The following is a 111886-nucleotide window of genomic DNA, read 5'->3' on the forward strand; positions in this document are numbered from 1 at the left end:
AAGGTTGCGGAACCGTCCGTGCGCGCCGATGTAGGGCATCGCGATGGCATCGTTCGCGCGCTCCCCGATCACGGCCGTGCTGGGTCCCACCAACACCGGCAAGACCCATCTCGCCGTCGAGAGGATGTGCGGTCATTCCTCCGGCATGATCGGCTTCCCGCTGCGCCTGCTCGCGCGCGAGGTCTATGACCGCGTCGTCAGGCTGAAGGGCGAGCATCAGGTCGCGCTGATCACCGGCGAGGAGCGGATCGTCCCGCCCGGCGCGCGCTGGTTCCTCTGCACGGCCGAATCGATGCCGCTCGATCGGGAGGTCGGGTTCGTCGCGCTGGACGAGGCTCAGCTCGGCGCCGATCCCGAGCGCGGTCACGTCTTCACCGACCGCATCCTGCGCGCCCGCGGCCGCGACGAAACCATGATCCTCGGCTCCGAGACGCTGAAGCCGATGCTGCGCAGCCTCGTCCCCGAGGCCGAGGTGATCGAGCGCCCCCGCTTCTCGACGCTCAGCTACGCCGGCGCGAAGAGGCTCTCGCGCCTGCCAAAACGCTCGGCGATCGTCGCATTCAGCGCGGAGGAGGTCTATGCCGTCGCCGAGGCGCTCCGCCGTCTGCGCGGCGGCGCGGCCGTGGTGATGGGGGCGCTGTCCCCACGCACCCGCAACGCCCAGGTCGCGATGTTCCAGGCGGGAGAGGTCGACTATCTCGTCGCCACCGATGCGATCGGCATGGGCCTCAACATGGACGTGGCGCATGTCGCCTTCGCCTCGCTGAGCAAGTTCGATGGCCGCCGCCAGCGCCGCCTCACGGTGTCGGAAATGGCGCAGATCGCCGGCCGCGCCGGTCGGCATCAGCGCGACGGCACCTTCGGCGCGCTGCACGAGGAGGGCCCCGGCGCCTTCACCCCCGAGGAGATCCGGGCGATCGAGGAGCATCGCTTCCCGCCGCTCGACTTCCTCTACTGGCGCGAGGGCGAGCCCGACCTCTCCAGCGTCGACGCGCTGATCGCCGATCTGGAGGCGAAGCCGGACCGGCCGGGCCTGCGCCCCGCGCCCGAGGCGGTCGACCTCGCGGTGCTGAAGCGTCTCGCGGACGAGCCGTGGGTGCGCGAGCGCGGCCGGGTCGACCGGCTGTGGGCGGCGTGCGGCCTGCCCGATTTCCGCAAGCTCGGCCCTGAGCCGCACAGCCGTTTCGTCGGCCGCATCTTCCAGCACCTGACCGAGGGTGACGGCCATGTCCCGCACCGCTGGTTCGCCGAAGAGATCGCGCGGCTCGACAATGTCGCTGGCGACGTCGAGACGATCGCGGCGCGCATCGCCGCCGCGCGGAGCTGGGCCTATATCGCCCACCGCGCCGACTGGCTGGCCGAGCCGCTCCACTGGCAGGAGCGCGCGCAGGCGCTCGAAGCCAAGCTCTCGGACGCGCTCCACGACCGCCTGACCCAGCGCTTCGTCGACAAGCGCACCACCGCGCTGCTGCGCTCGATCGGCGCCGACGCCAGCGCCCTGCCGGTGACGATCGGCCCGGAAGGCGAGGTGTTGGTCGAGGACCATCCGATCGGTCGATTGGAAGGCTTCCGCTTCACCGTCGCCGCCGATGCGCGGGCGACCGACAAGCGCATCCTGCTCGCGGCCGCCGAAAAGCGGCTGGGCGGCGAATTGGCGAAGCGCGGACGATTGCTGGCCGAGGCGCCCGATCAAGCGCTCTCGCTCGAAGGCGTGACGCTCTTATGGAACGGGAACGAGGTGGCGCGGCTCACCGCTGGTCCTGAGCTCACGCGCCCGCGCATCCGGCTCGACCGCGCGCTCGACAGCCTCGACAAGCCCGCTCGCGAAGCCGTAGCGGCGCGGCTGGCGGAATGGGTGGAATCGGAGACACGTCGTCTGACGCCGGCGCTCGCCCGGCTCGACCGGCTGGTGCGCGATCCTGATGCGCCCGGCGCGCTGCGCGCCACCGCCGCCGCGCTTGCCGATGCCGGCGGACTCGCCGAGCGCACCGCCGTGCCTGATGTCGAGGCGCTGGACCCGATCGCACGCAAGTTCCTGCGCAAGCTCGGCATCACCGTCGGCACGCTCGACCTGTTCGACCCGCGCCTGCTCAAGCCGACCGCGGCGGCGTGGCGCGCGGCGCTGCTCGGTGCGCGCGATGTTGCGGTGACGTTGCCGCCGCCGGGCGCGAGCGTCGCCAGGGGAGGCACGCCGCTCGCCGGCTTCCGCCGTGTCGGCAGCCAGCAGGTCCGTGTCGACCTGGTCGAGCGGCTCGCCCGCGCCGCGCACGACGCGCGCGCCGGCCGCAAGCCCTTCGTCCCCGATCCCGCGCTCGCCACATCGATCGGCGTCACGCCGGATACGCTCGCCAAGCTGATGGCACGCCTCGGCTTCCGGAGCGTCGCGAACGGGGAAGGGCCACCGCAATGGGCCTGGCGCGGCCGTCCGCAGCCGCGCGCGAGAGCAAGCGCGCCGCCCCGCCGCGACAACGCCTTCGCTGCGCTCGCCGACCTGGATCTCGGCCATGGCTGAGCCGGCGTCGACGATGCGGCTCGATAAATATCTCTGGTTCGCGCGCCTCGCGAAGACGCGGAGCTTCGCCCAGGAGGTGGCCGAGGCGCGGCACCTTCGCATCGACGGGCGCGTTGTGGAGAAGGCGGCGGCGCCGGTCCGCGTCGGCAATGTGCTGACCTTTCCGCTCCACGGTCGCGTCCGCGTGATCCGGATCGAGGCGCTGCCGGCACGCCGCGGTCCGGCGAGCGAAGCAAGAGGCTGCTACACCGACCTAGCTGAGAACGTCTCGCAGCAAGCCGCCGCCGATTGACGACGCAATCCCGCTTGCATAGCGAGGGCGCCGTTCGAAGGAGTTGATGGAATGACCTACGTCGTCACCGATGCCTGCATCCGCTGCAAGTACATGGACTGCGTCGAGGTCTGTCCCGTCGACTGCTTCTACGAGGGCGAGAACATGCTCGTCATCAACCCCAACGAATGCATCGACTGCGGCGTGTGCGAGCCCGAATGCCCGGCCGAGGCGATCCTGCCCGACACCGAGAGCGGTCTCGAGCAGTGGCTGGAGCTGAACAGCACCTTCTCCGCGCAGTGGCCGAACGTCACCCGCAAGGGCGACCAGACCCCCGCCGACGCCGACGAGCACAAGGGCGAGACCGGCAAGTACGACAAATATTTCTCGCCCGAGCCCGGCCAGGGCGACTGAGGATTCCCGGTGCCGCCGAAATGCGCCGTAAGGCGCATTTCCAAACGGCAAACACCATAGATTCGCTTGCTATCGATCGCAGCTTCTGCCCGGAAGCCTTGGAATCGGCCCGATTCGACGCAAATCTGTCACGAACTGCACGTCGAATGTGACAGCGGGCTGGTAATTTTATTGCGAGCATGTTAAATAGGAGTCGACGGAGGCGATTGGATTCGCTCTTCGCCCGGAGACGTAAGAACACCCGCCCCGACCCAGCGCCGTTCGTTTCGCTCCCGCGAGGCGTACGGCTTTCGATTACTCGGGGCATGTACCACGGAAAGGCTTCTCAGCAATGGCTGCAAAGGCGCTGTCCTTCGACGTCGGCGATTATGTCGTTTACCCCAAGCACGGTGTCGGCCGTGTCATCGAGCTCCAGAAGCAGGAAATCGCGGGCACCAGCCTCGAACTCTATGTGCTGCGTTTCGAGAAGGAGCGCATGACGCTCCGTGTTCCGACCAACAAGGCCGAGAGCGTCGGCATGCGTAAGCTGTCCTCGGACAAGACGCTCAAGGAAGCGCTCGAGACGCTGAAGGGCAAGCCCAAGGTCAAGCGCACCATGTGGTCGCGCCGCGCGCAGGAATATGAGGCGAAGATCAACTCGGGCGACCTGGTGTCGATCGCCGAGGTGGTCCGCGACCTGTTCCGGCCCGACGACCAGCCCGAGCAGAGCTATTCTGAGCGCCAGATCTTCGAGGCGGCCGCCTCGCGCCTCGCCCGCGAGCTCGCGGCGATGGAGCAGGTCGACGAGCCCAAGGCGCTCGAGAAGATCCTCGAGATCCTGCGCAAGGCCGCACCGGCCCATGCCAAGGACAAGGCGGTCGCCTGAACGGCGGGCATCTGAATGAAACAGCGAAGGGGCGGCCGGCAACGGCCGCCCCTTTTCGTTTGCACTTGTAGTCGAACGCGTGTATTACTGTAGCAATACACAATCGGGAGACGGGTCGATGCGCAAGGTGATGATCGTACTGGCGGCGCTGCCGCTCGCGGCGTGCGGGTCGGTGGCGATGGGCAACGACAGCGGCAGCAAGGTGAGCGCCAGCGGTTCGGGCGCCTCGCGCAGCTTCCAGGTCGCCGGCTTCGACCATGTCGACCTGCGCGGCTTCGACGACGTCGACGTCAAGGTCGGCCCGGCCTTCTCGGTCCGCGCGGAGGGGCCGAGCGAGGAGCTCGACAAGCTCGACATCCGCAAGGACGGCACCACGCTCAAGGTCGGCCGCGTCAACCAGAACGGCTTCAACTGGGGCGACCACCACGGCAAGGGCGTCAGGGTCTATGTCACCATGCCGGCGATGAAGGGCGCCAGCGTCGCCGGATCGGGCGACATGACCGTCGATCGCGTCGCCGGGGGCGACTTCGACGGATCGATCGCGGGCTCGGGCAATCTCACCATCGGGGAGCTCGGGGTGAACACCGCCGACCTCTCCATTGCGGGCTCGGGCGACCTCAAGGCCAGCGGCCAGGCCGCCCGCATGAAGGTGTCGATCGCCGGGTCGGGCGACGTCGATGCGCCGGGCCTCAAGGCCTCGACCGCCGACGTGTCGATCGCCGGCTCCGGCGGCGTCCATGCCAACATCAGCGGCCAGGCCGAGGTATCGCTGATGGGCTCGGGCGACGTCGATCTGGGACCGAACGCCCATTGCAGCACCAGCAAGATGGGCTCGGGCGAGGTCCGCTGCGGCAGCTGACGTGGCTTGCCTGAGACCGTGCGGGGTGCGAAGCCTGCGGCCATGATCCGGTTCGCACCCCTGGCGCTTCTGCTGGTCACCGCGCCGGCGGCTGCCGACGAGCGCAGCTTCATGCTCTCCGGCTTCGAGCGCATCCGCGTCGAAGGGCCGTTTGAGGTCGAGGTGACCACCGGCCGTAGCGCCGCGGCGCACGCGGAGGGCGATCGGCGCGCGCTCGATGGAGTCCGGGTCGAGGTCGAGGGCACCACGTTGGTGGTGTCGTCCAACGTCAACAGCTGGGGCGGCTATCCCGGTGCGACCCGGTCCGTGCCGAAGGTGATCGCGACGGTGCCGATGCTCCGCGCCGCCGCGGTAACCGGCGGCGGGCAGTTGACCGTGACGAGCATGTCGGGCCAGCGCGTCGCCCTCTCGCTGACCGGCGCAGGCACGATCCGCGTCGGCGCGATCGACGCCGACCAGCTCAGCGCCAGCCTGATCGGCACCGGCGCACTCGTCCTCGCCGGCAAGGCTCGCGACGCGCGTTTCCAGACCAACGGCGCCGGCACCATCGATGCCGAGGGCCTCAGCGCCGGCACGCTCACCGTCGCCGCCCAGAGCGCGGGCGATTCGAGCTTCACCGCGCGCAACACCGCCACCATCGCCGCGCTGGGTAACGGCACCATCCGGGTGAACGGCCCCGCCACCTGCACCATCACCGGCAGTGCGCCGGTGCTGTGCGGCAACAGGCCGGCGCGCTGAGGCGCAGGAAAGAGGAGTTCACGCGGAGACGCGGAGACGCGGAGGTGCATGGCTTGAGGGAAGGTCGGCCGCTTTAGCGGCCTTAACCCTATAGGTGCCCCAGGGCTCAAGGTCTCGCTGACGCGAGACATAGCCGCGGGCGAGACATCTCCGCGTCTCCGCGTCTCCGCGTGAATCTATTTCTTCTTCACTCTGGACGGCTCCACCGGCAAATCCCGTGTTCACCGCTCAACTCGCCGCATTCGGGTTGACCCTCGCAACGACTCATCTATGAAAATGCACGCTTCGTCGACAGGAGATGCCCGCAATGGCCTTCACCGACCGCGCCGAGCGCAGCCCTGGCGCCAAGCTCGCCTTCGCCATCCTCGTCGCGGCGCTGCTCGCGATCCCACTCTTCAGCATCTATCTTCTTAATTGGGACCGCGAGTCGCAGTCGCGCACCGCGACCGCCTCGATCGCGGAGGGGTGGGGCGGGCCGCAGACGATCGCAGGGCCGGTGCTGGTCATCCCCTATCAGACCGACGCCACCGAGACGGTGACCGAAGGCGGTCGCCAGGTCACCCGCGTCAACCGCATGTGGCGCGAGCTCGAGATCGCGCCCGACGTCGCCGACCTCAAGTCCTCGCTGGCCCCCGAGCGGCGCAAGCGCTCGATCTACGAGGTGGTGGTCTATTCGGCGCGCAACGAGGGCAGCGCGCGCTTTGCCCTGCCGGCCGATCTCGCCCGCTATGGCGTCAGCGCCGACACGCTCGCCTATGACCGCGCCGAGCTGCGCTTCGGCCTCAGCGACGCCCGCGGCCTCTACGGCCCGCCGCCGAGCGTGACGGTGACGGACAGACGCGCGCGCTCCAGCCCGGCAAGGGGCCGCGCGAGACCGGCGGCTCGGGCTTCTTCGCCCCCATCGACGCCAGCGCGATCCGCGGCCGTCCGCTCGTGACGCAATTCGCCTTCGATTTCCGCGGCAACGGCAGCCTCACCCTGTCGCCGCGTGCCGGCGACACGCGTTGGCAGGTGACCTCGCCGTGGCAGCATCCGAGCTTCCAGGGCGGCTTCCTGCCGACCGGCCACAGCCTCACCAAGGACGGATTCGCCGCCAGCTGGCGCGTCGGCAACCTCGCGCTGGGAACCGCGCTGGTCGGCACCAATGCCCCGGCGGAGCCCAGCCAGGCGCGCGAGACCTATGACGTCGGCAATGTCGCCGGCGACCATCAGGCCAGCGTCACGCTGATCACCCCGGTCGACCTCTATTCCCAGGTCAACCGCAGCGTGAAATACGGCTTCCTGTTCATCGGCTTCACCTTCATGGCCTTCCTGTTGTTCGACGTGGTCGGCGGGGTGCGCGTGTCCGCGGTCGAATATCTGCTGGTCGGCGCGGGGCTGGTGCTGTTCTTCGTCATGCTGCTCGCCTTCGCCGAGGTGATCGGCTTCACGCCGGCCTATCTGCTCGCCGCCGCCATGATCATCGGGCTTTTGACCGCCTATTCGGCCGCGGTGCTGAAAAGCCGCCGCCGCGCGGGCTTCATCGCCGGCCTGCTGGTCGCGCTCTACGCCGTGCTCTACGTGCTCTTGAGCCTCGAAGCCTATTCGCTGCTGATCGGATCGCTTCTCCTGTTTGCGGCGTTGGCCTCGATCATGTACCTGACCCGCAATCTCGAGTGGGGCGCCCGTCCGGGTGCCCCGGAATCAGCGGCGTAAGGACGTTCGATGGCGCAGTTCACGCTCCCCAAAAATTCGACGATCAAGAAGGGCAAGGAGCACAAGGCCGCGCCCGAGGCCAAGCGGGTGAAGCGCTTCAAGATCTACCGCTACGATCCCGACAGCGGCGAGAATCCGCGCTACGACACGTTCGAGATCGACCTCGACCAGTGCGGCCCGATGGTCCTCGACGCGCTGATCAAGATCAAGTCGGAGATCGACCCCAGCCTCACCTTCCGCCGTTCGTGCCGCGAGGGCATCTGCGGCTCGTGCTCGATGAACATGGACGGGCGCAACGGCCTCGCCTGCACCACCGCGATCGAGGACATCAAGGGCGAGATCCGCATCACCCCGCTGCCGGCGATGGACGTGATCAAGGACCTGGTGCCCGACTTCACCCATTTCTACGCGCAGTACGCCTCGATCAAGCCGTGGCTGCAGACGGTCACGCCGCCGCCCGCCGGCAAGGAGCGGCTGCAGTCGCCGGAGGATCGCGAGAAGCTCGACGGCCTCTACGAGTGCATCCTGTGCGCCTGCTGCTCGACCTCGTGCCCGAGCTATTGGTGGAACTCCGACCGCTTCCTCGGCCCGGCGATCCTGCTCCAGGCCTATCGCTGGCTCGCCGACAGCCGCGACGAGATGACCGGCGAGCGCCTCGACGCGCTCGAGGACCCGTTCCGCCTCTACCGCTGCCACACGATCATGAACTGCGCGAACGTCTGCCCCAAGGGCCTCTCGCCCGCCAAGGCGATCGCCGAGATCAAGAAGATGGAAGCCGAGCGGGTCATCTGAACCGCGTGAGCGAGCAGCCCCCCTTCTTCAGCTACGAGGACGATCCCGACCAGCCGGGCTGGAAGCTATGGAAGGCGAACGACCCCACGCGCTTCAACACGCTGCTCGGCCCCCTCTCGGTCCGCGTCGACGGCGGAATCGCGCGGGTGCGGATGATGCCCGAGCATCGCCACTCGAACCTGCGCGATCATGTCCATGGCGGCGCGCTGCTCGGCTTCATCGACGTCGCGATGTTCGCCGGCTGCCGCGGCTTCGGGGTGCTGAACGCGGGCGGCGCGGTGACGCTCGACCTTTCGGCCCAGTTCATCGGCGGCGCGGCGATCGGTGAGCCGATCGAGGCTCAGGTCGAGCTGCTGCGCGAGACCGGCCGGATGCTGTTCGTCCGCGGCATCATCGTCCAGGGGAGCGACAAGATCGCCGCCTTCTCGGGCACGCTGAGGAAGAGCACGCCGAAATGACCACTCGTGCCCCGGCGAAGGCCGGGGCCCAGCTCCGACCGGCCCGCAACTGGGCCCCGGCCTTCGCCGGGGCGCGGGAGGCGCGCGCATGAGCAAGCTCCTTCCTCGCTACGAAGCGCTGGTCGCGACCGGCGAGCTTCGCGCCGATCCAGCGCAGGCCGCCGCCGCCCGCCGGCTCGACCAGCTCGCGACCGAGCTGGAAGCGCAGCCCAAGCGCGGCAGCGTCCTCTGGCGCTTCGGCCGCAAGCCGGAGGCGCCCAAGGGCCTTTACCTCTGGGGCGGCGTCGGGCGCGGCAAGTCGATGCTGATGGACCTGTTCTTCGGCTGCCTCGATATCCGCAGGAAGCGTCGCGTCCATTTCCACGAGTTCATGGCCGAGGTGCACGATCGCCTGCGCGTCGAGCGCGCCAAGGAGAAGGGCGACCCGATCCGGCCGGTCGCCGAGGCGCTGACCGACGAGGTGCGCCTGCTCGCCTTCGACGAGCTGGTGGTCAACAACACCGCCGACGCCGCGATCCTCTCGCGCCTGTTCACCGAGATGTTCGCGCGCGGCTTGACGGTGGTCGCCACCTCCAACCGCCCGCCGCGCGACCTCTACAAGGACGGCCTCAACCGCGAGCTGTTCCTGCCCTTCATCGACCTGATCGGCGAGAAGATGGACGTGATGGCGCTGAACGGCCCCGTCGATTACCGACTCGACCGCCTCGGCACGATGAAGACCTGGCTGGTTCCCAACGGACCCGAAGCGACCGCGACGCTCTCCGCCGCCTTCTTCCGCCTGACCGACTATCCGGTCGAGGACCGCGCCAATGTGCCGTCGGAGGAGCTGCCCGTCCCCGGCGGCCGCACGCTGCACGTGCCCAAGAGCTTGAAGGGCGTCGCGGTCTTCTCGTTCAAGCGCCTGTGCGGCGAGCCGCGCGGGGCGGCGGATTATCTCGCGATCGCACGGCATTTCCATACCGTGATCCTGGTCGGCATCCAGAAGCTCGGGCCCGAGAACCGCAACGAGGCGGCGCGCTTCGTCACGCTGATCGACGCCCTCTACGAGCACAAGGTCAAGCTGCTTGCCGCCGCCGATGCCGAGCCCGAGCAGCTCTACCAGTCGGGCGACGGCAGCTTCGAATTCGCCCGCACGGTGAGCCGCCTGCGCGAGATGGGCTCCGACGACTATCTCGCCGCGGAACGTTATTGATACTGCGAACGATTTGCATTAAAAAGCGTTAACTCGTCCGATCTAAGGGTTGCCCTGCCGCGGGGATCGGCCTATGCCGCGCCCGATTCCGCGCGCTGGTCGTCATTGCGCGCCCAGTTCAGGAGACCCGCATGGCTCGCAAGAAGATCGCGCTGATCGGCGCCGGCAACATCGGCGGCACGCTCGCCCATCTCGCCGCGCTCAAGGGACTCGGCGACATCGTGCTGTTCGACGTCGTCGAGGGTGTGCCCCAGGGCAAGGCGCTCGATCTGTCGCAGTGCGGTCCGGTCGAGGGCTTCGACGCGAAGATCACCGGCTCCAACGACTATGCCGACATCGCCGGTGCCGACGTGATCATCGTGACCGCCGGCGTCGCCCGTAAGCCGGGCATGAGCCGTGACGACCTGCTCGGTATCAACCTGAAGGTCATGAAGGCGGTCGGCGAGGGCATCGCGCAGAATGCGCCCGACGCGTTCGTGATCTGCATCACCAACCCGCTCGACGCGATGGTGTGGGCGCTGCGCGAGTTCTCGGGGCTGCCGCACCAGAAGGTGGTCGGCATGGCCGGCGTGCTCGACTCGGCGCGGTTCACGACATTCCTCGCCGAGGAGTTCCAGGTGTCGGTGCAGGACGTCAATTCGTTCGTGCTCGGCGGACACGGCGACACGATGGTGCCGGTGCTCGAATATTCGACCGTCTCGGGCATCCCGGTCAGCGACATGATCAAGATGGGCTTCTCGACCAAGGAGCGCATCGACGAGATCGTCAAGCGCACCCGCGGCGGCGGCGGCGAGATCGTCGCGTTGCTGAAGACCGGCTCGGCCTATTACGCCCCGGCGACCTCGGCGATCGCGATGGCGGAAAGCTACCTCTACGACCAGAAGCGCGTGCTGCCCGCCGCGGTGCACCTCACCGGCCAGTACGGCGTCGACGACCTCTACGTCGGCGTGCCGTGCATCATCGGCGCGGGCGGCGTCGAGAAGGTGGTCGAGATCGCGCTCAGCGACGAGGCCAAGGCCAACCTCCAGGTCTCGGTCGACGCGGTCAAGGAGCTGCTGGTGGCGTGCAAGGGGATCGACGCGAGCCTGAACTGATCCCCGTGCCCCGGCGAAGGCCGGGGCCCAGCTGCCGGGAGCATGCGATTGGAGAAACGCGGCTTCGTCTACATTGTCGCCAGCCAGCGCAACGGGACGATCTATATCGGATCGACGAGCAATCTCCCGCAGCGCATCTGGCAGCACCGCAACGGGGGTCGCCGACGGGTTCACGAAGGAACATCGCTGTCACATCCTCGTCTGGTACGAGGCCTACGACAGCCTGGAAGAAGCGCGATTGCGCGAGAAACGAATGAAGGAGTGGAAACGGAGCTGGAAACTGCGGGAGATCGAGGGGCCGAACCCGGACTGGGAAGACCTCTACCCGTCGATCGCAAACGGCTGACGCTTTCCGAACTGGGCCCCGGCCTTCGCCGGGGCACAATTGAGGGCTGACAAACGAATGAGCATCCTCGTCGACAAGAACACCAAGGTCATCACCCAGGGCATGACCGGTGAGACCGGCACCTTCCACACCCAGCAGGCGCTGGCCTATGGAACGCAGATGGTCGCCGGCGTCACGCCCGGAAAGGGCGGCACCGAGCATATCGGCCTCCCCGTGTTCGACACCGTCGCCGAGGCGGTGTCCAAGACCGGCGCCACCGCGAGCGTGATCTACGTGCCGCCGCCCTTCGCGGCCGACTCGATCCTCGAGGCGATCGACGCCGAGGTGCCGCTGGTGGTGTGCATCACCGAAGGCATTCCGGTGCTCGACATGGTCAAGGTCAAGCGCGCCCTCTCGGGGTCCAAGACCCGCCTGATCGGCCCCAACTGCCCTGGCGTGCTGACCCCGGGCGAGTGCAAGATCGGCATCATGCCGGGCTCGATCTTCTCCAAGGGATCGGTGGGCGTTGTAAGCCGCTCGGGCACGCTTACCTATGAGGCCGTGTTCCAGACCACCAATGCGGGGCTCGGCCAGACCACCGCGGTCGGCATCGGCGGCGATCCGGTCAACGGCACCAACTTCATCGACGTGCTCGAGCTGTTCCTCGCCGACGATGCGACCAAGTCGATCATCATGATCGGCGAGATCGGCGGCTCGGCCGAGGAGGAAGCGGCGCAGTTCCTCAAGGACGAGGCCAGGCGCGGCCGAAGCAAGCCGATGGTCGGCTTCATCGCCGGCCGCACCGCACCTCCGGGCCGCCGCATGGGCCATGCCGGCGCGATCGTGTCGGGCGGCAAGGGCGGCGCCGAGGACAAGATCGCGGCGATGGAGGCGGCGGGCATCCGCGTCGCGGATTCGCCGTCGGAGCTCGGCACCACGCTGGTCGAGGTGCTGAAGGGGTGATGTCTTAAACCTTCTCCAGAGGGAGAAGGATATGTAGGCTTGGCAGCTTGCTGCCTAGCCGAAGTTGGATGAGGGGACCCGCTCTCGATAGCGTGATCCCCTCACCCAGCTCCGACTAAGGCCTTGCTCCGCAAGACCTAAGTCTGCGCAACCCTCTCCCGACGGGAGAGGGAAGTGAGGTGGTAAGATGGGCTACGAAGGCCAGGATTTCAGTGAGATCGCCGGAGGCGTCTCCCCCGCGTTCGTCGAGACGCTCTATGCGCGTTTCAAGGCGGACCCGAACAGCGTCGAGCCGGGCTGGCGCCAGTGGTTCGAGGGGCTGGAGAGCACGGTGAGCGGCCCGAGCTGGGCCAATCCCGCTTGGCCGCCCAAGGACACCGATGCGCTGACGGCCGCGCTCGATCCGACGCAGATGGAGCCTGCGCCCGCCCCGGCGAAGGGCGGCAAGCCCGCCCCGGCCGCCGCGGCCCCCGCCGCCGCTCCGGCGCTCGCCGACATCCGCAAGGCGGCCGACGATTCGATCCGCGCGATGATGCTGATCCGCACCTATCGCGTGCGCGGGCATCTCGCCGCCAATCTCGACCCGCTCGGCCTCTCCAAGCGCGAGATGCCGGAGGACCTCCGCACCGAATATCACGGCTTCACCGACGCCGACATCGACCGCCCGGTCTATCTCGGCGGCGCGCTGGGCCTGGAGACCGCGACGATCCGCGAGATCGTCGATATCCTGCGCGCCAACTACTGCGGCAACGTCGGCCTCGAATACATGCATATCTCCGACGTCGAGGAGCGCCGCTTCCTCCAGGAGCGCATGGAGGGCAAGGACAAGGCGATCGAGTTCACGCCCGAGGGCAAGCGCGCGATCCTGACCAAGGTGATCCAGGCCGAGCAGTACGAGAAGTTCCTCGGCAAGAAATACGTCGGCACCAAGCGCTTCGGCCTCGACGGCGGCGAGGCGATGATCCCGGCGCTCGAGAGCGTGATCAAGTACGGCGGCCAGTACGGCGTGCGCGAGATCGTGTTCGGCATGGCGCACCGCGGCCGCCTCAACGTGCTGACCAACGTGATGGGCAAGCCCTATCGCGTCGTCTTCCACGAATTCGCCGGCGGCTCGGACAATCCCGACGACATCGGCGGCTCGGGCGACGTGAAGTACCACCTCGGCACCTCCACCGACCGCGAGTTCGACGGGATCAGCGTGCACATGTCGCTGGTCGCCAACCCCTCGCACCTCGAGGCCGAGGATCCGGTGGTGCTCGGCAAGACCCGCGCGATCCAGACGCTGGCCAACGACCTCGAGCAGCACACCGGCTCGCTGCCGGTGCTGATCCACGGCGACGCCGCCTTCGCGGGGCAGGGGATCGTCTGGGAATGCTTCGGCTTCTCGGGGCTGCGCGGCTACAACACCGGCGGCTGCATCCATTTCGTCATCAACAACCAGATCGGCTTCACCACCAGCCCGCAGTTCGCGCGCAGCTCGCCCTATCCGAGCGACGTGGCCAAGGGCGTCCAGGCGCCGGTGTTCCACGTCAACGGCGACGATCCGGAGGCGGTGACCTTCGCCTGCAAGATGGCGATCGAGTTCCGCCAGCACTTTCACCGCGACGTCGTCATCGACATGTGGTGCTACCGCCGCTTCGGCCACAACGAGGGCGACGAGCCGTCGTTCACCCAGCCGCTGATGTACGCGGCGATCCGCAAGCATCCCGACGTCAGCAAGGTCTATGGCGAGCGCCTGATCCAGGAGGGCGTCGTCGACCAGGCGTGGGTCGACGAGCAGGTGAAGGAATTCACCCTGCTGCTCGAAGGCGAGTTCGAGGCGGGCGCCAGCTACAAGCCCAACAAGGCCGACTGGTTCGCCGGCCGCTGGTCGGGCCTCCACGCGCCCGCGGACGCCGAGAGCGCGCGCCGCAACGTCGAGACCGGCATCGACAAGAAGCTGTTCGACGCGCTCGGCCGCACGCTGACCACCGTCCCCGAGGGACTCGCCATCCACAAGACGCTCGGCCGCGTGCTCGACGCCAAGCGCGAGATGTTCAAGTCGGGCGAGAATTTCGACTGGGCGACCGGCGAGGCGCTGGCGTTCGGCGCGCTGCTGTCGGAAGGCTATGGCGTCCGCCTGTCGGGCCAGGATTCGGGCCGCGGCACCTTCTCGCAGCGCCACGCGGTGTGGGTCGACCAGACCGACGAGCACAAATACGTGCCGCTCTCGACCGTCGAGCACGGCCGGTTCGAGGTGCTCGACAGCCCGCTCTCCGAATATGGCGTGCTCGGCTTCGAGTACGGCTATGCGCTGGCGGATCCCAAGACGCTGGTGATGTGGGAGGCGCAGTTCGGCGATTTCGCCAACGGCGCGCAGATCATGATCGACCAGTTCATCGCCGCGGGCGAGGCCAAGTGGCTGCGCGCCAACGGCCTGGTGATGCTGCTGCCGCATGGCTACGAGGGGCAGGGGCCGGAGCATAGCTCGGCGCGACTGGAGCGCTTCCTCCAGCTCTGCGCGCAGGACAATCTCCAGGTCGCCAACTGCACCACGCCGGCCAATTATTTCCACCTGCTGCGCCGGCAGATGCACCGCACCTTCCGCAAGCCGCTGATCGTGTTCACGCCCAAGTCGCTGCTGCGCCACAAGCTGGCGGTGTCGAAGGCGGAGGACTTCCTCGGCGACAGCCACTTCCGCCGCCTCCTTTCCGATCCGAACGCGCCCGCCGACGCCGACACGAAGCGGCTGGTGCTGTGCTCGGGCAAGGTCGCATATGACCTGATGGAGGCGCGCGACGCCGCTGGCGACAGGAACACCCAGATCGTCCGCCTCGAGCAGCTCTATCCCTTCCCCGGCGAGCCGCTCGCCGCGCGGATCGCGAAGATGCCGAAGCTCGAGGAGGTGGTGTGGGCGCAGGAGGAGCCGAAGAACAACGGCGCCTGGTTCTTCGCCGCGCCGCTGCTCGAGGAGGTGCTGGCGACCGCCAAGGCGCCGGTCGCGCGCCCACGCTACGCCGGCCGCGCCGCCGCCGCCTCGCCGGCGACCGGCCTGATGAAGCGCCACCAGCTCGAACAGGCCGCGCTCGTCGCCGACGCGCTCGGCCATAATGTCCGCGAAGAAATCCGCCGCACCAAGAAGGGTTAAACCATGGCGACCGAAATCAAGGTACCGACGCTCGGCGAATCGATCACCGAGGCGACGCTCGGCGAATGGCTCAAGCAGCCGGGCGATCCGGTCAAGGCCGACGAGCCCGTCGCCAGCCTGGAGACCGACAAGGTCTCGGTGGAAGTGCCCTCGCCGGTCGACGGCGTGATGGGCGCGCATGGCGTGAAGGTCGGCGACACCGTCGCGGTCGGCGCGACGATCGGCGTGGTCGAGGCCGGCGGCGGCGCGGCTGCCGCGCCCGCTCCGGCGCCTGCGCCAGCCGCTGCTCCGGCGCCCGCGCCCGCTCCGGCTCCGGCCGCGACCGACGCACCCGCCGCACTGTCGCCCTCGGTACGTCGCGCGGTGCTCGAGACCGGCGTCGATCCGGCGACGGTCACCGGCACCGGCAAGGACGGCCGCATCACCAAGGACGACGTGCTCGCCGCCGCCGCCCAGCCGGCGGCTCCGGCCGCTGCTTCGGCGCCTGCGCCGGCTCCCTCGGCCGCGCCGGCCGGCGAGCGCCGCGAGGAGCGCGTCCGCATGACGCGCCTTCGCCAGACCATCGCCAAGCGCCTCAAGGAAGCGCAGAACACCGCGGCGATGCTGACGACGTTCAACGACGTCGACATGACGGCGGTGATCGAGGCGCGCACCCGCTACAAGGACCTGTTCGAGAAGAAGCACGGCGTCCGCCTCGGCTTCATGGGCTTCTTCGCCAAGGCCGCCTGCCTCGCGCTCAAGGACGTGCCGGCGGTCAACGCCCAGATCGATGGCGAGGAGATCGTCTACCACGATTACGCCGACATCTCGGTCGCGGTGTCGGCGCCGCAGGGCCTGGTGGTGCCGGTGGTGCGTGATGCGGACAAGCTGTCGATCGCCGACATCGAGAAGACGATCGGCGACTTCGGCAAGCGCGCCAAGGACGGCACGCTCAAGATGGAGGAGATGAAGGGCGGCACCTTCACCATCTCCAACGGTGGCGTGTTCGGCTCGCTGCTCTCGACCCCGATCATCAACCCGCCGCAGTCGGCGGTGCTCGGCCTCCACCGCATCGAGGACCGCCCGGTGGTCCGCGACGGCCAGATCGTGATCCGCCCGATGATGTACCTCGCATTGAGCTACGACCACCGCCTGGTCGACGGCCGCGAGGCGGTGACCTTCCTGGTCGCGCTCAAGAACGCGATCGAGGACCCGACGCGGATTCTGATCGACCTGTAATCACCTGTGCCCCGGCGAAGGCCGGGGCCCAGCTTCGGCGCAGGTTGTAACCCCGCGGGACGCTCGACACATAACGTCTCGCAACTGGGCCCCGGCCTTCGCCGGGGCACGGAGAAGAAGAATGGCAGACCAGTACGACTATGACGTCCTCGTGATCGGCGCCGGCCCCGGCGGCTATGTCGCCGCGATCCGCGCCGCGCAGCTCGGGCTGCGCACCGCCTGCGCCGAGAGCCGCGAGACGCTGGGCGGCACCTGCCTCAACGTCGGCTGCATCCCGTCCAAGGCGATGCTCCACGCCTCCGAATATTACGACGCCGCCGCCAACGGCACCTTCGCCAAGCTCGGCATCAAGGTGAAGCCCGAGCTCGACCTCGACACGATGCACGGCCAGCGCAAGGACGCGGTCAAGCAGCTCACCGGCGGCATCGAGTTCCTGTTCAAGAAGAACAAGGTCACCTGGCTCAAGGGCCGCGCGGCGTTCGAGGACGCGCACACCGTCAAGGTCGGCGATCAGACCGTCACCGCCAAGAACGTCGTCATCGCCACCGGCTCGTCGGTGACCCCGCTGCCGGGCGTCGAGATCGACAATGCCAAGGGCGTGGTGGTCGATTCGACCGGCGCGCTCGAGCTGGCCAAGGTCCCCGAGCATCTCGTCGTCATCGGCGGCGGCGTGATCGGGCTCGAGCTCGGCAGCGTGTGGCGGCGTCTCGGCGCCAAGGTGACGGTGGTCGAGTTCCTCGACCAGATCCTGCCCGGCTTCGACGGTGACGTCCGCAAGGAAGCCAACAAGATCATGAAGAAGCAGGGCCTCGAGTTCCGCCTGTCGACCAAGGTCACCGGCGTCGCGGTCAAGGGCAAGAAGGCGACGCTGACGGTCGAGCCTGCCGCCGGCGGCGCGGCCGAGACGATCGAGGCGGACGCGGTGCTGGTCTCGATCGGCCGCCGCCCGAACACCGACGGCCTCGCGCTCGACAAGGCGGGCCTTTCGACCAACCAGCGCGGCCAGATCGAGATCGACCACGACTTCCGCACCTCGGTCGACGGCATCTGGGCGATCGGCGACGTCGTCCCCGGCCCGATGCTCGCGCACAAGGCCGAGGACGAGGGGATCGCGGTCGCCGAGAACATCGCCGGCCAGCACGGCATCGTGAACCACGACGTGATCCCGTCGGTGGTCTACACCTGGCCCGAGATCGCCGGCGTCGGCCTCACCGAAGAGGCGGCGAAGGAGCGGGGCGAGGTCAAGGTCGGCAAGTTCCCGATGCTCGGCAACTCGCGCGCCAAGACCAACCACGAGCCCGACGGCTTCGTGAAGGTGATCGCGGATGCCAAGACCGACCGCGTGCTCGGCGTCTGGTGCATCGCCAGCGTCGCCGGCACGATGATCGCCCAGGCCGCGCAGGCGATGGAGTTCGGCGCGACGTCCGAGGACATCGCCTACACCTGCCACGCCCATCCGACGCACAGCGAGGCGATCAAGGAAGCGGCGATGGCGGTGAGAGGGAAGCCGATACACATTTGAGCCGGCAAGGAATTAGCGAAAGCTAATTCCGAGCGAACCCCGGCTCAAATCGGCCGGCGGCGCCACAGCGCCGACCGACGTCATGGGCTTTGCCCATGACGGCTGCCGAGACCTATCGGCTCCTGACCCCATCCCGCACCGGCGCCACCGCGACGTGCAGGTAAAGCCACGCCTGCGCGCCCGTGACCGCCATGAACACGGAAAGCGCGGCCCACATGCTCCAGGAAGACGGCGCGACGAGCGCCGTCAGCAGCGTCGCCCCGAAAGCGATGCCGCTCGCCATGACCAGCAGCCTCGCCAGCCGCGCGACCGGCGGCGTATCCGATGCCGACAGGGCAGGCAGAGAGTACGGCATGAAACCTTTCCGAACATGATCGAGCACGAGGAAAGGCTGAGCCGATCCAATTAACGAGCCCTTACCGCTACCCCGCATCGGTTATCGACTATACTTCGGGAGTAGGGCGCGTCGGCGTTCCACAGGCGCGGTGATGAGCCGCAAGCGTGCTCCAGCGAAGGCAGGAGCCGTGGATCACGGGAACGTCGCTTGCGGCCAAGCTCCCGCTTTCGCAGGAGCACCGACACTGCTTCAATCTGAACCGCATAGCCTCTACTCTCCCCCGCGTGACCCCCATCCCCTCCGAGCTCGGCCCGATCCTCCCATGGCTGGACCTGTTCGGCATCGCCGTGTTCGCCGCCACCGGCGCGCTGGCGGCGGCGCGGCGCACGCAGACGATGGTCACCGCCGCCTTCTTCGCGCTGATCACCGGCGTCGGCGGCGGATCGGTGCGCGACCTCCTGATCGGCGCGCCGGTGTTCTGGGTACACGATCCCTGGGTCGCGGCGGTGTGCCTCGGCGTCGCGCTGCTCATCTGGGTGACGCCGCAGCGTTGGTGGCACGGCAAGGCGCTCGACTGGTTCGACGCAGCCGGCCTCGCCGCCTATGCCGTGTTCGGCGCCGCCAAGTCGCTCGACCATGGCGTCCCGCCGGTGCCGGCGGCGCTGATGGGCGTGGTCACCGCATGCGTCGGCGGCATCATCCGCGACGTGCTGGCGCAGGAGCCCTCGATCCTGATGCGGCCGGAGCTCTACGTCACCGCCGCCGCGCTTGCCTCGGCGCTCTACGTCGGCCTGGTGCTGGCGGGCCTCCCGCTCTTCGCCGCCGCGGCCGTCGCCGCGCTCGCCGGCTTCGCGCTCCGCGCCGCCGCGATCACATGGAAGCTCGCGCTGCCCGCCTATCGCGGCGGCGCGTAGCGCAGCCCCGCCACCAGCCCGACCAAAGTCAGCGCCAGCATCACCCCCGCGAAGATCTCGCTCGCCGCCACCGCGCCGAACGCCATCGTCGCGACGCCGACCCCGATCACCGGGATCGAATTGCCCGCGAAGCCGACGAGAAGATAGGCGGAGACGACGCCGGAGCGATGATCGGGCGGCGCGATCGCGCCCACCACCTCCAGGCTGCCGCGATAGCCGAGCGCCAGCGTCACCCCGCCGCAGGCGGTGCCGACGATCAGCAACGGCAGCGAATGGGCCGCCTGCGCCGCCACCAGCAGCGCCAGCCCCGGCACGATCGTCGCCAGCCCGGCGATCATCGCGGTACGGCTGGCGATCCGGCGCGTCGTCGCCATCGCCACCATCGCGACCGCGAACAGCTCGGCCAGGATCGCTCCGCCGACCGTAGGGCTGACGATGCCCATCGCATGGCGCAGGATCGACGGCAGCAGCGCGGCATAGAAGCCGACGAAGGCGAATATCACGAACGCCGTCACCGCTGGTGCGAGGAAGGCGCCGCGCGATCCCTCCGGCAGGGCCAGCTGGGGCCGGAACAGATCAGCGGTCGGCGCCCGGCGCGTGACCGTCTCGCCCGACCGCACCACGGCAAGCGCGACCAGCACCAGCGCCGCGCCATAGACGAGGAACGGAATCACCAGTGGCATGGGCGCCCCGGCGGCGAGGATGCCGGCTACCAGCGGCCCCGTGCCGATCCCGCCGGTATTGGCCTCGGCGGCGAGCAGCGTCGCATGGGGGCGTTCGTCGGGACGGAGGTCGACCAGCCAGGCCGTGCCGGTCCCCGATCCCAGCCCGACCGCGAACCCGCTCACCACCCGGCCGGCGAACAGCCAGGCGGTATCGCGCGCCACCAGGAACAGCAGCGTCGCGACCGCGGCCAGCGCGAGCGCCGCGAAGGCGATCGGCCGCCGCCCGATCCGGTCGGACAGCCGCCCCAGGAACAGCAGCGCACCGGCATTGCCGATCACATAGGCGGCATAGACGATCGTCAGCACCGCCGGCGAGAAGCCGAACCGCGCCTCGTAGAAGGCATAGAGCGGGGTGAGCAGCGTGCTGCCCGCGAAGCAGACTGCGATCAGCCCGATCGCGGCAAGGGTGCCGCCGCGGTGCTGCGAAGCGGAAATGGCCGGAGACATGGCGGCGTCAACGCTCGACGGGGGCATTTCTCCCTCTTCTCCTACCGTCCGCCCGAAAACGACGGAGAGGCAGCCGCACGCAATCTATGGTGCTGCCTGCGAAGGCAGGAGCCCTGGCGAGCCGCGACGCCAGCGGCCAAAGCGCAGGAGCACGGGACGGCCTGCTAGGCCCGTGAGGACTGCCCGAGCGCCTCCCGGCAGCCGCGATCAGGCCGCCCGCACCACGCCCACCTCGCTGAACGGCCTGGGCTCCACCGGCGGCACCTGGCTCTCGTTGAGCCCGCATTGCCAGAAGCCGACGTCGATCCACCGGCCCTGCTTGAAGCCGACCTCGCGGTACATGCCGGCGCGGCGGAAGCCGACCGCCTCGTGCGTGCGGATCGAGCTGTCGTTGGGCAGCGAGATCACGCCGATCGCCTGGGTAAAGCCCTGCGCGCGCAGTGTGTCGATCAGCGCCTCGTAGAGCAGCCGTCCGACACCCTGGCCGACCACCGGCCCCGCGACATAGACCGAGGTCTCGACGACGTACTTGTACGCCGGCCGGTCGCGCCAGCGCCCGGCATAGGCATAGGCGAGCACGCCCGAATCGTCCTCGCCGTTGGTGGCGACCATCCACGGATAGAGCCCGTCCGACGCGGTCATCCGCGCGCGCATCGCCTCGGCGTCGGGCGCTTCGGTCTCGAACGAGACGGTGCCGCCCAGCACATAGGGTGCATAGATGGCGGCGATCGCCGCGGCGTCTTCGGGCCGCGCGCCTCGGATCGCGATCATCGGAACAGCTTCGCGAACAAGAGGTCGGCCAACTTCAGATCTCCCTGTCTGGCATTGGATGGAGCATAGGCGGTGCATTCGAGGCACAGCGCCTGCACCGACGGCCCGCGCGCGAGCCGTCGGGCGTCGGCGATCGCCTGGGCGAAGATCGCGCGCCGCTCCGCCGCGATCCGCGCCACCGCGTCGCCGGAGGGCGCATTGGCGTCGTCGTCATCGTCGCCGCTGCCGAACAGCGCCGCCGCGATCTTCGCGGTCCACTTGGGCTCCTTCTCCAGGAACACCGGGTGTACCTTGGCCGGGTCGAGCTTGGCCCGCCGCGCCGCCTCGGCGACCGCGTCGTCGAGCGTGCCGAACCGGTCGACCAGCTTGAGCTGATGCGCGGTCCCGCCGTCCCACACGCGGCCCTGCCCGATCTCGTTCACCCGCTCGGGGCTCAGCTTGCGCGCCTCGGACACGCGGGCGATGAACCGGCGATAGCCGTTCTCGACCCCCGCCTGCAGCACCGCGTCGAGCTGGGGCGTCGTGCCCTTGAACACGTCGGGCTGGCCGCTGAGCGGCGTGGTGGCGACGCCGTCGGCGGTGACGCCGATCTTGCCGAGCGCGTTCTCGAAGGTCGGCAGCACGGCGAAGATGCCGATCGATCCGGTGATGGTGTTGGGTTCGGCGAAGATGGTGTCGCCCGCCGTCGCCACCCAATAGCCGCCCGACGCGGCGAGCCCGCCCATCGACACGACCACCGGCAGCCCCTGCGCCTTGGCCTGGAGCACCGCCTGGCGGATCTGCTCGCTGGCCAGCGCCGATCCGCCGGGCGAATCGACCCGCACCACCAGCGCCTTGAGATTCTTCTTGGCGAGCCCGTCGAGCAGCAGCTTCGACACCGTCTCGCCGCCGGCGGTGCCGGGGCCTGCCTTGCCGTCGACGATCTCACCCGCGACGGTGATCACGCCGATCGCATCGCCGCTGGTCGGCGCCGGATTGGCCGCGATCCAGTCGGCGAGCTTGATCGTGCGGAAGCTGCCCGCCGGCTTGCCGCCGTCGCTGCCGGCGATCTCGGCGACGCGCTTGCCGAAGGCGAGCCGGTCGCCGAGCTTGTCGACCACCCCGGCGGCGAGGTTCGACTTGGCGAGATCGCCGTTCGCGGCAAGCATCACCTTGTCGGGCTGGGTCAGGTAATCGGCGATCTTCGCCTTGGGCCGCGCCTTGGCGACATTCTCGCGCCACTGGCTGAAGATCGCGCCGTAGAGCGCCTCGTTGGCCGCGCGCGCCGGGGCCGACTGGCCGGTCAGCGTATAGGGCTCGACCGCCGACTTGAACTGGCCGACGCGATAGACGTGGACGTTGACGCCCAGCTTGTCGATCAGCCCCTTGTAATAGAGCTGCGACCCGCCCGGCCCCATGAACATCGCGCCGCCCATCGGATCGACCCAGATCTCGGACGCATTGGCGGCGATCAGATAGCTCGAATCCATGTACGCGGTGGCATAGGCCAGCACCGGCTTGCCGCTCGCGCGGATGCGGCCGACCGCGCTCGCCACCTCGGCGACCGCGGCGGGATAGCCGCCGGCGAAGCGGTCGAGGTCGAGCACTACCGCCTTGACGCGGCCGTCGGTGCGCGCGGCGTCGAGCGCGCGGACTACGTCGCGCAGCCGCGTCTCCTTGGCGACGCCGCCGCCGAAGCTGGCGAGCGGATCGACCTCCTCGGGCTGCTCCGATAGGCGGCCGTCGAGCGCCACTACCAGCGCCCCGTCGCGGATCGCGGTGTTGGGCCGCGCCGACAGGAGGGCGAACAGCCCGCCGAAGAACAGGAGCATGAGGATCAGGACGAGCGCGTCCTTGATCCCCACCAGCAGCTTCCAGGCGCCACGAACCAGCTTCACGTCTTCGCTATCCCCCAAAGGCGGAATCGCGGGCGACGCTAGAGCATGGGACGCGCGCGGGCAAACCTTGGCGTGTGAGGAAGGGGTGAAAGGAGTCTGGATCGGCATCCAACCGTCACCCCGGCCTTGGGCCGGGGTCCACCGGGAGGCAGGTGCAGGACAACAGGCTCCAGCGCAGCCCGAGAGGTCGAGTGGACCCCGGCCCAAGGCCGGGGTGACGAAGAAGGAAAATGCGGCGGCGCGCAGGGCAATGGGACGAACCGGGGACAGCCCGCGCGCCGCCGTTTCCTCGTCCGAGGGGGGCTCGAAGGACGAGGAGGGAAGGATCAGCGGCCGAACAGCTTCGGCAGCGTGATCTTGAGCGGCAGATTGCTGAGACCCGGGATGCCGCTGAAGGTCGGCACCGCGATGCTCGCCGAGCCCAACTTCACCTCGACGATGTTGTTGCCGCTCAGCAGGTTGACGCTTCCGGTGCTGCCGTTGAGCGGGGCCTGCTTGCCGACGTTGACGCCGAGCACGGTGTTGCCGTCCTTGGGCGTCGTCACGTTGACGTCGCCGGCGCCGACCGCGACGATGTCGGACAGCTGGGTCTTGCCCGGCTTGGTCAGGCTGTTGACGGCCACGTCGATCACCTGACCGTTGGTCAGCGCATTGACGTCGGCGAGGCCGCCTTCGCGGCCCTGGGTCTGGCCCAGGTTGACCGCGACCGCGGCGGGGCCGTTCGGCGAATGGCCGGTGTGGAAGTTCCCCGCGTCGATCGAAATGATGTCGGCGGAGTTGGGCAGCGCCGGCGCCGGCAGCGACTGGGCGCTGGCGGAGCCCGCGGCGATCGCGGCCGTGGCGGCGGCGGCGATCAGGCTCGATCGGATCAGATAATGCATCGATCACGTCTCCTCTCAGGGACGGGCAGGCATGCCCGTCCGTGGGGCAGGGGGCCGGAAAAGCGTGAACTCTCTCCCCATCTCGCCGCCGCTTCGGCGGGGATGACCGGCACGCTAACCATCGTGTGCGGTGTCTCGTCCGGATCGCGGGCACGACCGGGCTTGGCACCGTTCCGGCGCAGATTGCCTGGGAAGGCCGGGGCGCCTAACCGGAGTCGCGTTCGACTCGCCTCCCGACCCTTGACGCTGTGACCGCACGGGCACATATGCGCGGCGCTGGCACTCTCCTCATGGGAGTGCCAAGACAGTCCACATCACGTCACTAGCAAGGGATGACGCGCATGAACTTCCGTCCGCTGCACGATCGCGTGCTCGTTCGCCGGGTCGAGGCCGAAGAGAAGACTGCCGGGGGGATCATCATTCCCGACACCGCCAAGGAAAAGCCGCAGGAGGGCGAGGTCGTCGCCGCCGGCGCCGGCGCCAAGGCCGAGGACGGCAAGGTGACGCCGCTCGACGTCAAGGCCGGCGACCGCATCCTGTTCGGCAAATGGTCGGGCACCGAGGTCAAGGTGAACGGCGAAGACCTGCTGATCATGAAGGAATCGGACATCCTCGGCATCGTCGAGTGACGTCCGGCGCCTCCCGCGCGCGCGTACGCGAAGGAGGTGCGACTTTCGTGACTTTCCAACTCTCAACCTCTCATCTGAAAGGGTAGCCACATGGCAGCCAAGGACGTCAAATTCAGCCGCGACGCGCGTGAGCGCATCCTGCGCGGCGTCGACATTCTCGCCGACGCGGTCAAGGTCACGCTGGGGCCGAAGGGCCGCAACGTCGTGATCGACAAGAGCTTCGGCGCGCCGCGCATCACCAAGGACGGCGTCACTGTCGCCAAGGAGATCGAGCTCAAGGACAAGTTCGAGAACATGGGCGCGCAGATGGTGCGCGAAGTGGCCTCGAAGACCAACGATATCGCCGGCGACGGCACCACCACCGCCACCGTGCTCGCCCAGGCGATCGTGCGCGAGGGCATGAAGTCGGTCGCGGCCGGCATGAACCCGATGGACCTGAAGCGCGGCATCGACCTCGCCGTCACCAAGGTCGTCGAGGACCTCAAGAGCCGCTCGAAGCCGGTCGCGGGTTCCAACGAAGTTGCGCAGGTCGGCATCATCTCCGCCAACGGCGACAAGGAAGTCGGCGAGAAGATCGCGGAAGCGATGGAGAAGGTCGGCAAGGAAGGCGTGATCACCGTCGAGGAGGCCAAGGGCCTCGAGTTCGAGCTCGACGTCGTCGAGGGCATGCAGTTCGACCGCGGCTATCTCTCGCCCTACTTCATCACCAATCCGGAGAAGATGTCGGTCGAGCTCGCCGATCCGTACATCCTGATCCATGAGAAGAAGCTGTCGTCGCTGCAGGCGATGCTGCCGATCCTCGAGGCGGTGGTGCAGTCGGGCCGTCCGCTGCTGATCATCGCCGAGGACATCGAGGGCGAGGCGCTGGCCACGCTCGTGGTGAACAAGCTGCGCGGCGGCCTCAAGGTCGCGGCGGTCAAGGCGCCGGGCTTCGGCGATCGCCGCAAGGCGATGCTCGAGGACATCGCGATCCTCACCAAGGGCGAGGTCGTCAGCGAGGATCTCGGCATCAAGCTCGAGAGCGTGACCCTCGGCATGCTCGGCACCGCCAAGCGCGTCACCATCGACAAGGACAACACCACCATCGTCGACGGCGCCGGTGAAGAGGCGGCGATCAAGGGCCGCATCGAGGCGATCCGCCAGCAGATCGAGGTGACCACCAGCGACTACGACCGCGAGAAGCTCCAGGAGCGCCTCGCCAAGCTCGCCGGCGGCGTCGCCGTGATCAAGGTCGGTGGCGCGACCGAGGTCGAGGTGAAGGAGCGCAAGGACCGCGTCGACGACGCGCTGCACGCGACCCGCGCGGCGGTCGAAGAGGGCATCGTCCCCGGCGGCGGCACCGCTCTCCTCTACGCCACCAAGGCGCTCGAGGGCCTCAAGGGCGAGAACGACGATCAGACCCGCGGTGTCGACATCATCCGGCGCTCGCTGCAGGCGCCGGTGCGTCAGATCGCCCAGAACGCCGGCCATGACGGCGCGGTGGTCGCGGGCAAGCTGATCGACGGCAACGACGTCAACCTCGGCTTCAATGCCGCGACCGACACCTATGAGAACCTGGTCCAGGCCGGCGTGATCGACCCGACCAAGGTCGTCCGCACCGCCCTCCAGGACGCGGCGTCGGTCGCCGGTCTCCTCATCACCACCGAGGCGACCGTGGCCGAGCTGCCCGAGGACAAGCCTGCGGCTCCGGCGATGCCGGGCGGCATGGGCGGGATGGATTTCTGAGCCAAGGCGGCCTGAGCTAAGGCGACTTAGCTCAGGACTCGCCAAAGGCTCGGCCGGCGGGCGGCTGGCTTCGCCAACCGCCCGACCGACGGCGCGGCTTCGCCGCGCCGGTCCACCGAACCCAAAAGCAAAGGGCCGGGAGATCCCTCTCCCGGCCCTTCGTTTGTCCGATCCGGAAAGGCGCTACTCCAGCCCCAGCGCCTTCTTCACCTCCGCCCAGCGCACCAGCTTGAAATTCTGCGCCTGCGGCGCGTTGTCCCCATCCTGCGCGATCATCAGCCCGCCCTCGAGGCCTGGACCGAAGCGCGCGGTGCTGACCTCGATCCCGTCGGTCTCGCTGGTCCCGCCGATCCCTCCGCCCTCGGCGATGCGGAAGCGCCCGGCATAGCCGAGGTCGGGCAGCCGCCACAGCGCATAGGCGGAGTCGCCCTGGCTGGAGACGACCAGATAGCCGCCGTCCGCCCCCTCCGCCGCGATCGCCACGCCCTCGACGTCGGCGATCAACTCCTTGCCATTGGCCTTGGCGACCGAGGTCGGCGTCACCGGATCGCCCGGCTCGGCGCCGAACCTCCAGACCCCGACATCCTCCTCGCCGACGAACAGCGTGCCGGTACGGTCGTCGGCGACGCAGCCCTCGGACTGGGTGGCGAGCTTCATCGTCCGCACCGTCTCGGCGCCGCTGCCGTCGGCCGCGATGCGGAGCTGGATGATCGCCCCGTCCTTGCCGACCACAAAGGCGTAGAGCCCGCTCTTCGCCTGGTACATGCACAGGCCATAGGCTTCCGCCGTCGCCACCGGCACCCGGGCGAGCGGGGTCAGCGTCGCCGTCTGCGTATCGAGCCGGAACAGCGCGAGCCGGCTGTCCCCGATCGTGTTGCGATCGCTCGCCGCGACGATCACGCCCGCCGGCGTCTCGCGCAGGTCGACGTTGTTGACCCGGCCGGCGGCGAGGTTCGAGCGCAGCTTGCCGTCGAGGCCGTAGACGTTGAGCCCCGCCTTCTTGTCGGTCGCGACGATCAGGCTGGCGGCGGGATCGGCCGCATTGTGCCAGATCGCGGGATCGTCGGCCGCATCCTGCAGGCTGGCGACCGCGTCGGTCTGCGCAAAGGGCGTGACCGAAGCGGTCGCCAGCGGCGATACCATCGCCTGCGGCTTCGGCGTGGCGGCACAGCCCGACAGCAGCAGCGCCGTCAGCAAGTGGCGGTGTTTCATAGGTGATCTCCCCCTGTTGCGCCGCCTCATGGGGAAGGGGTGTGTCAGTAAAGTGACAAGCCGGCTAGCGCCCCCGCCGCGTCACCGCTTCAACGCCTCGATGATCTTCCTGATCTCCTGGCTGCGCCCCCGCGGCAGGATCAGCACGTCGTCGCCGCTTGCCACCACGATCAGGTCCTCGACGCCGACCAGCGCGATCCGCACGCCGTCCGAGCGCACGAAGCAGTTCTTCGTATCGACCGCGATCACCTCGCCGTGATGGACGTTGCCGCCTTCGTCGATCTGGCTGATCGCGTGCAGCGCGTCCCAGGAGCCGACGTCGCTCCAGCCCATACTGACCGGCACCACCGCCACCCGCGCCGCCTTTTCCATCACCGCATAGTCGATCGAATCCGCCGGCGATCTTGCAAAGGCCTCCTCGTCCGGCCAGATCCGCACGCCTTCGCGGCGCGCCTTGGCCATCGCCTCCTGCGCGGCGACGAGCATGTCGGGCGCATGCGCCGCGAGCGCGCCCAGATACATGTCCGCGCGGAACAGGAAGATGCCGCCGTTCCACGCATGGCCGCCCTCCGCCAGCATCGCTTCGGCCGCCTCGCGCGGCGGCTTCTCGATGAAACGGTCGACCTTGTGGACGCCGCTCGCGATCTCCTCGCCGATGCGGATGTAGCCATAGCCGGTCTCCGGCGCATCGGGCGTGATGCCGAAGGTGACCAGCCAACCCTCGTCGACCAGCGGCAGCGCCGCATGGATCGCCGCGTGGAACGCGGCGACGTCGGTGATGACATGGTCGGACGGCATCACCAGCAGCGGATCGTGCCCGCCGCCGGCCGCGATCGCCGCCAGCGCGATCGCCGGCGCGGTGTTGCGCCCCATCGGCTCCAGCACCAACGCACGCGCCGAACCCTCGATCGCGGCGAGTTGCTGCTCGATCTCGTCGGCATGATAAGCATTGGCGACCACCACCGGCGCGGTGAAGCGCTCGCCGCCGCAGCGTCTCGCCGTAAGCTGCAACATCGTCTCCTCGGCGGTGAGCGCCAGGAGCTGCTTCGGCCGCTCGGGCCGGGACATGGGCCAGAGCCGGGTGCCCGAACCTCCTGAGAGGATCACGGGAATGATCGGCCTGACGTCGGTCATGATGAACGGTTCTCCTGTTGCGATGGATGTAGCGGACGCCCCCCCCTCTCGTCCAACGCCCCGACTCTCATCGATTTCCGCCGCCGTTCAGCATTTCTTCGCCTTTTTGCGCGAGACGGGTGTCGGCGAAGTTTACACTCAGGTGTCGGGAGCGCGCCGCGCGCGATGATCAGGCTGTTCAAGCATTACGTGCCGAACGCGGTGCTGCTGCTCGGTCTGTTCGATCTTGCGGTGCTCGCGCTTGCCGGCGAGCTCGGCTGGACGCTGCGCGCGCACCAGATCGGCATGGCCGTCGAGCCGATCCACACCCGCACGGCCCAGCTCGCCGTGTTCGTCGCCGCGGTCGAGACGGCGATGATCGCGGTCGGCGTCTATGGCGCCGAGTCGCTGCAATCGATCCGCTATGCGATGGTACGGCTCAGCGTCGGCGTCGCGATCGGCGTGCTGGCGCTCAGCGCGCTGTTCTTCATCCTGCCCGACCTCAGCCTGTGGCGATCGAACCTGCTCTACGCCATGGGCCTTGCCATCGTCGGCCTCACCTTCCTGCGCATCCTCATCGGCAAGGCGCTCGGCGGCCAGGCGTTCAAGCGCCGCATCGTCGTGCTCGGCGCCGGCCCGCGTGCGGCGCGGCTGAAGGCGCTGGCGGCGCGGCCGGGCGCCGGCTTCGCGGTGGTCGGCTACGTCAGCATGAGCGAGGGTAACCGCGTGATCCCGGAGGCGATCGCGCGCGACGCCATCTACAACCTCGCCGATCATGTCGTGCTGCTGAGCGCGAGCGAGGTGGTGTTGGCGCTGGAGGAGCGGCGTAACGCGCTGCCGCTCAAGGATCTGCTCCGCATCAAGACCACCGGTGTCCACGTCAACGAGATCTCGACCTTCCTCGAGCGCGAGACCGGGCGCGTCGACCTCGACAGCGTCAATCCGTCCTGGCTGATCTTCTCCGACGGCTTCTCGTCGAGCCGGATGCTGTCGAGCGTGTTCAAGCGACTGTTCGACATCGCCGCCAGCCTGATCCTGCTGGCGCTGACCCTGCCGGTCATCGCTCTCGCCGCGATCGCGGTGAAGCTCGACAGCAGGGGGCCGGCTTTCTACCGTCAGGTCCGCGTCGGGCTTTACGGAACGCCGTTCCAGGTCATCAAGCTCCGCTCGATGCGCACCGACGCCGAGGTGCAGGGCCAGGCGGTGTGGGCGGAGAAGGACGATCCGCGTGTCACCCGAATCGGCCGGTTCATCCGCAAAGTAAGGATCGACGAGCTGCCGCAGTGCTGGACCGTCCTCAAGGGCGAGATGAGCTTCGTCGGCCCCCGCCCGGAACGGCCCCAGTTCGTCGACGATCTGGAAGCCAAGCTCCCCTATTACGCCGAACGGCACATGGTGAAGCCGGGCATCACCGGCTGGGCGCAGATCAACTATCCCTATGGCGCCTCGATCGAGGACGCGCGGCAGAAGCTCGAATACGACCTCTACTACGCCAAGAACTACTCGCCCTTTCTCGACCTCCTGATCCTGCTCCAGACGGTGCGCGTGGTGCTGTTCCCGGAGGGAGCGCGCTGAGGCGATGGCCGAAACGCTGACCCTGTGGAGCCATGCGCTGGCGGCGCTGCTGTTCGCCGCCGTCGCGCTATGGGCGGGGCGGAGCGCGCGGGTGGTGCTGCCGCGCTGGCCGCTGGTCGCGGCGGTGGCGGCACTGGCGGCATGGGCGCTGGCGGTCGCCGGGCTCGGCGGCAATTCGCCGGGCACGCAGCTCGCCGAAGGCGCACGGACGCTGGCGCTGCTCGGCTTCATGTTCGCGCTTGGCCGGCAAGGCGCGCTGCGCGCGCCAGCCGGCGTGGTCGCGGTCTACGGCGTGGTCGCGCTGATCGCGGCCGCGGGGATGCTGCTCGCGCTTGGCGTCGTCGGGTTCCATGAAGACGCCCAAGTCGTCAATGCCAGTGCGCTGCTGCGCATGATGGTGGCGGTGGGCGCGCTGGTGCTGCTTCAGCAGCTCGACGCCGAGGACGGCCGCGGCAATGTCCGCCTGATTGCGATCGGCTTCGCGGCGATATGGCTCAGCGATTTCGGCTTGGCCGCCATCGCCTATCTGCTCGGCGCATGGCCGGCCGTGGCGGCGCCCGTCCGAGGGGCGGCGATGGTGCTGGCGGCGGCGCTGATCGGCGCAGCGATCCAGCGCGATGGGCGCGGCGAGGTCCGCATCTCGCATGCCGTCGCCTATCGCTCGCTGTCGCTGGTCGCGATCGGCGCCTATTTCGCGCTGCTCGCCGCCGGCACCAGCCTGCTCGGCGCGATCGGCGGCACGCTGGCGCGGATGTGGCAGACCGCCTTCGTGTTCGGCTCGGCCGCCGCGGTGCTGACGCTGGTCGCGTCGCCATGGCTGCGTGCCTGGGCGAAGGTGAGCGTCGCCAAGCACCTCTTCCGCCATCGCTACGACTATCGCGCGGAATGGATCCGCTTCACCGGCACGCTCGGCAAGCCTGACCGCGCCGCGCCGCTCGCCGAGCGTGTAGTCAAGGCGGTCGCGGACCTCACCGACTCCCCGGCCGGGCTGCTGCTGGTACCGGACGGCGCTGGGCTCGGCATCGGCACCGGCTGGAACTGGAGCGGAGACCTGCCGCGTACCGGCGCCGACGCGGCCTTCACGCACAGTCTCGGCCAGGGCGAGCGCATCGTCGAGCTCGACCGCGCCCGCCGCGGCGACGTCGATGGCGACGTCGCGCCGCAATGGCTGCTCGACGAGCGGGACGCCTGGGCGGTGGTGCCGCTTCTGCACCTGGACACGCTGGTCGGCGCGATCGTGCTTGCGCGTCCGCCGGTGGACCGGGCACTCGATTGGGAGGATTTCGACCTGTTGCGCATCGCCGGACGCCAGGTCGCGAGCTATCTCGCCGAAGCGCGCGCGCAGGAGGCGCTCGCCGAGACCGAGCGGTTCGACGAGTTCAACCGCCGTTTCGCCTTCATCGTCCACGACATCAAGAATCTGGTGAGCGGGTTGAGCCTGGTTGCCCGCAATGCGGAGCGCCACGCCGACAACCCCGCCTTCCGCGCCGACATGGTGGCGACGCTCCAGGATTCGGCCGACAAGCTCAACGCGCTGCTCGGCCGCCTGCTCGCCAACACCCGCGCTGCGGCCGAGCCGCCGGTCGCGATCGATGTGACGGCCATCGCCGAGCATATCGCCGCGGCACGCCGCGCGCAGCATCCGGTCGTGGTGGCGGGACCGAAGGGCGCAGTTGCGCTCGCCGATCCCGGTCGGCTGGAGCAGCTGCTCGGTCATCTCGTCCAGAACGCGATCGACGCGAGCGCCGCGGTCGATCCGGTGACGATCGCAGTCGAGCCCGGTGTGGAGACGGTGACGGTCTCGGTGATCGACCGCGGCTGCGGCATGTCGCCCGCCTTCATGCGCGATCGGCTGTTTCGCCCCTTCGCCTCGACCAAGCCCGGCGGCTTCGGCATCGGCGCGTTCGAGGCGCGGCAGCTGGCCGAAGGAATGGGCGGACGCATCGAGGTCGAGAGCTGCGAGGGTGGAGGCTCCACCTTCCGCGTGATCCTGCCGGCGGCGCTCGCCTCCAGGGTGGCGGCATGAGCGAGACGAGGAAGCTGCTGATCGTCGAGGACGACCTCGCGCTCCAGCGCCAGCTGCGCTGGGCCTATGAAGGCTATGAGGTGCATGTCGCCGCCGACCGCGAGAGCGCGGTCGCGCTGCTGCGCGCCGAGGAGCCGGCGGTGGTGACGCTCGACCTCGGCCTGCCGCCCGATCCCGACGGCACCAGCGAGGGTTTCGCCACGCTCCAGGCGATCCTGGAGCTGAAGCCCGACACCAAGGTGATCGTCGCCTCGGGCCACGGTGCCCGTGAAAGCGCGCGGATCGCGATCGCGGCGGGGGCATGGGACTTCTATGCCAAGCCGATCGACATCGACGCGCTCGGCCTGATCGTCGCGCGCGCCTTCCACGTCCATGCGCTGGAAGCGGAGAACCGCCGGCTCGCCGAGGCTGGATCGGGCACCGCGCTCGGCGGCATGATCACCGCCGCGCCGGAGATGCTGAAGGTCACCCGAACGATCGATCGCGTCGCCGGCGCCGACGTGTCGGTGATGCTGCTCGGCGCATCGGGCACCGGCAAGGAGCTGCTCGCGCGCGGGCTGCACGAGGCCAGCCCCCGCAGGCGCGGCGCCTTCGTCGCGATCAACTGCGCGGCGATCCCCGAGACGCTGCTCGAGAGCGAGCTGTTCGGGCACGAGAAGGGTGCCTTCACCGGCGCGGTCAAGACCACCGAAGGCAAGATCGAGGCGGCGCATGACGGCACCCTGTTTCTCGACGAGATCGGCGACGTGCCGCTGCCGCTCCAGGTCAAGCTGCTGCGCTTCCTGCAGGAGCGGGTGATCGAGCGGATCGGCGGGCGCAAGCCGATTCCAGTGGACACGCGTATCGTCTGCGCGACGCACCAGGACATCGACGCGATGGTCGCCGCCGGCAGCTTCCGCGAAGACCTCTACTATCGTCTCGCCGAGATCGTGGTGCGCATCCCGTCGCTCGCCGAGCGGCCGGGCGATGCCGGACTGCTCGCACGGCATTTCCTGCGCAGATACGCCGGCGAGATGCGAAGCGGCGTCAAGGGCTTCACGCCCGACGCGCTCGCGGCGATCGACGCCTGGAGCTGGCCCGGCAACGTCCGCGAGCTGGAGAACCGGGTGAAGCGCGCCGTCATCATGGCCGACGGCGCGCGCGTCACCGCCGCCGACCTCGACCTTGCCGAACCTGCTGGAGACAGCTTGCCGATCAACCTCAAGGCAGTGCGCGAGGCGGCCGACCGCAAGGCGATCCGCCACGCGCTGGCGCGCGCCGACGGCAATATCTCCGGCACCGCCCGGCTGCTCGGGATCAGCCGTCCCACCCTCTATGACCTGATGAAGGCCTATGACCTCCAGCCGTAGGCGCCTCGGCGCGCTCGCCCTTGCCGTTGCCGCCGCCGGCCTGTCCGCCGGCGCGCCGCTCCATGCCGACGCAGGGACCGCCCGGGCCACGCTCGGCCGCGCCCTCGCCGCGCTCGATCAAGGCAATGTCTCGGCCGCGCACGCTCTCGCCGCGTCCGCCGTGAAGGCCGATCCGAGCTGGGGGCTCGCCCATGCGGTGCTTGCGCGGACGGCGCTGGCGGACGACGACGGCATCGCCGCCGAGGCCGAGCTCGGCAAGGCGCGCGACAACGGCTTCGACATGCGCCGGGCGCAGCAGCTGCTTGCCCATGCGCGGCTGCTCCAGGGCGATCCGCAGCAGGCGCTCGCGCTCGCGAAGGCGACTGCGCCCCGTTACTGGACCTATGGCCTGCGCATCCAGGCGCGGGCGCTGGCGGCGATGGGCAACCCCGCCGCCGCCAACGACCTGCTGGCGCAGGCGATCGCTCGTGCGCCCGCCGACAGTGCCGTATGGACCGATCTCGCCCGTTTCCGCCGGAGCGTCGGCGACGTCGCGGGCGCGATCGAGGCGGCGGGCCGCGCGGTCGCTCTCGACGGCGACAACACCGCCGCGCTGCTGTTGAATGCCCAGCTCGTGCGCGACCAATATGGCCTGGTCGCGTCGCTGCCATGGTTCGAGGGCGCGCTGAAGCGCGACCCGAACAGCTATCCGGCCCTGCTCGACTATGCGGCGACACTCGGCGATGCCGGCCGATACAACGACATGCTCGGCGCCGCCCGCCGCGCGCTGGCGGTGCGGCCGGGCAGTCCGCAGGTGCTCTATCTGCTCGCGGTGATGGCGGCGCGCGCGGGCAATACCGGCCTCGCGCGCGACCTGATGGAGGATACCGGCGGCGCGCTCGACGGCATGCCGGGGCCGCTCCAGCTCGGCGCGACGCTGGACCTGGACGATGGCGCCGACGAGCAGGCGGTCACCAAGCTGCGCAACCTGGTCGCGATCCAGCCGATGAACATCCGCGCGCGCCAGCTTCTCGCCATGGCGCTGCTGCGGCGCGATTCCGCGCGGGGCGCGCTCGACGTCATCCAGCCGGTGGCCGAGCGCGGCGATGCCGACAGCTATACGCTGACGCTGGCCGCACGCGCCTTCGAACGGCTCGGCGATCGGGCGGCCGCCGCGCGCCTGCTCGATCGCGCCGCGCATCCGGCGCGGGCGGACGCGGCGAGCTTCAGCTCGGACGACAGCGTGCCGGTGCTCGCGGCCGCCGCCGCCGGCGATCCGGCCGGCGAGCCGTCGAGCGCGATCCCCTTGATCCGGGCGCAGCTCGAAGCCGGCGATCGTGCCGGCGCGCTCGCCCGCGCGCAGGCCGTGGCGGCCGCCAACCGCGGTGCGCCCAAGGCGGCGCTGGTGCTTGGCGATACACTGATGGCGCTCGGGCGGCCGGGCGACGCCGTCGCCGCCTTCCGCCGCGCCGCGTCGCTGAGCTTCGACGAGCCGACGATGCTGCGGCTGACCGAGGCGCTCGACATGGCCGGACGGCGCGAGGAGGCGTCGAACGCGCTCGCGCTGTTCCTGTCACAGAACCCGGCGAACGTCGCCGCGCTCCGCCTCGCCGCACACTGGCAGATCGCGGCGGGCGAATATGACGCGGCGATCGACACGCTGGAGAGGCTGCGCGTGCGGCTCGGCGACCGCGACGCGGCGCTGCTGGCCGAGCTCGCCTATGCCTATGACGGCGCCGGCGAGGAGGAGACCGCCGCCAGCTATGCCGCCGCCGCCTATGCGCTGGCCCCGGCCAATGCCGCTGCGGCCGACGCCTATGGCTGGGCGCTCTACGGCAGCGGTGACACCGAGGGAGCACGCCAGCTCCTGGAGAAGGCGGTGGCGCTCGCGCCTCGTCATGCGGCGCTGCGCTGGCACCTCGCCCAGCTCTATGCCGATCTCGGCCGTGCGCAGGATGCCCGCGCCCAGGCGCTGGCGGCGCTCGCCGATCCCCGCTTCGGCGAGCGCGAGGCGGCGCAGAAGCTGGCCGCGGCCGGCTGACCTCGCTAAGCGGGGCGCCATGACCGACCCGCTCGAAAGGATCGCCGCCGCGCTGGAGCGGCTCGCCCCGCCGCCACCTGCGTCCGCCGATCCGCTCGCCCATCCCGCCTATCTCTGGCACGGCGAGGTACTGGAGGCGGCGCGCGGCTTCGCGCCGCTGCCGCTCGAGATGCTGACCGGCATGGATGCGCAGAAGGCGTCGCTGCTCGAGAATTTCCGCCGCCTCGCCGCCGGCCATGCCGCGCACGACGTGCTGCTGTGGGGCGCGCGCGGCACCGGCAAGTCGGCGCTGGTCGCCAGCGCCGCCGCCGCGACCGGCCTCGCGCTGGTCGAGGTCGCCACCGCCTCGCTCGACAGCCTGCCGCGGCTGTTCGCCACGCTGGCGCCGGTCAAGCGCGCCTTCGTGGTGTTCATCGACGATCTCGGCTTCTCGGCGCCGAGCGAGGCGCGCGCGCTGCGCTCGCTGCTGCAGGGCGGTGCGGAGGCGCGGCCCGACAACACCCGCCTCGCCGTCACCTCGAACCGCCGCCACCTCGTCCCGCGCGACATCGCCGAGCAGGAAAGCGCGATCAATCCGCGCGATGCGGTCGACGACGCGCTGGCGCTGGCCGACCGGTTCGGGCTCAGCCTCGGCTTCCATGTGATCGACCAGGACACCTATCTGGCGATCATCGAGCGCTACGCGACCAGCTATGGCCTGCCGTTCGATCCCGTCGACGCGGTCGGCTGGGCGACGCGGCGCGGCAGCCGCTCGGGGCGGGTGGCATGGCAGTACGTCATCGACCTCGCCGGCCGCGCCGGCGTGGCGATCGATCGCGGCAAGGGGGCCTAGCCGAGCGTCTCGACCATCTCCGCCAGTTCTAGCCACCGCAGCTCGGCCGCGTCCTTCTCTTCGCGCGCGGCGGCGATCGCCTTCATCAGCGTGTCGAATTTCGCGGGATCGCGTGCGTAAAGCTCCGGGTCGGCCAGCGCCGCCTCGTCGCGCGCGATCGCCGCGTCGAGCTCCTCGATCCGCTTCGGCAGCAGGTCGTAGTCACGCTGGTCCTTGTAGCTGAGCTTGGTGCGCGTCTGCAGTGGAGGAGGCGGCGCGGCCGCCGTTTTCGCCGCAGCCCTCGCCTGCGCCCTGAGCTTCCGCTTGGCTTCCCAATCGGCATAGCCGCCGGCGACGATGTCGACCGAGCCCGACCCGTCGAGCCCCAGGGTCACCGTCACCGTGCGGTCGAGGAAGTCGCGGTCGTGGCTGACGATCAGCACCGTGCCCTCATAGTCCGCGATCACCTCCTGGAGCAGGTCGAGCGTCTCGAGGTCGAGGTCGTTGGTCGGCTCGTCGAGCACCAGCAGGTTGGAGGCGCGGGCGAACTCGCGCGCCAGCAGCAGCCGCGAGCGCTCCCCGCCGGAGAGCGTGCCGACGCGGGCATCGGCGAGACCGGGGTCGAACAGGAACTCCTTGAGATAGCCCTGGATGTGCTTCTTGACCCCACGCACCTCGATCCAGTCGCCGCCGTCGGCGAGCACGTCGCGCACGCGCTTCTCGGGCGCCATCAATTTCCGCTGCTGGTCGATGATCACCCCGTCGAGCGTCCTGGCAAGCGTCACCGTCCCCTCGTCGGGCGCGATCTCGCCGGTCAGCAGCCTGATGAGGGTGGTCTTGCCCGCGCCGTTGGCGCCGACGATGCCGATGCGGTCGCCGCGCTGGATGCGCAGGCTGAAGTCCTTGATGATCGTGCGCTCGCCAAAGCGCTTCGTCACCCGGTCGGCGGTGATCACGCTCTTGGTGCGCACGTCGTCGGTGGCGATACCGAGCTTGGCGGTGCCCTGCGGCCCCAGCATCGAGGCACGCTGGGCGCGCATCTGGTTGAGCTTCTCCAGCCGCCCCTGGTTGCGCCGCCGCCGCGCGGTGACGCCGCGCTGGAGCCAGTGCAGCTCGAGCTTCAACTTGGCGTCGAGCTTCTCCGCCGCACGCGTCTCCTCGGCATAGACCGCCTCCATCCACGCCTCGAATCCACCGAAGCCGATCTCGTTGCGGCGGATGCTGCCGCGATCGAGCCACAGCGTCTGGCGGGTGAGACGGGTCAGGAAGGTGCGGTCGTGGCTGATGACGATGAACGCGCCGGTGTAGCGGTTCAGCCAATCCTCCAGCCAGTCGATCGCGGCGAGGTCGAGATGGTTGGTCGGCTCGTCGAGCAGCAATACGTCGGGGTTCTGCGCCAGCGCCCGCGCGATCGCCGCGCGCCGCCGCTCGCCGCCCGACGCGGTCGCCGCGTCACGGCCGAGGTCGATGCCGAGCTGCCCGGCGATCGCCTCCGCCTCGTGTCTGGACGGCGCGTCGGCGCCCGACAGCACGAAGTCGAGCAGTGTCTTCGCGCCCTCCATCTTCGGCTCCTGCTCGAGCATCACCACGTTGGTACCGGGCACGATCGTGCGGCGGCCCGCGTCCGCCTCGATGCGGTCGGCGATCAGCTTGAGCAGCGTGGTCTTGCCCGCGCCGTTGCGCCCGATCAGCGCCAGCCGGTCGCGCGCGCCGATATAGATGTCGAGGCCGCGGAACAGCCAGCCCGAGCCCTGCACGAGCCCGAGGCCTTCATAGGCGAGGATGGGAGCAGCCATGATCGGGGCGACCTAGGGTCCCTTCGCGCTTGCGGCAAGATTTCGTCGACATTCACGGGCTGTTCAACGCATGCTGCCTATGCCACAGCCATATGAAGATGGTGGGAATTCTCTCGATCGGCCTTGCGATCGCGCTCGCCGGTGCCGGCGACGCTGGTGCGCAGCGGCATCGCCGCGGCGATCAGGACGCCGCGCGCGAGGCGCGCGAGCAGGGCCGCCTGCTGTCGCTTCGCGAGATCGAGCGCCGCGTCGTGCCGAAGATGAGGGGTGCGCAGTACATCGGCTTCGACTTCGATTCGGGCACGCAGGTTTACACGCTCAAATTCCTGCGCGATGGCAATGTCATCTGGGTGAGCGTCGACGGCCGCTCGGGGGCCGTCATCGGCCGCACCGGAAGCTGACGCTCCCCCACTGGAGACACACATGCGCGTTCTGATTGTCGAAGACGAACCCAATCTCGGTCAGCAGCTCCGCAACACGCTCGAAGGGGCGGGCTATGCAGTGGACCTCGCCACCGACGGCGAGGAGGGGCATTTCCTGGGCTCGACCGAAGACTATGATGCGATCATCCTCGATCTCGGCCTGCCCGAGATCGACGGGCTGACCGTGCTCGACCGCTGGCGCAAGGAAGGCAAGACCACGCCGGTGCTGGTGCTGACCGCGCGCGACAGCTGGTCGGACAAGGTCGCCGGGCTCGATGCCGGCGCCGACGACTATGTCGCCAAGCCGTTCCAGACCGAGGAGCTGATCGCCCGCCTGCGTGCGCTGATCCGCCGCGCCTCGGGCAATGCCTCGGCCGAGCTGACCGCCGGCGACATCCGCCTCGACACCCGCTCGGGCAAGGTGACCAAGGCCGGCGAGCCGGTGAAGCTCACCGCGCAGGAATACAAGCTGCTCAGCTACCTCCTCCACCACAAAGGCAAGGTGGTGAGCCGCACCGAGCTGATCGAGCATATCTACGACCAGGATTTCGACCGCGATTCGAACACGATCGAGGTGTTCGTGACGCGCATCCGCAAGAAGCTCGGTGCCGACGTGATCTCGACGATCCGCGGCCTCGGCTATTCGCTCGACGAGCCCGGCGAACGGCCGTCGGCGGAGTGATGCGCTTCCGCTCCCCGCCAGCGGGGAGCGGGGCATGTAAGGCTGCCTGATGGCCACCACCGCTCCCGAACTGCCGCCACGCCCTTACGTCCGCGTCACCGGCTCGCTGTCGCGCCGGATGATCGTCGTCGCGGCATTGTGGATCCTGCTGCTGCTCACCGGCGGCGGGTTCGCGCTCGATCGCGTGCTGACTTCGGCGGTGACGCGCAGCTTCGACGACCAGCTCGATTTCCTGCTGACCAGCCTGATAGCCACGGCGGAGATCGGGCCGGAAGGCGAGGTGATGTTCAACCGCCAGCTCGCCGACCAGCGCTTCCTCGAGCCCAACTCGGGCCTCTACTGGCAGGTGAGCGGCAATGGCGTCGATCCCTTCCCATCGCGCTCGCTGTGGGACCGGCGGCTGCGTACCGATCAGCAGCACCGCGACCGCGACGTCCATATCTATGATTCGAGCCAGTTCCCGGACGAGCGCCTCCGGGTCGTCGAACGGGACCTCAAACTGCCCGGCTCGCCGGTGCGCTGGCGCTTCCAGGTCGCGCAGAACCGCGGCTATCTCGACGCGCAGATCGCAGCGCTCCGCCGGACGCTGGTGCGCAGCTTCGTGCTGCTTGGGCTCGGGCTGATCGTGATGGTGACGCTGCAGACCTTCTACGGCCTGCTGCCGCTGAGGAAGGTCCGCTTGGAGATCCAACGGATGCGCGCGGGGACATCCAGCCGTGTCGAGGGCAATATGCCCGCCGAGGTCGCACCGATGGTCGAGGAACTGAACGGCCTCATCGAGCACAACGATCGCCAGGCCGAGGAAGCGCGCCGCCACGCCGGCAACCTCGCCCATGCGCTGAAGACGCCGCTCACGGTGATCATGAACGCTGCCGCCGCGGGCCAGGCCGACCTCGCCGACACCGTGATCCGCGAGGCGCGGACGATGCGTCGCCAGGTCGACCACCATCTCGCGCGGGCCCGCGCGGTCGGCCGCCGCGGCAGCGCGCACAGCCGCGCCGAGCTTTGGGTAAGCGTTGAAGCGGTCGAGCGGGCGATCTCACGCCTTTATCCCAACGTCCGCATCGACACCGACGGCGCGAAGGACCTCAAGGCCAGGATCGAGCGCCAGGACCTCGACGAGATCCTCGGCAACCTCGTCGAGAATGCCGCCAAATACGGCGGCGGCAGCGTGTTCATCACCGTCTCGGCGCAGGCGGGCTTCGCCGAGATCATGGTCGAGGACGACGGAAGGGGCATTCCTGAGGCCGACCGCCTGCGCATCTTCGACCGCGGCGTGCGGCTCGACAGCGGCAAGCCGGGGACGGGGCTGGGGCTGGCGATCGTGCGCGACGTGGCCGAGCTGTATGGCGGGACGGTGAGCCTGGAGGAAAGCGAGGACCTCGGCGGCCTGCTGGTCCGCCTGAGGCTGCCGCTGGCGTAAACAAGCTCCTCCCCGGAACGGGGAGGGGGACCGCGCCCGCAGGGCGTGGTGGAGGGGGCCCAGCCAAGAGCGATCCGTCGGTGGAGGGCCCCCTCCACCAAGCCGCTTCGCGTCTTGGTCCCCCTCCCCGTTCCGGGGAGGAGCTTAGAGGTCCCTCACCACCTCCGCCGCGATCTCGAAGCTCCGCCTCCGTGCGGCATGATCATGGATCATCCCGGTCACCATCAGCTCGTCCGGCTTCGTCCGCTCGACGAACGCGGCGATCTGGCGCTTGACGCTCTCCGGCCCGCCGGTCGCCGAGCATTGCAGCACATGATCGAGGATCGCGTTCCCCTGCGCGCCCAGCGTCTCGCGGAAGCCGGGCACCGGCGGCGGCAGCTGGATCGCCTGTCCGGTGCGGATCGCGACGAACGCCTGCTGCGCGGAGGTCGCGATCAGCTCCGCCTCCGCATCGCTGTCGGCGGCGAACACGTTGAAGCCCAGCATCAGGTGCGGCTTCTCGCAGACGGGGGAAGGACGGAAGTCGCGGCGGTAGATCGCGATCGCCATGTCGAGCGCATCCGGCGCGAAATGCGAGGCGAAGGCATAGGGCAGCCCCAGCATCGCCGCGAGCTGTGCCCCGAAGGTCGAGGAGCCGAGAATCCACAGCTTCACGTCCGCCCCCGCGCCTGGCGTCGCGCGGATGCCGGTCTGCCCGTCGTCGGCGAAATAGCTCTGCAGCTCGAGCACATCCTGCGGGAAGGCGTCCGGGCTGCTTTCCAGCGTGCGCCTCAGCGCCCGCGCCACCCGCTGATCCGATCCCGGCGCCCGCCCGAGTCCCAGGTCGATCCGCCCTGGAAACAGCGCATCCAGCGTGCCGAACTGCTCGGCGATCACCAGCGGGGCGTGGTTGGGCAGCATGATCCCGCCCGCGCCGATCCGGATAGTCGAGGTCGCGGCGCCGACATGCGCGATCACCACCGATGTCGCCGCGCTGGCGATCCCGGGCATCCCGTGATGCTCCGCCACCCAGTAGCGTGTGTAGCCGAGCGCCTCGGCATGGGCGGCGAGGTCGGCGGCATTGGCGAGCGCGGTACGGGCGTCCCCGCCCTGCACGATGGGGACGAGGTCGAGGAGCGAATAGGGGATCATGACCTGCCAGATGGGGAGCCGCTTGCCCCATGCAAGCAGGACCGGTAGGCGCGCCCTCGTGCCGCCCGAACTCGACCACGTCCGCGCCTGGATCTTCGATCTGGACAACACGCTCTATCCGCCGAGCGCGAACCTGTTCGCCAAGATCGATCATCGCATGACCGACTATATCGAGCGGCTGACCGGCCTCCCCTGGGACGAGGCGCGCAAGCTGCAGAAGGGCTGGTTCCACGCGCACGGCACCACGCTGGCCGGGCTGATGGCCGAGCACGGCACCGATCCCTATGAGTTCCTCACCTATGTCCACGACATCGAGATGGACGTGCTCGAGGAGAACGCCCCGCTCGCCGCCGCGATCGCCCGGCTGCCGGGGCGCAAGCTGGTCTTTACCAACGGCGACCTGCCTTATGCCTCGAAGGTGCTCGACCGGCTCGGCCTCGGCGCCAGCTTCGAGGCGGTGCACGACATTCACGCGATGGCGCTCCGCCCCAAGCCCGATCCGGTCTCCTACGAGGGGCTGTGCGCCGCGTACGAGCTGGAACCGACCGAATGCCTGTTCGTCGAGGACATGGCGCGCAATCTGAAGCCGGCCAAGGCGATCGGCATGACCACCGTCTGGGTCGACAACGGCAGCGAGCAGACCGCCGACACCGACCGCAGCTTCATCGACTATACCACCGCCGACATCACCGGTTGGCTGCACGATATCCTGGGAGACGCTTGAGTGACCGATCTTCAAACGACCATCGACGCCGCCTGGGAGAATCGTGCGGATCTCAATACGGGGACCGAAGGCGCGGTGCGCGAGGCGGTGGCGGAAGCCCTCAACCTGCTCGACCGTGGCGAGGCGCGCGTGGCGGAGCCGGTGGACGGCGGCTGGCGGGTCAACCAGTGGCTCAAGAAGGCGGTGCTGCTGTCGTTCCGCCTCAACGACAATGTCGTGATGCCGGGCGGCTGGTACGACAAGGTGCCGTCGAAGTTCACCGGCTGGGGCGAGGACGCCTTCCGCGCCGCCGGCTTCCGCGCGGTGCCGGGGTCTGTGGTCCGCCACGGCGCCTTCATCGGCAAGGGCGCGGTGCTGATGCCGAGCTTCGTCAACATCGGCGCCTATGTCGGCGAGGGGACGATGGTCGACACCTGGGCGACGGTCGGCAGCTGCGCGCAGATCGGCCGCAACGTCCACATCTCCGGCGGCGCCGGCATCGGCGGCGTGCTCGAGCCTTTGCAGGCCGACCCGGTGATCATCGGCGACGGCGCCTTCATCGGCGCGCGCTCGGAAGTGGCGGAGGGCGTGCGGGTCGGCGAGGGCGCGGTGCTGTCGATGGGCGTCTATCTCGGCGCCTCGACCAAGATCGTCGACCGCGCCACCGGCGAGGTCCACCGCGGCGCGGTGCCGCCCTATGCGGTGGTCGTCCCCGGCACGCTGCCGGGCGAGGCCGGCAAGCCCGGCCTCTACTGCGCGGTGATCGTCAAGACGGTGGATGCCCAGACGCGGTCGAAGACGGGCATCAACGAGCTGCTGCGGGACTAGGGTTGAGATCCTCCCCCGCCAGGGGGAGGTGGCGCCGAAGGCGACGGAGGGGGAGGACGGCGACCAACCATCGATCCGCTTCCTCCCCCTCCGTCACGCTTCGCGCGCCACCTCCCCCTGGCGGGGGAGGATTGGAAGGGGATTTCGCCGGGGAGCGGATTAAAACTGGCTGAAGCCGATTCTAACAGGCGGATTGCCTTTCGGCCGGCGCGTTGACCTAACGCCAAAAGCGGTCGCAGCGCGTCCGGCTGCGACCGCATTGCGATCCGCGTTCGCAGGCGAGGGACTACCCCGCCGGCAGGATTACTTGATCTTGGCTTCCTTGAACTCGACGTGCTTGCGCGCGATCGGGTCGTACTTGCGGAAGCTCAGCTTCTCGGTCTGCGTGCGCGGGTTCTTCTTGGTCACGTAGAAGAAGCCGGTGTCGGCAGAGCTCACGAGCTTGATCTTGACGGTAGTCGGCTTGGCCATGGCCCAAACTCTCGAACAGCGGAAAAAGAAAGCGGCGCGCCCCGCTTGAGAGCCGCCGCGACAGACGCGGGCGCATGGCGGATGATGGCGCGCTTGTCAAGCCGCGAGGCGCTTTACGCCGCCTTAACCACGATCGCGCCAGAGTGATGCGGGGACCTTCCCCTGAAGGAATGGCGCATGGCCGATGGTGTCCGCTTGGAACTGGTTTCGCGCATCGACGCGATCGGCCGGCGCCTCCCGCACCTCGGCCCGGCCGACCTCGCCGCCGAGCTCGAGCAGGTCCGCCGCCTTGCCGCGGCAGAGGGGATCGGGGCGGCAATCGCCGTCGTCCACGCGCTCGATTCGGCCCTGGCACGCGGCGAGCGCGGACCGCTGATCCGCGGCTGGCTGGCGATCCTGCGCGACGCCGTCGACTGCGACATGCCGGACGCGCGCGCCTGCGAGACCTTCGCCGCCGCCTGCAGCGTGCGCCTGACCGCCTGATTCGCTGCGACGATGGACACGCTCCTTCCCGCCCTTGTCGCGGCGCTGCTGGCCGGCATCGGCGACCGGCCAGCCTCGCTGGCGGCACGGATGGGGCGGAAATATCGGCCGGCGGGACTCGTCCTCGCCGCCGCGGTGCTGGCTCATGCCCTCGCCGCAGCGATCGCGGTGGCTGGCGGATGGCTGGTGGCGCCCCTGCTCACGCCCAATGCCAAGGCGCTGCTGCTTGCGCTGACGCTGATCCTGGCCGGTATCGGCGCAACGCTCCGTGCACGACCGACGCGGGAGCAGGGTTGCATCCGCGGGCCCGTCACCGCCTTCGCCGGTATGGCGAGTGCGGCGGCGGGCGACCGGGCCACTTTCATCACCTTCGCCCTCGCCGCCTGGGGCGCGCAGCCGGTGCTGGCCGGTGTCGGCGTGATACTGGCCTCGGCTGCGCTCGCTGCGGCGGCGATCAGCCTCGGCAGCGAAGGCTGGCGGGCGCTCCCCCTCCGGCCGCTCTCGATCACGGGCGGTGTGATCCTGTTGCTTGTGGGAATCATCGTCGGTCTCGGCGGACTGCGGCTGATCTAGCCTCTCGATTTCCGTCATCGAAGCGTTTCGTCTCGGCATCCGGGAGCCAATCCTCTAGGGGATCGTTCCTCACGCGAACCGATTCCAGACGGAGACAAACATGGCCAATCCCGCACCGCTCGCGACCCCGACCGACCTCAACCGCAACGACACCAAGAGCGTGGCCGACGCGCTCAACAGCGCGCTCGCCGACAGCTACGCGCTCTACCTCAAGACCAAGAACTTCCACTGGCACGTGTCGGGCCCGCATTTCCGCGACTATCACCTGCTGCTCGACGACCAGGCGACCGAGATCCTGGGCGCCACCGACGAGATCGCCGAGCGCGTGCGCAAGATCGGCAACACCACGCTGCGCTCGATCGGCGACATCGCCCGGCGCCAGACGATCAAGGACAACGACAAGGACTTCGTCGCCCCAGCCGACATGCTCGCCGAACTGCGCGACGACAACCTCAAGCTGGTCGAGAGCTTCCGCACCGTGAAGGAAGCCGCCGAGTCGGCCAAGGACAACGCCACCAGCGGGATCGTCGACGACTGGACCGACCAGGCCGAGCGGCGCGCCTGGTTCCTGTTCGAGGCCAGCCGGAAAGCCTGATCCGCGCCGGAACCATCGCCCGCCGCCGGGCGCTTAGCTGGACATAGTCTCGATAGGAGAGTGAGCCATGCTTCGTTGGGCGATCATCTTCCTGGTGGCGGGTTTGGTGCTCGCCGCGCTCGGTTTTGGCGGGATCGGCGGCGCGTTCGTCGGCATCGCCAAGATCCTGTTCTTCATCGCGATCGCGGTGTTCGTCGTGCTGCTGGTGCTGGGCCTGATGGCCGGCCGCGGCGTCAAGAACGCGATCGACTAGCGTCCGCCTGGCCCGACCGTCAGCAGCCACAGGTCGGGCGGCGCACCGAAGCGGAGCGGGACCACGCTGGTCCCGACTCCGCCGGTGACGACGATCGTGTTCCGCCCCTCGCGGATCACCCCGCACAGATAGCGATTCCCATAGCGCGACGGCACGCTGATCGGGCCCCACCAGGGGAGGACGGCCTGCCCGCAATGCGTATGCCCCGCCAGCAGCACCCCGCCCCCCGGCGGCAGTTCCGCCGCCACGTCGGGCGAATGCGTCAGCATAAGCGGCGCGCCCTTCACCCGGTGAAAGGCGGCGAGCGCAGCGGGCAGCGAATCATGGCCGGTATGCGCATCGCCAATCCCGATGATCGCGAGCGGCCCGCGTGCGACCGCGCCGTTCTCCACCACGGTCACCTTCGCCTGCTCGAGCGCGCTCCGCACGGCGACGGGATCGGTCCAATGATCGTGATTGCCGAGCACCGCGACCACGCCCAGCCGCGCCCGCAATCCCGATAGCGGTCCGGTCAGGCGCGCTGCATAGCGGCGCCCATCCTCCGGATCGTGCCCCGCCACGAAATCGCCGGCCAGCAGCACCAGGTCGGGCTGGAGCGCATTCACCTGGGCGACGATCCGCCGCAGCCGGCGCTCGTTGGTCACCGAGCTGCCGATATGGATGTCGCTGAGCAGCGCCACCGTCACCGGCGCGGCGCCGTCCGGCCAGCGCGGCAGCTCGATCGTCGCGCGGCGCACGATCGGATCGGCGCGGGCGCCCAGCCAGCCCCACAGGAACAGCCCGGCGGCGACCACCAGCCCGAAGGCGCCCAGCTTCAGCAGACGACGCAGCATCGCGGCTGCCTAGCGGAACTCTCCGGCCAAGCCCATGTTGCTGCGTCATGCGCGCCTTCGCCGACCTGCTCGATCGCCTGATCTACACGCGCTCGCGCAACGCCAAGCTCAAGCTGATCGGCGACTATCTCCGCGCCACGCCCGATCCCGACCGCGGCTGGGCGATGGCGGCGCTGACCGGCGAGCTCGACCTGCCGGCGGTCAAGCCCGCGATCATCCGCGCGATGGTCGACGAGCGGGTCGATCCGGTGCTGTTCCGCATGAGCCGCGACTTCGTCGGCGATTCGGCCGAGACGATCGCGCTGATCTGGCCCGAGCCGGAGGCGCCGGCGATCGGCGAGCCGCTGCGCCTGGCAGACGCGATCGAGCGGCTCGGCCAGCTGTCGCGCTCCGACACGCCGGCGGTGCTGGGCGCGATGCTCGACCGGCTCGAGGCCGACGAGCGGTTCGCGCTGCTCAAGCTCGCCACCGGCGCGCTGCGCGTCGGCGTCTCCGCGCGGCTCGCCAAGACCGCGCTCGCCGAGGCTTTCGAGGTGGACGTCGACGCGGTCGAGGAGGTGTGGCACGGCCTCGCGCCGCCTTACACTGCGCTGTTCGACTGGGTCGAAGGACGGGCGGAGCAGCCGACGGCGGCGAACGTGCCGGTCTTCCGTCCCTTCATGCTCGCCCATCCGCTGGAGGCGCTCGAGCTCGATCTCGCCGACTATGCCGCCGAGTGGAAATGGGACGGCATCCGCACCCAGCTCGTCCATGTCGCCGGCGAGACCCGCCTCTACAGCCGCGCCGGCGACGACATCACCCATAGTTTCCCCGAGGTCGCCGCCGCCTTCCGCACGCCGGGCGTGCTCGACGGCGAGCTCCTCGTGAAGGGCGAGTTCCAGGGCGGCGAGGCGGCGAGCTTCAACGCGCTCCAGCAGCGGCTCGGGCGCAAGGCGGTGTCGGCGAAGACGCTGGCCGAATACCCCGCCTTCGTCCGGCTCTACGACATCCTGTTCGACGGACCCGAGGACCTGCGCGAGCTGCCCTGGTCGGAGCGGCGCGGGCGCCTGGAGCGGTTCTCGGGCCGGCTCGATCCCATGAACTTCGACGTAAGCCCGCTGATCGACGCGACCGACTTCGCGCACCTCGGCGAGATCCGCGCCGGCGCGCGCGATTCGGCGATCGAGGGCGTGATGCTGAAACGCCGCGACTCGCCCTATGTCGCCGGCCGCCGCACCGGGCTCTGGTACAAGTGGAAGCGCGATCCGCTCACCGCCGACTGCGTGATGATGTATGCCCAGCGCGGCAACGGCCGGCGCTCGTCCTTCTATTCCGACTATACCTTCGGCTGCTGGAGCGAGGACGGCGAGCTGCTGCCGGTCGGCAAGGCCTATTCGGGCATCACCGACGAAGAGCTGAAGTGGCTCGATCGCTTCGTGCGCAACCATACGGTGAACCGCTTCGGCCCCGTGCGCGAGGTCGAGAAGACGCTGGTGCTGGAGGTCGCGTTCGATTCGATCCATGTGTCGAAACGCCACAAGTCTGGCGTGGCGATGCGCTTCCCCCGCATCCACCGCATCCGCGACGACAAGCCCGCGGCCGAGGCGGATACGCTGGAAGCACTGAAACGGCTGGTGACGTAGGCTGCCGAGGTCGATCCGTCACAAATTTAATCGTCATTCCCGCGAAGGCGGGAATCCATTCTGGCTGACCGCAGTGAGACTCATCGCCTTCAGCGATAATGGATTCCCGCCTTCGCGGGAATGACGGTGGTTCAACTTCAATCGGAGAGTCTCTAGGCCGGGGGCGATGTCGCCCGCCACGCTCGCACCGCTGCTGATGATCGCCTCCGGCTCGATCCATGCCGTGGTCAACGCGATCCTCAAGGGCGGGAAGGATCGCGCCGCCGGGCGCGCGATGATCGACGGATCGAGCGCGGTGCTGATGCTGCCGGCGCTGCTGTTCGTGCCGTCGCCGGGTGCGGGGTGGGGCTGGCTTGCCGCTTCCGCAGCGCTCCACGGCCTCTACCTCTATGCGCTGGTGCGCGCGTTCGACGTCAGCGATTTCTCCGCCGCCTACCCGATCCTGCGCGGCACGGCGCCGCTGGTTACCGCCGCCGTCTCGCTCGGGCTGTTCCGCGAGACCGCCAGCGCGCAGGAGATCGCCGGCATCGCCGTATTGGGCGTCGCGATGTTCGTGATGGTCGCCGGCCGCCACATCGGCCGCGAAGGGCTCGGCTGGGCGTTGCTCACCGGCCTCACCATCGCCGGTTATACCGTGATCGACGCCCAGGGGGTACGCGCCGCGCCGAGCCCGTGGAGCTACATCGCCTGGCTGTTCGTCGTCATGGGCGCGGTGGTGGTGACGATGTTCGGCCTGCTGTCGCGTGGGGCAATGTTCCGCGCGGCGCGGGCGCAATGGCGACCGGGCCTCGCCGCAGGTGCGCTGTCGATCGTCACCTACGGCCTGGCGCTCACCGCCTTCTCGCTCGGCCCCACCGCGCCGCTCGCGGCGCTACGCGAGACCGGCATGGTCACCGCGCTGGTGATCGCGACACTGGTGCTGAAGGAGCGCGTGACGCCCGGCCGCGCCGCGGGCGTGCTCGGCATCCTCGCCGGCGCGGCGCTGATCCTGACGGCTTAGGTTGAATCGACATCTGAGGTTCCGAGCCTTCTGGCCCCTTTCCAACCGTCACCCCGGCCTTGTGCCGGGGGCCACCGGGAAGCAAGGACTGGACGAGAGGCTCAAGCACAGCCCGTGAGGCGCGGTGGACCCCGGCACAAGGCCGGGGTGACGAAGGGGCCCCATCTACCTATGACTTTCGTGACCTTCGACGGATTTCCGCGGGTTTCCGGCGCCCGTCCTGGCCGCAACCAGGCCGGACCTCAGTGCGCCGCCACCCCGGCCGAATCGACGATCCGCACCTCGAACAAGGTCGGCCACAGCTTGCCGGTGACGAACAGCCGCTGATGGTCCGCGTCCCAGGCGATGCCGTTCAGCACCGCGTCCACATTCTTGGCGCCCACTTCCTCGACCAGCGGCCGCGCGTCGATCACGCGGGTGACGTGGCCGGTCGCAGGGTCGATCTCGACGATGAAGCCGCTCATCCAGACGTTGGCGAGCAGCTTGCCGCCGACCATCTCCAATTCGTTGAGCCGGGGGAGCGGCTTGCCGGCGAGCGTCACCGCGATTCGCCGACGCTCGGTGAAGCGCTCGGGATCGAGCACGCGCAGGGTGGGCGTGCCGTCGGAGAGGATCAGGCCCTCGGGCGCGGTCGTCAGTCCCCAGCCTTCGCCGGGATAGCGGAAGTCGTCGCCCGCCCGCTTCAGCGAATCGAGCCGCCAGCGGTGGGCGATGCCGTTCTTCCAGGTGAGGCTGATCAGCGTCGACTTCCACAGCGCCAGCCCTTCGCCGAACTGTCCTGCGGGGATCGGCGTATGCGCCAGCACGCGCCCGTCGGCGAGCGACACCCGCCGCACCTCGGAGCGGTCCTCGCCGGTGCTCTCGTAGAGCGCGCCGTCGTGCCACAGCAGCCCCTGTGTGAAGGCGGTCGAATCGTGCGGATAGCGCGCCACCACCTCCAGCGTCGCCACCGGTACGGCGGGCGGTGCGGCGGGCGGCGGTGCGGCATCCTGCGACGTGGCGGCGACGGGACAGAGGACAAGGCCGAGGGCAGGGCCGAGCGGCAGCATCCAGCGTGCGATCGTGCGGATCATTGTCCCTCCACCAACGAAAACGGGCGGCGCCGCTTGCCCGGCACCGCCCGTAGCTTCGTCGCCTGAACCGGCGCTTACTGCACCGGCTGCAGGTTCACCGCGGCATGCTTGCCGCGCCGGTCGACCTCGAGCTCGAACTCGAGCCGGTCGCCCTCGTTGAGCGTCGGCAGGCCCGCACGCTCGACCGCGCTGATGTGGACGAACGCGTCCGGCTGGCCGTCGTCGCGCTGGATGAAGCCGAAGCCCTTCATCGCGTTGAAGAACTTGACCGTGCCCGACGCCTTCTCGCCGGTCAGCTGGCGCTGCGGGCCGCCGGCCGCGGGACGGGGCCCGCGATCCTCGACCGGCAGCGGCTCGCCCTCGATCTTGAGGTCGGTCGCCGAGATGCGGCCGCCGCGATCGACCAGCGTGAAGCCGAGCGGCTGGCCCTCGGCCAGGCCGGTGAGCCCCGCCTGCTCGACCGCGGAGATGTGAACGAACACATCCTCGCCGCCGTCATCGCGGACGATGAAGCCGAAGCCCTTCTGTCCGTTGAAGAATTTGACGACGCCCGTCGCCTCGCCGACGACCTGCGGCGGCATTCCGCCACCGCCACCGCCACGGAAGCCACCACCGCCGCCGCCGAAACCGCCGCCGCCACCGCGGAAGCCGCCACCGCCGCCACCATAGCCGCCGCCGCCGCCGAAGCGATCGCCACCGCCGAAGCCGCGGTCGCCGAAACCACCGCGATCGCTATAGCCGCCGTAACTCTCGTCGCCGAAGCCGTCGCGCTTGTCCTTGCCGCGCCCGCCGCGATCCCCGCGGCGCCCTCGATCAAAACTCATGACCCTGTTCGTCTTCCCGCTTCGTCCGAACTTCTGTTCAAAACCGTTGCGCCGGACGAAAAGACGCAGGTCCTCGGGCGCAGAGAAAGCGCGCCTCGGAATCACTCATAACCTAAATAACAAGCCGCTGCGAATGATTTTGTCGCAATCATGGCAGGATGGGGCGCGATCCTTGCTATCCTGTGGCAGCTTCGGCACACGAATGGGCCATGACCGACATCCTCGCGCTCTTCACCGACCCGGCCGCCTGGGCGGCGCTCGTCACGCTGATCGTGATGGAGGTGGTGCTCGGCATCGACAACCTCATCTTCATCTCGATCCTGTCGAACAAGCTGCCGGCGCACCAGCAGCAGCGCGCACGCCGAGTCGGGATCGGTCTCGCGCTTATCATGCGGATCGTACTGCTGCTCGGCATCTCGTGGATCGCCGGGCTGGTGACGCCGGTGTTCGATCTCGGCATCTCGGGCGCGCCGGGGCCGCATGGCGAGCCGACGTTCGAGACCGCCTTCTCCTGGCGCGACCTCATCCTGATCGCGGGCGGCCTGTTCCTGGTGTGGAAGGCGACCAAGGAGATCCATCACAATGTCGCGCACGAGGAGACGGGCGAGACGCTCGACAAGACCGGCAAGGTGGTGATGAGCTTCGGCTCGGCGATCGCGCAGATCCTCGCGCTCGACCTCGTCTTCTCGATCGATTCGATCCTGACCGCGGTCGGCATGACCGATCATGTGCCGATCATGATCGTCGCTGTGGTGGTGGCGGTCGGCGTGATGCTGTTCGCCGCCGATCCGCTCGCCAACTTCATCCACCGCAACCCCACGGTGGTGATGCTGGCATTGGGCTTTCTGCTGATGATCGGCGCGGTGCTGATCGCCGACGGCTTCGGCGTGCATGTGCCCAAGGGCTATATCTACACCGCCATGGCCTTTTCGGCGGGGGTCGAGATCCTCAACATCGTCGCCCGCCGGCGCCGCGAGGCGAAGAAGGCGGTCCGCGAGTCGCTCCACTGACGCCCGGCGCGCGAGCGAGGCGGTTGAGCGGCCGGCAAGGGAAGGCTAGGGCGCGGCGATGACCGTTCATTTCCACGAGGAAGACCTTCCCGCCGGCGTGTTCGCGCCGGGCGCCGCCATTGCCGTCGACACCGAGACGATGGGCCTGATCACCCCCCGCGACCGGCTGTGCGTCGTGCAGCTCTCCGACGGCGGCGGCGACGAGCATCTCGTCCGCTTCAAGCCGGGCAGCGACTATGCCGCACCCAACCTCAAGGCGGTGCTCGCCGATCCTGAGCGGCTCAAGCTCTATCACTTCGCCCGCTTCGATCTGGCCGCGATCAAATATTATCTCGGGGTGGTGGCGGCGCCGGTCTATTGCACCAAGATCGCCTCGCGCCTGGTGCGCACCTACACCGACCGCCACGGCCTCAAGGACTTGGTGCGCGAGCTGCTCGGGCAGGAAATCTCCAAGGCGCAGCAGTCGTCCGATTGGGGCGGCCCCGAGCTGTCGGACGCGCAGCGCGACTATGCCGCGTCCGACGTGCGTTATCTCCACGCGATGCGGGCCGAGCTCGACACCCGCCTCGCCCGCGAGGGTCGCACCGCGCTGGCCCAGGCCTGTTTCGACTTCCTGCCGCATCGCGCCGAGCTCGACCTCGCCGGCTGGCCGGAGATCGACATCTTCGCCCACATCTAGGGAGGCGGCGTCCCCTCGTGTCCGACATCGCCCGCAGCACCCGTTCGCAGAACCAGCGCTGGGCCGCGCCCGGCAGCCGGCACGATCGGCTGATCGCGGTGCTGCAGGTGGTGCTGCCGATCGGGATCGGCGTCCTCACCGCCTTCCTGGTGATGGCGCCGCTGTTCACGGGGGGCGACGTCAGCTTCGTGCTCGACAAGAACAAGGTCGCCGTCGCCAAGGAGCGGCTCAAGCTCCAGACCGCGCGCTATCGCGGCCAGGATACGAAGGGGCGCGAGTTCCAGATCACCGCGGGCGAGGCGGTGCAGAAGAGCGCGGCCGAGCCGATCGTGCAGCTCTACGACCTCGCCGCCTCGATCGAGCTGCAGGACGGCCCTGCCCAGATCGTCGCCGATCGCGGGCGCTACGACATGAGCAACCAGCGCGTCGCGATCGACGGGCCGATCCGCTTCACCGCCGCCGACGGCTATGTGCTCGGCACCCGCGACGCCACCGTCGATCTCAGGAACCGCAAGCTGGAGAGCGGCAGCGCCGTCAGCGGCACGACGCCGCTCGGCACCTTCAGCGGCGACCGGCTGACGGCGGACCTCGAAGCGCGCACCGTCGCCCTCAAAGGCAATGCGCGCTTGCGGATCGTGCCGAAGCGCGCGAAATGAGCGGCGTGACGCGCACTTTCCTCCTCGCACCACCGCTGCTTGCCCTGGCGCTGCTCGCGCTCGCCGGCCCTGCGCCAGCGCAGAATCGCCATGATTCGACCGCGCCGATCGACTTCGACGCCGGCTATATGGAGCTGCAGGACAAGGCGAACCGCGCGATCCTGTCGGGCGGCGTCGTCGTGCGCCAGGCCGAGATGACGCTGAATGCCGCGCGCATGACGGTCGCCTATACCGGGCAGATCACCGACGGGTCGCCGCAGGCGTCGCGGATCGACGCCGCGGGCGGGGTCACCGTCACCCGGCCGGACCAGCGCGCGCGCTCGCAATATGCGGTCTACGACCTCAACAAGCGGCAGATCACGATGCTGGGCGGCGTCACGCTGAACCAGGGCGGCAACACGCTGAACGGCGGGCGGCTGGTGATCAACCTCGACACCGGCCGCGCAGTGCTCGACGGCTCGGGAGTCGCCGGGCAGGTCAAGGCGCCGGACGGCACCGTCACCCGCTCCGGCGGGCGCGTCACCGGCCGCTTCACCGTGCCGAAGCGCAACCAATAACCGCTTCGCCGCGATTCCGCTTCCCCTCGGCGCCGCAGTGCGGCAAAAGGGTCATGCATGAATCCTGCCAACTTCTTGTGCGGTGAGGGTTCGCCAACCATGTCGTGCGAGCAGAGCCAGCCATGAACGACGTCGCCACTCTCGACCGCAAGGGAGACGTGCTCCCGCCCGAGGAGACCAGCAACGGCCTGTCGGTGATCTCGATCGCCAAGGCCTATGACAAGCGCGTGGTGCTGTCGGACGTGTCGCTGACGGTCGGCCACGGCGAGGTCATCGGCCTGCTCGGCCCCAACGGCGCCGGCAAGACCACCTGCTTCTATTCGGTGATGGGGCTGGTGAAGCCCGATTCGGGCCGCATCACGCTCGACGGCGACGACATCACCGGCCTGCCGATGTACCGCCGCGCGATCCTGGGGCTCGGCTATCTGCCGCAGGAAACCTCGATCTTCCGCGGCCTCTCGGTCGAGAAGAACATCCTCGCGGTGCTCGAGCTCTCCGAGCCGGACAAGGCGATGCGCCAGCAGCGGCTCGACCAGCTGCTCGACGAATTCGGCCTGACCCGGCTTCGCGACGCGCCGGCGATGGCGCTGTCGGGCGGCGAGCGCCGCCGCGCCGAGATCGCCCGCGCGCTCGCCGCCGATCCCACCATCATGCTGCTCGACGAGCCGTTCGCCGGCATCGACCCGATCTCGATCTCGGACATCCGCGACCTGGTGAAGGAGCTCAAGAACCGCGGCATCGGCGTGCTCATCACCGACCATAACGTCCGCGAGACGCTCGACATCGTCGACCGGGCCTACATCATCTACGACGGCCGGGTGCTCTTCACCGGCTCGCCCGAGGAGCTGGTGGCGGACGCCAATGTGCGGCGGCTCTACCTCGGCGAAGGCTTCGAGCTCTGAGGTGATGGCCGTGCTCGTGCCAGGCTGACCCATGTCCCTCGCGCCCCGCCTCGATCTTCGTCAGTCCCAGTCGCTGGTGATGACGCCGCAGCTCCAGCAGGCGATCCGCCTGCTCGCGCTGTCGAACCTGGAGATCGAAGGCTTCATCGCCGAGGAGATCGAGAAGAACCCGCTGCTCGAAGCCGGCGGCAGCGAGCCCGGCGAAGCGCCGGAGCCCGCCGAGCCGGCGGTCGAACGCACCGAGCCGGCCACCGCCGACGAGCTGGTGACCGACGGCGGCGCGGCGACCGGCGAGAGCCTCGACGTCGATTTCGCGGCGGAGACGTTCCATCACGATTCGCCGACCGACTCGATCGGTGGCCTCGACGGCGGGCTCGGCCTCGGCGGCACCGCGGGCGGAGCGATGCCGGAGGATGGGCCGGACCTCGACGGCTTCGGCAACCCCGAGACCGGGCTTCACGACCACCTGCTCGCCCAGGCCGGCGCCAGCTTCGATCCCGGCGACCTGTTCGTCGCGACCCATCTCATCGACCAGATCGACGAGGCGGGCTACCTCACCGTCCCGCTGCTCGACATCGCCAACCGCCTCAACGTGCCGCTCGCGCGGATCGAGGCCGTGCTGGCGGTGGTCCAGACCTTCGATCCCACCGGGGTCGGCGCGCGCAATCTCGGCGAATGCCTCGCGCTCCAGGCGAAGGAGGTCGACCGCTACGATCCCTGCATGGCGGCGCTGATCGACAACCTCGACCTGCTCGCCCGCGGCGAGATCGCACGGCTCAAGCGCATCTGCGGCGTCGACGACGAGGACATGGCCGACATGATCCGCGAGCTGCGCGGATACGACCCCAAGCCCGGCTGCCGCTACGGCGGCGAGGCGGTGCCGGCAGTGGTGCCCGACATCTTCGTCGCGCCGCGTGGCGGCGGTTGGGCGGTCGAGATCAACTCGGCGACGCTGCCCCGCGTGCTCGTCAACCGCAGCTATTATGCCGAGCTCGCCGGCGCGCATGGCGACAAGGCGTCGAAAAGCTGGCTTTCCGACTGCCTCGCCAGCGCCAATTGGCTGGTGAAGGCCCTCGACCAGCGCCAGCGCACGATCATCAAGGTCGCGGCCGAGATCGTGAAGCAGCAGGACGGCTTCTTCCGCCACGGCGTCGCGCACCTCCGCCCGCTGACGCTCCGCCAGGTCGCCGACGCGATCGAGATGCACGAATCGACGGTGAGCCGCGTCACCTCGAACAAATATCTGTCCTGCGCGCGGGGGCTGTTCGAGCTCAAATATTTCTTCACCTCGGCGATCCAGTCCGCCGACGGCGGCGAGGCGGTGTCGGCCGAGGCGGTCAAGTCGGCGATCAAGGCGCTGATCGCGGCGGAGGACCCCAAGGCGATCCTCTCCGACGACACCTTGGTCGACATGCTCAAGGACAAGGGCTTCGACATCGCCCGCCGTACGGTCGCCAAATACCGCGAGGCAATGGGTATCGGCAGCTCGGTCCAGCGCCGCCGGCAGAAAGCGCTGGAGGGGGTGGGCTGACCTCTATTCCGTCACCCCGGCGAAGGCCGGGGTCCACCGCGCCACTAGCCGGAGCGTTCGCGGCTCCGTGGATGCCGGAACAAGCCCGGCATGACGAAAGGGCTCAATACTCCAGCTGCGCATACCAATCGGGCTTCCGTCCGTTCGGCGTGGTATCGAGCACGTTCCATAGCGGGATCATCTCGGGGCTCCCGCGCGGATCCTGACCCGGGTCCTGCGTCCCGCCGAGCTCTCCGCTCCAGAAATGGCGGATCGTGCCGTCGGCGTCCCTGGTGAACACGTCGTACGACGGCCAGTCCGCCCCGTCGTGCCAGGCATGATGGTCGCGGCCGAATTGTTCGGTCGGGTCCGAATAAAGCGGCAGGTTCCGCCAGCCGCGCTCCTCGGCGAAGGCGTGCATCCGCTCGACCGGCGAGCGTGCGATCACCGCGAGCGCGACGTTCTGTCGGATGTCGGCGGCATTGGCGGCGAGCGGGCCCAGGAAGGCGGTGCACATCGGACACGGCCGTTCGCGCTCGGGCCCGAACATCCAGCAATAGGTGACGAGCGTGTCCTTGCCCTCGAACAGGTCGGCGAGCGTGGCGGGACCGTCCTTCCCCTCGAACCTGTAGTCCTTCGTCACCACCGGCGCCTGTGGCAGCGCCCGGCGCTGCGCCGCCACCCGCTCGATGTGCCGGCGCAGCTCGATCTCCTCGGCAAGCAGGGCGATCCGCGCGCGCCGATAGGCGTCGCTCTCGCCAGGGTAGGGCAAGTGATTCCGCTCCGCCAGCGCCGGCGCGGGAGCCAGTCCTTCCGAATCGGCCATCGGTCCTCTCCTTATGGGGCGATCATACGCGGTCGAGGTCGTGAACCATACGGCCGACATTGGGTGGTTAGCCGCCGCCCCTTGTCGAGCGCCCCTTTTGAGCAACCCACGTCGCCACCGTCAGCAGCCCGGCCAGCCACGCCACCAACATACCGCCAACGAACACGACGCCCGATATCGTGCCGTAGCCGAGAGGTGCGGTGGCGAAAGCGGATAGGACCGCAAAAATCATGATCCAGATACCTATCATGATCCCGTGCTTCACCCTGTCGTCCTCCATCTCAGGCGAGCTTCACCGTAACTCCGAATGTTCGCAATAAGGATGTTAGCCGACGAGGGGCTTTTTATGTGTCTACAGCCTAATCGTCCTCGTCCTCATAGCCGACCAGCTCGAGCGCGCGGGCCTTGATCTGGTTGGTCGCGCACCAGTGGACCAGCGCCTCCTCGCGCCCGTGCGTCACCCATACCTCCCGCGGCCGCACTTCGCGGATCGTCGCGGTGAGCTCGTCCCAGTCGGCATGGTCGGAAAGGATCAGCGGCAGCTCCACGTTGCGCTGGCGTGCGCGCTGGCGGACGGTCATCCAGCCGGAAGCCATCGCCGTGACCGGATCGGGCAGCCGCCGCGACCAACGGTCGTTGAGCGCTCCCGGCGGCGCGATCACGATCCGGCCCATCAGCTCGACCTTCGCCGCGCCGGTCGCCGGACGGAGCTCGCCGAGGTCGATGCCGTTGGCGACATAGAGGTCGCACAGGCGCTGCAGCGCGCCGTGGAGGTAGATCGGATCGTCGAACCCCATCACCCTGAGCTCACGGATCACCCGCTGCGCCTTGCCGAGCGCATAGGCACCGACCAGCACGCAGCGCTCCGGATTGGCGCGCAGCACCGTCAGCAGCTTGTCGATCTCGTCGCGCGTCTCGGGATGGCGGAAGACGGGAAGGGCGAAGGTCGCCTCGGTCACGAACACGTCGCAGGCGACCGGCTCGAAGCGCGCGCAGGTCGGGTCCTCGCGGCGCTTGTAGTCGCCCGAGACGACGATCCGCTCGCCGCGATGATCGAGCACGATCTGCGCAGATCCCAACACATGGCCGGCGGGGACGAAGCCGACGCCGACCTCGCCGAGCGTCAGCGTCTCGCCATAGGCGACCGTCCGGCCGTTCTGCGGGCCATAGCGGACCGACATGATCTCCAGCGTCTCCGCCGTCGCCCACACCTCGTCATGGCCGCCGCGCGCGTGATCGGCGTGGCCGTGCGTCACCAGCGCCCGCGCGACCGGCACCGACGGGTCGATCCAGGCGTCGGCGGCGGGCAGGTAGAGCCCGGTCGGGTGCGGTTCGATCCAGTCGCCGAGCCTTGGCATGTCGCCAATATCGCCGCGGACGCCTATCCGTTCCAGCCGGAGGAGAGATCAATGAAAGAATCGACCGACACCGAGCAACGGATCGCCCGGCTCGAACGCAGCCTCGGCCGCCATCGGGCGGGGCTCATGGCGATGGGCGTGATCGCGATCGGCCTTGCCGTCGCGGGCTTCGCGCCGACCAGGGACGTGACGCCGGACGTGATCGACGCGCATGCGCTGCGCATCGTCGATGCCGCCGGCAAGCCGCGCATCCTGATCGGCGCGCCGCCGCCCGCGGATGGCCGGGAGCGCAAGGACGCGCAGACCGCCTCGATCGTGGTGCTCGACGCCAACGGCAAGGACCGGGTGATCCTGGGCGAGGAACCCGAACCTCATCTGGCAGGCAAGAGCTATCCGCGCGTTGCCGCCGGCTACGGGCTCGTGCTGCACGACCGGGACGGATCGGAACGCGGGGCGATGAGCTGGCTCGACAATGGCCGCGGCGTCGTCGCGCTCGACCGCTCGGGCGGCGATGCGGTGGCGCTGATCGTCAACGAGCAGAGCGGCTTCGCCGGCCTCACCGTCAACTACGCCAATCCGCTCGGCAAATACGCCGAGGGCGTGCGGATCGGCACCAAGGGCGACACCGCCTGGCTGTCGCTGGAGGACCGCGCGGACGGCGAGCGGGCGCGGCTTGCCGTCGAAGGAGCGGAACCACCCAAGCTGATCGCCCGTCCGGCCGGCGCGCCGCCGGCGTCGTAGGCCAGGGGATCGAATGGCCTGTGGCACTCGTTGAGTCCATGAAAATGGAGGAACGTCATGGCCGAAGGCACGATGACAGGCCTGATGGTGATCGTCGGCCCGCTGCTGCTGCTGATCGTGATCGCCTGGGCGATGCTGCACAATCGGCGTTCGCGCGCCGAACATGCCGAGACCGAGCGCGCCACGCGCGAGCTGTACGAGGAGCAGGGCCGCGCCGACAGGCCATAGGTCTGGGCCCTAGTCCGATCCCCGCCTTCATGCTCAATGGAGCGGCATGACGGCCGCATCCGACCTGCCCCAGCCTCTCGCCGACTGGTTCGCCGCGCGCGGCTGGGCGCCGCGGCGGCATCAGCTGGAGATGCTCGCGGCAGGCCGGGCCGGGCGGCATGCGCTGCTGGTGGCGCCGACCGGGGCCGGCAAGACGCTCGCCGGCTTCCTTCCTACGCTGGCCGAGCTGATCGAGAACCCGACCGAGGAGCTCCACACCCTCTACGTCTCGCCGCTCAAGGCGCTCGCGATCGACGTGCAGCGCAACCTGCTGACGCCGATCGACGAGATGGGCGTGCCGATCCGCGTCGAGACGCGCACCGGCGACACCCCGTCCGACCGCAAGGCGCGGCAACGCGTGCGGCCGCCGCAGATCCTGCTGACCACGCCCGAGTCGCTCAGCCTGCTCCTGTCCTATCCCGATGCGCCGCGGCTGTTCGCGCACCTCAGGACAGTGGTGATCGATGAGGTCCACGCCTTCGCCACCGGCAAGCGCGGCGACCTGCTCGCCTTGAGCCTCGCGCGGCTGCAGAGCTTCGCGCCGGCGCTGCGCCGGGTCGCCCTCTCGGCGACCGTCGCCGATCCGGACGGCTATCGCGCCTGGCTCGCGCCGTGGGGCGACATCGATGCGGTGACGCTCGTCCAGGGCGAGAAGGGCGCCGATCCCAACATCGCCATCCTGCTGCCCGAGGGAAAGGTGCCGTGGTCGGGCCATTCCGGCCGCTATGCCGCGCCGCAGGTGATGGCGGAGATCGAGACGCACAGGACCACCATCGTCTTCTGCAACACCCGCGGCCTCGCCGAACTGATTTTCCAGGATCTGTGGAAGGTGAACCGGCTGGGCCTACCGATCGGCGTCCACCACGGCAGCCTTGATCGCGAGGCGCGGCGCAAGGTCGAGCAGGCGATGGCGGACGGACGGCTGGGTGCGCTGGTCGCCACCGCCAGCCTCGACCTCGGCGTCGACTGGGGCGACGTCGACTGCGTGATCCAGATGGGCGCGCCCAAGGGCTCGTCGCGCCTGCTCCAGCGCATCGGCCGCGCCAACCACCGGCTCGACGAGCCGTCGGAGGCGGTGGTCGTCCCCGGCAACCGCTTCGAATATCTGGAGGCGCGCGCGGCGCTCGATGCGGTCGATGCGGGGGAGCTCGACGCCGATGTGTTCCGCCCGGGCGCGCTCGACGTGCTCGCGCAGCATATCATGGCGGTGGCCTGCGCCGCGCCGTTCGATGCTGCGCAACTGCTGCAGGAGATCCGCGCGGCGCTGCCTTATTCGGCGCTGGGCGAGGAGACATACGAGCGCGTCCTGAACTTCATCGCCGACGGCGGCTATGCGCTGCGCGCCTATGACCGGTTCAAGCGGCTGACCAGGGGACCGGACGGGCTGTGGCGGGTCTCCCATCCCCGCTTCGTCGCGCAGCATCGGCTCAACGCCGGCATCATCGTCGAGGCGACGATGATCGAGGTCCGCTTCCGCAACGGCCGCCGTCTCGGCCGCGTCGAGGAGGCGTTCGGGGCGTCGCTGTCGCCCGGCGACACCTTCTTCTTCGCCGGCCTGAGCCTGGAGGTGGAGCGCATCACCGGCGAGGAGCTGATCGTCCATGCGACGTCGCGGCCTGCCCGTATCCCGAGCTACATGGGCGCGCGGCTCGCCATCTCGACACGGCTGGCCGAGCGTGTCCGCACCTTCCTCCACGACGACCGCGAATGGGAGCGTTTCCCGGCCGACGTGCGCGAATGGCTGGAGGTGCAGCGCTATCGCTCGCGCCTCCCCGCGCCTGGGGAGCTGCTGGTCGAGACCTTCCCGCTCGAAGGGCGGCACCATATGGTCGCCTACAGCTTCGAGGGCTGGAACGCGCACCAGTCGCTCGGCATGCTGATCACCCGCCGGATGGAGGCGCAGGGGCTGAAGCCGATCGGCTTCGTCGCCAACGATTATGCGCTCGCCTGCTATGGCCTGGAGAGGATCACCGATCCTGCATCGCTGTTCTCGCCCGATATCCTCGAGCACGAGTTCGTCGACTGGGTCCAGGGCTCGGCGCTGCTCAAGCGCGCGTTCCGCGAGGTGGCGGTGATCGGCGGTCTCGTCGAGCGCCAGCATCCCGGCAAGCGCAAGACCGGCAAGCAGGTCACCTTCTCGACCGACCTCATCTACGACGTGCTGCGCAAGTACGAGCCGACGCACCTGTTGCTGCAGGCGGCGTGGGAGGATGCGCGGGCGCGCCTCACCGACGTCGGCCGCCTCGCCAGCCTGCTCGATCGCGCCGCGGGGACGATGGTGCACGTCGACCTCGACCGCGTGAGCCCGCTCGCGGTGCCCGTGCTGGTGCTGATCGGCCGCGAGAATGTCGCACAGACCGGCACCGTCGACGACGCACTGCTGGTCGAGGCCGAACAGCTTGCTGCACGGGCGATGCAGCTCGATTGAGCCCGATTGTAGCAATCGTAATAGAGGCGTAATATGCGCCCATGTCAGGGGTGCATTTCGCCTTGTGGCCCTTGGCCCTGCTGCTTGCGGGGGCGCCCGCTGACGTGCAGCAAGCCCCGCAGCAAAATCCTCCCGAGACCCAGCTGTCGCCGGCCGAGGAGCTCGCCGCCGCGATCGTCGCGCTCGGCGAGAATCAGAACCGCATGACCGTGCCGGTCCAGATCGCCGGCGCCGGACCCTATCGGTTCATCATCGACACCGGCTCCGAACGCACCGTGATCGCGCGCGAGCTGGCGCGCAACCTCGGGCTGCCGGCGGGGCGCACCGTCAATGTGGTGGCGATGAGCGGCACCAGCCGCGTCGGCACCGTCGTCATCCCCTCGATCAACGTCAGCACCGTGCCGGATATCGGCGCGATCCACGCGCCGGCGCTGAAGGCGGTCGATCTCGGCGCGCTCGGGCTGCTCGGCATCGACACGCTGCGCGATCATCGCATCGACATCGATTTCGAGGCCGGCCAGATGAGCGTAGCGCCGTCGGTCAAGCGCAAGAAGACGCCGCCGAAGCAGCCGGACGAGATCGTCGTCCGCGCCAAGAGCCTGTTCGGCCAGCTGATCGTGACCGAGGCCTCCTATGAAGGCCGCCGCATCCGCGTGATCCTCGACACCGGATCGCCGGTCAGCGTCGGCAACGGTGCGATGCTGCGCCTGGTGCGCCGGCACACGCGCGGCATCGAACCGACGACCCTGATCAGCGCCACCGGGGGGCTGGTCCCGGCCGAGTTCGCCTATGTCGAAAATGTGCGGGTGGGCGGGATCACCTTCTCCAATATGCCGGTCGCTTTCGCCGACGTGGCGCCGTTCAAGCGGTTCGAGCTCGACGACCGCCCGGCGCTGTTCCTGGGGATGAGCACCCTCAAATCCTTCCGCCGGGTGCAGATCGACTTCGCCAACCGCGAGGTGCGCTTCCTGATGCCGCGGGATGTCGATACCCGTCCGCGCACGGCCTTCACGGCGCTTTAGGTCGATGCTGCCGAACCCGCATCCGCACTGGATCGCCGCCATCCTTGCCGCGTCGATCTTCACGGCGTCCGGATCGGCGCAGGAGCCGACAGCGCCGTCCACCAGCGCACCGCAGACTACGGAGCTGACATTCGCGCTCGAACGCGGGCGGATGACGGTGCCCGTGGTCGTCGCGGGCCAGGGCCCGTTCGACTTTCTCATCGACACGGGCGCAGAGCGATCGGTGGTTTCGCATGAGCTCGCCGGCCGGCTCAACCTGAGGCCGGGAGATGCGATGCGCGTCTTCGACTTCGTCGGCCCGAGCGATGTCGCGACGGTCCATATTCCCGCGCTGGCGGTGAGCAACCTTGGCGGTCAGGCGATCGAAGCTCCGGCGCTCGCGATGACGAATCTGGGCGCGCTCGGCATGCTGGGGATCGACGCGCTGCAGGGCCACAGGCTCGCGATCGATTTCGCGAGGCGGCGAATGGAGGTCAGGCCGTCGACACGGCGGGTCAGGGGTGAGCTGATAGTTTCGACCCAGCAGCGAGTCGGCCAGCTGATCATCACCGCGGCCTCGTTCCAGGGCCAGCCGATCGCGGTCGTCATCGACACCGGCTCCTGGGTGAGCATCGGCAATAGCGCGATGCTGGCGCTGGCCAAGCAGCCGCCGCGGCGCCTGGGGCCGATCTCGGTCACGTCGGTGACCGGGCGCTCGTTCGACGCGGAGCTGATGGTGGTGAGCGATCTCAAGATCGGGGACGTGCGCTTCGACAATGTCGGCCTGTCCTTCGCCGACGTCGCGCCGTTCGAACGCTTCGGGTTGCGCGACAAGCCCGCGCTGATCCTGGGCATGAGTTCGTTGCGTCTCTTCCGCCGGATCGAGATGGACTTCGCGAATCGGGAAATCGGCTTCAGCCTACCGGTCCCGCCGATCGACTTCCACAATGTCTGCCGCTCGATTTCCAGCTGCAGAAGCTATCGCTGATCTTCCGCGGCCGCGGTTGCGGACGCCATCATGTCGCCCTACCACCCTCGGGATCGAAACGAGGGGCGTCGACATGCGGGCATTGGCAACGGCGATACTGGCTTCACTCGCGCTGGCGACGCTACCCGCCGCCGTCCAGTCGCGGCCGGACCAGCAGGCGTTCTTCGGCCTCTACAAGGAGCTGGTCGAGACCAACACCACGCTGTCCGCGGGAAGCTGTACCCAGGCGGCCGGACAGATCGCGGCGCGGCTCAAGGCGGCGGGCTATGCCGATCGGGACGTCACGCTCTTTTCCGTTCCCGAGCACCCCAAGGAGGGCGGCCTCGTCGCGGTGCTGCCGGGCAGCGACGCCAGGGCCAAGCCGATGCTGCTGCTCGGCCACATCGACGTGGTCGAGGCCAATCGCGCCGACTGGGAGCGCGATCCGTTCAAGCTCGTCGAGGAGAACGGCTATTACTATGGCCGCGGCACCGTCGACGACAAGGCGATGTCCGCGATCTGGGCGGACACGCTGATCCGTTTCAAGCAGGACGGCTTCAGGCCCAAGCGCACGATCAAGCTCGCGCTCACCTGCGGCGAGGAGACGACCTTCGCCTGGAACGGCGCCGAATGGCTCGCCAAGAACAAGCCCGATCTCATTGCCGCCGAATTCGCCTTCAACGAGGGCGGCGGCGGGCGGATCAGCGCCGAGGGCAAGCGCCAGCTGCTGGCGATCCAGGTCGGCGAGAAGGCGGCGCAGAACTATACCTTCACCGCCACCAATCCCGGCGGCCACAGCTCGCAGCCGGTGCCGGACAATGCGATCTACGAGCTGGCCGACGCGGTACTGCGCGTCCGGAATTATGAGTTCCCGATCCGCTTCAACGACACCACGCGCGCTTTCTTCACCAAGTCGCTGCCGACGCTGCCGGCGCCGGTCGCCGACGCGGTGAAGCGCCTGCTCGCCAATCCCGAGGACAAGGAGGCTGATGCCATCGTCAGCCGCGACAAGGCGATGCACTCGACGCTGCGCACCACCTGCGTCGCCACGCTGCTCAATGCGGGCCACGCCGAGAATGCGCTGCCCCAGCGCGCCACCGCCAACGTCAACTGCCGCATCATCCCCGGCGAGACGGTCGACGGCACGCTCGCCAAGCTGCAGGAGCTTGCGGGCAGTGAAGTGAAGGTCACCGCCAACCAGCCGGTGCGGCCGCTCGCGGTGCAGCCGCCGCTCGATCCGAAGATCGTCGGGCCGATCGAGAAGCTCGCGGCCAAGCACTTCCCCGGCGTGCCGCTGCTGCCGCTGATGTCGACGGGCGCGACCGACGGCGTGTTCATCGAGGCGGTCGGCATTCCGGTCTATGGCGTGCCCGGCATCTTCGTCGAGCCGAACGGCAGTGGCACGCACGGCCTCAACGAGCGGATCGGGGTCAAGGAGCTCTACGACGGCCGCGACTATCTCTATGCGCTGGCGAAGCTTTTCGCCAATTCGCCGAGCTAATCCGGGCTTGCCCCCGCAGGGTGGCGGGGGCATAGGCGGCGATCATGGTTCCCTTTCTGTTCGCCGGGCGCGAGCTGGCCGCGCTGCGCGAGGGCGCGCTGTTCTGGCCGGCGCGGCGCGCGTTGCTGGTCGCCGACCTGCATTTCGAGAAGGCGAGCTGGTACGCGGGCACCGGGCAGATGCTGCCGCCCTATGATTCGCTGGCGACGCTCGCCGACTTGGCGGTGCTGGTCGAGCGTACCCGGGCGGCCGAGGTCTGGTGCCTCGGCGACAGCTTCCACGACCGCGAGGGCTGTGAACGCCTGCCCGCCGCCGCGCAGGCAAAGCTCCGCGCGCTGACCGCCGCCACGCGCTGGACCTGGATCACGGGCAATCACGATCCCGTAGTCGCCGATCATTGCGGCGGCGAGGTCGTCGAAGAGGCCGAGGTGGACGGGCTGATCCTGCGCCACGAGGCCGATCCGGCCGAGGCGCGGCCGGAGCTGTCGGGACATTTCCATCCCAAGCTGCGCCTCACCCTGCGCGGGCGCCAGGTCTCGCGCCGTTGCTTTGTGGCGACCGGGACCAAGCTGATCCTGCCGGCGTTCGGCGCGCTCACCGGCGGCCTCGATGCGCATCATCCCGAGATCGTCCGGGCGGTGGGGACCGGTGCCGAGGCGCTGGTCCCGCTCGACGACCGGCTGCTGAGGTTCCGGCTGGCGGCTTAGAACGCCAATCCTCCCCCGCCAGGGGGAGGTGGCACGCGAAGCGTGACGGAGGGGGCGGAAGCACATCGATAGCGGGTCGCCGTCCTCCCCCTCCGTCAGCCTATGGCTGACACCTCCCCCTGGCGGGGGAGGATTGAAAAGGGGCAATTCCTAGCCGCCGACCACCTGCTCGATCACGCCGAAGATCGGGTGGTGCCTGTCGTCCTCCGCCCAGATCCGCACGGTGTCGCCGTGCTTCAGGAACGGCGTCTTGGGGGCGCCTTCGCGGATCGTCTCCACCGTCCGCACCTCGGCGATGCAGGAGTAGCCGACGCCTCCTTCCGCGATCGGCCGGCCGGGCCCGCCGTCGGCGTCGCGGTTGGAGACGGTGCCGGATCCGATGATCGTCCCCGCTCCCAGTGCCCGCGTCTTTGCGGCATGCGCGATCAGCGTGCCGAAGTCGAAGGTCATGTCCTCGCCCGCCTCCGCGCGGCCGAACGGCTGGCCGTTGACGTCGACCATCAGCCTGCGGTGGAGCTTGCCGTCCCGCCACCAGTCGCCGAGCGCGTCGGGCGTCGCGAACACGGGGGAGAAGGCGCTCGCCGGCTTCGACTGGAAGAAGCCGAAGCCCTTGGCCAGCTCGCCGGGGATCAGGTTGCGCAGCGACACGTCGTTGGTGAGCCCCACCAGCCGCACCGCCGCCAACGCCTCCTCGCGCGAGGCGCCGAGCGGCACGTCGCCGGTCACCACCACCACCTCGGCCTCGAGGTCGCAGCCCCAGCTCTCGTCGGCCAGCGGGATCGGGTCGCGCGGGCCCAGGAAACCGTCGGAGCCGCCCTGATACATCAGCGGATCGTGCCAGAAGCTTTCCGGCATCTCCGCCCCGCGCGCCTGCCGCACCAGCGCGACATGGTTCACATAGGCCGAGCCGTCCGCCCATTGATAGGCACGGGGCAGGGGCGCCGCCGCCTCGCGTTCGTGGAACCGCTCGCGCGGGATCGTCTCATGCTCCAGATCGGTGGCGAGGTTCCGGAGATCGGGCTCCACCCGATCCCAATCGTCGAGCGCCGCCTGCAGCGTCGGCGCGATTACGCTCGCGTCCGCGCACCAGGCGAGATCGTTCGACACCACCACCAGCCGTCCGTCACGGCCGCCCTTCAGGCTTGCGAGCTTCATCCGCCTCTCCTTGCTGCTCTGTCCATGGCGGCAGCGACCGGCGATGTCGAGCGTGCGCGGTTGACTCGCGGGGCTGGCGGGGCACAATCCCGCGGCCATGCCCGCGCGGACCTTTCTCAACCATCCCGGCGAGATGGCGGCACGAATCCGCGATGCGGACTGGTCGGGCCATCCGCTCGGCCGGCCGGAGAGCTGGCCGGATGCGCTGCGGGTCGCGGTCAACATCTGCCTGGGCTCGAGCTTCCCTACCGCCATCTACTGGGGCCCGGAGCTCCATCTCCTCTACAACGACGCCTGGGCGCCGATCCTCGCCGAGCGCCATCCCGCCGTCCTCGGCCGGCCGGCCACCGAGGTATGGCCGGACATCTGGGAGATCGTCGGCCCGCAATTCGCGGCCGTGTTCCGCGGCGAGGCCTGTTCCGCCTACGACCAGATGCTGCCGATCCGGCGGGGCGGTGCGGTGCGCGAGACCTTCTGGAACTACTCGCTCTCGCCGATCCGGGACGACGGCGGCGCGATCGTCGGCGTCTTCAACCAGGGCAACGAGACCACCGCCTATGTGCTCGCCGAGCGCGAGCGCAGGATCGAGATCGAGCGGATGCGCGAGCTGTTCCAGCAGACGCCCGGCGCGGTCGCGGTGCTGCACGGCCCCGATCATGTCTTCGAGCTCGGCAACGACGCCTATATGGAGCTGATCGGCCATCGCCCGATCCTGGGCATGACGGTCGCCGAGGCGCTGCCCGAGGTCGTCGAGCAGGGCTTCGTCGACCTGCTCGACAGCGTCTATGCGACCGGCAAGGCCTTCCGCGCCAGCGCGCAGCCGGTCCGGCTGATCCGCACGCCCGGCGCCGAGCCGGAGGAGCGCATCCTCGACTTCGTCTACCAGCCGATCCGCAACCGCGCCGGCGAGGTCACCGACATCTTCGTCCAGGCGACCGACGTCACCGACCGTGCGCGGGCCGAACAGGCGGCGCGCGCCAGCGAGGAGCGGCTCGAGCTGGCCCTCGAAGCGTCGATGGGGATCGGCATCTGGGACTGGGACATCGTCAACGGCCTGGCGCGGTCCGACACCCGCTTCGCCAGGCTCTACGGCCTGCCGGCGGAGCAGGCGGTCGAAGGCGTCCCGCTCGCTTCCTTCTTCGAGCGGGTCCATCCCGACGACGCGCCGCGGGTGCTCGCGGCGGTCGAGCATTCGATCGAGACCGGCGCGCCGTTCAACGAGGAATATCGGCTGCTCGGACCCGACGGCGCGATCGTCTGGATCGCGGCGCAGGGGCGGGCGGTCTATGATGCCGGCGGCCGGCCGGTGCGCTTCCCCGGCGTCAGCTTCGACGTCACCAAGCGGCGCGAGGCCGAGGAGCGCGCCCGCGCCGCCGCCGATGACCTCAGGATCGCGACCGAGGCGCAGGGCTTCCTGTTCCGCCTCGCCGAGCGCCTGCGCCGGCTCGATTCGCCCGCCGCGATCATGCGGCTGTCGGCGACCGCGCTCGGGCGGCGGCTCGTCGTCGACCGCGTCGGCTTCTATCGCGCGCTTGCCGGCGAGCAGGAGATCGAGTTCCTCGCCTGCTGGACCAGCGAGCGCCTGCCGCCACTCGGCGGGAGGATGGCGCTCGCGGACATCGGCAGCGCCGGGCTTGCCGCCTATCGCGTCGGCGAGACCCGCGTGGTCGCCGATTTCGGCACCGATCCCACCACCCGCGATGCCGCGATCGGCCGGCTGATGGCGGCGGCGATCACCGTGCCGCTCCGCCGCCATGGGCAATGGGCGGGCTGCGTGTTCGTCAATCAGGCGATTCCGCGCCGCTGGACCGCCGAGGAGATCGCGCTGGTCGAGGCGGTGGCGGAGATCGCCTGGGATGCCGCCGACCGCGCCAATGCCGCGGCGGCGCTGCGCGAGAGCGAGGAGAAGTTCCGCGCGATCGCCAACTCGATCGACCAGATGGTGTGGTCGTCGCTCGCGGACGGGCGGCACGATTTCTACAACGAGCGCTGGTACGCGTTCACCGGCGCGCTGGAGGGATCGACCGAGGGCTGGAACGACCTCGTCCACCAGGACGAGCGCGATCGGGCGCGTGCCGCGTGGCAGCACAGCCTGGCGAGCGGCGAGCCCTACCGCGTCGAATATCGGCTGCGCCATCGTCCCTCCGGTGGCTATCGCTGGGTGCTCGCCTCCGCCCAGCCGGTGCGCGACGAGCAGGGCCGGATCACGCGCTGGTTCGGCACCTGCACCGACATTCAGGAGATCGTCGAGGCGCGCGAGGTGCTGGCCCGATCGCGCGCTGATCTGGAGGCCGCGATCGCGGAGCGGAGCGAGCAGCTGATGGCCGCCGAGGAGCAGCTCCGCCAGGCGCAGAAGATGGAGGCGATCGGGCAGCTCACCGGCGGGATCGCGCATGATTTCAACAATATGCTCGCGGTGGTGATCGGCGCGCTCGATATGATGGAGCGCCGCTTCGCGCAGGGGCAGAGGGATGTCGGCCGCTATGTCGAGGCTGCGCGCGACGGCGCCTCCCGCGCGGCGGCCCTCACGCAGCGGCTGCTCGCCTTCTCGCGCCAGTCGCCGCTTGCGCCGCGCGTGATCGACATCAATGCGATGATCGCCGGAATGATCGATATGCTCGTCCGCACGATCGGCGACGACATCATCGTCGAGACGAGGCTTGCCGGCGACCTATGGCCCGCGACCGCCGATCCGAGCCAGCTCGAGAATGCGATCCTCAACCTCGCCGTCAACGCGCGCGATGCGATGCCGGGCGGCGGCCGCCTCACCATCGCGACGGCCAACCGCGCGCTGGACGCGGCTGCGGCAGGCGTGGCGCCCGGCGATTATGTCGAGATCGCCGTTGCCGATACCGGGACTGGCATGAGCGACGAGATCGCCGCCAAGGCGTTCGACCCCTTCTTCACGACCAAGTCGGTGGGGAAGGGGACCGGCCTCGGGCTCAGCCAGGTGTTCGGCTTTGCGCACCAGTCGGACGGTCACGTCGCGCTGGAGACCGCGCCCGGCGCGGGCACGACCGTCCGGCTGTTGCTGCCACGCGACAGCGGCCCGGCGACGTCGGCGGGACCGCTGCGCCGCGCCGGCGCCGAGCTGCCGCGCGGCGACGAGGTGGTGCTGGTGGTGGAGGACGACGAACGCGTCCGCGCCTATTCGGTCGAGGCGCTGAGCGATCTCGGCTACCGGGTGGTCGAGGCGCCCGACGGCGGCACCGCGCTCAGGCTGATCGAGGACGGACAGGCGGCCGATCTGCTGTTCACCGACGTGGTGATGCCGGAGATGACCGGCCGCGAGCTCGCCGAGGCGGCCCGCGCGCGGCTGCCGGCGCTGCGCGTGCTCTACACCAGCGGCTATACCCGCGACGCGGTCGAGCCGATCGGCGGCACCGTGCTCCGCAAGCCGTTCGACGTCACGACGCTGGCGCTCCACATCCGCGACGCGCTCGACGCCTGATCCCGTCCTGCCCGGTTGGGCATGGACCTCTCCGGCCGGCTGCTTTAGGGCCCCCGCGTAAGCTGGAAGGACCCGGAAATTGGCAAATGTCGCGGTGATCGGCGCCCAATGGGGCGACGAGGGCAAGGGAAAGATCGTCGATTGGCTCGCCGAGCGCGCCGACGTGGTGGTGCGCTTCCAGGGCGGGCATAACGCCGGCCATACGCTGGTGGTGGGCGGCAAGACCTATAAGCTCGCGCTGCTCCCCTCGGGCGTGGTGCGCGGCACGCTGAGCGTGATCGGCAACGGCGTGGTGTTCGACCCCTGGCACTTCCGCGACGAGGTGACCCGGATCGCCGAGCAGGGCGTGGCGATCACCCCCGACGTGCTCCACGTCGCCGAGACGGCGCCGTTGATCCTGCCGCTCCACCGCGACCTCGACGCGTTGCGCGAAGACGCCTCGGGCGCGGGCAAGATCGGCACCACCCGCCGCGGCATCGGCCCCGCCTATGAGGACAAGGTCGGCCGCCGCGCGATCCGCCTGTGCGATCTCGCCCATCTCGACGATCTCGAGCTGCAGCTCGACCGCCTGTGCGCGCATCACGACGCGCTGCTCGCCGGCTTCGGCAAGCCGCCGGTCGACCGCGCCGCGCTGATGGCGGAGCTCCGCGACATCGCCGATTTCGTGCTGCCCTATGCCAAGCCGGTGTGGGTGACGCTCAACGAGGCACAGGCGGCCGGCAAGCGCATCCTGTTCGAGGGCGCGCAGGGCGTGCTGCTCGACGTCGATCACGGCACCTATCCGTTCGTCACCTCGTCGAACACGGTTGCGGGCACTGCCTCGGCCGGCTCGGGGCTGGGGCCGAGCCGGGTCGGTTTCGTGCTGGGCATCGTCAAGGCCTATACGACCCGCGTCGGCTCGGGGCCGTTCCCGACCGAGCAGGACAATGAGATCGGCGACTATCTGGGCACGCGCGGCCGCGAGTTCGGGGTCAACACCGGGCGCAAGCGGCGCTGCGGCTGGTTCGACGCGGTGCTGGTGCGTCAGTCGGCGGCGGTCTCCGGCATCACCGGCATCGCGCTGACCAAGCTCGACATCCTCGACGGACTCGAGGAGATCCGGATCTGCACCGGCTACAAGCTCGGCGACAGGCATTTCGACTATCTGCCACCCCATCCGCAGGACCAGGCGGCGGTCGAGCCGATCTACGAGACGATGCAGGGGTGGAGCGAATCCACCGCGGGCGCGCGCAGCTGGGCGGAGCTGCCGGCGCAGGCGATCAAATATATCCGGCGGATCGAGGAGCTGATCCGCTGTCCGGTCGCGCTGGTCTCGACCAGCCCGGAGCGCGAGGACACGATCCTAGTCCGCGATCCGTTCGCGGACTAGGAACGGTATCCCGCTGATTACATCGACGCGTTCGGCGGCGTACCCGTATCCGGCGTCGTCGGCGTCGTCGTGTCCGGCGTCGTCGGAGTGGTCGAATTGTCCGGGGTCGTCGAGTTGTTGGCAGACCAGTTCTGCACACCCGAATCCGCCGGGGCCGACGCAACGTGAGCGATGGCGGCCGTCGAGCCGCAGAGAATCAGAAGGCTGGCAACAGTAGCTTTACGCATGACTTACTCCCTCATGGACGCCGTGATGGCGTACCCGAGGAATTAACGCACCATCGTCGCGTAAAGCACCAATTGTGGCAGAAATTCGTCCTGCAAAAGGTTCGGTTAACCGTGCATTGTGCTCTCGAAACGATTAGCTGATCCAAGCAGGTCGTTCATTTTCCATTCATTTTCAGCCGCATTGCGCGCGATTCAGCAGTTTCTGGTCGGCAAGGACCAGCGCCATCATTGCCTCGACTACGGGAACGCCGCGGATACCGACGCAGGGATCATGGCGTCCTTTGGTCGCGATAGTGGTCGCCTCGCCCTCGCGCGTGATCGTCTCGACCGGGGTCAGGATCGAGCTGGTCGGCTTGAACGCGACGCGCACCCGCACCGGCTGCCCGGTCGAGATGCCGCCCGCGATCCCGCCGGCATGGTTGGAGAGGAAGCGCGGGCCCTCGTTGCCGGGCTGCATCGCATCGGCATTCTCCTCCCCGGAGAGCGCCGCCGCGGCGAAGCCGTCGCCGATCTCGACGCCCTTGACCGCGTTGATCCCCATGCAGGCATGGGCGAGCTCGGCATCGAGCTTGGCATAGAGCGGCGCGCCCCAGCCGGGCGGCACGCCGATGGCTTCGCAGGCGACCACGGCACCGAGCGACGAGCCTGCCTTGCGCGCGGCGTCGATCTTCGCCTCCCACCGCGCCGCCGCGGCGACGTCGGGGCAGAAGAAGGGATTGCGGTCGATCTCCTCCGGATCGAAGCTGGCCGGATCGATCGCGTCGCCGCCGATCGACTCCACCCAGCCGCGGATCGTCACTTCCGGGATCACGAGTCGCGCGACCGCGCCTGCCGCGACCCGCATCGCCGTCTCGCGCGCGGACGAGCGGCCCCCGCCGCGCGGATCTCGGAAGCCGTATTTGGCGTCATAGGCGTAGTCGGCATGGCCCGGCCGATAGGCGCGCGCGACATCCGAATAGTCCTTGGAACGCTGATCGACGTTCTCGATGAGGAGGCTGATCGGCGTGCCGGTCGTCCGCCCCTCGAACACGCCGGAGAGGATGCGCACCTCGTCGGGCTCGCGCCGCTGCGTGGTGAAGCGGGACTGCCCCGGCCGCCGCTTGTCGAGCCAGGGCTGGATGTCCCCCTCCGACAGCGCGATCCCCGGCGGGCATCCGTCCACCACCGCGCCGATCGCCGGTCCGTGGCTTTCTCCCCAGGTCGTGAACCGGAAGACATGGCCGAAGCTGTTGTAGCTCACGCCGCTTCCCCCAATGCCGCGAACGCCGGCGCATGGACCGCCGCGCCGCGCACGCCGCACGGCATCGCCCCCTGCTGCAGCGGCAAGGCCATGAAATACTCCCCGGCATAAGGGGAGTCGAACCCCAGGGCCCAATCGGCGGCAAAGCCGAACCGCTGGTAGTAGGCGGGTTCGCCGAGCACGAAGCACAGGATCATGCCGGCATCGGCGAGATGGGCGAGCCCCGCCTGGATCAGCGCCTCCGCCACGCCCTGACGGCGATAGCGTTCGGCGACCGCGACCGGCGCCAGCGCGACCGCGGCGATCGGCCGGCCGGCAATGTCGACCGTCATCCGGCTGAAGGCGATGACGCCTGCCAGCTGCCCGGTGTCCTCGTCATCGGCGATCAGGGTCAGCACCATGTCGCCATCGACGCAGAGCTGCTGCACCAGGCGCGCCTCGTCCGGAGCGGGAAACGACGCGCGCAGCAGCGCGTCGATCGCCGCCACGTCGCCTCCGGTCGCGCTGCGGATCGCGAAGGTCATGCGCGCGCCGTCAGGCCAGCGCGATGTCGGGCGCGTCCTCGGCCTTCATGCCGATGACGTTATAGCCGGCGTCGACGTGATGGATCTCGCCGGTGACGCCCGACGACAGGTCGCTCAGGAAATAGAGGCCGGCGCCGCCGACGTCCTCGATCGTCACGTTGCGGCGGAGCGGCGAGTTGAGCTCGTTCCACTTGAGAATGTAGCGGAAGTCGCCGATCCCGCTCGCCGCCAGCGTCTTGATCGGGCCGGCCGAGATCGCGTTGACGCGGATGTTCTCCGGCCCCAGGTCGACCGCGAGATATTTGACCGAGGTGTCGAGCGCCGACTTGGCGACGCCCATGACGTTGTAATGCGGCACTACCTTCTCGGAGCCGTAATAGGTCAGCGTCAGCAGCGACCCGCCGTTCGGCATCAGCGGCCGCGCGCGCTGCGCCACCGCGGTGAACGAATAGACGCTGATGTTCATCGTCATCAGGAAATTGTCGAGGCTGGTGTCGTAATAGCGGCCTCTGAGCTCGTTCTTGTCGGAAAAGCCGATCGCATGGACGAGGAAGTCGATCGTCGGCCAACGCTCCTTGAGCTGGTCAAAGGTGCGGTCGAGCGCCGCCATGTCGGAGACGTCGCAGTCGATCAGGAAATCCTGCCCGAGCTGCTCGGCGAGCGGGCGCACGCGCCGCTCGAGCGACTCGCCCTGGTAACTGAACGCCATCTCGGCGCCATGGTCCGCGAGCCGACGCGCGATTCCCCAGGCCAGCGACCGATCATTGGCGAGCCCCATGATCAGCCCGCGCTTGCCCTGCATCAATCCGGTCACGCCGTCTGAGCCTCCCTGTGGTTGGTTTGGGCGGCTTCTAGACCGTTCAGGTCCGGCTCCGCCAGTGCCGCGTTGAGATGGGCGCCGAAGACGAGGCCCAGGCCCACCAGATAGAAGAACAGCAGCGCCACGATCACCCCGGCAAGGCTGCCATAGGTGAGGTCGTAGTTGGTGAAGCGCGCGATCGCGCCGGGCAGCAGCGCGGTGATCCCCACCCACCAGGCAGTGGTGAACAGCGCCCCCGGCCATTTGCGGCAGGCCGACTTGCGATACTTGCCCGGCGTCACCGACAGGAACAGCATGTAGAGCGCGCCGAACATCACCACGCCGGGAATCGCGCGCGAGATGCCGATCCAGCGGGCCACGTCCTCGGCATGGGGCAGCAGCCGATAGACGAACTGCTCGACGCCGAGCAGCACGCCCTGCACCACCAGCGACAGCAGCGCCAGGATCACCGCGGCGATGATCACCAGCGCCGATCCCAGCCGATAGCGCCAGAAGGCACGCGTCGCGCGCACGCCATAGGCGCGGCGGAAGATGTCGCGCAGCGTCTCGACGAAGCTGCCCACCGTCCACAGGCCGACGAGCGCGCCGAACCACAGCACCCCCCCCTGCCGCGCCGCCAGCACGTCGCGGATCGGCTTGCGCAGGATATCGCTCACCTCGGGCGGCAGCACGTGGAGGAAGGAGGCGACCGCACGCTGCGTCTCCGGGCCCTGCCCCAGCAGCGAGGCGATCGCGGCGGCGACGATGAAGAAGGGAAAGACGGTCAGCAGTGCGAGATAGGCGAGGTTGCCGGCGTGGATGAAGCCGTCGTTGTAGACGCCGATCGCCGCGCGCTTGACGATCTCCCAGGCCGAGACGAGCGGGTGGTGCCGATCGAGCCGCCGCTCCTTCTCGGGATGCTCCGCGCGCTCCTCGGGGGAAAGGGGCGAGACCTCGGCCACGCCCCGTCAGACGCCCATCCGGCCCCTGGGGTTCCCGCGGTCCTTGCCCGGCCAGCCCTGGACGAACTCGACCAGCGCGTCGTCATCGACCGGCAGGTCGACCATCAGCGTCACGAGCTGGTCGCCGCGCCCGCCGCCTTTCCGGTGGAAGCCGCGGCCCTTGAGGCGCAGCACCTTGCCCGAGGTCGAGCCCTTGGGGACCGACAGCATCACCGCGCCGTCGACGGTGGGCACGCGCACCTGGGCGCCCAATACCGCTTCGGCCAGGCTGACCGGCAGGTCGAGCCGCACGTCGTCGCCGTCGCGGGTGAAGAAGCGGTGCGGCTGCACCTCGACGGTGACGATCGCGTCGCCGAAGCCCCCCGGGCCTTCCTCGCCCTTGCCGGCGAGGCGCATCTGCGTGCCGGTTTCGACGCCAGCCGGCAGCTTGATGTCGATGGTCTTGCCGTCGCGCAGCGTCACCCGCTGCGGGGCGAGCGTCGCCGCATCCTCGAAGCGGACGGCGAGGCGATAGGGGACGTTCGCACCCTTGGCCGCGCCCCGGCGCCCGAATCCGCCGAACCCGCCGGTGAAGCCGCCGCCGCCGCGCGCGGCGCCGCCGCCGAACAGCCCCTCGAAGATGTCGGTGAAGTCGCTCCCGCCGTCGTTGAACTCGAAGCCGGCGGTGCCCGGCCGCGCCCCGGCGCCCGCACGGCCGCCGCCAAAGCCGAACGGCATCGTCGGATTGCCGTCGCCGTCGATCTCGCCGCGGTCGAAACGCGCGCGCTTGTCCTTGTCCGTCAGCAGGTCATAGGCCGATGTCACCTGAGCGAAACGCTCGGCGGCCTTGGGATTGTCCTTGTTGCGGTCGGGATGCAGCTCCTTGGCGAGCTTGCGGTACGCCTTCTTGATCTCGTCTTCGGACGCGCCGCGGGCGACTCCAAGGGTTGCGTAGGGATCTGCCATATCCCCGCCTATTTGGGTGAAGCGGCGGCAGAGCGCAATTCGTTCATGTGCCGGAGCGGTTCGGGAAGCCTCGCAGCCTCGCCCTTCCAATCCTCCCCCGCCAGGGGGAGGTGTCAGCCGCAGGCTGACGGAGGGGGAGGCCGGCGACCCATTATCGGCTCGCTTCCTCCCCCTCCGTCACGCTTCGCGTGCCACCTCCCCCTGGCGGGGGAGGATTTGAATGCCGACCCACCCTAAAGATCAGGCAGCACCTGGGCAGATTCGCCCCAATGCTCCAGCGCATGGCTGTTGGCGCGCTCGATCAGCCGGTCGACGTCGCGCACCGTGAAGGTCGCCGGGCTGTCGATGTCCCTGAGCTCGGTCCAGCTCACCGGCGCCGCCACGGGCGCTCCCGATCGCGCCCGCACGACATAGGGCAGCACCGCGGTCGCGCCGCGCTGGTTGCGCAGGTAATCGAGGAAGATGCGGCCCTTGCGCTTGGCCTTGGCCATATTGGCGGTAAAGCGCTCGGGTTCCGCCTCGCCGAGCGCGCGGGCGAAACGCTCGGCGAAGCTCTTGACCGCCGGCCAATCCGCCTGCGGCCGGAGCGGCACGACGACATGCACGCCCTTGCCGCCCGACAGCATCGGATAGCTGGTGAGCCCGATGTCGGCGAGCTGCTGCTTCAGGTCCTCGGCCGCCTTCTTGACCGCGGCGAAGCCGAGCCCCTCGTCGGGATCGAGATCGAACACCATGCGGTCGGGTTTCTCGATGTCGGCGACCAGGCTGCCCCAGCCGTGGAACTCGATCGTCCCCATCTGGACGCAGGTCAGCAGCCCCTCGAGGTCGGAGACGTAGAGATAGGGTTCGACCGATCCGTCCTTCTCGCGCACGTCGACGTGATGGACGTGCTCGCCGAAGCTGCCGGCGTCGTGCTTCTGGAAGAAGCATTTCTTGGCACGACCCTGCGGGCATCGCACCAGGCTGATCGGCCGGTCGGCGAGCCAGGGCAGCATGATCGGCGCGACCGCGGCGTAATAGTCGGCGAGGCCGCCCTTGGTGAGCTTGCTGCCGGGATCGATCACCCTGCCGGGATTGCTGATCCGTATCGGTAGATCGGGCGTCTTCGGCACCGGCGCCGGCTTTTCCGCAACCACGTCCCTCGCCTTCTTGTCCTCGCGCAGGGCGATGAAGCTCGCGTGCCGTACGACATCCTCGGCGGTGAACTCGCCGAACGCGATCTCGGCGACCAGCTCCGGCTTCACCCAGTGCGCCCCCCGCGTCGCGGCGCGCGGGGCCTTCACCGTCGGCGTGTCGGCGGCAAGCTTGTCGAGCCGTTCGCGCAGGTCGATCATCGTCTCGCCGTCGAAGCCGGTGCCAACCTTGCCGGCATAGGTGAGCCCCTCCGGCCCGTTCACCGCGAGCAGCAGCGCGCGGAAGCCGCGCCTCGCCTTGTCGCTCGGCGTCCAGCCGACGATCACGAACTCCTGCCGGCGGATGCACTTGGTCTTGAGCCACGCCTTGGTGCGCTCGCCGCGATAGGGCGCGTCGGCGCGCTTGGAGACGACGCCCTCGTATCCCTCCTTGCACATCGCCTCGAGCAGCTGCTCGCCCGAGCCGACGACATGCTCGGAGAAGCGCAGCGGCTCGCCCGCCTTGTCGAGCAGCGGGCGCAGCCGCTCCTTGCGCTGGACCTGCGGCAGGCGCGTCAGGTCTTCGCCGTCGAGCTCGAGCAGGTCGAAGGCGAAGAAGGTCAGGTCCTGCCGCCCCTCCGACAGCGCCTCCTGCAAGGTCGAGAAGTCGGGCTTGCCGTCCTTGAACGCTACGGCCTCGCCGTCGATCAGCGCGGTCGCGACCGGCAGCTTCGCCGCGGCGCGGGCGATCTCCGCGAACTTGTCGGTCCAGTCGAGGCCGGTGCGGGTATAGACCTTGGCCTTGCCGCCACCGACCGCGATCAGCGCGCGGTAGCCGTCGAGCTTCATCTCGTGCAGCCAGCCGTTGCCGGCGGGCACGGCGTCGACCAGCGTGGCGAGCTGGACGGGGCGGAATTTGGGTGCTCCTCCCCGCCGCGAAGCGGTGGTGGAGGGGGCAGGCCGCGAGCGAGTCGATTGCCGAGAGTCCCCTCCACCAGCCTTGCGGCTGGTCCCCCTCCCCGTGCCGGGGAGGACCTTTGCCTTCTTGCCCTCCGCGATCTCCTGCATCGTCCGCCCGGTCTTCACGCTGGTCAGCCCGGTCTCGACCAGCGCGTCGGTGCCGCCTGCCTCGGCGTCGTCGAGCTTGCGCAGCAGCCAGTTCTCGGTCCGCTCCCTGGCGCGCGGCTTCAGGCGGATCAGCAGCCACTCGCCCTTCATCCGCTCGCCGTCGAGGCGGAAGTGGAGGTGGCCCTTTTCCAGGTCCTTGGCCGACTTCCCCTCGACCGGCGCCCAGGTGCCGTCGTCCCACAGCATCACCGTGCCGCCGCCATATTCGCCCTTGGGGATCGTCCCCTCGAAATCGGCATAGGACAGCGGATGATCCTCGGTACGCACCGCCAGCCGCTTCTCCGCAGGGTCGAGGCTGGGGCCGCGTGTCACCGCCCAGCTCTTGAGCACCCCGTCGAGCTCCAGCCGGAAGTCCCAGTGCAGCCGCGTCGCATCGTGCTTCTGGACGATGAAGCGGTGGCCCTTGCCCTCGGCGATCCGGCCGGCAGGCTCCGCCGTCTTCGCGAAGTCGCGCTTGGCGTTGTATTTGGCGAGCGGGTCAGCTTTCGGCATCGGGACTGGCTCCTCCGGGCTTGCGCTCGACGAACCGCGCCAGCGTCAGCAGGGCGAAGGCGAGCAGGGTGCCGATCAGCGCCACCGGATAGAGGCCGGCACCGAACGCGATGCCGATCGCGGCGACGAGCACCAGATGCACCGCGCTGGTGAGATTGCGGATGCCGCCCTGCCCCATCACCACGACCGCCGCTGCGACGATCCCGATCGCGCCCAGCGTGCCCTCGATCGTCCGGATGGGATCGACGCGCGTCTGCTGCCCGCCGAGCTGCTGGAACATCGCGATCGACGAGACCGTGACCAGCGATCCCAGCGCGCAGACGATGGCATGAGTCCGCAGGCCTGCCGGGCGGCCGCGGACCTCGCGGTCGATGCCGAGCAGCAATCCCACCAGCGCGGCGCCGACCAGCCGTATGACAAGGTCCCAGCTGATCGCGGACAGCGGGGTCGGCGGATTGAGGTCCATCGTGTCAGGCGCGCTTGCGGGCCGGCGCCTTCCGGGCGGCGGGCTTGCGGGCAGCCGTCTTGCGCGCCGGGGCCTTCTTCTCCCCCTGGCTCGCCGGCGGGCCCGGCCGCTCGAGGCTCTTCTTCAGCGCCGCCATCAGGTCGACGACATTGTGGCCGGTCGGGCGGCCTTCGTCCTTCTCCTCGATGATCTTGCGGCCCTTCGACTTCACCTTGCGCTCGATGAGGTGCTTCAGCGCATCGACGTAGCGGTCGTGGAACTCCTTGGGATCGAACTTCGCCGTCTTCTTCTCGATGAGCGTGGTGGCGAGGTCGAGCAGGTCCTCGTCCGGCTCCGCGTCCGGGATATCGCGGAAATAGCCCTGCGCCTTGTTGACCTCGTCGGCGTAGCGCAGCGTCTCCAGCACCATGCCGCGACCGCAGGGCTTCAGGCTCACCACATATTCGCGGCCGCGCATGGCGAGCTGGCCGAGCCCGACCTTGCGCGCGCGGCGCAACGCCTCGCGCAGCACGATGAACGCCTCCTCGGCGAGGTCGTCGGCGGGCACCACGAAATAGGGCCGCTCGTAATAGAGCACGTCGATCTCGTCGGCGTCGACGAACTGGGTGAGCTCCAGCGTCTTCTTCGATTCGAGTTTGACTGCATCGATCTCGTCCTGGTCGAGCAGGACATATTCGCCCTTCTCCAGCTCATAGCCCTTCATGATCTCGTCTGGATCGACCGGGCCGATGCCGGGCACGACCTTCTCGTACTTGATCCGCTTGCCCGACGGCTCGTGGACCTGATGGAAGCTGATCTGCGCTCCCGACTTGGTCGCGGTGTAAATCTCGACCGGAATCGAGACGAGCGCGAGCCTGATCTGTCCCTGCCAATAGGCGCGTGCCGCCACCGGACCTCACTCCTTCGTTGCGAGACCGATTCAAAGCATGGGCGCGGGAGTCGTTCCGGCATGTGCGGAACTGATCGTTGGCGTGAGGAAGATGACGGTTTAAAGGCGCGCGATGGCCGACGATCCCTTCGCCCTGTTCGCCGCCTGGCTCGCCGAGGCGCAGGCGAGCGAGCCCAACGACCCGAACGCGATGGCGCTCGCCACCGCGGATGCGCATGCGTGGCCGTCGGTGCGGATGGTGCTGCTCAAGGGACACGGGCCGGACGGCTTCGTCTTCTACACCAACCGCGAGAGCCGCAAGGCCGCGGAGCTCGAGGCGAACCCGCATGCCGCGCTGCTGTTCCATTGGAAGTCGCTGCGCCGCCAGGTACGGATCGAGGGGCTGGTGAACCGCGCGAGCGATGCCGAGAGCGATGCCTATTTCGCCTCGCGCAGCCGCGATTCGCAGCTCGGCGCCTGGGCGTCGGACCAATCGCGCCCCCTCGACGTGCGAGAGACGTTCGAGGCGCGCTACGCCGAGGTGAGTGCACGCTTTCCCGGCGATGTGCCGCGCCCGCCGCACTGGGGCGGCTATCGCGTCGTGCCCGAGCGGATCGAGTTCTGGGAGGATCGCGCGCATCGGCTCCATCACCGCCGGCTGTTCGTTCGAGAGGGCGGAGGCTGGACGGAAGGGTTGCTATACCCATGATGACCGAGAGCGAACGCAAGCGCATCATCCCGCTCGCGACGCGCGCGGCGCTGTTCAGCGTCGGCATGGCGACCTTCCTGCTCTGCCTCAAGGGGTTCGCCGCGTGGCACACCGGGTCGGTGGCGATGCTGGGTAGCCTCGCCGACACCGGGCTCGACCTGCTCGCCAGCCTCGTCACCCTCTACGGTGTCCGGCTCGCCGCCGAGCCTGCGGACCACGATCACCGTTTCGGCCACGGCAAGGCGGAGGCGCTGGCCGCACTGTTTCAGGTCGCGCTGATCACGGCTTCGGCGGCCGCCATCGCCTGGCGCGCGATCGAGCGGTTCGGCAACCCCCAGGCCGGCGCCGACGCCGAGTTCGGCATCGGCGTGTCGCTGATCGCGATCGTCGCCACCTTCGTGCTGCTCGCCTATCAGCGCCACGTCATCCGCCGCACCGGTTCGGTCGCGATCCTGGCCGACAACATCCACTATCAGTCGGACGTGCTGCTCAACCTCGCGGTGATCGCGGCATTGGCGCTCGACCAGTATTTCGGCGTCACCGGCGCCGACCCGGTGTTCGGCGTCGCGATCGCGCTGTGGCTCGCCTGGGGCGCCTTCCAGGCCTCGTCCAATGCGATCGACCAGCTGATGGACAAGGAATGGCCCGAGGCGGACCGCCGCGCCTATATCGAGGTCGCCGCGCGCCAGCCCGGCCTGCTCGGCATCCACGATTTCCGCACGCGCCGCTCGGGCAGCCATGAGTTCGCGCAGTTCCACATGGAGGTCGCGCGCGATCTCACCGTCGCCCAGGCGCACGACATCGTCGAGCGGGTCGAGCGGGCGCTGCGCGACGCCTTCCCCAAGGTCGAGGTGCTGATCCACCTCGACCCCGAGGGCCATGTCGACACCGACAATCCGCTGATCGAGGCGGACGTGACGCCGCATTGGTTCGGGAAACGCCTGTGAGACTTGCTTTCGCCCAGATCGACGCCTTTACGAGCAAGCCGTTCGAGGGCAATCCGGCGGCGGTGATGCCGCTCGACGCCTGGCTCGACGACGCGGTGCTCCAGGCGATCGCCGCGGAGAACAATCTCAGCGAGACCGCCTTCCTCGTCCCGGATGCCGGCGGCGAAGCGGATTACGAGCTGCGCTGGTTCACGCCCGGCCACGAGGTGCGGCTGTGCGGCCATGCCACGCTGGCGAGCGGCCATTATCTCCTCGAGCGCGATCCGGCGCGATCCGCGGTCCGTTTCCGCACGCGCCGCGCCGGAATCCTCACCGTCTCGCGCGCCGGCGCGGGCTATGAGCTCGCGCTGCCGGCCTGGGCGCCGTCGCCCAAGCCCCTGCCCGAAGTGGCGGCGGCGCTCGGGGTCGGGGATGTGGTCGAGACGCTGTGGCGCGAAGGCGGCTACGGTGTGGTCGTGCTCGAATCGGAGGAGGCGGTGCGCGCCGTCCGTCCGGACCTGCGTGCGCTCGCTGCGACGGGGGACCATCAGGCGATCGTCACCGCGCCCGGCCGCGACACCGATATCGTCAGCCGCATGTTCGCGCCGGGCGCCGGCGTCGACGAGGATCCGGTCACCGGCTCCGCCCATGCGGTGATCGTCCCCTATTGGGCGAAGCGCCTCGGCCGCGACCGCTTCACCGCCTTCCAGGCGAGTGCGCGGGGCGGGCATCTCGACTGCCGGCTGGAGGGGGACAGCGTCGTGCTCGGTGGCCGCTGCGTGACGGTGATCGAGGGCAGCTTCCTGCTCGTCTGACGCATTCCACATCGGAGCCATTGCCGACGGCCCTGACCGGCCCTAGCTGCGCCTCCATGCGCGCGGCGTCCTACCGCTCTTCACCGGATTCGGGCGGGACCTCGCCGCGGCGGCGCATCGTCTCGCTGGTGCTGACGGCGATCGTCCACCTCCTGCTGCTGCTGATGCTGCTGCGGATCGCGCCGTTCATCCCGTCGTCCGGGCCGCCGCAGTCGGAGACGGTCACCTTCGATGTCGCCGCCGAGGGCGAGAATGCGACGCCGCGCCCCGCCGCCAAGGCCAGGGAGAAGGGCGGGAGCAGAGCCAAGGCCGCACCGACTCCGCCGCCTCCGCCGCCACCGAAGCAGCCGCCGCAGGAGCGGCCGGCGCCTGTCGCCTTGCCCCCCGGATTCATCATGATGAGCCGGGATCAGTTCGCATCCTCCGATATCGACCGGATGCCGCGTTCCCCCGGCAATGCGGGCACGGCGAAGGCGGAGGGCAGCGGCGACGACAGTGCCGACGCCGAAGCGGGCGGCTCCGGCGGCTCGGAACGGCTCTACGACGTCGACTGGTATCGCAAGCCGACCTCGGCCGAGCTCGGCTTCTATCTGCCCAAGCGGCCCGGCCTCAGCGGCTGGGGGATGATCGCGTGCCGGACGGCCCCGAACTACCGCGTCGAGGATTGCCGCGAGATCGGCCAGTCCCCCGCCGGCTCCGGCTTCGCCCGCGCGGTGCGCGAGGCCGCGTGGCAGTTCCGCGTGCTGCCGCCCCGCGTCGGCAGCAAGCCGATACTCGGCGCCTGGGTCCGTATCCGGATCGACTATGTCGAGGGCGTCGCGAAGTCGTCCGACTAGAGGGCGCCGTCGCTTGCAATATAGGATTTCGCCTGACAGCCTCGCGGACCGGCTCTTTCTCACTCGTGAAGGCTCGCCGTCGCGACCGGGCTCGTGCGCGCGAATGATTCGCGTGACCAGAGTCAATTCGGTCAACTTTTCTGCGAACTTTCATGTGACATTATATCGCGAAAGTCACAGTAGGCGTCTACCCGTGACTTTCGTGACCTTCGACGGATTTCTGCGGGTTTCGGCACCTGCCATCGCCGCCACTTCGGGGATGGCGGTGGCGCGATTTCCGTTGAGGACGAAGGGTGGACCGGGGGAGCGACGACTCAGGCGGCTGCGGCCAGCTCCGCCCGTTCGGTCTCGGCGATCCAACCGCCGCCGAGCATGCGGTCGCCGGCATAGAGCACCGCCGCCTGCCCCGGCGCCACGCCATATTCGGGCGCGGCGAATACCACCCGGTCGCCGGCCAGCCGCGCCGGCACCGGCTTGGCGAGGCTGCGCACCTTGGCGGTCATCGGCCCGGCATGGTCGCCGCCGATCCAGTTGATCCCCTCGATCCGCGCCGCCGATACCGCCAGCGCGCGCTTCGGCCCCACCACCACGCGGCGTGTCTCCGGCTCCAGCCGGATCACGTAGAGCGGCTCGGCGAGCCCGCCGATCTCGAGCCCGCGCCGCTGGCCGACGGTGAAATGGATGAAGCCGCGATGCGTCCCCAGCACGCGGCCGCCCTCGTCGACGATCTCGCCGGCGGTGTCGGCCTCGGGCCGCGCCTTGCGCACCACGGCGGCATAGTCGCCGTCGGGGACGAAGCAGATGTCCTGGCTGTCCGGCTTGCCGGCGACGCCGAGGCCGAGCTCGGCCGCGATCTCGCGCACTTCGCTCTTGGGAAGGCCGCCCAGCGGAAAGCGGAGATAGTCGAGCTGATCGGGCGTCGTCGCGAACAGGAAATAGCTCTGGTCGCGCGCAGGATCGGCGGCGCGGTGGAGCTCCGCCCCCGCCGGCCCTTCGACCCTGCGGACATAATGCCCCGTCGCCAGGCAATCGGCGCCGAGATCGCGCGCGAGGGTGAGGAGGTCCGCGAACTTCGGCCCCATGTTGCACTTGACGCAGGGGATCGGCGTGCGCCCGGCGAGATATTCGTCGGCGAAATCGTCGATCACCGCCTCGCGGAAGCGGCTGGCATAGTCGAAGACGTAATGGGCGATGCCTAGCTGATCGCACACCGCGCGCGCGTCGCGGATGTCGCGGCCCGCGCAGCAGGCGCCGGCGCGCCCGACCGCCTCGCCATGGTCGTAGAGCTGAAGCGTTACCCCGATCGTCTCGGCTCCCGTGCGCGCGGCGAGCGCGGCCACGACCGAGCTGTCGACGCCGCCCGACATGGCGACGACGATCCGCCGCTGCGCGAGCGGCCCGGGCAGCTGGAAATCGCCGGACATCATCGCGCGGCCCTTTAGCGGCTCGCGGCGCGCCGTGCAAAAACGGGGCTTTACCTGCTCTTCAGCAATGTTGCGCTAGCCGAGTCGTCTCGTTTCGACTCGCAGGACCGGTGCATTTGGATCTCAGCTTCGCCCGTGCCCAGGACCGCCACGCCACCGCGCTGCCAACCGAGCTCGCGGTGCTGATGGTCGGCATCGCCAGCCGGCAGGCCGCCAGCCCGACCGCGCAGACGCAGGCGCAGCTCACACTCGCCGCGCCCGATACGGAGCCGCTGGCACCGGCCGCAGGCGCCTTCCACGCCGTTGCGGCGGCGTCGTTGACCCGGCGGCAAGGCGAGTGAACGGCGCGTTTACCCTAGGGGTTGAGGGAGCGTTCAAGCTCCGGCGCTAACCGTCGTTTTACGGAATGAGCGTAGGGGGCTTGTCCCAGTATTGAGGGTTGGAATGATCGAGAACCAGAAAATCCGGCCAGCCAAGGTGATCGGCCCGCTCGGCGAGCCGCTGACCCTGGACACGCTGCCGCCGCCCGACACCACCCGCTGGGTGGTGCGCCGCAAGGCCGAGGTGGTGGCCGCGGTCAACGGCGGGTTGCTGACGGTCGATGAGGTCTGCGATCGCTACGACCTGACCGCCGAGGAATTCGCGGGCTGGCAGCGCGCGATCGATCGTTCCGGGATGCCGGGCCTGCGCGTCACGCGCATCCAGCATTACCGTTCGCTCTACGAGCGCCAGCAGAAGTTCTGAGCGCTTACCCATTGCCGGGAATCGTATGCGGCCCGCCGTCCCTTTCGGGGGATGGCGGACCGCTCTGTCATGTGCGACAGTCAAAACGCGAGCGGAACTAATCCCACGCATCGCGAGTCATGCACAGCGAAGGTCGGTCGAACGGCCCGGCTCAATGGAGGGACTTGAATATGGGCATCATCATCTGGCTCGTTATTGGCGGCATCGTCGGCTGGCTCGCCAGCATCGTCATGCGCACCGATGCGCAGCAGGGCATCGTCCTGAACGTCGTCGTCGGCATCGTCGGCGCCTTCATCGGCGGCCTGTTGTTCGGCGGCTCGATCAATCAGGCGGTCACGCTCTACACCTTCCTGGCATCGCTGGTCGGCGCGATCATCCTGCTCGCGATCGTCAATCTGGTCCGCCGCGGCACCGTCCGCTGACCGGATTGGCCGGAAAGGTTGGGAGAGGAGGGGCCGTCCGGCGTCGTCGGACGGCCCCTTTTCACGTCACTTGAGCAGGAAGCGCACCGTGACGCTGACCGTCACGTCCTGCTCGCCTGCGGCGATCTTGGTGTCGGCTTCCGGCGCTGCGGCCGCCATGCGCGCCATCATCATCGGCACGGGGGGAGGCGGCATGGCGCCGCCCTCGCTGATCGAGACGATCCGCTCGACCCTGAGGCCGGCCGCTTTGGCATAGAGCTCGGCCCGCGCCCGCGCCTTGGCGACGGCGTCGGTGCGCGCCTCGTCCTCCGCCGCCTCGGGCCGGTCGATGGTGAGGTTGGGGCCGTCGATCTGGTTGGCGCCTTCCTTCACCAGCGCATCGAGGATCGCGCCGCTCTTGCCGATGTCGCGGAAGCGGACCTGGACGGTGTTCGAGGCCTGGTAGCCGGTGATCACCGGCGCCTCGTTCTGCTGGTAGCGATACTGCGGCTGCAGCGCGATGTTCGCGGTCTGGACGTCGCGTTCGGCGACGCCGGCACGCTTCAGCGCCGCGAGCACGCGCGCCATGCGCTGGGCATTGTCGGCCAGCGCCGCGGCCGCGGTCGGCGACTGGCTCACCACGCCGGCGCGGATGATCGCGACATCGGGGACGCGGGTGGTCTTGCCGGTGGCGGTCAGGTCGAGCAGCGTGCCCTCGGGCAGCAGCACCGGGGCGGTCGCGACCTGCGCATGCGCCGCGACCGGCGCCGCGAGGGCGAGCGAAAGAACGGCGGGAAACCGCATGAAATCCTCCTCAGCAGTATGACGTCGGCAGTAAGACGGAGGCCAGACTAGCTGGCCTCAGCCAACCGGTAATGAACGGCGCCTACAGCTTGCGGAAATGCGCCTGAGAATAGATTCAGGGCGTGCGGCGCCTCGTCACCACCCGATAGAGCGCCAGCAGCACGATCGCCCCGATGGTTGCCGCCACGTAGTTCGCGAAGCCGCCCTGGATCGAGATGCCCGCCGCCTGCGCGGCGAAACCCGCGAGCAGCGCGCCGACGATGCCGATCAGGATGGTCACGATGATGCCGCCGGGATCCTTCCCCGGCATGATCCACTTACCCAGAATTCCCGCCACAAGACCGATCAACAACCAGCCGATGATACCGCGTTCGGGCATTTTCTGTCTCCCATGTGGTGCGCGTCGACTGCGCGCGGAGCGGAGCGTCGCTCCTGAGGCGCGGCAACGCAACCATTTCTTGAACGAAACGCTTCGGAACCAGTCTTTACGAGCGGTATGATCGTGCGGGTCTTCCGCGGAAGACCGACGCGGCGTTGCTCCAGAGTCGCAGCGGCCTAGCCATTTCTTATACACGACCTCTGCCGCGATTGCCTTTCGGCACCGGAATCGTCATGAAGCCGCGCTCTCAAATGACCCGCTTGAGGTCGGTGACTTATTCATATAATACAGCACCGCATGAACGCCTGAGGGGGGCGTGACGGAAAGTGGCGCATATGAACTACGAGACGAAGATGGTGGGCGGCGAAGCGGGCGGCTATGCGGCCTTGCCCGGCGAGGTCGCGCCGCCGCGGCGGCGGCGCTGGCTGATCATCGCCGCGATCGTCGCGATCGTCGTCGTGCTCGCCGCGGCCGCGATGTTCATGCGCGGCGGCGCTGCCGAAACGTCCAAGGGCAAGGCCGGCGCCGCCAACAGCCAGATCCCGACCGTCACGGTCGCAGTCCCGGGCCGCTCGTCGATCCGCAACGTCATCGCCGGCACCGGCAGCCTCGCCGCCAAGCGCGACATGCCGGTCGGTGTCGCCGGCGAGGGCGGCATCGTGACGCGCGTGCTGGTCGAGCCCGGCCAATGGGTCAACGCCGGCCAGGTGCTGGCGACGGTCGACCGTTCGGTGCAGGTGCAGACCGCCGATTCGCTCGCCGCGCAGATCCGCGTCGCCCGCGCCGATGCCGAGCTCGCCCAGTCCAATTATGATCGCGCCAAGCAGCTCGTCAGCAACGGCTTCGTGTCCAAGGCCGATCTCGATCAGAAGGCGGCGACCCGCGACGGTGCGGTCGCGCGCGTCCGGGCGGCCGAGGCCAGCTACAAGGAAGCGCTGGCGCGCAACCACCGGCTCGACATCCGCGCGCCCACCGCGGGCCTGATCCTCACCCGTCAGGTCGAGCCGGGCCAGATCGTCAGCTCCGGCAGCGGCACGCTGTTCCGCATGGCGATGGACGGCAAGATGGAGATGCGCGCCCAGCTGAGCGAGGCCGACATCCAGCGGCTCCACGTCGGCATCCCGGCCGAGGTGCGCCCGGTCGGCACCGACAAGGTGTTCCGCGGCACCATCTGGCAGATTTCCCCGGTGATCGACCCGCAGACGCGCCAGGGCATCGCCCGCATCGAGCTCGCCTATGATCCGGCGCTGCGTCCGGGCGGCTTCGCCTCGGTCCAGGTCGTCTCCGGCGCGGCGGTGGCGCCGCTGCTGCCGCAGTCGGCGGTTCAGAGCGACGTCACCGGCAATTTCGTCTATATCATCGACGACAAGAATCAGGCGGTACGGCGCAACGTGACCACCGGCGAGGTCTCGGACGAGGGCATTGCCATCACCAGCGGGCTTTCGGGCACCGAGCGGGTGGTGCTGACCGCCGGCGCGTTCCTCAATCCGGGGCAGAAGGTCATTCCGGTCCTCAAGAAGGCGGAGCAGGCGAAACCATGAGCTTCCGGAACATCTCCGCCTGGTCGATCCGGAACCCTGTTCCGCCGATCGTCCTCTTCCTGTTCCTCACCATCGCCGGGCTGGTCAGCTTCTGGCGGATGGACGTCAACAACGATCCGGACATCGATTTCCCGATCGTGTGGATCTCGATCTCGCAGCCGGGCGCGGCGCCGAGCGAGCTCGAGACGCAGATCACGCAGCAGGTCGAATCGGCGGTGCGCAGCCTTCAGGGCATCGACGAGATCAACTCGACGGTGACCGAGGGCCAGTCGCAGACGATCGTCCAGCTCGACATCGGCATGCCGGTCGACCGCGCGGTCGAGGACGTGCGCAGCGCCATCCAGCAGATCCGCGGCAACCTGCCCGACGGCATCCTGGAGCCACAGATCGGCCGCGTCGACACGTCGAGCGACAATGACGTCGCCAGCTTCACCGCGCTCGCGCCCGACATGACGGTCGAGCAATTGAGCTGGTACATCGACAACACGGTGCGCAAGGAGCTGCTGTCGATCTCCGGCATGTCGGCGGTGAACCGCAACGGCGGCGTCGACCGCGAGATCCGGGTGATTCTCCACCCCGACAAGCTCCAGTCCTATGGCCTCACCGCCAGCCAGGTGAACCAGCAGCTTCGCCAGGTGAATCTCGACGCGGCGGGCGGCAAGGCGGAGATCTCCGGATTCGAGCAGGCGGTGCGCGTGCTCGGCAACGCCAAGGATGCCTATACGCTCGGCCAGACCCAGATCGCAGTGGGCGGCGGCCGCACGATCCGCCTGTCCGACATCGCCGACGTCAAGGACCTCTACGCCGAGCAGAAGAGCTTTGCGCGCTTCAACGGCAACCAGGTGATCTCGTTCGACATCCAGCGCGCCAAGGGCGCGTCGGACGTCACCGTGTTCCACGCCGCCGAGAAGAAGCTGAAGGAGCTCGAGAAGACCAATCCCAAGGTCCATTTCGAGCTCCTGTTCAACCAGAGCAAATACGCCGAGGAGCAGTTCCACACCGCCATGGAGGCGATGGTGGAGGGCGCGGTGCTGGCGGTGCTGGTGGTGCTGCTGTTCCTGCGCGACTGGCGCGCGACGATCATCTCGGCGCTGGCGATCCCGCTGTCGGCGATCCCGAGCTTCTGGTTCATGGACCTGATGGGCTTCACGCTCAACCAGATGACCTTGCTCGCGCTCAGCCTGGTCGCGGGCGTGCTGGTCGACGACGCGATCGTCGAGATCGAGAACATCGTGCGCCACATGCGCATGGGCAAGTCGGCCTATCAGGCCTCGATCGACGCCGCCGACGAGATCGGCATCGCCGTGCTCGCCACCACCATGTCGATCGTCGCGGTGTTCCTGCCGGTCGGCCTGATGCCGGGCATCTCGGGCCAGTTCTTCAAGAATTTCGGCCTCACCGTCGTCGCGTCGGTGCTGATGAGCCTGGCGGTCGCGCGCATGGTGACGCCGATGGTCGCGGCCTATTTCCTCAAGGCGCACGGCCATGCCGAGCACGCCGGCGGACCGGTGATGGGCGGCTACCTCAAGCTGCTCAGCTGGACGCTGCGCCACCGCTGGTCGGCGGTGGTCGCGGGCATGATCGCGCTCGGGCTCACCATCTGGCTCGCCTTCTCGGGCGTGATCCCGATGACCTTCCAGCCCGAGCAGGACCAGGACGACGTCACCGCGACGATCGAGATGGTGCCGGGCACCTCGCTCGAGCAGACCCAGGCGGTGGTGACGCGCGTCGCCAACCTGCTGCGCCGCGAGCCGGCCGTCGAGAGCGTCTATGAGCGCGCCTTCGTCGGCAACGGCCGCGTGATCGCGATGCTCAAGAAGAAGCGCGACGAGAAGAGCACGCAGTTCGAGCGCCGGCTGGCGCCCGAGCTGCTCAAGATCCCCGATGCGCGCGTCGGCTTCCGCTCGCAGTTCGGCTGGGGATCGAGCGGCCGCGACCTCACCATCACGCTCGGCGGCGAGGATCCCAAGCTCTTGACCCAGACCGCGCTCACGCTGGTCAACCAGATGTCGGGCATGAAGCAGGTGGTGGCGCCGCGCATCGCCGGTGACCTCAACCGGCCGGAGATCGTGATCCGCCCGCGGCTCGACCTGGCGGCCGATCTCGGCGTGACCACGGCGGCGCTCAGCAACGCGATCCGCATCGCGACGCTCGGCGACATCGATCAGAACAGCGCGAAGTTCTCGCTGTCGGATCGCCAGATCCCGATCCGCGTCGCGCTGCAGGAAAGCGCGCGGGCGCGGCTGTCGACGATCAAGAACCTGCCGGTGGCGACCGAGAACGGCGGTTCGGTGCCGCTCGGCGTCGTCGCCGACATCGGCTTCGGCGCCGGCCCGACCAAGATCGAGCGTCTCAACCTGCAGCGCCGCCTGATCGTGGGCGCCGACCTCGCCCAGAACCCGGCGACCGGCAAGCCCTATGTCTCGGGCGACGTGATGAAGCAGATCCACGCGCTGCCGATCATGAAGAACCTGCCGGTGGGTGTCGGCGAGCTCACCGTCGGCCAGGCCAAGTGGCAGGCGGAGATGATCACCAACTTCCTGATCGCGCTGGCGTCGGGCGTGTTCCTGGTGTTCGCGGTGCTGGTGCTGCTCTACCGCAGCTTCATGTCGCCGCTGGTCAACATGGGCTCGCTGCTGCTGGCGCCGTTGGGCGGCCTGATCGCGCTGGCGATCGTCGGGGAGCCCTTGTCGATGCCGGTGCTGATCGGCGTGCTGATGCTGTTCGGCATCGTCGCCAAGAACTCGATCCTGCTGATCGACTTCGCGCTGGAGGAGATGAACAAGGGCGTCGACATGTTCACCGCGCTGGTCGACGCCGGGCACAAGCGCGCCCAGCCGATCGTGATGACCACGGTGGCGATGGTCGCCGGCATGGTGCCGACCGCGCTGTCGCTGTCCGGCGACTCGTCGTGGCGCGCGCCGATGGGCACGACGGTGATCGGCGGCCTGATCCTCTCGACCGTGCTGACGCTGGTGATCGTGCCGGCGAGCTTCAGCCTGGCGGTGGGGATCGAGCGCTGGATCGGGCCGAAGCTCGGCCGCCGCCTGCTCACCTATCGTCCGGGCGACGACGGCAAGCCGGTGATCGAGCATCAGCCGGGCGGACGCATCGGGCACAAGCCCGGCGACGGCGAGATTCAGCCGGCGGAATGAGAGTCTGTTTGTAAAGGCGGCACCGGCCCGCTCCCCCACTCGGCCACCCAACGGCAGTATCTTATGGGTGGCCGGGTGGGGGAGCGGGCCGGTGCCGCCGAAATGCGCCGTCAGGCGCATTTCCAAACAGACTATAAGAGATGCTTGAACAATCCCCGGTTTCGGGGATTGTTTCGGGCATGACGCTCGCGCCGCGCGCTCTCAACCTCAACGGAAGCGCGGCGCCGCCTGCGCTGAGGCGGATGCGGCTGGTCGCGACCGGGCTGCTGGTGGCGATGGCCGGCGTCTATCTCGCCGCGCGCTATTTCCAGCCGGTGCATCCGGCGATGGGTTTCGTCCGCGCCTTTGCCGAGGCGGCGATGGTCGGCGGGCTCGCCGACTGGTTCGCGGTGACGGCGCTGTTCCGCCATCCGCTCGGGCTGCCGATTCCGCACACGGCGATCATTCCCAGGAACAAGGATCGCATCGCCGGCGCGCTCGCCGCGTTCCTGCGCGACAATTTCCTGATCCCGCGCGTGGTGGCGCGGCGGATGCAGCGGGTCGACCTCGCCGGTGCGGCGGGGCGCTGGCTGGCCAATCCTTCGCCCTCGGGCGAGGGCAAGCTGCGGCGCGGCGCGAGCCGGCTCGCCGCCGACGTGCTCGAATCGCTCGACCAGGAGCGATTGGGCGGCATGGTGCGGAGTGCGCTGGCGGGGCGGCTGCGCGCGCTCGACGTGGCGCCGCTGCTGGGGCAGGCGCTTGCCGCGGCGATCGCCGACAACCGCCATGTGCCGCTGCTCGACGGCATCATCCGCTGGGCGGGCCGCGTGGTCGAGGCGAACGAGCCGATCGTCCGCGACATGGTGCGCCAGCGCGCCGGCGCGGTGCTGCGCTGGACCGGGCTCGACGCGACGCTGGCCAACGCGATCCTGGACGGCCTCACCAAGCTGGTGACCGAGATGGCCGAGAACCCGGACCATCCCCTGCGCGAGAAGGCGGAGGAGGGGCTGGCGAAGCTCGCCGACGATCTCCAGCACGATCCGGCGATGCAGGAGCGGGTGGCGGCGTTCAAGGACGAGCTGCTCGACAATCCCGCGCTCGCCGATTGGTGGCAAGGCGTGTGGGAGCAGTTGCGCGCGGCGATGCTCAAGGCCGCGCGCGATCCCGATGCGGTGATCGCCGGCCGCTTCGGCGAGGCGCTGCGCCAGCTCGGCACCACGCTGCAGCAGGATGCGAAGCTGGCCGCCACCATCAACCGCTTCGCCCGCCGAGCTGCGGTCGGCACGGCGGCCGACTATGGCGACGCGATCGTGCGGCTGGTGTCGGACACGATCCGCGGCTGGGACGCGCGTACCATCACCGGGCGGCTCGAGAATGCCGTCGGCCGCGACCTCCAGTATATCCGCATCAACGGCACGCTCGTCGGTGGTCTGGTGGGTGTGCTGATCCACACGGTGGATGTGGCGCTGTGATCTACGCACTCTCCTGTCATGCCGGACTTGTTCCGGCATCCACGGTGCAACAATGCACGGCACTATGCAGGGATGGGTGGACCCCGGAACAAGTCCGGGGTGACGGATGGGGCGAGGGGCTAGCGCCAATCCAGAATCGGCCAGCCCCGCTGCGCCGCCAACATGCGGAGCGGACTGTGCGCATTCACCGCGAACGCCTCGTCGGCCCATTCCAGCGCCGGCGCATCGGAGAGATGGTCGCTGTAGAAGCGGATATGGGCGTCGTCCCGCGCGATCCCCTGCGCCGCCAGCCACGCCTCGATCATCCGCAGCTTGGCGGGGCCGTAGCAATTCTCGCCGGCGATGCGCGGCAGGATCGCGTCGTCGGGGCCGCGCTCGCTGCCGGTCGCGATCACGTCGTCGAAGCCCAGCCGCTTGGCGATCGCGCCGACGTAGAAGGCATAGGACGCGGTCGCCATCACCAGCCTGTAGCCGGCAGCGCGATCCTCCGCGATCCGGCGTCGCGCGCCGTCGAGCACGCCGCGCGCGAGGAGCTGGTCGGCGAAACCCTCCGCCAGCGCCTCCGCCTGCGCCGTGGCCAGCGACCGACCCAGCATCCAGCGCTGCGTCGCCTGCTTGAGGCCGGCGCGGTCGATCAGCCGCGCGCCATAGGCGAGCGTCGCCAGCCCCGCCGCCGGCCACATCACCGTCCGCCACCGCCCACTGCGCGCCACCGCGAAGCGCAGGAAGCGTGTCCAGGTGGGATCGCGCGTGATCGTCTTGTCCATGTCGTAGATGGCGATGCGATGCGGCATGAGGGCGCGCTTTGCACCCTTCTCCTTGCGGCGCCAGCCGAATGTAGTGCAAGGACGGCGCGATGAGCGCACCGGCCGACTTCGTCGAGGATGCCGCCGACGGCGGGACGCTGCGCTTTTCCGGCAATCTGTCGCTCGCGTGCCTCGGCGACGTGCCCGAACGGCTGAATGCGCTGACGGGCGAGGTGAAACGGATCGACCTCTCCGACATCGACCGCATCGACACGATCGGCGCCTGGGTCATCCATCGTTTCGCGCGCGATCGCGGCGCCAGCGTCGACGGGCTCTCCGCCGACGGGAAGCACCTGCTCGACCAGGTCGAGAACGCCGACCAGCCGATCGCGATGCCGGAGCGCCCGCTGCCGCCGTTCCTCCGCGTGATTGCGCAGGTCGGCGAAGCGATCATCACCGCGGCCAAGACGCTGGTCGGCCTGCTCGGCTTCATGGGCGCGACCGTGCTCGCGTTCCTGACGCTGATCCGCCATCCTTCGCGCTTTCGCTTCAACGCGACGGTGCAGCGGTTCGAGGTGGTCGGCGTCACCGCGCTCGGCATCATCGGGCTGATGAGCTTCCTGATCGGCATCGTCATCGCCCAGCAGGGCGCGGTGCAGCTGCGCCAGTTCGGCGCCGAGGTGTTCACGATCAACCTGGTCGGCCGCATCACGCTGCGCGAACTGGGCGTGCTGATGACCGCGATCATGGTCGCCGGCCGCTCGGGCTCGGCCTTCGCCGCGCAGATCGGCACGATGAAGCTGACCGAGGAGATCGACGCGATGCGCACCATCGGCGTGTCGCCGATGGAGGCGCTGGTGGTGCCGCGCACGCTGGCGGCGGTGCTGATGATGCCGCTGCTCGGCTTCTATTCCTCGGTGATCGCGATCCTCGGCGGCGGCCTGCTGTGCTGGGTCAGCCTCGACATCCCGCCCGTCACCTTCGTCCAGCGCATCCGCGAGGTGGTGCCGATCACCGACCTCTACGTCGGCCTGGTCAAGGCGCCGGTGTTCGGCGCGATCATCGCCATCGCCGGCTGCTTCCAGGGGATGCAGGTCGAAGGCGACGCCGAACAGGTCGGCGCCCGCACCACCGCCGCCGTGGTGCAGGCGATCTTCCTGGTGATCGTGCTCGACGCCTTCTTCGCCGTGTTCTTCACCTGGATCGGCTGGATCTGATGGCCGACGAGGACATCGTCGTCCGTGTCCGCGGACTCAGGAACAGCTTCGGCGAGCAGGTCGTGCACGAGAATCTCGACCTCGACGTGCGCCGCGGCGAGATATTGGGCGTGGTCGGCGGCTCGGGCACCGGCAAGTCGGTGCTGATGCGCTCGATCATCGGCCTGCAGACCCCCGACGCCGGCGAGGTCGAGGTGTTCGGCGAGCCCACCATCGGCCGTGACGACAACGAGACGATCGACATCCGCAAGCGCTGGGGCGTGCTGTTCCAGGGCGGCGCCTTGTTCTCGACGCTCACCGTCTCGGAGAACGTCCAGGTGCCGATCCGCGAGTTCCATGGTGATATGGACCCGGTGCTGATGGCCGAGATCGCCGCCTACAAGGTGGTGATGGCCGGCCTGCCCGCCGACGCCGGCCCCAAGTTTCCCGCCGAGCTCTCGGGCGGCATGAAGAAACGCGCCGGCCTCGCCCGCGCGCTCGCGCTCGATCCGGAGCTGCTGTTCCTCGACGAGCCGACCGCGGGGCTCGACCCGATCGGCGCCGCCGCGTTCGACGATCTCACTCGCTCGCTGCAGAAGACGATGGGACTCACCGTCTTCCTGATCACGCACGATCTCGACACGCTCTACGCGATCTGCGACCGCGTCGCGGTGCTGGCCGACAAGAGGGTGATCGCGGTCGGCACGATTGACGAGCTGCTGGCCCTGGATCACCCCTGGATCCAGGAATATTTCAACGGCCCCCGCGGCCGCGCCGCGACGGCGAGCGTCGCGCGCGCCGGGGAACGGGCGACGGCACGATGAGGTAAGGCCATGGAAACGCGATCCAACCATGTCCTGGTCGGCGCCGTGACGCTGATCCTGCTGCTGATGCTGGCGGCGTTCACCGTCTGGCTGTCGCGGTGGGGCAGCGCCGAGGCGAAGGAGTACGACATCTTCTTCAAGCAGTCGGTCGACGGGCTGGCCAAGGGTTCGGCGGTCGCCTTCTCCGGCGTGCCTTCGGGCCAGGTGAAGGACATCGCGCTTTACAAGCCCGACCCGCAGTTCGTGCGCGTGCGCATCACCGTGAACGAGGAGACGCCGGTGCTGGAGGGCACCACCGCCAGCATCCAGGGCGTCGGCTTCACCGGGGTCAGCCAGATTCAGCTCGACGGCGCGGTCAAGGGCGCGCCGCCGATCCGCTGCCCGAGCCGCGATGCCTCCGCGGCCTGCCCGTTCGGCGTGCCGGTGATCCCGACCAAGCAGGGCGGGCTCGGTGCGCTGCTGAGCTCGGCGCCGCGACTGCTCGAGCGGCTGACGACCTTGACCGAGCGGCTGACCGAGCTGCTCTCCGACAAGAACCAGGCATCGATCGCCGGCATTCTCGCCAACACCAACCGCCTGACCGACGCGCTCGCCGATCGCGGGCCCGAGATCGCGGCGACGCTCGCCCAGACCCGCGTCGCGATCCAGCAGGCGGGCGACGCCGCGGAGAAGATCGGCGATCTCGCCGCGACCAGCAACGGTCTGCTCCGCGACGATATCCGGCCGGTGGTCGGCAACCTCAACAAGGCCGTTGCCGCCGCCCAGCACAGCATGGAGAGCCTCGACGGCGCGATCGGCGATGCCAAACCCGCGATCCAGGGCTTCTCCAAGACCACGCTGCCCGAGATCAACCAGCTCATCCAGGATCTGCGCGTGATGTCCGCGTCGCTCTCGCACGTCGCCGAGAAGATCGACCAGGGCGGTGCCAGCTCGCTGGTCGGCTCGCCCAAGCTGCCCGATTACAAGCCCCGGAAGGGAGAGCGCCAATGAAGAAGCTCGCGATCCTCGCCCTGCTGCCGCTGGTCGCCGCCGTCGCGGGCTGCATCCGCTTCGGCGCCGAACCGCCGCCGTCGCTGCTGACGCTCAATACCCAGGCGGCGCTGCCGGCCGGCGCGGTGCCGGGCAGCGGCACGCCGGTCGCGGTCGTGGTGCCGTCCGCGCCGCAGGAGATCGCGACGCAGCGCGTGCCGGTCCGCGCGACCGACACCAGCATCGCCTATGTCAAGGATGCCGTCTGGGTGGAGCCGCCCGCGCGGCTGTTCGCGCGCCTGCTGTCCGATACGCTGATCGCGCGCACCGGGCGGATGGTGGTGTCGGGGCGGCAGGCGTTTTCCAATCCCGGCGCCACCCTCGGCGGCGAGCTCAGGAGCTTTGGCATCGATGCTGCGGGCAACCAGGCGGTGGTGATCTACGACGCCAGCCTGATCCGCGAGCAGGGCGGCAAGCTGGAGAAGCGCCGCTTCGAGGCGCGGGTCCCGGCGAGCGCGATCGAGCCGGGGCCGGTGGGCGTGGCGCTCAATCAGGCGGCCAATCAGGTCGCGACCGAGGTCGCCGACTGGGTGGGGCGCTGAATCTAACGTCACCCCGGCGAAGGCCGGGGTCCCACCAAGCCTCCAGCCCGATACTCGAACCTCTTGTACGACGATTGCGGCACAGTGGACCCCGGCCTTCGCCGGGGTGACGAATGCTGGTTCTTCGCCTACGGCGCCCGGCGCACGCCGATTGCCAGATCACAGACATTGGCGCCGACCGGCACCGTCGGCGGCTCCGGCGTCTCGCGCGATTTGATGTAGGCGGCGAAGCGAGCGTTATCCGTCGCCCGATACTGGAAATGCGGCCGCTCGGCGGCCGGCAGCTCACTCGCCAGGCGCACGCTGACGATGCCGGTGCGCTCGGCTGCCGTGGCATAGACCCCCATCGGCGCCTCACTCCGGGGCAGCGACGACAGGTTGGCCATTCCCTCGATGATTCGCCCCACCACCGTGTAGTTGCGGTCGAGCCGGCGCGCCGACTGGCCGATCGGCGTGAACAGCTCCGATCCGCTGCCGGTGTTGGGCAGCGCGTCGCGTGCCACGCCGACCGAGCCGTAGCAATGCGTCAGCCACGCCTTCCTGCCGTCGGTCGCGATCGGCCAGCCGTCCGCGGTGAAGCCCGAGGCCGACGAATAGGCGTCGGCCTTCCCCATCCGCTGCGCCGCCTCGAACGCGCCGATCTCGAACTCGGCGACGGGCGAGGGCACGACGTCCGCCGGCAGCGCCTTCTTCTCGGTGGGATCGCCCCACTGAGCCACCCAGTTCTCCTGCACGCGATAGACGCTCTCGCCGTCCCACCAGCGCGCGGCGATCAACCGCTTGATGTTGGCGACGTGCTCGGGCGCGAACCGCGGCGCGAGCCGGACCGCGACGGTGCGGTTGCCGGTGAGCGTGATCACCATGATCTCGTCGTCGGGAATCGCCCGCCAATCCTCGGGTGCGGGATCATAGGGCTTGGGCGGCGTGGCAGGGGCGGCTTGCGCGAGCAGCGCGGCGAGGATCGGCATCAGCATGGCCGGAACGTCGCACGCACGCGAAGGTCGCGCAATCGCTTGCCTCGCGGCCGCGCGTCCCTTAGGGCGCTTCGCTCGCGGAGCGGTGGCCGAGTGGTCGAAGGCGCTCGCCTGGAAAGTGAGTATACGGCAAAACCGTATCGAGGGTTCGAATCCCTCCCGCTCCGCCACAGCTTTCCGATAACATATGGGTCAATCGGCGCCCGCGCCGCCTAGGGAGCGAATTGGAGAGATGCAAGCGAACCTCGTCTGGTCGGTATCGGCGCTGCTCGGGGAGGGGCCGATCTGGCTCCCCGCCGACGAGGCGCTGTGGTTCGTCGACATCAAGCAGGACCGGCTGCATCGCTTCGTGCCGGAGAGCGGTGAGCGCGAGACCTTCCATGTCGACAATCGCCCGAGCTTCGCGGTGCCGGCTGCGGCCGGCGGTCTGATCCTGGGGACGGGCCGCGAACTGGTGCGGTTCGAGGGCGGCGCGGTGGTCGAGCGGCTGGCCACGATCCCGATGCCCGTCGGCAACCGCACCAATGACGCGACCGTCGATCCCGAGGGGCGGCTGTGGTTCGGCACGATGGACGACGGCGAGCGCGATCCCAGCGGCCGCGTCTACCGGTTCGACGGCACGCTGACCGAGATGGGTTGCGCCTGCACCATCACCAATGGCCCGGCGGTGAGCCCCGACGGGCGCTGGCTCTACCATGTCGATACGCTCGCCGGGCAGGTCTGGCGCTACGATATCGGCGGCGATCCCGACCGGCTGGAGAATGGCGAGCTCTTCGTCACCATCGCGCCGGACGACGGCCATCCCGACGGCGTCACCTGCGACGCCGAAGGCTGCCTGTGGGTGGCACTGTGGGGCGGCTGGGGCGTGCGGCGCTATTCGTCGGAGGGCGAGCTGATCGCCACGGTCGCTCTACCGTGCGCGCAAGTGACCAAAGTGGCGTTTGGCGGCCCGGACCTTCGCACCGGCTATGTCACCACCGCCAGCGTCGGCCTCAGCGCCGACGCGCTGGCGGCGCAGCCGCTCGCGGGCGGGCTGTTCGCGTTCGAGGCGCCGGCGCCGGGCCTGCCGCCCAACGTCGTGCGCTGATCAGAGTCTGCCCGTTTTAAGTTGAGGCGATGTGCTCCTGCGAAGGCAGGAGCCCTGGATCACCCGTATCGCTCGTGGCCAAGGCTCCTGCCTTCGCAGGAGCACTGACGCCTAGAAGGCGAAGGGCGCCACCGTCTCCCGCTCCGCCGACAGGAAGGCATCGGCGACCAGCTCGAGCGGGCGCGGGTCGACATCGCTTTTACCCTTCGCGATCAGCTCGGCGAAGCGCGCATAAAGGCCGGAATATTCGCGGTCGGGCGCCTCGCGCGGTGCCTCGCCCGGCAGCGCCAGGATGCTGCCGCCCATCGACAGGCGCAGCGTGCCCGCGTCGGTATCGACCTCGATGTCCCAGGTCTGTGGGCCGGTCTGGAGGAAGTCGAACTCCGCCGTTACCGATGCCTTGCCCGACCGCATTGCCAGGCTGGCGGCGATCGGGGTGTCGCGTCCCTCCGGCGTCGCGAGCCGCGCCGAATCGAGCAGCACCGGCTCGGGCAGGATCGCGGTGACGATCGACAGCGCGTTGATGCCCGGATCGAACACCCCGAAGCCGCCCGCGGTCATGATCCATTCCTGGCCCGGATGCCAGCGGCGGATATCCTCCTTCCACGTCACCCGTACGGCGTCGATGCGCTTGCCGGCGAGCCACGCGCGTGCCGGCGCGACACCGGCGGCTTCGCGCGAATGCCAGGTCGCGAACAGCGTCACGCCCTTGGCCTTGGCCTGGCGGGCGAGATCGTTGATCTCGGAAACGGTGGCTGCCGGCGGCTTCTCCAGCATGACGTGCAGCCCCGCCGCGATCGCCTGCGCGGCGATGTCGTGGCGTCCGGCCGGGGGCGTGCAGAACGACACCGCGTCGAGCGCATGGCCGGCAGCGATCAGCTCGGCGATGTCGTGGTGCGCCGGGATGCCTTCCACATGGGCATGGCGGCTGGCGGTCGCGACCAGAGCGAAGCGCGGATCGGCGGCGATCGCGGGAAGATGCTGGTCGCGCGCGATCTTGCCAATTCCGACCAGGCCCAGCCTGATCGCCCCGCCCGCAGTCGCCATTCTCCACCTTCCTTTTATAAGATATATCTGCTTCTATCCCCGCCAATGGTGCTACCAACGGCGCCGCCGGACGGCAAGGGCGGTGCGACCGGATCAGGGAAAAGGGACGAGAGGATGACAGGCAGGATCACGCTCATGGCGGCCGCTGCGATTGCCGTGGTGCTAGCAGTGCCGGCCGAGGCCGCGACCGCGAGGCGCGGCAGCTTCGGCAAGCTTCCCGACGGGCGCGAGGTGCCGTCGGTCACGCTCAGCAACGGAAAGGGCGTGTCGGCGATGGTCATCGCCTATGGTGCGGCGCTGCAGTCGCTGGTGCTCCCTGACCGCGCGGGCAAGCCGGCGGACATCACACTCGGCTATCCGACGATCGACCTCTATCTTTCCAAGCCGCAGTATTTCGGCGGCACCGTCGGCCGTTTCGCCAACCGCATCGCCGCCGGCCGCTACAGCATCGGTGGACAGAGCTACCAGGCGCCGGTCAACGACGGCGCCAACTCGCTCCACGGCGGCAAGACCGGCTTCGACAAGGTGTTGTGGACCGTGGCGTCGGTGACGTCCGGTCCCACCGCATCGGTCACGCTGCGCTACGTGAGCCCCGACGGCGACCAGGGCTATCCCGGGACGATGACGGTCGACGCGATCTATTCGCTCGACGAGAGCAACGCGCTGACGATCGAGTATCGCGCGACCACCGACAAGCCGACGATCGCCAACATCACCAACCACGCCTATTGGAACCTGTCGGGCGAGGGCTCGGCGAACGGCGCGATGGGGACGCTCGTCACCATTCCGGCCGACACCTATCTCCCGACCGATTCGGGCGCGATCCCGACCGGCGAGTTCCGCTCCGTCGCCGGTACCGTGTTCGACTTCCGCACGCCGCACGCGATCGGCGAGCGTGTCCGCGATGCGAGCGACCAGCAGATCGTGTTCGGACGCGGCTATGACCATAATTGGGTGGTGGGGAAGACCGTTACGTCCGACCTCCACCTGATGGCGCGCGCCCACGACCCGAGCTCGGGTCGTGGCTTCGAGCTGTGGTCGAACCAGCCGGGGCTGCAGTTCTATTCGGGCAATTTCCTCGACGGCACCAGCTCCGGCAAGGCGCGCCGCATCTACCGCGAGGGCGACGCCTTCGTGATGGAGCCGCAGATCTTCCCCGACACGCCCAACCAGCCGAAGTTCGGATCGGCGATGCTCAAGCCCGGCGAAACCTATCGCAACGTCATGACCTATCGCTTCACCGTCGGCGACGGCGCCAAGTAGCTCAGTCCCCCTCGGCCGTCTCGATCAGCTCAAGCACGTCGCCGATGATCCGCCGCATCGCCGCGCGGGCGCCCTCGGAATCGCGCGCCAGGATCGCGTCCTTGACCGCAGCGTGATCGGCCACGCTCGCGCTGCGGCCCTTGATGCGGTTGGTGAAGCGGATCGAGGTGCGCAGCGCCGTCGCCACCACGTCGCGGAACTGGGTGTAGAAGGGGTTCTGCGACGCGCGCAGCACCGCGACGTGGAAAGCGATGTCCGCGTCGAGCGTGTCGTCGAGTCCCTTCTCCGCCGCTTCCATCCGCGCGAGTCCGGCGGTGATCCGCGCGAAATCCTCGTCGCTGCCGAAACGCGCCGCCAGCGCGGCCGCCTCCGGCTCGATCCCGGCGCGGAGCTGGTTGAACTGGCGCAGCAGGTCGACCGAGAATTTGCGCTCGAGCAGCCAGCGCAGCACGTCGGTGTCGAACAGGTTCCACGAGCTCGCCGGCTGGATCACCGTCCCCTGACGCGGCCGCGCGCTGAGCAGCCCCTTGGCGGTCAGCATCTTCACCGCCTCACGCGTTACCGAACGGCTGACGCCGTGTTGCTTGGCGAGCTCGGCCTCGGTCGGGAAGGTCTTGCCCTCGTAATGGCCGGTGACGATGGCCCGTCCCAGGCTGTCAAGCATGCCGTAGGTCAGGTTGCGCCCGAGCGCCGCCCGCCCGTCGGCGGCCTCCGGATCGGTGTAGGAAGTCGCCATCCCCTCTTCGTCCTCATCTGAGGCCTATCGGCCGCCCTGTTCATCGCCTAGGTTAGCCGTTGCGTGGCGCTGGACAAGTCCCATAAATCAGATAAATGAACCGGATAGGCGCGAACAACGGCGGATAGTGCCGCCGGAACGGGGCGGGGAGAGCATGTATGGGGCTGTCGACCATCGATGTCATCGTCGTGATCGCTTATGCGATCGGCATCTTCGGCCTGGCGCAATGGGTATCGCGCGAAAAGGCGGGGCACGCCAAGGACACCTCCGACTATTTCCTCGCGTCCAAGAACCTGCCGTGGTGGGCGATCGGCGCCTCGCTGATCGCGGCGAACATCTCCGCCGAGCAGATCGTCGGCATGTCCGGATCGGGCTATGCGATCGGGCTCGCCATCGCCTCCTATGAGTGGATGGCGGCGGCGACGCTGCTGATCGTCGGCAAGTTCTTCCTGCCGATCTTCCTCAGGAACGAAATCTACACCATGCCGCAGTTCCTAGAGCGGCGGTACGGACGCACGATCCGCAGCCTGATGGCGTGGTTCTGGCTTGCGCTCTACGTGTTCGTGAACCTCACCTCGATCATCTGGCTCGGCTCGATCGCGGTGACCAAGGTCGCCGGCATCGACCAGAACGTCGCGCTGGTCGTGCTCGGCGCCTTCGCGCTGCTCTATCAGCTGCGCGGCGGGCTCAAGGCGGTGGCGCTGACCGATATCGTCCAGGTGACGCTGCTGGTGCTCGGCGGCCTGGTCGTCGCCTATCTGACCCTAAGCGAGATCGGCAACGGCGACCTGTTCGCGGGCTGGCACAAGCTCGTGACCACCGCGCCCGATCATTTCCACATGATCCTGAAGCCCGGCGATCCGCATTACATGGACCTGCCGGGCCTGTCGGTGCTGATCGGCGGCATGTGGATCGCCAACCTCAGCTACTGGGGCTTCAACCAGTACATCATCCAGCGCGCGCTCGCGGCCAAGAACATCAACGAGGCGCAGAAGGGCGTGTTGTTCGCCGCCTTCCTCAAGCTGCTGATGCCGCTGATCATCGTGCTGCCGGGTATCGCCGCGGTGCTGCTCGCGCCCGATCTGTCGAAGCCGGACGAGGCCTATCCGACGATGATGCGGCTGCTGCCGACCGGGCTGCTCGGCCTGGTCTTCGCGGCGCTGATCGCGGCGATCATCGCCTCGACCGCATCCAAGATCAATTCGATCGCGACGATCTTCACCCTCGACGTCTATGCCAAGTTCCGCGGCGTGCGCACCGCCGCCGAGGATTCGGAGGGCAAGGCGCGCGAGGAGCGGCACCTGGTGCTGGTCGGCCGCATCACCGCAGCCGCGGCGATCGCCATCGCCATCCTCACCGCGCGCCCGCTGGTCGGCGCATCGGAGCAGGCGTTCCAGTTCATCCAGGAGTTCACCGGCTTCTTCACGCCGGGCATCACCGTGATCTTCCTGCTCGGCCTGTTCTGGAAGCGCGCGAACGAGGTCGGCGCGATCGCCGCGGCGGTGGCGTCGGTGGTGCTGTCGGCGGTGTTCAAATATCAATGGGCGTCGCTGCCGTTCATGGACCGGATGGGCGTCGTATTCCTGATCGCGCTCGCGCTCGCGGTGGTGCTGTCGCTGGTCACGCCGCAAAAGCCCGGCACCGATACGATCGAGACCGGCGACGTGCGCTATGCAACCTCGACCGGATTCAATATCGGGGCGATCGGCGTGGTCCTGATCCTGGTCGCGCTCTACGCGACCTGGTGGTGATCCGATGAGTCTTGGCCCGCGCTTCCTCGCCGTCGATTGGGGGACGACCAACCGGCGGGTCTATCTGATCGAGGACGGCGCGGTCGCCGAGACCGAACGCGACGATCACGGCGTGGTCGCCGTGACCGATTTCGCCGGTGAGGTGACCGCGATCCGGGAGCGGTTCGGTGCCCTGCCGATGCTGCTCGCCGGCATGGTCGGGTCGAACATCGGTTGGCGGGCAGCTCCCTATGTCCCCGCGCCTGCCGGCATCGCCGCGCTGGTTGCCAATCTGCTGTGGATGGACGACCGCACCGCGATCATTCCCGGCCTGTCGTTCGTCGACGGCGGGCGGGGCGACGTGATGCGCGGCGAGGAGGTCCAGCTCCTCGGCGCCTGCGCGGCCGGCTTGGCGCCGGGCGACGCGCTGCTCGTCCAGCCGGGCACACATTGCAAATGGGCGGAGATGGCGGGCGGTGAGGTCGCGCGCTTCACCACGGCGATGACCGGCGAGCTGTTCGCATTGCTGCGCGGCCACGGCCTGCTCGCGGCGCAGCTCGGCGCCGACGTGACGCCGGGCGAGGCGTTCCTCGCCGGCGTGCGCGAGGGGGCGAAGCGTGACCTTGCCGCCTCGCTGTTCGGCATCCGCGCCGCCAAGCTGCTCGGCCTGCGCGACGACGAGGACGCCGCCTCCTTCGCCAGCGGTCTCGTCATTGGCAGCGACGTCGCCGCACGGCTCGCCGAGACGCGTCACGACCGCGCCTATGTGTTGGCCGACCCCAAATTGGGCGGCCTCTATGTCGCCGCGATCGAGGCGCATGGCCGTGCCGCCGAACTCGTCGACAGCCACGCCGCCTTCATCGCCGGCATCCATCAGATCGGAGCCCTGATCCCGTGAGTCACATCGCCGCCTTCGACGCTGCCTTCGCCCGCTGTCCGCTCGTCGCCATCCTGCGCGGCGTCCGCCCGGACGAGGTCGAGGCGGTCGGCGACGCGCTGGTCGCGGCCGGCTTCACGCTGATCGAGGTTCCGCTCAACTCGCCCGATCCGCTCGACAGCATCGCGCGGCTGGCGCGTCGTTTCGAGGGGCGGGCGGTGATCGGCGCCGGTACGGTGCTCAGCGCCGCGGACGTAGCCGCCGTGCAGGGCGCGGGCGGCACCATGATCATCTCGCCCAACGCCAACCCGGCGGTGATCGGCGCGAGCGCGGCGGCGGGGCTGGTCTCGCTCCCCGGCATCGCCACCCCGACCGAGGCCTTTGCCGCGCTCGAAGCAGGCGCGACCGCGCTCAAGCTGTTCCCGGCGGAAGGGGCGTCGCCCGCCGTCGTCAAGGCGATACGGGCGGTGCTGCCCAAAGGGACGCGCGTGCTCGCGGTGGGCGGGATCACTCCCGCCGACCTCGCGCGCTGGACCGAGGCGGGAGCCGCCGGATTCGGTCTCGGCTCCGCGCTGTACCGGCCGGGATTGACCGCCGACGAGGTCGGCAGCCGCGCGCGGGACTTCGTGGCCGCGCTGAACTGAGCGTCATCCCGGCTTTCACCGGGATGACGGCGTTTCTCCTCTCACTCATATCGCAGCGCATGGACCGGATTGGTCTGCGCCACCCGCCAGGCGTGGGCGGCGATCGTCGCGATCGCGATTCCCAGCGCCAGCCCGCCCGCGAGCAGGAACGGCAGGGGGCTGAGGCTGATGCGGCTCTCGAATCCGTTCAGCCAGTCGCGCATCGCCCACCAGGCGATCGGCCAGGCGATCAGGTTGGCCACCAGCACCGGCCGGCTGAACTGCCAGACCAGCAGCCGCACGATGTCCTGCGTCCGCGCGCCCAGCACCTTGCGGATGCCGATCTCCTTGGTGCGCCGCTCGGCGGTGAAGGCGGCGAGGCCGAACAGCCCGAGGCAGCCGATCACCACCGCGAGGATGGCGAACATGCCGAACAGCTGTGCGCGCTGCTCGTCGCCGTTGTAGAGGTCATGGACGATGTCCTCGGCATGGCGCGCCTCGAACGGCACGTCGGGCGCGAGCCGCTTCCAGATCGCCTCGACACGCGCGCGGATCACGTCGGGCGCCACGCCTTGGTAGCGCACGAGCAGGTTGTTGTAGCCGACCGTCTGGTAATAATAGAGGATCGGCTGCAGCGGCTCGCGCACCGTACGGTAGCGCACGTCGCTGACGACGCCGACCACCGTCGCCGGCAGCCAGCCGTATTTCGCGGTGTCGGTCAGGCCGGTCTGGAGCGGCTGGCCGATCGCCGCCTGGGCACTGGCGAAACCGAGGCGCTTCGCCGCCGATTCGGACAGCAGCACGTTGACTCCGCGCGCCACCAGGGCGCGCTCGGCCGCATCGTCGGGCGGCGACGGCGTGGTCGCGTCATCCATCGGATTGGCCTCGGAGAAATTGCGCCCGGCGATCAGCTTCATGCCGAGCGCGTCGATCACGCCGGGATCCATGCCGTAGAAGCCGATGTCGCTCTCGGTGGCGGCGCCCGGACGCTTCGCGCTGGTCATCGAATTGTTGCCGGTGGCGACTCCGATCGTCGAGCGGCCGACCGCGGTCACGCCGGGAATGCCGCGGACCTCCTGGACCAGCGTCTTCTGGATGCGCTCGATCTTGGGCGTGCTGAGGCGCCGCACCTGGAGCAGCCCCTCGCGCTTGTAGCCCTGATCGGCCGAGCGCGCGTACATCGTCTGCGCATAGATGACGGAGGTGCACACGATCAGTCCGATCGACACCGCGAACTGCGCGATCACCAGGATCGAGCGCAGCCGGCCGCTGCCTTCGGCGTCCGCGGCCGACTTGTTGGCCTTGAGCACGCGCGCGGGCTGGAAGCGCGACAGGTAGAAGGCAGGATAGAGCCCGCCGGCGAGCCCGACCACGACGATGAGGCCGAGGATCGGCAGCAGCATGCCGTCGCCGCCGAAGTAATGCACGCTCATGTCGGTATCGAGGAAGCCGTTGAGCGCCGGCGTCGCGAGCTCGACCAGCGCGAGCGCGATCAGCATCGCGATCGCCGCCACCAGCACCGATTCCCCCACGAACTGCGTGACGAGCTGGCGTCGGGTCGCGCCCAGCACCTTGCGCAGCGCCACCTCGCGGGCGCGCTGGCTGGCGCGCGCAGTGGCGAGGTTGGTGAAGTTAACGCAGGCGATGCCCAGGATCAGCAGCGCGATGACGACGAAGCTGATCATCGTCGCCTTGTCGCCGGTGGATCGCTGCGCCCCGACCTGCGCCTCGCCGAGGTGGATGTCGCGAAGCGGGGTGAGGTGCCAATCCTGGACGTCGCCCTGGTTGGTCCGCTTGCCGTCGGTGATGTCGTCGGGGATGTTGCGCTTCTCCCAGGCGGGGAACTGCGCCTCGATCGCCTTAGGGTCCACGCCGGGCCGCAGCTTGGCGTAGATGAAGCCGTTCTGGTTGCCCCAGCCGGTGACGGTCCCCGGCGACCGCGCGAAGTAGGTGTCGGGATCGAAGCGCGCCACCAGGTCCATCGGCACGGTCGTGTTCTTGGGCAGGTCCTTGAACACGCCCGTCACGCGATAATCCGCCTCCATGTCGCCGCTGTTCAGCGTCAGCGTCTGGCCGACCGGATTGGCCGTGCCGAAGCGCTTGGCCGCCTCGGTCTCGCTCAGCACGACGGCGTGCGGATCGTCCAGCACATGCGCCGGATCGCCGCGGACGAAGGGTATCTGCAGGATGTCGAAGATCGGCCCGTCGACCAGCAGCGCGTTTTCGGGCCGCGTCGCCTGGCCGTCCTGGATCACCGTGACCGGCGGCGTCGTGACGTAGACCACCTGCTCGAACTGCGGGAAATCCTTCTTGAGCGCGCGGCCGGCGGCGATGCTCGTCACCTGCAGCTTCATTTCCTCGCCGCCGGTCTCGGTCGCCTTGTAGAAATCCTGGAGCTGGAAGGAACGGTCGGCGTCCTTCATCCAGGCGTTGTAGCTGAACTCGTAGCGCACGAAGTTCAGGATCAAAAGGCACGCCGCGATGCCGAGCGACAGCCCGAAGATGTTGATGAAGGCATAGGTCTTGTTCTTGGCGAGCGACCTGAGGCCGACGATCACGTAATTGCGCCACATGGGGTGGGTCCTACTCGTAGCGGAGGGCGTGGATGGGGTTCATGCGCGCGACGCGCAGCGCATGGCCGGCGACGGTCGCGACCGCGATGGCGAGCGCCAGCAGGCCGGCGAGCGCGAACGGCCCCGGCCCCAGCGCAATGCGCGCGTCGAAACCGTTGAGCCAGTCGCGCATCGCCCACCAGGCGGCGGGCCAGGCGATGAGATTGGCGAGCACCACCGGCTTGGAGAATTGCCAGACGAGCAGCCGGACGATGTCGCGCACCGTGGCGCCGACCACCTTGCGGATGCCGATCTCCTTGGTGCGCCGCTCGGTCGCGAAGGCGGCGAGGCTGTAGAGGCCGAGGCAGGCGATCACCACCGCCAGCGCCGAGAAGGCGGCGAACAGCACGCCGCGCGCGCGCTCGGCCGCGTAGAGCTCGCGGACGATGTCGTCGGCGAAGCGCGCCTCGAACGGGATCTCGGGCTCGAACCTGCGCCAGACCTTGTTGAGGCCCGCCATCACCTCGCCCGGCCGGGCGCCGGCATAGCGGACCAGCACCTGGCTGGTGTGCTCCGGATCATAGACGTAGACGATCGGATCGACCGCATCGCGCGCGGTACGGAACCTTGTGTCCTCGACCACGCCGACGATCGTCGAAGGGACCATCGGGAAGGCGGTGAACGCGATCTCGAAGCGCTGCCCGACGGCCGCCTCGGGCGTGCGATAGCCGAGCTTGGCCGCGGCGGAGCGGTTGATCACCACGTTGACGCCGCGCGCGACGAGATCGGCGGGGGTCGCGCCGGCGATCCGGTCGGCGGCGAAGCGGTCGCCGAGCAGGCGGCCGGCGAGCCGCCCGATGCCCATCGTGCTGAGGAAGTCCGCGTCGACGCTGTAGAATCCCATCGTGACCCATGGTGCACCGGCGCCGCCGCGCATCAGCCGGACCGGGGTTTCGGGGGCGCCCAGCTCCAGGCCGGCGCGGCCGACGCCGGTGACGCCGGGAACCGCGAGCATCAGGGGACGCGCCGCCTCATATTCGGCGCCCTGGGTGAAGCGCCAGGCGTTGGTGATCTGGATCAGCCCGTCGCGGCGGTAGCCGGGATCGACGCGCTCGATGAAGCGCGTCTGCGACCAGATCACCGCGGTGCTCGCGATCAGCCCGATCGCGACCGCGAACTGGACGACGACGAGCACCGCGCGCAGCCGGCCGCTCCCCGGCGTCTCCGCCGCGGCCCGGCCGGTCCGCAGCACCTGCGCGGGCCGGAACCGGCTGAGGTACAATGCCGGATAGAGGCCGCCCGCCAGCCCGGTGACGGCGAACAGCCCGAGCGCGGGCAGCAGCATGCCCCGCTCGCCCAGATAGGTGATGCGCATCTCGGCGCCCATCAGACGGCCGATCCACGGCGTCGCCAGCTCGGCGACGGTGAGCGCGATCAGCATCGCCGCCGCGGCGATCAGTAGGCTTTCGCCGAGGAACTGGACGATCAGCTGGCCGCGGGTCGCGCCGAGCACCTTGCGCAGCGCCACCTCGCGCGCCCGCTGCGTCGCGCGTGCGGTGGTGAGGTTGACGAAGTTCATCACCGCCATGCCGAGCGTCAGCAGCGCGACGATCGCGAAGGTGGCGAGCGCGCGCGGATCGCCGGCCGGCGTGAGCGCCTTCTCCTGCGCGCGACCAAGGTGGACGTCACCGAGCGGCACCAGATGGAAGTCGAACGCGTCGACGATCGACACCCTCTTGCCGTCCAGCATCCCGGGCGACCATGTCCGCTTCTTCCAGACGGGAAGCCCGGCATTCACCGCGGCGGCACCATCGGTACCCGGACGCAACTTGACGTAATGTTGCTGTTCTGCATCGAGCCATCCCCGACGCTCGGGCGGGATACTGCCAAGATCGCGGCGGAAGATGATGCCCAGGCGCAGGCTGGTGTTGCGCGGCAGATCGCGGAGCACCGCGCTGACGCGGTAATCGCGCTTGCCCGCCCCAGCGCCGAGGCTCAACCGTTTCCCCAGCGCGTCGGCCGTACCGAACTGGCGGATCGCCTCGCTCTCGGTCAGCACGACCGCGTTGGGGTCGGGCAGCGCGTTGGCGGCCGAGCCCTGAGCGAAGGGAAGTGCGAAGACCTTGAAAAATTCCGGATCGACGGTGGTCGAGTCGATGAACATCGGCTGGCCGTCATGTTCGGTGACGGTCTTTCCCGCCGCGAGTGACGTCACAGCCTCAATTTGCGGAAAGGCGCCTGGCAGCTTTTCGTAGAACGCGAAGGGACTCGCCTGGCTATGGACGGGCGCCCGCGCCGGCGGATACACCGTCGTCTGGACCTGAAAGACCCGCCCGCTATCGGGCAGCCAGCTGTCATAGCTCCGCTCGTAATTGACATAGGCGAGGATCAGCAGCGACCCCGCCAGCCCGAGCGCGAGGCCGCCGATGTTGACCGCTGCATAGGCCGGGCTGCGCGC

The 111886-nt window shown here is 69.0% G+C and carries 102 protein-coding genes, 1 tRNA gene and 2 pseudogenes (1 of these 105 cut by a window edge); 70 read left to right on the forward strand and 35 right to left on the reverse strand.

Going from position 1 to position 111886, the window contains the following annotated elements:
* Positions 1-43: 43 nt before the first annotated feature.
* The 16 genes and pseudogenes from AC2YHA_RS17050 to lpdA all read left to right on the forward strand — a co-directional run bounded on the left by AC2YHA_RS17050 (position 44) and on the right by lpdA (position 18045).
* Entirely contained in the window at positions 44-2512 is a 2469-nt protein-coding gene (locus AC2YHA_RS17050; RefSeq protein ID WP_487402577.1) for a helicase-related protein, read from the forward strand.
* A complete protein-coding gene (locus AC2YHA_RS17055; RefSeq protein ID WP_487402578.1) occupies positions 2505-2804 on the forward strand; it encodes an RNA-binding S4 domain-containing protein in 300 nt (99 codons plus the stop codon). The genes AC2YHA_RS17050 and AC2YHA_RS17055 overlap by 8 nt, the downstream gene beginning before the upstream one ends.
* Positions 2805-2855: 51 nt before the next feature.
* On the forward strand, positions 2856-3197 hold the full coding sequence (fdxA, locus tag AC2YHA_RS17060) for a ferredoxin FdxA (protein WP_233784871.1): 342 nt from the start codon (positions 2856-2858) through the stop codon (positions 3195-3197).
* A gap of 331 nt (positions 3198-3528) precedes the next feature.
* Positions 3529-4062, forward strand: coding sequence for a CarD family transcriptional regulator (locus tag AC2YHA_RS17065; protein ID WP_233784872.1), 534 nt, complete (start codon positions 3529-3531; stop codon positions 4060-4062).
* A 118-nt stretch (positions 4063-4180) separates the two neighbouring features.
* On the forward strand, positions 4181-4921 hold the full coding sequence (locus tag AC2YHA_RS17070) for a head GIN domain-containing protein (RefSeq protein ID WP_487402579.1): 741 nt from the start codon (positions 4181-4183) through the stop codon (positions 4919-4921).
* A gap of 42 nt (positions 4922-4963) precedes the next feature.
* The gene (locus tag AC2YHA_RS17075; RefSeq protein WP_487402580.1) at positions 4964-5659 is read left to right on the forward strand and encodes a head GIN domain-containing protein; all 696 of its coding nucleotides are present in this window, start codon (positions 4964-4966) and stop codon (positions 5657-5659) included.
* A gap of 307 nt (positions 5660-5966) precedes the next feature.
* Positions 5967-7354 (forward strand): annotated as a pseudogene (creD, locus tag AC2YHA_RS17080) (cell envelope integrity protein CreD).
* 9 nt (positions 7355-7363) lie between these two features.
* Positions 7364-8146 (forward strand): succinate dehydrogenase iron-sulfur subunit, encoded by a 783-nt coding sequence (locus AC2YHA_RS17085; protein ID WP_487402581.1) that lies wholly within the window; start codon positions 7364-7366, stop codon positions 8144-8146.
* 5 nt (positions 8147-8151) lie between these two features.
* Positions 8152-8604 (forward strand): PaaI family thioesterase, encoded by a 453-nt coding sequence (locus AC2YHA_RS17090; RefSeq protein WP_487402582.1) that lies wholly within the window; start codon positions 8152-8154, stop codon positions 8602-8604.
* A gap of 88 nt (positions 8605-8692) precedes the next feature.
* Positions 8693-9796 (forward strand): cell division protein ZapE, encoded by a 1104-nt coding sequence (gene zapE, locus AC2YHA_RS17095; protein WP_487402583.1) that lies wholly within the window; start codon positions 8693-8695, stop codon positions 9794-9796.
* 131 nt (positions 9797-9927) lie between these two features.
* Positions 9928-10890 carry a malate dehydrogenase gene (mdh, locus tag AC2YHA_RS17100; protein ID WP_487402584.1) on the forward strand — a complete coding sequence of 321 codons (963 nt, stop codon included), beginning with the start codon at positions 9928-9930 and terminating at the stop codon, positions 10888-10890.
* Positions 10891-10938: 48 nt separating this feature from the next.
* A pseudogene (locus tag AC2YHA_RS17105) lies at positions 10939-11236 on the forward strand (GIY-YIG nuclease family protein).
* Positions 11237-11293: 57 nt separating this feature from the next.
* Positions 11294-12178 carry a succinate--CoA ligase subunit alpha gene (gene sucD, locus AC2YHA_RS17110; protein WP_487402585.1) on the forward strand — a complete coding sequence of 295 codons (885 nt, stop codon included), beginning with the start codon at positions 11294-11296 and terminating at the stop codon, positions 12176-12178.
* 187 nt (positions 12179-12365) lie between these two features.
* Complete coding sequence (locus AC2YHA_RS17115) at positions 12366-15305, forward strand: 2-oxoglutarate dehydrogenase E1 component (RefSeq protein WP_487402586.1); 2940 nt, start codon at positions 12366-12368, stop codon at positions 15303-15305.
* A gap of 3 nt (positions 15306-15308) precedes the next feature.
* Entirely contained in the window at positions 15309-16523 is a 1215-nt protein-coding gene (odhB, locus tag AC2YHA_RS17120; RefSeq protein WP_487402587.1) for a 2-oxoglutarate dehydrogenase complex dihydrolipoyllysine-residue succinyltransferase, read from the forward strand.
* Positions 16524-16644: 121 nt separating this feature from the next.
* A complete protein-coding gene (lpdA, locus tag AC2YHA_RS17125; RefSeq protein WP_233784884.1) occupies positions 16645-18045 on the forward strand; it encodes a dihydrolipoyl dehydrogenase in 1401 nt (466 codons plus the stop codon).
* 112 nt (positions 18046-18157) lie between these two features.
* On the opposite strand, the gene AC2YHA_RS17130 is transcribed toward lpdA, so the two are convergent.
* Complete coding sequence (locus tag AC2YHA_RS17130; protein ID WP_487402588.1) at positions 18158-18400, reverse strand: hypothetical protein; 243 nt, start codon at positions 18398-18400, stop codon at positions 18158-18160.
* Positions 18401-18666: 266 nt separating this feature from the next.
* On the opposite strand from AC2YHA_RS17130, the gene AC2YHA_RS17135 reads away from it, so the two are divergent.
* A complete protein-coding gene (locus AC2YHA_RS17135; protein WP_487402589.1) occupies positions 18667-19296 on the forward strand; it encodes a trimeric intracellular cation channel family protein in 630 nt (209 codons plus the stop codon).
* On the opposite strand, the gene AC2YHA_RS17140 is transcribed toward AC2YHA_RS17135, so the two are convergent.
* The 4 genes from AC2YHA_RS17140 to AC2YHA_RS17155 all read right to left on the reverse strand — a co-directional run bounded on the left by AC2YHA_RS17140 (position 19278) and on the right by AC2YHA_RS17155 (position 23997).
* Entirely contained in the window at positions 19278-20495 is a 1218-nt protein-coding gene (locus tag AC2YHA_RS17140) for an MFS transporter (RefSeq protein WP_487402590.1), read from the reverse strand. The genes AC2YHA_RS17135 and AC2YHA_RS17140 overlap by 19 nt on opposite strands.
* 180 nt (positions 20496-20675) lie before the next feature.
* Positions 20676-21239: an N-acetyltransferase family protein gene (locus tag AC2YHA_RS17145; protein WP_487402591.1), complete on the reverse strand. Its 564-nt coding sequence runs from the start codon at positions 21237-21239 to the stop codon at positions 20676-20678.
* Positions 21236-23116 carry a signal peptide peptidase SppA gene (gene sppA, locus AC2YHA_RS17150; protein ID WP_487402592.1) on the reverse strand — a complete coding sequence of 627 codons (1881 nt, stop codon included), beginning with the start codon at positions 23114-23116 and terminating at the stop codon, positions 21236-21238. Before sppA ends, AC2YHA_RS17145 begins: the two co-directional genes overlap by 4 nt.
* A 326-nt stretch (positions 23117-23442) precedes the next feature.
* Complete coding sequence (locus AC2YHA_RS17155) at positions 23443-23997, reverse strand: hypothetical protein (protein WP_487402593.1); 555 nt, start codon at positions 23995-23997, stop codon at positions 23443-23445.
* Positions 23998-24338: 341 nt separating this feature from the next.
* Here AC2YHA_RS17155 and groES point away from each other — a divergent pair, with 341 nt between their 5' ends.
* Complete coding sequence (groES, locus tag AC2YHA_RS17160; protein ID WP_233784891.1) at positions 24339-24626, forward strand: co-chaperone GroES; 288 nt, start codon at positions 24339-24341, stop codon at positions 24624-24626.
* Between the two features lie 90 nt (positions 24627-24716).
* A complete protein-coding gene (groL, locus tag AC2YHA_RS17165; protein ID WP_233784892.1) occupies positions 24717-26351 on the forward strand; it encodes a chaperonin GroEL in 1635 nt (544 codons plus the stop codon).
* 183 nt (positions 26352-26534) lie between these two features.
* On the opposite strand, the gene AC2YHA_RS17170 is transcribed toward groL, so the two are convergent.
* Positions 26535-27563 carry a phytase gene (locus AC2YHA_RS17170; protein WP_487402594.1) on the reverse strand — a complete coding sequence of 343 codons (1029 nt, stop codon included), beginning with the start codon at positions 27561-27563 and terminating at the stop codon, positions 26535-26537.
* Positions 27564-27644: 81 nt separating this feature from the next.
* Entirely contained in the window at positions 27645-28697 is a 1053-nt protein-coding gene (locus AC2YHA_RS17175) for a mannose-1-phosphate guanylyltransferase/mannose-6-phosphate isomerase (RefSeq protein WP_487402595.1), read from the reverse strand.
* Between the two features lie 165 nt (positions 28698-28862).
* Between AC2YHA_RS17175 and AC2YHA_RS17180 the strand changes: the two genes are divergently transcribed.
* Genes AC2YHA_RS17180 through AC2YHA_RS17200 form a run of 5 tightly spaced genes read left to right on the forward strand, consistent with a single transcriptional unit; the run spans position 28863 to position 36478 of the window.
* Positions 28863-30251 (forward strand): TIGR03013 family XrtA/PEP-CTERM system glycosyltransferase, encoded by a 1389-nt coding sequence (locus tag AC2YHA_RS17180; protein ID WP_487402596.1) that lies wholly within the window; start codon positions 28863-28865, stop codon positions 30249-30251.
* Between the two features lie 4 nt (positions 30252-30255).
* Complete coding sequence (gene prsK, locus AC2YHA_RS17185) at positions 30256-32277, forward strand: XrtA/PEP-CTERM system histidine kinase PrsK (protein ID WP_487402597.1); 2022 nt, start codon at positions 30256-30258, stop codon at positions 32275-32277.
* Positions 32274-33626: a PEP-CTERM-box response regulator transcription factor gene (gene prsR, locus AC2YHA_RS17190; protein ID WP_487402598.1), complete on the forward strand. Its 1353-nt coding sequence runs from the start codon at positions 32274-32276 to the stop codon at positions 33624-33626. Before prsK ends, prsR begins: the two co-directional genes overlap by 4 nt.
* A complete protein-coding gene (locus AC2YHA_RS17195) occupies positions 33610-35646 on the forward strand; it encodes a tetratricopeptide repeat protein (protein WP_487402599.1) in 2037 nt (678 codons plus the stop codon). The genes prsR and AC2YHA_RS17195 overlap by 17 nt, the downstream gene beginning before the upstream one ends.
* A gap of 19 nt (positions 35647-35665) precedes the next feature.
* Positions 35666-36478, forward strand: a complete 813-nt coding sequence (locus AC2YHA_RS17200; protein WP_487402600.1) for a DUF815 domain-containing protein — start codon at positions 35666-35668, stop codon at positions 36476-36478.
* Here the strand turns inward: AC2YHA_RS17200 and AC2YHA_RS17205 are convergent.
* Positions 36475-38253 carry an ABC-F family ATP-binding cassette domain-containing protein gene (locus AC2YHA_RS17205; protein ID WP_487402601.1) on the reverse strand — a complete coding sequence of 593 codons (1779 nt, stop codon included), beginning with the start codon at positions 38251-38253 and terminating at the stop codon, positions 36475-36477. The two genes, AC2YHA_RS17200 and AC2YHA_RS17205, sit on opposite strands and share 4 nt — an antisense overlap.
* A gap of 98 nt (positions 38254-38351) precedes the next feature.
* Here AC2YHA_RS17205 and AC2YHA_RS17210 point away from each other — a divergent pair, with 98 nt between their 5' ends.
* From AC2YHA_RS17210 to AC2YHA_RS17220, 3 genes are read left to right on the forward strand one after another with little or no spacing between them, the layout of a single operon-like run.
* On the forward strand, positions 38352-38654 hold the full coding sequence (locus tag AC2YHA_RS17210) for a hypothetical protein (RefSeq protein ID WP_487402602.1): 303 nt from the start codon (positions 38352-38354) through the stop codon (positions 38652-38654).
* Between the two features lie 22 nt (positions 38655-38676).
* Positions 38677-39357, forward strand: a complete 681-nt coding sequence (locus AC2YHA_RS17215; RefSeq protein WP_233784901.1) for a response regulator transcription factor — start codon at positions 38677-38679, stop codon at positions 39355-39357.
* 49 nt (positions 39358-39406) lie between these two features.
* Positions 39407-40780 carry a sensor histidine kinase gene (locus AC2YHA_RS17220; RefSeq protein ID WP_487402603.1) on the forward strand — a complete coding sequence of 458 codons (1374 nt, stop codon included), beginning with the start codon at positions 39407-39409 and terminating at the stop codon, positions 40778-40780.
* Positions 40781-40924: 144 nt separating this feature from the next.
* Here AC2YHA_RS17220 and AC2YHA_RS17225 read toward each other — a convergent pair whose 3' ends face one another.
* Positions 40925-41911 carry an LLM class flavin-dependent oxidoreductase gene (locus AC2YHA_RS17225; RefSeq protein WP_487402604.1) on the reverse strand — a complete coding sequence of 329 codons (987 nt, stop codon included), beginning with the start codon at positions 41909-41911 and terminating at the stop codon, positions 40925-40927.
* 58 nt (positions 41912-41969) lie between these two features.
* On the opposite strand from AC2YHA_RS17225, the gene AC2YHA_RS17230 reads away from it, so the two are divergent.
* Positions 41970-42635, forward strand: coding sequence for a pyrimidine 5'-nucleotidase (locus AC2YHA_RS17230; RefSeq protein ID WP_487402605.1), 666 nt, complete (start codon positions 41970-41972; stop codon positions 42633-42635).
* Entirely contained in the window at positions 42636-43442 is an 807-nt protein-coding gene (gene dapD / locus AC2YHA_RS17235) for a 2,3,4,5-tetrahydropyridine-2,6-dicarboxylate N-succinyltransferase (protein WP_487402606.1), read from the forward strand. It begins immediately after the preceding gene.
* A gap of 303 nt (positions 43443-43745) precedes the next feature.
* Here the strand turns inward: dapD and rpmG are convergent, their stop codons facing one another.
* On the reverse strand, positions 43746-43913 hold the full coding sequence (gene rpmG, locus AC2YHA_RS17240) for a 50S ribosomal protein L33 (protein ID WP_233784906.1): 168 nt from the start codon (positions 43911-43913) through the stop codon (positions 43746-43748).
* A gap of 177 nt (positions 43914-44090) precedes the next feature.
* Here rpmG and AC2YHA_RS17245 point away from each other — a divergent pair, with 177 nt between their 5' ends.
* From AC2YHA_RS17245 to AC2YHA_RS17260, 4 genes are all read left to right on the forward strand, one after another.
* Positions 44091-44396: a hypothetical protein gene (locus AC2YHA_RS17245; RefSeq protein WP_487402607.1), complete on the forward strand. Its 306-nt coding sequence runs from the start codon at positions 44091-44093 to the stop codon at positions 44394-44396.
* 12 nt (positions 44397-44408) lie between these two features.
* Positions 44409-44969 carry a TMEM165/GDT1 family protein gene (locus tag AC2YHA_RS17250; protein ID WP_487402608.1) on the forward strand — a complete coding sequence of 187 codons (561 nt, stop codon included), beginning with the start codon at positions 44409-44411 and terminating at the stop codon, positions 44967-44969.
* A gap of 100 nt (positions 44970-45069) precedes the next feature.
* Positions 45070-45564 (forward strand): Dps family protein, encoded by a 495-nt coding sequence (locus AC2YHA_RS17255; protein ID WP_487402609.1) that lies wholly within the window; start codon positions 45070-45072, stop codon positions 45562-45564.
* Positions 45565-45631: 67 nt separating this feature from the next.
* Positions 45632-45817: a DUF1328 domain-containing protein gene (locus AC2YHA_RS17260; protein WP_233784910.1), complete on the forward strand. Its 186-nt coding sequence runs from the start codon at positions 45632-45634 to the stop codon at positions 45815-45817.
* On the opposite strand, the gene AC2YHA_RS17265 is transcribed toward AC2YHA_RS17260, so the two are convergent.
* Positions 45814-46650, reverse strand: coding sequence for a metallophosphoesterase (locus tag AC2YHA_RS17265; protein ID WP_487402610.1), 837 nt, complete (start codon positions 46648-46650; stop codon positions 45814-45816). The two genes, AC2YHA_RS17260 and AC2YHA_RS17265, sit on opposite strands and share 4 nt — an antisense overlap.
* 47 nt (positions 46651-46697) lie before the next feature.
* On the opposite strand from AC2YHA_RS17265, the gene AC2YHA_RS17270 reads away from it, so the two are divergent.
* Positions 46698-48272 carry a cisplatin damage response ATP-dependent DNA ligase gene (locus AC2YHA_RS17270; protein ID WP_487402611.1) on the forward strand — a complete coding sequence of 525 codons (1575 nt, stop codon included), beginning with the start codon at positions 46698-46700 and terminating at the stop codon, positions 48270-48272.
* Between the two features lie 166 nt (positions 48273-48438).
* Complete coding sequence (locus tag AC2YHA_RS17275; protein ID WP_487402612.1) at positions 48439-49272, forward strand: EamA family transporter; 834 nt, start codon at positions 48439-48441, stop codon at positions 49270-49272.
* A 242-nt stretch (positions 49273-49514) separates the two neighbouring features.
* On the opposite strand, the gene AC2YHA_RS17280 is transcribed toward AC2YHA_RS17275, so the two are convergent.
* Complete coding sequence (locus AC2YHA_RS17280; RefSeq protein WP_487402613.1) at positions 49515-50345, reverse strand: glutaminyl-peptide cyclotransferase; 831 nt, start codon at positions 50343-50345, stop codon at positions 49515-49517.
* 74 nt (positions 50346-50419) lie between these two features.
* Positions 50420-51169 (reverse strand): cold-shock protein, encoded by a 750-nt coding sequence (locus tag AC2YHA_RS17285; protein WP_487402614.1) that lies wholly within the window; start codon positions 51167-51169, stop codon positions 50420-50422.
* A gap of 209 nt (positions 51170-51378) precedes the next feature.
* Here AC2YHA_RS17285 and AC2YHA_RS17290 point away from each other — a divergent pair, with 209 nt between their 5' ends.
* From AC2YHA_RS17290 to rpoN, 6 genes are all read left to right on the forward strand, one after another.
* Entirely contained in the window at positions 51379-52179 is an 801-nt protein-coding gene (locus AC2YHA_RS17290) for a TerC family protein (RefSeq protein WP_487402615.1), read from the forward strand.
* Positions 52180-52237: 58 nt separating this feature from the next.
* Positions 52238-52858, forward strand: a complete 621-nt coding sequence (locus AC2YHA_RS17295) for a ribonuclease D (RefSeq protein ID WP_233784916.1) — start codon at positions 52238-52240, stop codon at positions 52856-52858.
* 17 nt (positions 52859-52875) lie between these two features.
* On the forward strand, positions 52876-53514 hold the full coding sequence (lptC, locus tag AC2YHA_RS17300; RefSeq protein ID WP_233784917.1) for an LPS export ABC transporter periplasmic protein LptC: 639 nt from the start codon (positions 52876-52878) through the stop codon (positions 53512-53514).
* Positions 53511-54071: an LptA/OstA family protein gene (locus tag AC2YHA_RS17305; RefSeq protein WP_233784918.1), complete on the forward strand. Its 561-nt coding sequence runs from the start codon at positions 53511-53513 to the stop codon at positions 54069-54071. Before lptC ends, AC2YHA_RS17305 begins: the two co-directional genes overlap by 4 nt.
* A 122-nt stretch (positions 54072-54193) precedes the next feature.
* Positions 54194-54973, forward strand: coding sequence for an LPS export ABC transporter ATP-binding protein (gene lptB / locus AC2YHA_RS17310; RefSeq protein ID WP_233784919.1), 780 nt, complete (start codon positions 54194-54196; stop codon positions 54971-54973).
* Positions 54974-55004: 31 nt separating this feature from the next.
* Positions 55005-56504, forward strand: a complete 1500-nt coding sequence (gene rpoN, locus AC2YHA_RS17315) for an RNA polymerase factor sigma-54 (protein WP_233784920.1) — start codon at positions 55005-55007, stop codon at positions 56502-56504.
* Positions 56505-56607: 103 nt separating this feature from the next.
* Here rpoN and AC2YHA_RS17320 read toward each other — a convergent pair whose 3' ends face one another.
* From AC2YHA_RS17320 to AC2YHA_RS17330, 3 genes are all read right to left on the reverse strand, one after another.
* Complete coding sequence (locus AC2YHA_RS17320; RefSeq protein WP_487402616.1) at positions 56608-57309, reverse strand: DUF899 family protein; 702 nt, start codon at positions 57307-57309, stop codon at positions 56608-56610.
* A 67-nt stretch (positions 57310-57376) separates the two neighbouring features.
* On the reverse strand, positions 57377-57574 hold the full coding sequence (locus tag AC2YHA_RS17325) for a hypothetical protein (protein ID WP_233784922.1): 198 nt from the start codon (positions 57572-57574) through the stop codon (positions 57377-57379).
* Between the two features lie 94 nt (positions 57575-57668).
* The gene (locus AC2YHA_RS17330) at positions 57669-58667 is read right to left on the reverse strand and encodes a ligase-associated DNA damage response exonuclease (protein ID WP_487402617.1); all 999 of its coding nucleotides are present in this window, start codon (positions 58665-58667) and stop codon (positions 57669-57671) included.
* A gap of 51 nt (positions 58668-58718) precedes the next feature.
* On the opposite strand from AC2YHA_RS17330, the gene AC2YHA_RS17335 reads away from it, so the two are divergent.
* The 7 genes from AC2YHA_RS17335 (at position 58719) to pdeM (ending at position 66279) form a co-directional block, all read left to right on the forward strand.
* Positions 58719-59408: a hypothetical protein gene (locus AC2YHA_RS17335; protein WP_233784924.1), complete on the forward strand. Its 690-nt coding sequence runs from the start codon at positions 58719-58721 to the stop codon at positions 59406-59408.
* A gap of 57 nt (positions 59409-59465) precedes the next feature.
* On the forward strand, positions 59466-59636 hold the full coding sequence (locus AC2YHA_RS17340; RefSeq protein ID WP_487402618.1) for a hypothetical protein: 171 nt from the start codon (positions 59466-59468) through the stop codon (positions 59634-59636).
* Positions 59637-59682: 46 nt separating this feature from the next.
* A complete protein-coding gene (locus AC2YHA_RS17345) occupies positions 59683-62103 on the forward strand; it encodes a ligase-associated DNA damage response DEXH box helicase (protein ID WP_487402619.1) in 2421 nt (806 codons plus the stop codon).
* Positions 62104-62207: 104 nt separating this feature from the next.
* Entirely contained in the window at positions 62208-63125 is a 918-nt protein-coding gene (locus tag AC2YHA_RS17350; RefSeq protein WP_487402620.1) for a retroviral-like aspartic protease family protein, read from the forward strand.
* Between the two features lie 4 nt (positions 63126-63129).
* A complete protein-coding gene (locus AC2YHA_RS17355) occupies positions 63130-64092 on the forward strand; it encodes an aspartyl protease family protein (RefSeq protein WP_487402621.1) in 963 nt (320 codons plus the stop codon).
* Positions 64093-64165: 73 nt separating this feature from the next.
* A complete protein-coding gene (locus AC2YHA_RS17360) occupies positions 64166-65572 on the forward strand; it encodes a M20/M25/M40 family metallo-hydrolase (RefSeq protein ID WP_487402622.1) in 1407 nt (468 codons plus the stop codon).
* 44 nt (positions 65573-65616) lie between these two features.
* The gene (gene pdeM / locus AC2YHA_RS17365; RefSeq protein ID WP_487402623.1) at positions 65617-66279 is read left to right on the forward strand and encodes a ligase-associated DNA damage response endonuclease PdeM; all 663 of its coding nucleotides are present in this window, start codon (positions 65617-65619) and stop codon (positions 66277-66279) included.
* A gap of 150 nt (positions 66280-66429) precedes the next feature.
* On the opposite strand, the gene AC2YHA_RS17370 is transcribed toward pdeM, so the two are convergent.
* On the reverse strand, positions 66430-67434 hold the full coding sequence (locus AC2YHA_RS17370) for a fumarylacetoacetate hydrolase family protein (RefSeq protein ID WP_233784931.1): 1005 nt from the start codon (positions 67432-67434) through the stop codon (positions 66430-66432).
* A 97-nt stretch (positions 67435-67531) separates the two neighbouring features.
* Between AC2YHA_RS17370 and AC2YHA_RS17375 the strand changes: the two genes are divergently transcribed.
* Positions 67532-70885, forward strand: coding sequence for a PAS domain-containing protein (locus AC2YHA_RS17375; RefSeq protein ID WP_487402624.1), 3354 nt, complete (start codon positions 67532-67534; stop codon positions 70883-70885).
* A gap of 79 nt (positions 70886-70964) precedes the next feature.
* Positions 70965-72254, forward strand: coding sequence for an adenylosuccinate synthase (locus AC2YHA_RS17380; protein WP_487402625.1), 1290 nt, complete (start codon positions 70965-70967; stop codon positions 72252-72254).
* A gap of 17 nt (positions 72255-72271) precedes the next feature.
* On the opposite strand, the gene AC2YHA_RS17385 is transcribed toward AC2YHA_RS17380, so the two are convergent.
* From AC2YHA_RS17385 to ku, 9 genes are all read right to left on the reverse strand, one after another.
* Complete coding sequence (locus AC2YHA_RS17385; RefSeq protein WP_487402626.1) at positions 72272-72481, reverse strand: hypothetical protein; 210 nt, start codon at positions 72479-72481, stop codon at positions 72272-72274.
* A gap of 172 nt (positions 72482-72653) precedes the next feature.
* Complete coding sequence (aroC, locus tag AC2YHA_RS17390) at positions 72654-73721, reverse strand: chorismate synthase (RefSeq protein WP_487402627.1); 1068 nt, start codon at positions 73719-73721, stop codon at positions 72654-72656.
* Entirely contained in the window at positions 73718-74245 is a 528-nt protein-coding gene (locus tag AC2YHA_RS17395; RefSeq protein ID WP_487402628.1) for a GNAT family N-acetyltransferase, read from the reverse strand. The genes aroC and AC2YHA_RS17395 overlap by 4 nt, the downstream gene beginning before the upstream one ends.
* A gap of 10 nt (positions 74246-74255) precedes the next feature.
* The gene (gene fabI, locus AC2YHA_RS17400; protein ID WP_487402629.1) at positions 74256-75059 is read right to left on the reverse strand and encodes an enoyl-ACP reductase FabI; all 804 of its coding nucleotides are present in this window, start codon (positions 75057-75059) and stop codon (positions 74256-74258) included.
* Positions 75056-76006 (reverse strand): YihY/virulence factor BrkB family protein, encoded by a 951-nt coding sequence (locus tag AC2YHA_RS17405; RefSeq protein WP_487402630.1) that lies wholly within the window; start codon positions 76004-76006, stop codon positions 75056-75058. The genes fabI and AC2YHA_RS17405 overlap by 4 nt, the downstream gene beginning before the upstream one ends.
* A 6-nt stretch (positions 76007-76012) precedes the next feature.
* Complete coding sequence (locus AC2YHA_RS17410) at positions 76013-76951, reverse strand: DnaJ C-terminal domain-containing protein (protein WP_487402631.1); 939 nt, start codon at positions 76949-76951, stop codon at positions 76013-76015.
* A gap of 233 nt (positions 76952-77184) precedes the next feature.
* Positions 77185-79683, reverse strand: coding sequence for a DNA ligase D (ligD, locus tag AC2YHA_RS17415; protein ID WP_487402632.1), 2499 nt, complete (start codon positions 79681-79683; stop codon positions 77185-77187).
* On the reverse strand, positions 79670-80149 hold the full coding sequence (locus AC2YHA_RS17420; RefSeq protein WP_487402633.1) for an MgtC/SapB family protein: 480 nt from the start codon (positions 80147-80149) through the stop codon (positions 79670-79672). Before AC2YHA_RS17420 ends, ligD begins: the two co-directional genes overlap by 14 nt.
* Before the next feature lie 4 nt (positions 80150-80153).
* Positions 80154-81038 carry a non-homologous end joining protein Ku gene (gene ku, locus AC2YHA_RS17425; protein ID WP_487402634.1) on the reverse strand — a complete coding sequence of 295 codons (885 nt, stop codon included), beginning with the start codon at positions 81036-81038 and terminating at the stop codon, positions 80154-80156.
* A gap of 112 nt (positions 81039-81150) precedes the next feature.
* On the opposite strand from ku, the gene pdxH reads away from it, so the two are divergent.
* From pdxH to AC2YHA_RS17445, 4 genes are read left to right on the forward strand one after another with little or no spacing between them, the layout of a single operon-like run.
* Positions 81151-81726 (forward strand): pyridoxamine 5'-phosphate oxidase, encoded by a 576-nt coding sequence (gene pdxH / locus AC2YHA_RS17430; RefSeq protein WP_487402635.1) that lies wholly within the window; start codon positions 81151-81153, stop codon positions 81724-81726.
* Positions 81726-82673 (forward strand): cation diffusion facilitator family transporter, encoded by a 948-nt coding sequence (locus tag AC2YHA_RS17435; RefSeq protein ID WP_487402665.1) that lies wholly within the window; start codon positions 81726-81728, stop codon positions 82671-82673. The genes pdxH and AC2YHA_RS17435 overlap by 1 nt, the downstream gene beginning before the upstream one ends.
* Positions 82670-83467, forward strand: coding sequence for a PhzF family phenazine biosynthesis protein (locus tag AC2YHA_RS17440; RefSeq protein ID WP_487402636.1), 798 nt, complete (start codon positions 82670-82672; stop codon positions 83465-83467). Before AC2YHA_RS17435 ends, AC2YHA_RS17440 begins: the two co-directional genes overlap by 4 nt.
* A gap of 56 nt (positions 83468-83523) precedes the next feature.
* Positions 83524-84303, forward strand: a complete 780-nt coding sequence (locus AC2YHA_RS17445) for a hypothetical protein (RefSeq protein ID WP_487402637.1) — start codon at positions 83524-83526, stop codon at positions 84301-84303.
* A gap of 314 nt (positions 84304-84617) precedes the next feature.
* Here AC2YHA_RS17445 and mnmA read toward each other — a convergent pair whose 3' ends face one another.
* On the reverse strand, positions 84618-85730 hold the full coding sequence (gene mnmA, locus AC2YHA_RS17450) for a tRNA 2-thiouridine(34) synthase MnmA (RefSeq protein WP_487402638.1): 1113 nt from the start codon (positions 85728-85730) through the stop codon (positions 84618-84620).
* Between the two features lie 107 nt (positions 85731-85837).
* Between mnmA and AC2YHA_RS17455 the strand changes: the two genes are divergently transcribed.
* The 3 genes from AC2YHA_RS17455 (at position 85838) to AC2YHA_RS17465 (ending at position 86893) form a co-directional block, all read left to right on the forward strand.
* Complete coding sequence (locus tag AC2YHA_RS17455) at positions 85838-86068, forward strand: hypothetical protein (protein ID WP_487402639.1); 231 nt, start codon at positions 85838-85840, stop codon at positions 86066-86068.
* Positions 86069-86171: 103 nt separating this feature from the next.
* Positions 86172-86471, forward strand: a complete 300-nt coding sequence (gene sciP, locus AC2YHA_RS17460) for a CtrA inhibitor SciP (protein ID WP_233784959.1) — start codon at positions 86172-86174, stop codon at positions 86469-86471.
* Between the two features lie 170 nt (positions 86472-86641).
* The gene (locus tag AC2YHA_RS17465) at positions 86642-86893 is read left to right on the forward strand and encodes a GlsB/YeaQ/YmgE family stress response membrane protein (RefSeq protein ID WP_233784960.1); all 252 of its coding nucleotides are present in this window, start codon (positions 86642-86644) and stop codon (positions 86891-86893) included.
* 66 nt (positions 86894-86959) lie between these two features.
* Here AC2YHA_RS17465 and AC2YHA_RS17470 read toward each other — a convergent pair whose 3' ends face one another.
* A complete protein-coding gene (locus AC2YHA_RS17470) occupies positions 86960-87676 on the reverse strand; it encodes an SIMPL domain-containing protein (protein WP_487402640.1) in 717 nt (238 codons plus the stop codon).
* 115 nt (positions 87677-87791) lie between these two features.
* Positions 87792-88055 carry a GlsB/YeaQ/YmgE family stress response membrane protein gene (locus tag AC2YHA_RS17475; protein ID WP_487402641.1) on the reverse strand — a complete coding sequence of 88 codons (264 nt, stop codon included), beginning with the start codon at positions 88053-88055 and terminating at the stop codon, positions 87792-87794.
* 335 nt (positions 88056-88390) lie between these two features.
* Between AC2YHA_RS17475 and AC2YHA_RS17480 the strand changes: the two genes are divergently transcribed.
* The 3 genes from AC2YHA_RS17480 (at position 88391) to AC2YHA_RS17490 (ending at position 94202) form a co-directional block, all read left to right on the forward strand.
* A complete protein-coding gene (locus tag AC2YHA_RS17480) occupies positions 88391-89596 on the forward strand; it encodes an efflux RND transporter periplasmic adaptor subunit (RefSeq protein WP_233784964.1) in 1206 nt (401 codons plus the stop codon).
* Positions 89593-92751, forward strand: coding sequence for an efflux RND transporter permease subunit (locus AC2YHA_RS17485; protein WP_233784965.1), 3159 nt, complete (start codon positions 89593-89595; stop codon positions 92749-92751). The genes AC2YHA_RS17480 and AC2YHA_RS17485 overlap by 4 nt, the downstream gene beginning before the upstream one ends.
* A gap of 242 nt (positions 92752-92993) precedes the next feature.
* Positions 92994-94202 carry a DUF445 domain-containing protein gene (locus AC2YHA_RS17490; protein ID WP_487402666.1) on the forward strand — a complete coding sequence of 403 codons (1209 nt, stop codon included), beginning with the start codon at positions 92994-92996 and terminating at the stop codon, positions 94200-94202.
* A gap of 119 nt (positions 94203-94321) precedes the next feature.
* Here the strand turns inward: AC2YHA_RS17490 and AC2YHA_RS17495 are convergent, their stop codons facing one another.
* Positions 94322-94996, reverse strand: coding sequence for an HAD family hydrolase (locus AC2YHA_RS17495; RefSeq protein WP_487402642.1), 675 nt, complete (start codon positions 94994-94996; stop codon positions 94322-94324).
* Positions 94997-95058: 62 nt separating this feature from the next.
* Here AC2YHA_RS17495 and AC2YHA_RS17500 point away from each other — a divergent pair, with 62 nt between their 5' ends.
* The 4 genes from AC2YHA_RS17500 to AC2YHA_RS17515 are packed head-to-tail and all read left to right on the forward strand — an operon-like array spanning position 95059 to position 98539.
* The gene (locus AC2YHA_RS17500; protein WP_487402643.1) at positions 95059-96165 is read left to right on the forward strand and encodes an ABC transporter permease; all 1107 of its coding nucleotides are present in this window, start codon (positions 95059-95061) and stop codon (positions 96163-96165) included.
* Positions 96165-96968: an ABC transporter ATP-binding protein gene (locus tag AC2YHA_RS17505; protein ID WP_233784968.1), complete on the forward strand. Its 804-nt coding sequence runs from the start codon at positions 96165-96167 to the stop codon at positions 96966-96968. Before AC2YHA_RS17500 ends, AC2YHA_RS17505 begins: the two co-directional genes overlap by 1 nt.
* Before the next feature lie 9 nt (positions 96969-96977).
* On the forward strand, positions 96978-97958 hold the full coding sequence (locus tag AC2YHA_RS17510) for an MlaD family protein (RefSeq protein WP_487402644.1): 981 nt from the start codon (positions 96978-96980) through the stop codon (positions 97956-97958).
* Positions 97955-98539, forward strand: a complete 585-nt coding sequence (locus tag AC2YHA_RS17515) for an ABC-type transport auxiliary lipoprotein family protein (protein ID WP_233784970.1) — start codon at positions 97955-97957, stop codon at positions 98537-98539. Before AC2YHA_RS17510 ends, AC2YHA_RS17515 begins: the two co-directional genes overlap by 4 nt.
* Before the next feature lie 128 nt (positions 98540-98667).
* Here AC2YHA_RS17515 and AC2YHA_RS17520 read toward each other — a convergent pair whose 3' ends face one another.
* Complete coding sequence (locus AC2YHA_RS17520) at positions 98668-99513, reverse strand: peptidylprolyl isomerase (protein WP_487402645.1); 846 nt, start codon at positions 99511-99513, stop codon at positions 98668-98670.
* 79 nt (positions 99514-99592) lie between these two features.
* Between AC2YHA_RS17520 and AC2YHA_RS17525 the strand changes: the two genes are divergently transcribed.
* Both AC2YHA_RS17525 and AC2YHA_RS17530 read left to right on the forward strand, forming a co-directional pair.
* Positions 99593-99683, forward strand: a tRNA-Ser gene (locus tag AC2YHA_RS17525).
* 62 nt (positions 99684-99745) lie between these two features.
* A complete protein-coding gene (locus AC2YHA_RS17530; RefSeq protein WP_487402646.1) occupies positions 99746-100600 on the forward strand; it encodes an SMP-30/gluconolactonase/LRE family protein in 855 nt (284 codons plus the stop codon).
* A 111-nt stretch (positions 100601-100711) separates the two neighbouring features.
* Here the strand turns inward: AC2YHA_RS17530 and AC2YHA_RS17535 are convergent, their stop codons facing one another.
* Entirely contained in the window at positions 100712-101647 is a 936-nt protein-coding gene (locus AC2YHA_RS17535; RefSeq protein WP_487402647.1) for a Gfo/Idh/MocA family protein, read from the reverse strand.
* Between the two features lie 114 nt (positions 101648-101761).
* On the opposite strand from AC2YHA_RS17535, the gene AC2YHA_RS17540 reads away from it, so the two are divergent.
* A complete protein-coding gene (locus tag AC2YHA_RS17540; RefSeq protein WP_487402648.1) occupies positions 101762-102910 on the forward strand; it encodes an aldose epimerase family protein in 1149 nt (382 codons plus the stop codon).
* Between the two features lies 1 nt (position 102911).
* Here the strand turns inward: AC2YHA_RS17540 and AC2YHA_RS17545 are convergent, their stop codons facing one another.
* The gene (locus tag AC2YHA_RS17545) at positions 102912-103646 is read right to left on the reverse strand and encodes a FadR/GntR family transcriptional regulator (protein WP_233785000.1); all 735 of its coding nucleotides are present in this window, start codon (positions 103644-103646) and stop codon (positions 102912-102914) included.
* A 158-nt stretch (positions 103647-103804) separates the two neighbouring features.
* Between AC2YHA_RS17545 and AC2YHA_RS17550 the strand changes: the two genes are divergently transcribed.
* Genes AC2YHA_RS17550 through AC2YHA_RS17560 form a run of 3 tightly spaced genes read left to right on the forward strand, consistent with a single transcriptional unit; the run spans position 103805 to position 106897 of the window.
* Positions 103805-105397 (forward strand): sodium/sugar symporter, encoded by a 1593-nt coding sequence (locus tag AC2YHA_RS17550; protein WP_233785001.1) that lies wholly within the window; start codon positions 103805-103807, stop codon positions 105395-105397.
* A 4-nt stretch (positions 105398-105401) separates the two neighbouring features.
* Positions 105402-106274 (forward strand): 2-dehydro-3-deoxygalactonokinase, encoded by an 873-nt coding sequence (locus AC2YHA_RS17555; protein WP_233785003.1) that lies wholly within the window; start codon positions 105402-105404, stop codon positions 106272-106274.
* Positions 106271-106897, forward strand: a complete 627-nt coding sequence (locus AC2YHA_RS17560) for a 2-dehydro-3-deoxy-6-phosphogalactonate aldolase (protein WP_487402649.1) — start codon at positions 106271-106273, stop codon at positions 106895-106897. The genes AC2YHA_RS17555 and AC2YHA_RS17560 overlap by 4 nt, the downstream gene beginning before the upstream one ends.
* Positions 106898-106938: 41 nt before the next feature.
* On the opposite strand, the gene AC2YHA_RS17565 is transcribed toward AC2YHA_RS17560, so the two are convergent.
* Both AC2YHA_RS17565 and AC2YHA_RS17570 read right to left on the reverse strand, forming a co-directional pair.
* Positions 106939-109449, reverse strand: a complete 2511-nt coding sequence (locus AC2YHA_RS17565) for an ABC transporter permease (RefSeq protein WP_487402650.1) — start codon at positions 109447-109449, stop codon at positions 106939-106941.
* Between the two features lie 10 nt (positions 109450-109459).
* Positions 109460-111886, reverse strand: partial view of an FtsX-like permease family protein gene (locus tag AC2YHA_RS17570; protein WP_487402651.1) — the 3' portion only. It continues 39 nt past the right edge of the window; only the last 2427 of its 2466 coding nucleotides appear in the window; its start codon lies off the right edge, out of view; it ends in the stop codon at positions 109460-109462.

It is taken from the genome of Sphingomonas sp. SRI_018 (genome assembly GCF_057586275.1).

Excerpts from the sequence above, each read along its gene's own strand:
- AC2YHA_RS17050 (WP_487402577.1), top strand. The coding sequence starts at position 44 with ATGGCATCGTTCGCGCGCTCCCCGATCACGGCCGTGCTGGGTCCCACC.
- AC2YHA_RS17055 (WP_487402578.1), top strand. The coding sequence starts at position 2,505 with ATGGCTGAGCCGGCGTCGACGATGCGGCTCGATAAATATCTCTGGTTC.
- fdxA (WP_233784871.1), top strand. The coding sequence starts at position 2,856 with ATGACCTACGTCGTCACCGATGCCTGCATCCGCTGCAAGTACATGGAC.
- AC2YHA_RS17065 (WP_233784872.1), top strand. The coding sequence starts at position 3,529 with ATGGCTGCAAAGGCGCTGTCCTTCGACGTCGGCGATTATGTCGTTTAC.
- AC2YHA_RS17070 (WP_487402579.1), top strand. The coding sequence starts at position 4,181 with ATGCGCAAGGTGATGATCGTACTGGCGGCGCTGCCGCTCGCGGCGTGC.
- AC2YHA_RS17075 (WP_487402580.1), top strand. The coding sequence starts at position 4,964 with ATGATCCGGTTCGCACCCCTGGCGCTTCTGCTGGTCACCGCGCCGGCG.
- AC2YHA_RS17085 (WP_487402581.1), top strand. The coding sequence starts at position 7,364 with ATGGCGCAGTTCACGCTCCCCAAAAATTCGACGATCAAGAAGGGCAAG.
- zapE (WP_487402583.1), top strand. The coding sequence starts at position 8,693 with ATGAGCAAGCTCCTTCCTCGCTACGAAGCGCTGGTCGCGACCGGCGAG.
- mdh (WP_487402584.1), top strand. The coding sequence starts at position 9,928 with ATGGCTCGCAAGAAGATCGCGCTGATCGGCGCCGGCAACATCGGCGGC.
- sucD (WP_487402585.1), top strand. The coding sequence starts at position 11,294 with ATGAGCATCCTCGTCGACAAGAACACCAAGGTCATCACCCAGGGCATG.
- AC2YHA_RS17115 (WP_487402586.1), top strand. The coding sequence starts at position 12,366 with ATGGGCTACGAAGGCCAGGATTTCAGTGAGATCGCCGGAGGCGTCTCC.
- odhB (WP_487402587.1), top strand. The coding sequence starts at position 15,309 with ATGGCGACCGAAATCAAGGTACCGACGCTCGGCGAATCGATCACCGAG.
- lpdA (WP_233784884.1), top strand. The coding sequence starts at position 16,645 with ATGGCAGACCAGTACGACTATGACGTCCTCGTGATCGGCGCCGGCCCC.
- AC2YHA_RS17130 (WP_487402588.1), bottom strand. The coding sequence starts at position 18,400 with ATGCCGTACTCTCTGCCTGCCCTGTCGGCATCGGATACGCCGCCGGTC.
- AC2YHA_RS17140 (WP_487402590.1), bottom strand. The coding sequence starts at position 20,495 with ATGCCCCCGTCGAGCGTTGACGCCGCCATGTCTCCGGCCATTTCCGCT.
- AC2YHA_RS17145 (WP_487402591.1), bottom strand. The coding sequence starts at position 21,239 with ATGATCGCGATCCGAGGCGCGCGGCCCGAAGACGCCGCGGCGATCGCC.
- AC2YHA_RS17155 (WP_487402593.1), bottom strand. The coding sequence starts at position 23,997 with ATGCATTATCTGATCCGATCGAGCCTGATCGCCGCCGCCGCCACGGCC.
- groES (WP_233784891.1), top strand. The coding sequence starts at position 24,339 with ATGAACTTCCGTCCGCTGCACGATCGCGTGCTCGTTCGCCGGGTCGAG.
- groL (WP_233784892.1), top strand. The coding sequence starts at position 24,717 with ATGGCAGCCAAGGACGTCAAATTCAGCCGCGACGCGCGTGAGCGCATC.
- AC2YHA_RS17170 (WP_487402594.1), bottom strand. The coding sequence starts at position 27,563 with ATGAAACACCGCCACTTGCTGACGGCGCTGCTGCTGTCGGGCTGTGCC.
- AC2YHA_RS17175 (WP_487402595.1), bottom strand. The coding sequence starts at position 28,697 with ATGACCGACGTCAGGCCGATCATTCCCGTGATCCTCTCAGGAGGTTCG.
- AC2YHA_RS17180 (WP_487402596.1), top strand. The coding sequence starts at position 28,863 with ATGATCAGGCTGTTCAAGCATTACGTGCCGAACGCGGTGCTGCTGCTC.
- prsK (WP_487402597.1), top strand. The coding sequence starts at position 30,256 with ATGGCCGAAACGCTGACCCTGTGGAGCCATGCGCTGGCGGCGCTGCTG.
- prsR (WP_487402598.1), top strand. The coding sequence starts at position 32,274 with ATGAGCGAGACGAGGAAGCTGCTGATCGTCGAGGACGACCTCGCGCTC.
- AC2YHA_RS17195 (WP_487402599.1), top strand. The coding sequence starts at position 33,610 with ATGACCTCCAGCCGTAGGCGCCTCGGCGCGCTCGCCCTTGCCGTTGCC.
- AC2YHA_RS17200 (WP_487402600.1), top strand. The coding sequence starts at position 35,666 with ATGACCGACCCGCTCGAAAGGATCGCCGCCGCGCTGGAGCGGCTCGCC.
- AC2YHA_RS17205 (WP_487402601.1), bottom strand. The coding sequence starts at position 38,253 with ATGGCTGCTCCCATCCTCGCCTATGAAGGCCTCGGGCTCGTGCAGGGC.
- AC2YHA_RS17210 (WP_487402602.1), top strand. The coding sequence starts at position 38,352 with ATGGTGGGAATTCTCTCGATCGGCCTTGCGATCGCGCTCGCCGGTGCC.
- AC2YHA_RS17215 (WP_233784901.1), top strand. The coding sequence starts at position 38,677 with ATGCGCGTTCTGATTGTCGAAGACGAACCCAATCTCGGTCAGCAGCTC.
- AC2YHA_RS17220 (WP_487402603.1), top strand. The coding sequence starts at position 39,407 with ATGGCCACCACCGCTCCCGAACTGCCGCCACGCCCTTACGTCCGCGTC.
- AC2YHA_RS17225 (WP_487402604.1), bottom strand. The coding sequence starts at position 41,911 with ATGATCCCCTATTCGCTCCTCGACCTCGTCCCCATCGTGCAGGGCGGG.
- rpmG (WP_233784906.1), bottom strand. The coding sequence starts at position 43,913 with ATGGCCAAGCCGACTACCGTCAAGATCAAGCTCGTGAGCTCTGCCGAC.
- AC2YHA_RS17245 (WP_487402607.1), top strand. The coding sequence starts at position 44,091 with ATGGCCGATGGTGTCCGCTTGGAACTGGTTTCGCGCATCGACGCGATC.
- AC2YHA_RS17250 (WP_487402608.1), top strand. The coding sequence starts at position 44,409 with ATGGACACGCTCCTTCCCGCCCTTGTCGCGGCGCTGCTGGCCGGCATC.
- AC2YHA_RS17255 (WP_487402609.1), top strand. The coding sequence starts at position 45,070 with ATGGCCAATCCCGCACCGCTCGCGACCCCGACCGACCTCAACCGCAAC.
- AC2YHA_RS17260 (WP_233784910.1), top strand. The coding sequence starts at position 45,632 with ATGCTTCGTTGGGCGATCATCTTCCTGGTGGCGGGTTTGGTGCTCGCC.
- AC2YHA_RS17265 (WP_487402610.1), bottom strand. The coding sequence starts at position 46,650 with ATGCTGCGTCGTCTGCTGAAGCTGGGCGCCTTCGGGCTGGTGGTCGCC.
- AC2YHA_RS17270 (WP_487402611.1), top strand. The coding sequence starts at position 46,698 with ATGCGCGCCTTCGCCGACCTGCTCGATCGCCTGATCTACACGCGCTCG.
- AC2YHA_RS17275 (WP_487402612.1), top strand. The coding sequence starts at position 48,439 with ATGTCGCCCGCCACGCTCGCACCGCTGCTGATGATCGCCTCCGGCTCG.
- AC2YHA_RS17280 (WP_487402613.1), bottom strand. The coding sequence starts at position 50,345 with ATGATCCGCACGATCGCACGCTGGATGCTGCCGCTCGGCCCTGCCCTC.
- AC2YHA_RS17285 (WP_487402614.1), bottom strand. The coding sequence starts at position 51,169 with ATGAGTTTTGATCGAGGGCGCCGCGGGGATCGCGGCGGGCGCGGCAAG.
- AC2YHA_RS17290 (WP_487402615.1), top strand. The coding sequence starts at position 51,379 with ATGACCGACATCCTCGCGCTCTTCACCGACCCGGCCGCCTGGGCGGCG.
- AC2YHA_RS17295 (WP_233784916.1), top strand. The coding sequence starts at position 52,238 with ATGACCGTTCATTTCCACGAGGAAGACCTTCCCGCCGGCGTGTTCGCG.
- AC2YHA_RS17305 (WP_233784918.1), top strand. The coding sequence starts at position 53,511 with ATGAGCGGCGTGACGCGCACTTTCCTCCTCGCACCACCGCTGCTTGCC.
- lptB (WP_233784919.1), top strand. The coding sequence starts at position 54,194 with ATGAACGACGTCGCCACTCTCGACCGCAAGGGAGACGTGCTCCCGCCC.
- rpoN (WP_233784920.1), top strand. The coding sequence starts at position 55,005 with ATGTCCCTCGCGCCCCGCCTCGATCTTCGTCAGTCCCAGTCGCTGGTG.
- AC2YHA_RS17320 (WP_487402616.1), bottom strand. The coding sequence starts at position 57,309 with ATGGCCGATTCGGAAGGACTGGCTCCCGCGCCGGCGCTGGCGGAGCGG.
- AC2YHA_RS17330 (WP_487402617.1), bottom strand. The coding sequence starts at position 58,667 with ATGCCAAGGCTCGGCGACTGGATCGAACCGCACCCGACCGGGCTCTAC.
- AC2YHA_RS17335 (WP_233784924.1), top strand. The coding sequence starts at position 58,719 with ATGAAAGAATCGACCGACACCGAGCAACGGATCGCCCGGCTCGAACGC.
- AC2YHA_RS17340 (WP_487402618.1), top strand. The coding sequence starts at position 59,466 with ATGGCCGAAGGCACGATGACAGGCCTGATGGTGATCGTCGGCCCGCTG.
- AC2YHA_RS17345 (WP_487402619.1), top strand. The coding sequence starts at position 59,683 with ATGACGGCCGCATCCGACCTGCCCCAGCCTCTCGCCGACTGGTTCGCC.
- AC2YHA_RS17355 (WP_487402621.1), top strand. The coding sequence starts at position 63,130 with ATGCTGCCGAACCCGCATCCGCACTGGATCGCCGCCATCCTTGCCGCG.
- AC2YHA_RS17360 (WP_487402622.1), top strand. The coding sequence starts at position 64,166 with ATGCGGGCATTGGCAACGGCGATACTGGCTTCACTCGCGCTGGCGACG.
- pdeM (WP_487402623.1), top strand. The coding sequence starts at position 65,617 with ATGGTTCCCTTTCTGTTCGCCGGGCGCGAGCTGGCCGCGCTGCGCGAG.
- AC2YHA_RS17370 (WP_233784931.1), bottom strand. The coding sequence starts at position 67,434 with ATGAAGCTCGCAAGCCTGAAGGGCGGCCGTGACGGACGGCTGGTGGTG.
- AC2YHA_RS17375 (WP_487402624.1), top strand. The coding sequence starts at position 67,532 with ATGCCCGCGCGGACCTTTCTCAACCATCCCGGCGAGATGGCGGCACGA.
- AC2YHA_RS17385 (WP_487402626.1), bottom strand. The coding sequence starts at position 72,481 with ATGCGTAAAGCTACTGTTGCCAGCCTTCTGATTCTCTGCGGCTCGACG.
- AC2YHA_RS17395 (WP_487402628.1), bottom strand. The coding sequence starts at position 74,245 with ATGACCTTCGCGATCCGCAGCGCGACCGGAGGCGACGTGGCGGCGATC.
- AC2YHA_RS17410 (WP_487402631.1), bottom strand. The coding sequence starts at position 76,951 with ATGGCAGATCCCTACGCAACCCTTGGAGTCGCCCGCGGCGCGTCCGAA.
- ligD (WP_487402632.1), bottom strand. The coding sequence starts at position 79,683 with ATGCCGAAAGCTGACCCGCTCGCCAAATACAACGCCAAGCGCGACTTC.
- AC2YHA_RS17420 (WP_487402633.1), bottom strand. The coding sequence starts at position 80,149 with ATGGACCTCAATCCGCCGACCCCGCTGTCCGCGATCAGCTGGGACCTT.
- pdxH (WP_487402635.1), top strand. The coding sequence starts at position 81,151 with ATGGCCGACGATCCCTTCGCCCTGTTCGCCGCCTGGCTCGCCGAGGCG.
- AC2YHA_RS17435 (WP_487402665.1), top strand. The coding sequence starts at position 81,726 with ATGACCGAGAGCGAACGCAAGCGCATCATCCCGCTCGCGACGCGCGCG.
- AC2YHA_RS17445 (WP_487402637.1), top strand. The coding sequence starts at position 83,524 with ATGCGCGCGGCGTCCTACCGCTCTTCACCGGATTCGGGCGGGACCTCG.
- mnmA (WP_487402638.1), bottom strand. The coding sequence starts at position 85,730 with ATGATGTCCGGCGATTTCCAGCTGCCCGGGCCGCTCGCGCAGCGGCGG.
- sciP (WP_233784959.1), top strand. The coding sequence starts at position 86,172 with ATGATCGAGAACCAGAAAATCCGGCCAGCCAAGGTGATCGGCCCGCTC.
- AC2YHA_RS17465 (WP_233784960.1), top strand. The coding sequence starts at position 86,642 with ATGGGCATCATCATCTGGCTCGTTATTGGCGGCATCGTCGGCTGGCTC.
- AC2YHA_RS17470 (WP_487402640.1), bottom strand. The coding sequence starts at position 87,676 with ATGCGGTTTCCCGCCGTTCTTTCGCTCGCCCTCGCGGCGCCGGTCGCG.
- AC2YHA_RS17475 (WP_487402641.1), bottom strand. The coding sequence starts at position 88,055 with ATGCCCGAACGCGGTATCATCGGCTGGTTGTTGATCGGTCTTGTGGCG.
- AC2YHA_RS17480 (WP_233784964.1), top strand. The coding sequence starts at position 88,391 with ATGAACTACGAGACGAAGATGGTGGGCGGCGAAGCGGGCGGCTATGCG.
- AC2YHA_RS17485 (WP_233784965.1), top strand. The coding sequence starts at position 89,593 with ATGAGCTTCCGGAACATCTCCGCCTGGTCGATCCGGAACCCTGTTCCG.
- AC2YHA_RS17490 (WP_487402666.1), top strand. The coding sequence starts at position 92,994 with ATGCGGCTGGTCGCGACCGGGCTGCTGGTGGCGATGGCCGGCGTCTAT.
- AC2YHA_RS17495 (WP_487402642.1), bottom strand. The coding sequence starts at position 94,996 with ATGCCGCATCGCATCGCCATCTACGACATGGACAAGACGATCACGCGC.
- AC2YHA_RS17500 (WP_487402643.1), top strand. The coding sequence starts at position 95,059 with ATGAGCGCACCGGCCGACTTCGTCGAGGATGCCGCCGACGGCGGGACG.
- AC2YHA_RS17505 (WP_233784968.1), top strand. The coding sequence starts at position 96,165 with ATGGCCGACGAGGACATCGTCGTCCGTGTCCGCGGACTCAGGAACAGC.
- AC2YHA_RS17510 (WP_487402644.1), top strand. The coding sequence starts at position 96,978 with ATGGAAACGCGATCCAACCATGTCCTGGTCGGCGCCGTGACGCTGATC.
- AC2YHA_RS17515 (WP_233784970.1), top strand. The coding sequence starts at position 97,955 with ATGAAGAAGCTCGCGATCCTCGCCCTGCTGCCGCTGGTCGCCGCCGTC.
- AC2YHA_RS17520 (WP_487402645.1), bottom strand. The coding sequence starts at position 99,513 with ATGCTGATGCCGATCCTCGCCGCGCTGCTCGCGCAAGCCGCCCCTGCC.
- AC2YHA_RS17530 (WP_487402646.1), top strand. The coding sequence starts at position 99,746 with ATGCAAGCGAACCTCGTCTGGTCGGTATCGGCGCTGCTCGGGGAGGGG.
- AC2YHA_RS17535 (WP_487402647.1), bottom strand. The coding sequence starts at position 101,647 with ATGGCGACTGCGGGCGGGGCGATCAGGCTGGGCCTGGTCGGAATTGGC.
- AC2YHA_RS17540 (WP_487402648.1), top strand. The coding sequence starts at position 101,762 with ATGACAGGCAGGATCACGCTCATGGCGGCCGCTGCGATTGCCGTGGTG.
- AC2YHA_RS17545 (WP_233785000.1), bottom strand. The coding sequence starts at position 103,646 with ATGGCGACTTCCTACACCGATCCGGAGGCCGCCGACGGGCGGGCGGCG.
- AC2YHA_RS17550 (WP_233785001.1), top strand. The coding sequence starts at position 103,805 with ATGGGGCTGTCGACCATCGATGTCATCGTCGTGATCGCTTATGCGATC.
- AC2YHA_RS17555 (WP_233785003.1), top strand. The coding sequence starts at position 105,402 with ATGAGTCTTGGCCCGCGCTTCCTCGCCGTCGATTGGGGGACGACCAAC.
- AC2YHA_RS17565 (WP_487402650.1), bottom strand. The coding sequence starts at position 109,449 with ATGTGGCGCAATTACGTGATCGTCGGCCTCAGGTCGCTCGCCAAGAAC.